The organism is Mycobacterium sp. SA01 (assembly GCF_041287105.1).
In the GTDB taxonomy this organism is placed as follows: domain Bacteria; phylum Actinomycetota; class Actinomycetes; order Mycobacteriales; family Mycobacteriaceae; genus Mycobacterium.
In genome coordinates this window covers 1-113,779 of the sequence record NZ_JBGGNO010000022.1, presented here as the reverse complement: position 1 = coordinate 113,779, position 113,779 = coordinate 1, and the positions used below count along the sequence as shown (strand labels likewise).

Genomic DNA, 113,779 nt, shown 5'->3' with positions numbered 1-113,779 from the left:
TGCTTGAACTCGTCGGCGCACTGCTGAACCTGCTGCTGGTCCTGGCCGGCCTTCTGCAGGCAGTCGATGTAGTCGGTGGCGCCGACCTCTTTGAACACGCCGACCCACACGGCGATGAACGCGAGACCGACGATGATCGCCAGAAAACCGAGGATGACGCCGGCGAGTGCGACGCCGCCGTTGTTGGCTTCACCGCGCTTGACCCGGCTGCGGCCGGCGAAGCCGATGATCACCGCCACGATGCCCAGAATGACGCCGCCGACCACGGAGAACGACGACAGCAGTGCGACGATCGCGATCACCAGGGCGGTGACGCCCAAGCCGTTGCGAGGCCCGGTGGGCGGTGGCGTGTAACCGGCATACGGCTGCGGCGGGGCAGGGGGATAGCCGCCGGGATACTGGCCGTACGAGGGAGCGGGATAGCCGGGGGGAGGAGGTGGTGGCGCCCCGTACGGGGGCGGGGTGGGCTGCTGAGGTGCCTGCTCTGGGGGCTCAGTCATGGATTGCACGTTACCTGCCGTCGCCGATCGATAGTCGCGGACAGGTGATGTCGATACCAAGTTGATGGCTGGCGACCACCACGGTGCGGTGTGCGCCGAGCAGGCTGCCGTCGAGCAGGGCGGTCAGGATGCGTTGACCGTCGGCGGCATCGAGGTGTTCGGTCGGTTCGTCGAGGAGCACGATCGGTGCCGGACACAGCAACACCCGGGCCAGCAGCAGCCGGCGTCGCTGCCCGGCCGACACCGCGGCCGCACCGCCGATCAGCACCGTGCCCAATCCGTCGGGCAGCGCGGCCAGCCAATCGTCGAGGCCCACCGCGGAGAGTGCGGCGGTGAGCTCGTCGTCGGTGCAATCGCCGCGCGCCACCAACAGGTTGTCCCGGACGGTGGTGTTGAACAGGTGTGCGTCTTCGGCGAAATAGCTTATGGTGCTCCGTAATTGAGATTCGTTGAGCTCGGTCGTCGCTTTCCCGTCGATGGTCACTGCGCCGTCGACCGGTGGCAGCAGGCCGGCCAGCGTCATCAGCAGTGCGGTCTTGCCCGCACCGCTTCGCCCGGTGATCGCCAGCCGGGCACCGGGTTGCAGCGTCACAGCGACGTGCTCACCGGTCGGCCCGCCGGGATAACCGGCACGCAGGTCGGCCGCCAGCACCGGTGTCGTGACGAGAGTGGTGACGACGACGTCGGATTGGACGGCCCCCGACGGCAGCAGCTCGCGCAGGCGCGCGGCGGCGATCCGGCCGCGAGTCAGAGCGACCGCTGCTGCCGGCAGGGCGACGGTGGCCTCGAACGCCGAGAGCGGCAACAACATCAGCACCGCGAGTGTGGTGGGGGCGGTGTGCGCGGCGATGCCGATGCCGGCGACGACGGCCCCGATCGCGCTGGCTCCGATCGCCAGGGTCGGCACGGCGGCCGCCGCGGCGGCGGGTGCTGCCGCGCGGTCGATCGCCGAGCCCCAATCCCGCTGGCGCTGTTCGGCTTCGGCGATCAGGGCCGGTAGCCGCCCGGCCACCCGCAGCTCGGCGGCATGATCGAGCGCGGTGAGGGCGGCGATGTCACGGTCCGATTGTTGAGCGCGGGCAACAGCTTCCTGTGCCCGCGCGGCGCGTGCGGCCAATACCGGTGCGAGCACACCCGCGACGAGCAGGCACAGCGCGAGGACCACGGCGGCGGCCGGCGAGATCATCGCGATGACGGCCGTGGCGGCGACGCCGAGCACGGCCGCGACGCCGATCGGGACCGCGGCGCGAACCGCGACATCGGCGAGCGTGTCCACGTCGGCGCCGACCCGGGTGAGCAGATCACCGCTGTGCAGCCGAGCCGTGATGTCGGCTGGGCCATGGGCCAGCCGGCGGTAGATCTCGGCTCGGGCACCGGCCGCCGCCCGCAGCGCGGTGTCGTGGGACGCCAACCGTTCGCAGTAACCGAAAACCCCCCGCGAGATGCCCAGTGCGCGCACCGCCACCACGGCGATCGACAGGTCCAGCACCAGCGGCATCTGCCACGCGCGGGTGATCAGCCAGGCCGACACCCCGGCCAATGCCAGTGCGCTGCCCAGCGCCAGCGTGCCGAGCGTGATGGCCAGCAGCAGCCGGAGTCGGTCAAACGCGGGCATGGTGATCGGCCTCCACCGCGATGACGTGGTCGGCGATCCGGACCACACTGTCTCGATGTGCGACCACCACGACGGTGGATCCGCCTGCTGCGCGATCGCGGATCGCCTGCAGCACAGTCTCTTCGGTGGCCTCGTCCAGATGCGAGGTCGGCTCGTCGAGCAGCAGCACGGGCGCGCGGGACCCGAGTACCCGGGCCAGGCCCAGCCGCTGGCGTTGCCCCAGCGACAACCCCACGCCGCCGCGGCCGAGCACGGTGTCCGGTCCGTGGGGCAGTGCGGCCAACACCTCGGTGAAACCGGCTGCGTCGCAGGCGGCTTGAGGGTCGGCGAGCGCGCCGAACAAATCCAGGTTCTCCGCGACCGTGCCCGGGATGATCACCGGGCGTTGAGCCAGCCAGGCCAGCTGCGGCCACCAGGCCGACCGGTCCATCTCGTCGACATCGAGACCGGCAACGGTGATCCGGCCGTGGGTGGGACTGACCAGTCCCGCTATCGCGAGCAGGGTGGTGGACTTGCCGGCGCCGTTGGCGCCGGTGAGCACGGTGACGCTGCCGGGCAGTATGCGCCCGGACAGGAGGTGCGGTGACATTCCGTCGCGGCCGGTGACACTCAGGGCGTCGATGACGATCTCCGCGCCGGCCGCGTCCACGGTGCCGGTGCCGTGCAACGGGGCGGGATTCTGCTCGATCAGTGCGAACGCTTTGTCGGAAGCCGCCTTTCCGTTCTGCGCGGCGTGGAATTCGACACCGACCCGGCGCAGCGGCCAGAACACGTCGGGCGCCAGCAACAACACGGTCAGCCCCGCGGCCAGACTCATTTCGCCGTACACCAGTCGCAGACCGATGCTGACCGCGACCAGCGCGACGCCCAGGGTGGCGATGAGTTCGAGTACCAGTGCCGACAGGAACGCGATGCGCAGGGTGGCCATGGCCGAACGACGATGGGCGGCACTGAGTGTGGTGATGCGTTGTGCCGGGCCGTCGGCACGGCCGAGGGCCCGCAAGGTGGGGATGCCGGCGATGAGATCCAGCAGCCGGGCCTGCAGTGTGGTCATCGCGGCCAGCGCCGCCGCTGATCGCTCCGCGGTGGCCAGCCCGATCAACACCATGAAGATCGGGATCAGTGGCAGGGCGACGAGGACGATCAGCGCGGACTGAAAATCGTTGAACGCGATCACCACAACGGTGGCCGGCGTGAGGATCGCTGCCAGAAACAGCGCTGGGAGATACGCGGTGAAATATGGCCGCAGACCGTCGAGTCCGGTGGTGATGATTGTTGCGGCGTCGTCGTGCTGGGCGTCGCGAGCAGCGGGTGGCAGCGCGGTCACGGTCCGCAGCACCCGGCCGCTGAGGTCGGCGATCACCGCACTGGCGCCCCGCTGACCGAGCCGGCCCTGCAGCAGCAGGATCAGCGCCCGAAACAGCCAGAGCCCGGCCAGGATCGCCAGTTCGGTGCGCCAGTGGCCGAGGCTGCGGGTGGCCGGGTCGGTGATGACGCCGGCCACCAGATGGCCGAGGATCACGGCGCCGGCGATCGCGCAGCCCGCGATCAGCGTTCCGCAGCCGACTGTCGCGACCAGATACCGGCGCACAGCCGAAGAGGCCCGCCACAGACGTGGATCCAGCGGGCCCGACCGGCGCTGGGAGCTCAGGGCACGCGCCTCAATGGCAGGCCGACGGACTTGGGAATGGACTCGGCAAAGACACGTTTACGGAACACCCAGTAGGTCCAACCCTGGTAGATCAGCACGATCGGAGTGAATATCGCAGCCGCCCACGTCATCACCTTCAGGGTGTACGGACTGGACGAGCCGTTGTAGATCGTCAGGTCGTAGGCCGGGCTGATGGTCGACGGCACCAGGTTGGGGTACAGCGACCCGAACAGCAACGTCACCACCGCGGCGACGACGATCGTCGTCGCCAGGAACGCCCAGCCCTCCCGGGCTGCCCACGCCGCCGCGACGGCGGCCAGTTGGGCGATCACGGCGATGGCCAGGACCGCCCAGGTCCACGGCTTCCCGTGTGCCAGTTGCGTCCACACGCCGAACGCGGCGACCAGTACCGTCGCGGGCACGCTGAGCGTGCGGGCCAGCCCGACGGCATCGCTGCGTACCGCGCCGCCGCTCTTGAGGGCCAGGAACACCGCGCCGTGGAACAGGAACAGTGCACAGGTGGCCAGCCCACCGAGCAAGGTGTACGGGTTCAGCACGTCGGACACGGCGAGGTCGGCGACGTTCTTGTCCGGCCCGACGGGCAGTCCGTTGACCAGGATTGCGAACGCCACACCCCACAGGATCGCCGGCAGCCACGACCCGGTCGCGATGCCGATGTCGCACCAGCGGCGCCACTTCGGATCGTCGATCTTGCCGCGCCATTCGATGGCCACGACGCGCGCGATCATCGACAGCAGGATCACCAGCAGCGGGAGATACAGCGTGGAGAACACGGTGGCATACCAGTGCGGAAAGGCCGCGAACATGGCGCCGCCCGCGGTGATCAGCCACACCTCGTTGCCGTCCCATACCGGGCCGATGGTGTTCAGCACCGCCCGACGATGAGACTCTGCGTCTCCCTTACCGATCCGGCCCAGCCAGGTCATCACCATGCCGACGCCGAAGTCGAAGCCCTCCAGGACGAAAAAGCCCAGGAACAGCACCGCCACGATCACGAACCAAATCTGTTGCAGCCCCATGGTTGGCTCCTCAGTAGGCGACGGGCTAATACGCGAAAGATAGGGGTGCGACTTCGTCGTCCCCGGGCGGGGTGGGCGGCGCCGGCTCGGCATCGTGCTCGAGCGGGCCCGCGGTCACATATCTGCGGACCAGGTAGAACCAGATCACCGCCAGCACCGCGTAAATCAGCGTGAACGAGATCAGCGATACCCACACCAGGCCCGGTCCGTGCAGTGACACGCCTTGTCGAACGGTCAGCCGGACCAGTTGATCGCCGTCGGGGTTCGGTGCGACCACCCACGGCTGGCGGCCCATCTCGGTGAACACCCAGCCGGCGATGGCAGCCAGGAACGGTGTCGGGATCGTCCACAGCGCGAAGCGGGAATACCACTTTCCTTCCCGTGCGCCCGGCACCCGGCCGCGCCGCGTCAGCCACAGTGTGGCCAGTGCGAACAGCAGCGGCACCGCCATCAAGCCGATCATCGCGCGGAACGCCCAGTAGGTGACGAACAGATTGGGCACATACCACCCGGGGCCGAACTTCTGTTCATATTGCTGCTGAAGGTCTTTGGTGCCCTGCAACGTCACTCCGCTGAACTTGCCCTCAGCCAGGAACGGCAGTGCGAAAGGCACCTCGATGACGCGGGTGATGCTGTCACAGTTGTTGTGCGTCCCGACGGTCAGAAGCGACAGGTTGGGATCGGTTTCGGTGTGGCACAACGATTCCGCGGCAGCCATCTTCATCGGCTGCTGATGGAACATCAGCTTGCCTTGCACGTCGCCGGTGAAGAACAAGCCGACGCAGGCGACCAGAGCGACCAGTGAGCCCAGGATCGCGCCCGGACGGTACATCGCGACGGCGTCGGGGCTGGCTTTGGACCGCACCATCCACCACGCGCAGACGGCAGCCACGAACGTCGCGGCGGTGAGGAACGACGCGGTGACCGCATGCCAGAAGGCCGCGACTCCGGTGTTGTTGGTGAACAACTCGACGATGCTCTGCAGTTCGGCGCGACCCGTCTGCGGGTTGAACCGGGTGCCCACCGGGTGCTGCATCCACGAATTCGCGGTGATGATGAAGAAGGCCGACAGGTTGACCGCGATGGCCACCAGCCAGATCGACGTCAGGTGCAGCCAGCGGGGGAGTCGGGTCCAGCCGAATATCCACAGCCCGATGAACGTCGACTCCAGGAAGAACGCAACCAGGCCCTCCAGCGCCAGCGGCGCGCCGAACACATCGCCGACGAAGCGGGAGTATTCGCTCCAGTTCATCCCGAATTGGAACTCCTGGACGATGCCGGTCGCGACACCGATGGCGAAGTTGATCAGGAAGATCTTGCCGAAGAATTTGGTCAGCCGATACCAGGCCGGGTTGTCGGTGAGGACCCAGATCGTCTGCATGACAGCGATCAGCGGCGCCAGCCCGATCGTGAGCGGCACGAATATGAAGTGGTAGACCGTCGTGATTCCGAATTGCCATCGGGACACGTCAAGAGCGCTCATCGCCGAACTCTCCAACCAACGCGAAAGGCGCGGATCGCCTATCTACGACAAAGTGTAGTAGCGATCCGCGCCGTTCGCGCTAGAGCCTTTTGGCCTTTGTGACGAGAATCCTAGGGCGTTGTGGCGGCGATTCGGTCGCCGAGGTTCTTCGACGCTTTGCGGATTCCGAAGGAGGCCACCACTTCGAAAACTCCGATGACGACCAGCCAGATACCCACCACGAGGGTCAGCGTGGCCAGCGACGGGAACGGCGACGCCAGCACGACGATGCCGGCGATGAGGCTGATCACGCCGACGAAGATCTCCCAGCCGCGGCCGGGGGTGTCCGGGTCGCTGATCGCGGACACCGCGGTGGCGACGCCACGGAAGATGAAGCCCACACCGATCCAGATCGCCAGCAGCAGAATGGAGTTCTGGATGCTGCGGAAGCAGAGCACCGCCAGGATCAGGGCAGCGGCACCGCTGATGAACAGCATGACCCGGCCGCCGGCCGACACGTGCAGGGTGAAGGCGTGGAACACCTGCGAGATGCCCGTCACCAGAAGGTAGGCGCCGAAGAAGATCGCGGCGACGAGGATGGAGATTCCCGGCCAGACGAGTACCAGGATTCCGAGAACGAGCGACAGAACGCCCGACAGCAGGACCGACTTCCACAGATGCGGCAGAAGCGGCGGGGCAGAGGTGGTTGTCATGGCCGGAAGTGTTGCACAGCGGGTTGACGATCGACGTCATTTGACCACTTCAACGGGTGAATTGACGTCAAAGAGTGTCCTCGTCGTCACCGCGTTCGCGCAGCGACAGCCAGTACAGCATGGTGATCAATCCGAATATCAGGAGCGCGGCGATCAGGTCGGACCACTGGAACGGGTAGACGGCTCCGTCGATGGACAGCACCATCACGGTTTCGGCGACGGCGAAGAACAGAAAGAAGACGCCGAGGAACCGGCGGGCCGGCGACCGGTGCAACCGGGTCCGGCGGACTTCCACCATCAGGCTCAGCAGCAGCACCGGCAGCACTTGCGCGAGGGTCGCGGCCGTGGGGCCGTCCATGATGGCGAAGTGGATTCGATTCAGGTCAGGCACGGCGGGCCACACTAGCTGCGCGTACCTGTGGATCCGCTGCCAGATGGTTACGGTGCTACTACTGTTCCGTTACCGGGAGTACAAAACCCGGATCAGGCCATTACTTTCGGGCAGGACAGCCCGCAGTCGAGAGAAAGAGGCAACCGTGCAGAAATGGTGTCGCATTGCCGGAGTGGTGGCCGTAGCGGGTGCCATGGCCCTGTCGGGCTGCAGCAGCAAGGATGATTCCGGCGCTGGCCCGTCGACCGCAACTACGGCGGCCAAGGCGCAGAAGGTCGACGAGATCGCCGCGACCGTTCCCGATGACATCAAGAAGTCGGGCAAACTGGTCGTCGGCGTCAACATCCCTTACGCGCCCAACGAATTCAAGGATTCCAGCGGCAAGATCGTCGGCTTCGACGTCGACCTGATGAACGCCATCGCCTCCACGATGGGCTTGACCGCCGACTTCCGCGAAGCGGATTTCGCCAAGATCATCCCGTCGATCCAGCAGGGCACCTTCAACGTCGGTATGTCGTCGTTCACCGACACCAAGGAGCGCCAGCAGTCGGTGGACTTCGTCGATTACTTCAACGCGGGCATCATGTGGGCGCAGCGGCCCGGGTCGCCGATCGATCCGAACAACGCGTGCGGCAAGAAGGTCGCCGTGCAGGCGACCACCACCGAGGAAACCGACGAGCTCCCCAAGAAGAGCAAGGCGTGCACCGACGCCGGGAAGCCGGCCATCGAGATCCTGAAGTTCGACGGGCAGGACGCCGCCACCAACGCGGTGGTTCTCGGCCAGGCCGACGCGATGTCGGCGGATTCGCCGGTGACCGCGTACGCCATCAAGCAGAGCAACGGCAAGCTCGAGGCTGCCGGCGAGATCTTCGACTCCGCGCCCTACGGCTGGCCGGTCGCCAAGGGTTCGCCGTTGGCTGCTTCCCTGCAGAAGGCGCTCGAACACCTCATCGAGACCGGTGATTACAAGACGATCGCCAGCAACTGGGGTGTTGAAGCCGGGATGATCACCAAGCCGGTCATCAACGGGGGGACCAGCTAACCGATATGGCTGTCGACGAGTCGGCTCCACCTGCCATCAACGCGGTACCGCTTCGTCATCCGTGGCGGTGGGTGGGGGCGGCCGTCATCATCGTTCTGGTTGGCCTGTTCATCTATGGCGCGGCCACCAACCCGGCCTACGGCTGGTCGACGTACGGCGAGTATCTGTTCAACGACCGGATCATGCTCGGTGTCTTCAACACACTGCAGCTGACGGTGTACGCGATGGTGCTCGGCGTCGTGCTGGGTGTGATCCTGTCGGTGATGCGACTGTCGCCGAACCCCGTATTCGGTTCGGTGGCATGGGTTTTCCTGTGGATCTTCCGCGGCACACCGGTGTACGTGCAGCTGGTGTTCTGGGGGCTGATCCCGACGATCTATCAGCACATCCAGTTGGGCGTGCCGTTCGGGCCGTCGTTCTTCCATCTCGACCTGCAGAACCTGTCCATCCCGTTCCTGCTGGCGGTCATCGGTCTCGGACTCAACGAGGCCGCGTACATGGCCGAGATCATCCGGGCAGGCATCACGTCGGTGCCCGAAGGGCAGTCGGAGGCATCGACCGCGCTGGGTATGTCATGGGGAATGACGATGCGCCGCACCGTGCTTCCGCAGGCGATGCGGGTCATCATCCCGCCGACCGGCAACGAGGTCATCAGCATGCTGAAGACCACATCACTGGTGACGGCCGTGCCGTATTCCTATGACCTGTACAGCATTGCCTCGCGGGAGATCGCGGCCCGGACCTTCGAACCGGTTCCGATGCTGCTGGTGGCGGCGACCTGGTACCTGGTGATCACCAGTGTGCTGATGGTGGGGCAGTACTACCTCGAGAAGTACTTCTCCCGCGGCATCTCCCGGCAGTTGACCTCCAAACAACTCGAGGCCTTGGCCAAGGCACAGACCGGTACGGAGGCGGGACACGTATGACCGGCGAACCCATGGTGCGCGCCGAGCGGGTGTGCAAGGACTTCGGGGCCCTGTCGGTGCTCAAGGGTGTGACGCTGTCGGTGGACCCCGGCAAGGTGCTCGTGCTTGTCGGGCCGTCGGGCTCCGGCAAGTCCACATTCCTGCGCTGCATCAATCACCTCGAAACTGTCAGTGCCGGAAGGCTTTACGTCGATGGCGATCTCATCGGGTATCGCGAGCGTGGCGACAAGCTCTATGAGATGCCCCCGCGCGAGGCCGCCAAACAGCGCCGCGACATCGGGATGGTGTTCCAGCACTTCAATCTTTTCCCGCACCGCACGGCGCTGGCCAACATCATCGAATCGCCGGTGCACGTCAAGCGGATGAAGAAGGCGGCCGCGCTCGATCGGGCTCGGGATCTGCTCAATCAGGTGGGCCTGTCCGACAAGGCCGACGCCTACCCGGCGCAGCTGTCGGGCGGCCAACAGCAGCGGGTGGCGATCGCACGGGCACTGGCGATGGACCCCAAGCTGATGCTGTTCGACGAGCCGACCTCGGCGCTGGACCCCGAACTCGTCGGCGAAGTGCTGGGCGTGATGAAAAAACTTGCCAGCGAGGGCATGACGATGATCGTGGTGACGCACGAGATGGGTTTCGCCCGCGAGGTCGCCGACGAACTGGTGTTCATGGACGGTGGGGTGATCGTCGAAAGCGGGCCGCCTCGGGAAGTCCTGAGTAACCCGCAGCACGACCGGACGAAGGCCTTCCTGTCCAAAGTCATGTAGCGCCCGGCGTGACGAGGATGACAGCGAATGGGGGCAGGTTTACCGGTCACATCCTGTTGAACGAGGCATGACGACAGCGACTGGTCAACGACGAAACCCCGTAGAAGTAACCGGATTCCAGGCCTCGGCAGATTTGGCAGGCAACCTGCAGCGAGTCCTGGTGGACCTCATCGAATTGCATCTGCAGGCCAAGCAGGCGCACTGGAACGTCGTCGGAACCAACTTCCGCGATCTGCACCTGCAGCTCGACGACGTCGTCGACTTCGCCCGCGAATCCAGTGACACGATCGCCGAGCGGATGCGTGCGCTGGACGCGGTGCCCGACGGCCGCTCCGACACCGTCGCGGCGACCACCAGCGTCCCGCAGATTCCCGGGTACGAGCACAACACCAGCGAGGTGGTCGAGCTGATCACCACGGCGATCTACGCCGTCGTCGCCACCCTGCGCGACGTGCACGACGCCGTCGACGCCGAGGACCCCACGACAGCCGACCAGCTGCATCAGATGATCGACGGGCTCGAGAAGCTGGCGTGGCTGCTCAAGTCGGAGAACCGCAAGGTCTAACCGGTTGGACTTTCGACCCGCCCAGTCTCTTCCTGGGCGGGTCGATCGCTGCCCGGACCGGTGGTGGCTCGGCGGTCGACCAGGTACCAGGTGTGCATGAGGCCCTTGCCCTTCACGTCGACGTCGCCGCGCTCCTCGAGGACGAACCTGTCCCGCAGCCGTTCGTAGACATCCTGGGGGACCTGAATGCGGCCCTCGGGGTCGGTGGTCTCCATGCGGGAGGCGACGTTGACCGCGTCGCCCCACACGTCGTAGAAGAACCGGCGGGCGCCGACCACACCGGCGACCACCGGGCCGGCGGCCATCCCCATCCGCAGCGGCACGAGTTGACCGTTGGGATCGCGCAGATCCCGCACGGCCTTGGCCATGTCGAGTGCGAGGTTCGCCAGCGCGTCGGCGTGATCGTCGCGAGGCTCGGGCACGCCGCTGACGACCATGTAGGAGTCGCCGGTGGTCTTGATCTTCTCCAGGCCGTGCTTGTCGACCAGGCGATCGAACGTGGTGTACAGCCGGTCGAGGAAGCGCACCAGTTCGGCGGGTGCGATCTGGCTGGCCCGCTCGGTGAAGCCGGCGATGTCGGCGAACAGGATCGAGGCGTCGTCGTATCGGTCGGCGATCGTGCCGCGGGCCGGGTCTTTCAGGCGCGCCGCGATGGTGGCCGGAAGGATGTTGGCCAGCAGTGCTTCGGAGCGCAGGTACTCGAATTCCATTGCCGCCTCGGCGCGCGAGACTTCCCGCATGGCGTACCAGACCGTCGCGAAGATCATCACGCAGGCGGACACCGTGGTGATCACGAAGCCGGCGTTGACCAGCCAGCGCGGCTGGATTCCTGTGTCGCCGGGGACCAGGAACTGCGATGCGATGGTCAGCCCGGCGCCGATCGCCACCACCATCGAGGCCAGCACGACATGCTCGACGCCGAGCACGAGGACGGCCAGCGACGCCGACACCAGATAGTAGAACTGGATGCCGGAGTCGGTCCCGACCTGCCAGCCGACGATTGTCAGGGACAAGAACGCGAAGAAGATGAAGGCCAGCGCGGCGATGCTCTCGCCGAAGCGGTGCAGTAGCGGGATGACCCCGAAGATGGCCGCGGTGCCCAGATTGACCAGCCCGATCGCCACCAGGTGTTCGGCGGTGATGAACTGCAGGATCCCGATGACGGCGGTGACGACGGCGGCCATCGTCGCCGCGATGTTGAGCACGCGCTGACGGCGGGTGATCGACTCGGCCCAATGCAGGTTGCGAGCCGGCGCGCGGCGCTGCATCTTCTCGCAGTCCGCGCGCTGGGCCGGTCCGTCCGACGGCACCGAACCAGCGCATTTCCGCAGGGTGCCCACACTGGCAGCCTATCGGTTGGCGGCAAGCACCGAGAGGAGTTCGTATCCGACGTGGGCGGCGGCGATCCCGGTCATCTCGGCGTGGTCGTAGGCCGGGGCCACCTCGACGATGTCGGCGCCGACCACGTCGAGGCCCACCAGCCCGCGCAGCGTGTTGAGCAGTTCGCGCGACGTCAACCCACCGGCTTCCGGCGTTCCGGTGCCGGGCGCATGCGCAGGATCGAGGACGTCGATGTCGACCGAGACGTACACCGGGCCGCCCTCGAGACGCTTGCGCATCCGCTCCACAATGCTTGTGACACCGTCGAATTCATAATCATCGGAGCGGATCACCTGGAAGCCGAGAACGGCGTCGTCCTCCAGGTCGGTCTTGCTGTACAACGGGCCGCGGATGCCCATGTGCAGCGATCTCTCCATGTCGATCAGCCCTTCCTCGCTGGCCCGCCGGAACGGTGTGCCATGGGTGTAGGGCGCGCCGAAATAGGTGTCCCAGGTATCGAGATGGGCGTCGAAATGCAGCACCGCCACCGGGCCGTGGTCGCGCGCCAGCGAGCGCAGGATGGGCAGGGCGATGGTGTGGTCACCGCCGATGGTCAGAACAGTCGACCCGTCCTTGCGCAGGTCGGTCATCGCGGTGTCGATTCCGGCGATCGCCTCCTCGATGTCGAAGGGGTTGACGGCGATGTCGCCGCAATCGGCCACCTGCTGAGTGGTGAACGGATTGACGCCCAACGCCGGGTTGAACGGCCGCAGCAGCTTGGAGGCCGCGCGGACATGCGATGGTCCGAATCGCGCTCCCGGCCGGTAGGACACCCCGCTGTCGAAGGGCACCCCGACGATGCGAACGTCGGCGCCGGGCACCTCGGAGATCCGCGGCAACCGCGCGAACGTCGACGGCTCGGTGTAGCGGGGATATTTCGTGGCGTCGACGGGTCCGACGATCCCGGAGTCCGGCACGTTGTCGATCTCGGATGCCATGCTTCCTCCTCTGCCGGTTCCCTGCGGCGAGGTTAGCCTGCAAGGATGACCCGGATCGCGTGCGCCCAGATCGACCCCACCGTCGGCGCGCTGGCCGACAATCTCGAGCTTTCGACGGGTGCTGTTGCTGACGCCGTCGCGCGCGGGGCCGACGTCGTGGTGCTGCCGGAACTGGCCACCTCCGGCTATATGTTCGCCGATGCCGACGAAGCCCGCTCGGCGGCGTTGCGCCCCACCGACCCGGCGTTCGACGGGTGGCGTTCCGCCGCCGGCGACGCGATCGTGATCGGCGGGTTCTGCGAACTCGGTGACGACGGGTTGCTGTACAACAGCGCGGTCGCGCTCGACCGCGACGGAGTGATTGCGACCTACCGCAAGACACATCTGTGGGACCGGGAGAAGCTGATCTTCACCCGCGGCACCGAGCTGCCTGCGGTGCTGAAGACGCGGCACGGCGCGATCGCGGTGATGGTCTGCTACGACCTGGAGTTCGGTGAAGTGACCCGCCAGGTGGCCGTTGACGGCGTGGAATTGATTGCGGCGCCGGTGAATTGGCCACTGTTCCCGCGTCCCGAGGGGGAGCGTCCGGGTGAGGTGATCACGGCGATGTCCACCGCGCGGCTCAATCGGGTGGTGGTCGCGGTGTGCGACCGCGCGGGAGTCGAACGTGGCCAGCCGTGGACGCAGGGCAGTGTGATCGTCGACCCCGACGGCTGGGTGGTCGCCGAAGCAGGATCGGGACCGGGGCTGGCCATTGCCGACGTCGACCTGACCGCCACGCACGACAAGACTCTGACGGAGTATGTCGACCTGCTCGCCGATCGGCGCCTGGACCTCTACTGAAAAGCCGCCCAAAAGTTTGCTTGAGCGGTATGCTCCCCCCATTGGACCCACAGCGGTCATCCAGTAAAGTAGCCTTTCGCCACTTCGGCGTACACAGATAGGAAACATCATGAGCTCTGGTCGCCTGACTCGTCAGATTGCACTCTTTGCTGGCGGGGCCGCAATCGTCGGGATGGGTGCGCTGACCGCGTGCAGCTCGAACGCGAAGGACGCCCCGTCGTCGACGACTACGACCACTCCGTCGTCCACCGTGGTGCCCTCGCCGACGGAAAAGGCTGTGTCGCCCGGTGGCGCGAACTCGTTCTCGCCGACGGTCAACCCTGCGCCGCCGGGAGCGGTCTGCAAGGAAATCGTCGGCAACAACTGCGTTCGGTGATCTCGGCCCGCCGTTAGTCGGCGGGCAGCAGCGTTCAGACGGTACGGCTATGCGTCCGCCTCAACAGGCGGTCGCCGGCCGTGCCGTTTGGCCTTCGGGCCCGCGACGTGATGGCCGCAGCACTCAGTGCCACGAGCGCCCCGCCGAGCACCATGCCCCCGATGACATCGGTGAAGATGTGAGCGCGCACGTAGAGCGCCAGCCAGGCGACGGCGAGGACACCGATCACGGCAACGCTTGAAATCACGGCCTTCGCAGCCTGATTGCGCCCGACGCCGACGCACACCGCGATCGTTCCGAACAGCGTGGCGGCTCCGGTGACATGACCGGAGGGAAACGAATGCATGTAATCGAGGTCTGACCAGTCAAGCATTGATCCGTCGCGCAGCTGGGCGAGATTCTGCGGCGTTCGTCCGACAGTGTGCTTGAGCGTTTGCTCGAGCACCGCACCCGCACCGACGGATCCGGTCACGGCAATGAGGCGGATGATCGAACGCGCGCTCACGGCCAGTAGCGTTCCGCTCACCAGTCCGGCGACTGCCACGTGGATGGGTTGACCGATGAAGTCGAAGATCCCGGCCGAATCGCCCCTCCCGCTATGCGATCGATGCGCGTCGAACCAGTTCCACACCGATGTGTCGAGCGCTGTCATCCACCACGAGTTGATCTCGGCAGCCATGAACGCCAGGACGCCGAACAGGCCCGAGGCAAGCAGGACCAGCGCGAGTCGCTGTCGTGTCGGTGTGATGTCGATGCCGCTCATTGTGCCCCAATGGCCCATTCTCGTCGTTGCGGGTGGGGCTTGCGGACAACGGGCCGAGCGTTCGGTGACACGCCGTTGTATTGAGTAGTGACGAAATCGTCGGCACACGAGGGCCGGCCAGGTCCGCGCATTCAGCCTTAGTGATGCAGACCACTCATGGCCTCGGTTATGCACGTCTGCGAACTGGAAATCACTGTTGGTGAGGCCCGCCACGGCGATGGGGGAATCAAAGGGGGTCGTGGCGGGCCTCCCTTTCGGGCTCAATTCCCGCGCCGAAAACAGAAATCTCACCCGACATTGCTGCCTGTTCAAGAATTGGTAGGCAACGGCGTGCACATCAAAGGCGGAGTCGGTTTCGAATAGTTACGCAAGCCGAATGCGTGCAGCCAAGCGGGGATTGAGCCGAACCCGGTCAAGGGAACCCGCCACGGCAAGGGGGGGATAAGGGCCGTGGCGGGTTCGCTAGGTCAACGGTGGGTGGACCGGATCAGTTCCCTGACCGCGACGCCGATGCGGGGTGGGGATCTGCAGGCGCTTCTGCACCTGCGCTCCGCAGGCCTCAGCGGGCTGGCTGCCAGCGGGATGGCTAGTTCTGGTGCCCTCGGTGAGATTCGAACTCACACTGCACGGGTTTTGAAATCGTGCGCTTGGCAAACCCGCAGGTCACGAAAAGTTGTTGACTCTTGTGGCCTTTTGTGGAAAGTGGGTCGAAAGGGTGTCTGAACTGCGGTGGAGGACTAGGGACAACCCGTGGTGGTTAGAGGTGTCGATTGGTGCCGTGCCTACTGCGTGCCTACTGGTAGAGAATCTAGGACCCATCGACATCGACGATCCGGTCGTCGCTCAGAAGCTTGAGAACTTCTAAGCGCAACTCATGCACCGCCACGCCATCCGCTTGGTCGGGGAGCCGCCAGAGAAATTGATTGATAACCATCAGCATGTCGTGGACCATTGCCCGAATCGGGAACGGTTGCTTGCCTGACCGGCCATCCGTTGCGTGCGCCAGTTGGCGATCTATCTGCGTCCGCAACAGTCCGTTGAGCGGCGGCGGCACCTCATCAGGGTCGAGTCGGAACCCGGCAACTACATCTGCCGCGATTACGTCTGTCTTGTACTTGCGCCGCTCACGGAAGAACTCGTCTAACACGCGGGTGTGAATTAGAAACGATTCCAAGAATGCGTCATGCTCTTGCTTCTGGGGATGTCCGGCAGCCATGTGGCGGTAGTCGGGGTACGCAGAGAGTCGGCGTGCCGTGAAAATGAACATCCTCACCTCGTACTCGAAGTGGGGTAAGAACTCATGGAAACTCGTTACCACTCCCGGATTGTATGAACATCAGGGCGGTGCGGCGGAAGCATGCACCAACTTGCCAGAAGTAGATCAAGCACAGGGGTCCAGAGTACGCCGCGCGTACTTTAAAACCACTGCAGCGCAACAGTTTTGAGTAGTTGACGGCATTGTCTGCGGGCTGTACCGTCCCCCGCCATGACACTTGCCACACTGGACCAGGTCGCCCCTCCCTCCGACGCCATCCGCTGCGACTCTTGGGATGACGACGGGCAACGCAGCTTCGCTATCACAGAGCCGGTCGAACTTGACGCGGACGGTTACCCGCTGAGCGTCCGCGTTGGCGGAGCGCAGGACTTCACCGGCAGTGTCGAACGGCGCGTGGTGTTAGTGGTGGGGGGTAGGGATTGCGAACTCAGCGCGGTTCAGGTTGAGGGCTTGGTGGCGGCGCTCAGGGCCGCTGTAAGCCGCCTAAATCCGTAACGCAGAAGGCGACATGTGTGCGTGCAGACCAAGCGTCCGTCTGCCACGGTTGATCCGGTCATTGTTCGAACGGACTATCGAAAGGCTGGAAGATGGGCACAGGCATTCAGATCAGGACCAGGGTCGACTATTCGCGTGCGTCGTCGTGTTGCGGCCAACCCGTTCTCCTTGAGGACCGGTTGCTGTCATCCTGGGGCCAGGTGGATTCGCTCGGCGTGGTTGAGCGGTGTTCGCGGTGTCGCCGGCAGCTCTGAAAGGCACGGCCCAGGCCTGGTGAGCTTTCCTAAGGTCTCACCAGGCCGGTCCGCTGGCCGCGCTTCACGCCGGTAACAACTCCGGCACGCAACCCGCCTTCATATTTTCGTCAAGCCGCAAGCCACAAACGGTCACTGATTCCTTAAGGGAGTCAGTAGTTTTACTTGCACTACCGGAACAGGACCGTCCCGGCAGGTTTGGCAGGTAACCCCGGCACTAGCTCATGGCCGTTTCACCCCTTAAGGATTCGACTCCCCGGGATTCCTTACCGACACCCGACCTAAGCCGGATGCACACCTAAGGGCGCGCTATATTGCGCGTTGGCGGTACCTGTTCAGGGTCAACAGTTCCCACGTAGACCAACCATCACCGGGCCGGTAGGACGTACGGAACGGCCCCATCTGACGATCTGTCACGGTTGCCGTTGGGTCGGTGAGACGCCGCAGAGACGCGGACAGGATCACGGCCCGCAGATCGCCTGCGGGTTCCCCGTTTGTGAATCCCTGCCCGCGCGTGTAGGACGCGGCCAGCGCCGAGACGATCGCTAGGACTGCCTCGGCCTGGTCGGCGTTGACCTCACCGCCCGTCAGCGCCGCCAGATCATCTGCTGTCGGCGCTGCCATTATTACGGACCAGCCGGAACCGTCAACAGGGTCACAGCCTTTGGCTGCAACAACGCCGTATCGAAACGGGACACGACGCGGATACCAACGCTGTCGTAATCGCCCCACGTTTCGGTCAGAATCTTGACCTCAGAGTCAACGTCGCGTGCCACGATCACCTTGGAAAAGTCAACGACGGCAACGGTATCCGCCGGAATATTGTTCGTGATGATCACCGGGAGACCGAACATGCTGTACTGATTCGCCGCGTAAGCCGCCGACGGATCGAACAAGTAACGGGCGTCAGATGCTCCTACCTTGAGCTTGCGGAACTTCGTAAACGTCGCGCTCCGCATAGCAAGGTGGGTCGGCTGCACATAGTTGCCCAGCGCCTTGTCGATACCGTCGATCAGGCTGTCAGGGTCGGTCAGGTCCAGGTCGCCGGTGGCGATTCCCGTTGCCTTAAGAATGCCCTTCACCGTGTCCGACGTGCCCGCGCCATTCCACAGCGCAGCGTCCAACGTGTTAGCGATATCGGTAATCAGCCGAGTGCGCAGCGTCGTCTCAAGTGCCACGACAGACTGCCGCAGCAGCTCGTTAGACACCTTGATCAGGCTCTTAAGGCCCTTAAGCGACGACGGCAACAGAGTGACCTCATCAAAAGTCACGTCACCATCGCTAATCTGCCCACCGGCAGCCACGAAAGCAGCGGTAGCGCTAGATGCCAGCCGGGGGACGCGGAGCGGGTTCGGCGTATCCACAATCTGTGGACCAGCCGCCAGAAACGTTGACGCCTGTTCAAGCGGCCCGACGAGAATGTCGGCAACCTCGGAAGAAAGTAGCGTAGTATTACCACTAGGAATTTCAATAACCATTATTCTTTTGTCCTTATTAAGTTGTTTATGAGATTGTGTTTGTCAGCCCCGGCCACCTGAGCGGGATAAATATTTTGCGCACCTGGCGCTTAGCGGCTACGTCGCATCATTTCCAACAGGCTTACGCCGCTCTCAGCGCCGCCCCGGTTACCCTGGCCCGCATCACCCGTAACGACACGCTTAGCCATGTAAGGCCGGTCAGCCAGCAGTGCATCAAGCGCCGCCTTAAGCGCCTCCGGGTCCTCTAGGTGCTTCGCGTCGTAAGGCAAGTCAGTCGGGTTTTCCAGCCGATTAGTGCCAGTGACTAGGGCCGTGTGCAGGCGTCGAGCCAGCTTGTCGGCCTGGTCCTCAGCTTCCTTTGCGCGCGTGCGGTAATCAGCACTCTCTTTGCGAAGTTCCTCCACATAAGAGCGCGGGAAATTATCACCATCGGTGGTCTTATCGGCATTGCTGTCTGGCTGCGCGTCTGGCGCATTTTCTGCCGTCTCAGCGGTCACCGCATTACCGTCCACGGTTTCGTCACCCTGTTGGGCATCTGGCCCCGTATTTACGTCACTCATGCCGCCGCCCCCATTTCTTTAGTCATTTCTCGGCCCTGGTTGCCGTAAAAAACACCCATAGCCGACTCGTTCTGTTCCTCATTGGCGCGTTCAATTGCGATTTGCTCAACTTGCTCGCTGGTGTAACCCAAACGGCGCAGCGCTTCGGACTTACTCAACATCCCGGCCTGCACGCCTTTAGTTACCGCGTCCATTTCCGCCGATACCGACGTGCTTCCCGCGTCGCGCCACTGCACTTTCACCTTCACCGAGTTAACGTCCACACGGTCACGGATAGCGACCATCAACCGAGCGACCTGTTCCCAACTACGCCCGAACACCGCCTGGCGCTGCTCGGCGCGAGCGGTCAACGCGCTCTCGGACGCGCGAATAGCTTCGGAACTCGACGGGTTCTCAGTGGTGATGCCGACCATGTGAGCCGGGAGCGCCGACACGGCCATGATCTGCTGTAGCCAGATACGAACCGCCGCCTCATACCCGGCCAGATCAGCGCCCGCGAGCTGCCCGAACTTCGACTTGTCGTCCTCACTAAGCATTGCCCGGTTGCCCTCGGGGATCGGGTTAACCGTCTCCATAACAGGGTTGCCGTCGCTATCCAATTCCGTTGTGCCGTCAGCTTTGAGCTTGGGAACCTCCACCAGTTCGACGCCGGTAGCCCAGCGCCGTGGCCGCGCGGTGCACTCCTGCGCGACGGCCAAACCGGCAAGTGTCGCGTTCAAGCTGTCGCATGGAGATTTAAGGTCGTCAATCTCGGAGCGGCCACACCCGACGATCCGGGCGGCATTGCAAAAGTTGACCACCGGAACGACGCCCAGCGGGTTATCCAAAGTATCGACAAGCTCGAACGCCGCTGTGGCCGCGCCTGCTGTATTCGCCCGCCAATGCTCTATCCGGTCAGGCAGGTAAACCATTGCGTGCGTCTCAGTCTTAGTGCGCCACCGCTTAACAGCACTCGCAATCTCTCGGGTCGCCGGGTCCTTAAGGGCCGCGACCTGCTGCGGAGACTCCACCGTCACCAACGGTGAACCATCCGGCTTAGCCCAACAGATCGCGTAAGCGTCACCGAAGGTCAAAGCTTCGCGGTGCAACACTGTGCTGAGTTGGTCCAAGTCGTTAGCCAGCCAGTCGTCCCACACGTCAACGCCACGAAAACCCGTAATCACTAAGCGTTCCGCAAGGGACGTGACCGCTAAGCCGGGGATATTCGACGCGATCCGCGTGAACGCCGGTAGCGCGATACGCGCCTCAGGGCTGAGGTAAGCAGGACGTTGGCGACCAGTTGCATAAAGGTCCAGTTCGGCATAGCGGTGCTGCGGACCGTCCAAGGTCTGCAATAGCTCCACAAGTAGGTCAGAACTCATATTTAGTTGTCTTTCTCCGCGCTTAAGCTGCGAACGACACCGTTCGCTTGCGTGGTTTCTGTTGTGCGGCAAGGTAAGTAGCCCGGCTATGGGCCATCATCAGCGATACCGCCAAGTCAATCTTCGGGGCGTGCCGAGACCGTGAAGTTTTCTCAAGTTTGATCCCTACATCTGATTCCTTAACCGTCGCCGCTAAGACGTGCCGCCTAAGGTCCTTATCTCCGGAATGCGTATAGAGCTTCTGCAATGCGCCCGTCTGCAAGTCTTTAGTTGCCGGGGTCTGCCGCTTAGGGGTCTGATCCCACACCACCATCGGCAAGCCCTCGCCCGCGAGGACCGCCGCCGAATGGGTGAAATATTTGGGGTCATAGGCAATCTCACGGACACTCCACTGCTGCGCCGCGTCCCTGATCGCCTGCTCAACGTCGAGAATCGGCACCTGCCAGCTATCGACACCCTGCGGCTTCTCCCATACTGCAACCGTGTCGAAATGCGGGCGGGCGGCCACTGTTCCGACCACGATTGCCGTTGAGTCGTTGTTACGGCTGGCGTCCACGCCTAAGACAACTTCGGCACCGTCACGGATGCATTGACCGGTCGCCAGCGCGTCCCACTGCTCGGGGCTAAGGAATGGGCGTTCGTTAGTAACCACCACCTGGCAAAGGCGCTTACGGCGGTACTCGCCCTCGCCCTCCTTAAGCATCGCCAACGCCTCACGACGCCCCAACAGGTCGTCCAGTTGGGGATTAGCCAGCTCTAGGCAGTGAGGACATTCCGGCGGGTGATGCTCGAAACCATCGGCGGAGAACTCAACAAACGCCAACGTGTCGTCAGTCGGATCAGCCCGGAAACGGTTCCGCAGTTCAATTAGCACCGACGTTTCCCGGTTCGGCGGCGTGCCGATGCCTAGCACCATCGCGCCTGGCATCTTGCCGACGCCCATCAACAACGTTGACCACGTATCGGCGTCAATCTCGCCCAGCTCATCGGCCAACGCCAGCGTGAAGGTGCCCAAACCCTCAATGCGCTTCGCCTCAGCCGGAAGCGCCGTCAGTGACGAACGCTTGCCGGGAATCTCAATACGGTCGCGGTAGACAGCCGCGCGCGACGCCAGCGCGTCGTTAAGCAACACCATGTCAGCGGCCGGCTTAAGCAACCGGCCCGCCATCCGCTCATCGACTGCGACAATCGGAATCTCATTGCCATCCGGACCGCAAAACAGCTCATACAGGCCCAGCGCCGCGAACAGGCCGGTTTTGCCCAACCCGCGCGGCCCCATGATCGCTCCGACCACTGGACGCGGGTCCGGGTCCAGAAACGGGCGCATCATGTCCACCTGCCACGGCCTCAATCGCATTGACTTGTTGGCTCCTCGCCCCTTCGGTACGACGAGATACTTAGCGACCCAAGCGGCGAACCGCTCAGCACCCAACTTTTGGGATCGGAACGGCAACGCGCTTAGGTCCGCAGCCGGTTTTGGGCCTGCGGCCATGAAATACTCCCGTCTGTGTCGGTGGACTGGTCGGCTATCGCGGCGTGGGGAGCGCTCGCGCTTAGCTTGGGAAACACAGCTCACACTGTGCGTAAAGAAACAAGAAAACCGATTACCGAACGGCAGCAAAACCTCCGGGACGACCTGCGCTCAATCCTAAAAGCGGCGCAAGATGACATTCGCCCAGTCGTAAAACAGTTACAGAGCGGATCGGTACCCGCCGGGGGACTACCTGACTCGGTAGCCAAACTCCGCGACCGCCTTGACGCGGTAGTACAGGACGGCATCACCATCCCCCACGAAAGCCACGTCGCGGCAGTGCAAACCCGTTATAGCGGTCTGGACGCAGATTGGGCTCGTTTGCAGAATGCGCACGAACGCGTCGTGAACTATGCGCCGGATGGTTTCTACAAGCTGGAAGAACTTACCCAACGGCGAACGGCGTCCTCGATGGAGTTGCTTCGCAAGCTAGAGGCGCTGCTCAAGCGTGTGGACAAACTCATCGAAGCGCTGTCGAAAATCGACAATGGTGACAAGACAACAATCAAAAAGTACTCCAAGCATGAGATGTGGCTCTAAGTAATTGTCCCTGCGCTGGCCGATCAAGAAGAGGGACGGGCCGCGACGGGGACCCTGCCCACCCTTAGCGTTTCCGCTGGTCAGAGCGGTGGCCGGCTCATGCGTTAGTGACGCTTAGCCTTTGGCTTAGTCACACCCTTGGCGCGGTTAACGTGCTGGTCAGGGCAGGTGTATCGGATTGTTCATCACCCTGAGGGTCGGTGACGGTCGTTGTCGTGGCCCGGTCGTACCGTTTACGGATGACTCACAAGCAATGGCAACGTCGCAACGGCACCTGCAATAAGTGTGGTGCGCCAGTGATTGAGACGGTTGACGACTACTACGTGGGCGGTCAGGTTGTTGGCCGGGATGAGCCGTACGCGTCGGATGTCATTAGCGCTCGGTGCAGTCCAGGTTGTCTCGGCCCGGACGATAGGGACTACTAGTCGCTGGTTGCGTCCATGTAGTTGGTCCAGCGTTGCTTGCGGGCTGCGATGGCGGTGAGTACCTGTTGGCGTTCGGCGTCGGTACACCTGTCACCTCGCGCTGAATTGCAGGTGCGACACCAGACGCGCAAGTTCAGTTCCTCATAAACGAGGTCAGGCCGCTCTGTTGGAACGATTACGTGGTCCACGGTTAGGTCGGTTGTCGCTGAGCACTTCTCACAGAATGGGCTAAGCCGCCTTAGCTTTGCGCTTAGCTTGCGCCATCGCCAGTCTGAGGCGGTGCGGCCTTTGCGTCCGCGTTGGTAGTGGTTGTTTAGTGGGCGTTGGCAGTCGGTGCAGCGTGAGCCGCTAGGGATCAGGCAACCGCACCCTAAGCACGGTCGCCGCACTACCGGGTGTCCTGTTCAATTAGGTCAATCATCGCGTTAGCGACCTCGACGGCTTCGGAGCGCCGGAACACCAGAACGTGTGTGAATCCGTTGTTGTACTCAGACTTGCGCTTGACTCTGATCTTCGTGCCGTGGTGTTCGACTGTGTACGGTTCGCCGGTTTCGGCGGGAACCACGACGGTGCTCATCGGTTACTGGCTTCGGTGCAGCAGTAGCAGCCGCGCTGACCGGACGCGTAGCACTTAATCGGCTCGCGACGCGGCAAGCGTTGCGGCTTCGGTTCGCGCTTTAGCTCAATGCTCCTAAGTAGCACTGTGATTGGCATGTTCCCCCCGGAATGTGGCGATGCCCGGACCCGACAGGATGGAAGCGGGTCCGGGCATACCGGTCTATGTAGCTGGTTAGTTGGCGCTGAGCGCATCCCAGTCGCGCACTGGACGGCCTGACAGCGCATCAGAGTGCGCGATCAGAAGCGCGCCCAGCTCTAGCGCGTCGTTGGGGTGCAGCGGGAATGTGAACGAGTCCAGCATGTTCTCGTATCCCTGATGCACGTTGAAGCGCAGGCCGATGCGCGGGTCACCGTCTCCGGGCTGCGTCGCCATTAGTTCAAAGCTCTTAGGCGTAATTTGAATATTGCCGTTACGCATATGCGTTCCTATCTCTGTTTAGTTGTTTAGCTGGCCCGCTGGCCATACAGCCCGTCCCAGTTCTCGACGGTGACGTGTGGCTTGTGAACCATGCGGTGCCGGTAGGTCACGTCCAGCCGCTCGCCCATAAGCGCCTCTTTCGGCTTGCGCCGCCCGTGGTACGGGGCAAACCGGAACGCGCTGTGTTCGTTGTACAGGCGGGAAGCGGTGACCTCGGACACCATTAGGGAGCGGATATCCCTGTCGTGCAATATGTTTGCGCGTTCCGCATCGACTGCGTATCGCAGGTTGCCCGGCGCGCAGTTGGCGGGGTCACCGTCCAAGTGCAGAACCGCAGTAGCCGACCACGCGGCAGGCGGTGGCCCCAACACCTCGAACGCGATCAGCTCGGCGGCGCGCCGCTCATAACAAGTGATGCGCTCGGCGGCAGGATCGTCGCGGTCGTCGTCCGGATCGGCCAGGTAGCGGCCCGTAAGCGACCCGTATGCCGGTAGCACCGGCCCGGCGTAATTCTTGCCGGGATGGATCAGGTGCCCGTACATGCCGCGGGGCGGCACACGATTCGTTCCCCGGTAAAACACGCCGTGATCGTTGAATTGCAGACCGTGCCCGCCTGTCACGTCCCAGCGCTTACGCTTCTTGGTTTGGGCGGATGGCGACCTTAGTAGCTTAGGTGAGTTTATCGACCCATCTACATTGAGAATTTCATATTTCAAGTGTTCTACTTTCAGTATATACGCGAGGCGTACCTTTTTAAGAGTTCACCAATTGCGCTGGGAGTGACCTGCGGCTTTACCCGCAGGTCCACCCATTCCCCAAGGGACCGCTACGCCATCCGGTATTGGATATCGGCCCGCTCAATCAACTGCGCGCCGATAGCCTTGGCCTGCTTCCGCGTGAAGCTGTGCGTGGCCACATGAACCTGCTCACCGTTGACGAACATTTCGAGCTTCACGAACTCGCGATGCTTCGAGACCCGGTAGAAGCTGTTCTCGCCGATCTCGATCACATTGGTATAAGCCATATTTCCATCCTCTTTGTTGTGGGCAGCACGTAACCCGGCCACCCGTTTGGGTTGCTTAGGTTAAGGGTTAAACAGCGAACTGCTTATCTAGCCACGCCTCAACGTCGGCGCGGCGATAACGCAGAGTCTTGCCGATACGGGCACCCTTAGGCCCCTTACCGGTCTGCCTCCAGTAGTAGGCAGTCGATTCGGTGATGCTTAGTTTCTGGCACAGCTCAGCCAGCGTCAACAGATCAGACATTCGTTTGGCTTCTGGTGATATCCGGGTGCCGCCCTTGTGGCGGCAATTCCGTCGAGTGTTCCGTTCCTTACGCGGTCACCAATCAAATTCACTCGCTGAAAGTAACTTTACAGACGGTTCGCCCGAATCAGAAGGAATAGACGTAAGCAAACCATCAACGTGCCGGTTGGGTTGCCTTGTCCATCGCAGCCGCGAGCTTCTCCCAATCACCATCAAGCATGTGCGAATACACATTGGCCGTGGTCGATACGTTCCGGTGTCCTAGCAGCTTCGACGCCACAACCACCGATCCGACCTCGGATATCGCCAACGAACCGGCGGTGTGCCTCAACGTATGGGGCGTCACGCCGGGTACACCCAACGCCTCTACGGCCTTGCTGAACCGCGCCATGAACCAGCCGATAGTCATAGCGCCACCGTCCGGGCCGGGAAACAGGTACTCGCCAGGTTCGCGCCCGGCGATCACCGGGGCCAGCGCGTCGGCCAACTCCGTAGTCAGGATGGGCACTCTGCGCACCTGGTGAGTCTTAGTCTCACCCTCTACCCGGCCTTGGCCCCGCACCTGCGTGATCTGCTTATCCACCACGATGCGCCTCCCGGCCACGTCCACGTCACCGACCCGCAGCGCCGCGCACTCACCGAACCTCAAACCCGCATACGCCAAGAGCCGCACCATCGCGGCCAACCCGTCCGGAGAAGTTAGGGCCGGTGCGGTATCGGCACGATGCCGGATCGCCGTCTCGGCTTTGGCGATGGCGTCGGCCAATATCCGTACTTGCTCATGCGTGAGCGCCAAGTCCTTAACTTGCGGCTTACTGGGCTTTTGAATGTCGTTAGCCGGATTGACCGCCAGGTACTTGCACCGGATCGCATAAGCGAACACCTGATGCACTACCTGGTGAATCTGGATCACACGGGCAGGGGAGAGGCCGGTCTGTACTACTTCACCGTCCTCGTCACGCTTCGGGTGCTTGCGCGCCGCCGGGTTCGTTGCCAGCCATGTGAACCAGCCCTGTAACCGCTCGTGGCTGATGTCCTTAAGCGGGTAGCTCTCCCACTTGGGCAAGATCACTACCTCTAATAAGCCCCGGTAGCCCTCAATCGTCTTAGGTGCCCGGTTTGCCGCTTCCTTAGTCTTAAGCCACGCATCAGCCACAGTGGCGAACGTGACCGCCGAGCGTTTCGGGTCCGCATAGGTGCCGGTGTCGATCTTCATCCGCTCGTCGTCTGCGCAGCGCTGGGCGTCAGCCTTGTTGTCGAACGCCTTAGTTGCCCGGTTGCCGTCAGCGTCGACCCACTCGGCGCGCCAGCGTTTGCCTTGACCGTGCCGGGTACTGCACACCATCGTTCCCGGTTTCTTGAAGTGCGTGCGATCCATGCACCAGACCGGGCCATCGGAGTTATCCGCGGGGTAGTAGACCTGCTCACCCCGCCGGGCTTTCCGGTGCCACAGATCATCTACATCTGAACGGATCGCGCGTTTCTTGGCTGCCGTCATAGGCGGCATCCTAATGCCGTGCCTACTGTCTGCCTACTGTGTGGCTGTGCCCACTGGGCGTGTCGCTCAAATATGGCTCTGAGCTGGTCTTTCTGGTGCCCTCGGTGAGATTCGAACTCACACTGCACGGGTTTTGAATCCGTTTCCTCTGCCAGTTGGGATACGAGGGCAGGCCGTGTTCACGGCGGTGTCCCACCATAGTGGATGACCGTGCCGGGGGCGCCAACCGGTCGGCCACAGAGCTCCGAGGTGGCTGATTACCGCTGACCACGCAACAATGGCCGCATGACGGACGCCGAAGACCGCACATCCCGCCGGGTGCTGATCGCCGAGGATGAAGCGTTGATCCGGATGGATCTGGCCGAAATGCTTCGGGACGAGGGCTATGAGGTGGTCGGCGAAGCCGGGGACGGCCAGGAGGCCGTCGAGCTGGCCGAACAGTTGCGTCCCGACCTGGTGATCATGGACGTCAAGATGCCGCGGCGGGACGGGATCGACGCGGCCGCCGAGATCGCCAGCAAGCGCATCGCGCCGATCGTCGTGCTGACCGCCTTCAGTCAGCGCGATCTGGTGGAAAAGGCGCGCGACGCCGGCGCCATGGCGTACTTGGTGAAGCCGTTCTCCATCAGCGATCTGATCCCGGCGATCGAGGTGGCGGTCAGCCGGTTCGGTGAGATCGCCGAACTGGAGCGTGAGGTCGCCAACCTGTCGGACCGCCTGGAGACCCGCAAACTGGTGGAGCGGGCCAAGGGGTTGCTGCAGGCGAACCAGGGCATGACCGAACCTGAGGCGTTCAAGTGGATTCAGCGTGCGGCCATGGACCGGCGCACCACGATGAAGCGGGTCGCCGAGGTGGTGCTGGAGACCCTCGACACGCCCGGTGCGGATCCGGCGTCGAATTGACGCGTTAACTCTGCGTTTCCTCTGACCGCGCCGTTTGGCGCGATCCGGAATATGCTCACGGCCAGGCGTTGGCCAACATGACGCGCTGCGGCCACCGGTTGGCTATGTTCTACCGCAGTGTCGAGGGTGGGCCGCAGAGCGGTTTGCGATGTCGGCGCCGTGAAACTACTGACCCGGAGGTGAAACGTGCGCGGACGCGCGACACGCAGTGCAATCGCCGCTAGTTCGGCGCTGCTGGCGGTCATCGGCATCGCCGGCTGCAATCAGCAGTCCCCGTCGAATGGTGGCGGAAACGCCTCGCAGGGCGACCTGAAGATCGTCGAGCAGGTCCAGATCGATCAGAACGGCGCGGAAGTCAAGCCCGACGCCGGCGCCACACCTGCCGATCCGGCCGGTGACGGCAAGGCGACCTGCCCGCCGGTGTCCATCGCGATGGCCGGTGCGCTCAACGGGCCCGACGCCGCGCTGGGCATCAACATCAAGGACGGCGTGCAGCTGGCCATCGACAAGCACAACGCCGCCAACCCCGGCTGCCAGGTGCAGTTGAAGCCGTTCGACACCGAAGGTGACCCGCAGAAGGCCACCGCAATCGCGCCGCAGATCGTCGACGATGCGTTCACGATCGGGCTTGTCGGACCGGCGTTCTCGGGCGAGACCAAGGCCACCGGCGGGGTGTTCGACCAGGCCGGCCTGGTCGCCGCCACTGCGTCGGCCACCAACGTCACGCTGTCCGAGCAGGGCTGGAAGACGTTCTTCCGTGGCCTGGCCAACGACGGTGTGCAGGGCCCCTCGGTGGCCAACTATCTGAAGAACACCCTCAACCAGAAGAAGGTCTGCGTCGTCGACGACAGCACCGACTACGGTGTGGGCCTGGCGCAGGCGGTTCGCGAGACCCTCGGCCCGGTCGCTCTCGACGCCTGCAAGATCTCGGTCAAGAAGGGCGACAAGGACTTCTCGGCCGCGGTCACCCAGGTCAAGGGCCAGTCGCCGGATTCGGTGTTCTACAGCGGTTACTACGCTGAGGCCGCTCCGTTCGTCCAGCAGCTGCGCGACGGCGGGTACACCGGCAAGTTCGTCAGTGCCGACGGCACCAAGGATCCGGAGTTCGTGAAGCAGGCGGGGCAGTCCTCCAAGGACGCCATCCTGTCCTGCCCCTGCGGCCCGGCCACCGGCTCCTTCGCCGACGAGTACACCAAGAAGTTCGGCCAGGCGCCCGGAACCTACAGCACCGAGGGCTACGACCTCGGCACGATCCTGCTGAAGGGCATCGACGCCGGCAAGATCACCCGGGCCGACCTGCTCGACTGGGTGAAGAACTACAACGGCCAGGGTGTGGCCCGTAAGTACCAGTGGACCGACAAGGGTGAACTCACCACCACCCTGATTTGGATCTACAAGGTTCAGTAGCCGATTCGCGAGACGCGTCCGGGACCGCAAGGCTCGGACGCGTTCTCGTTTCAGACACCAAGGAGGCCGCCGCTAACGATGGTCTACGAGAGCCTCGGCCAGATCACGTATCTCGCCAGTGACATCGGTTTCAATATCGACAATCTGCGAGACGGCTTCTGGCAGTTGACCATCGACGGCCTGTCGTGGGGCGCCATCTACGCTCTGGTGGCTGTTGGGTACACCCTGGTGTTCGGCGTGCTGCGACTGATCAACTTCGCGCATTCCGAGATCTTCATGCTGGGGATGTTCGGCGCCTACTTCTGCCTGGACATGATTCTCGGGTTCACCCCGAGCGGTAACGCCTACAGCAAGGGCGTCTTACTGACAGTGTTGTACCTCGGCATCGCCATGCTGTTCGCGATGTTGGTATCAGGTTCGGCCGCAATGGGTTTGGAGCTGGTCGCCTATCGGCCGCTGCGGCGCCGCAACGCCCGGCCGCTGACGTTCCTGATCACCGCCATCGGTATGTCGTTCGTGCTGCAGGAGTTCGTGCATTTTGTGCTACCCAAGATCATCAAGGACTACGGCGGCAGCAACGCCCAGCAGCCGATCATCCTGGTGCAGCCCAAGACCCAGTTCGAGATCTTCGGTGCGACAGTCTCCAACGTCACCCTGGTGATCATCGCGGCCGCGCTGATCTTCGCCGCGCTCACCGACATCGCGATCAACCGGACCAAGTTCGGCCGCGGCATCCGGGCGGTGGCCCAGGATCCGACCACGGCGACACTGATGGGGGTGTCCCGGGAACGGATCATCTTGACGACGTTTTTGATCGGCGGTCTGCTGGCCGGCGCCGCCGCGCTGCTCTACACCCTGAAAGTGCCGCAGGGAATCATCTACTCGGGCGGATTCCTGTTGGGCATCAAGGCGTTTTCCGCGGCCGTGCTCGGCGGAATCGGCAACCTGCGCGGGGCGCTACTCGGCGGACTGGTGCTGGGCATCATGGAGAACTACGGACAGGCCGTGTTCGGCACGCAATGGCGTGACGTCGTCGCTTTCGTGTTGTTGGTTCTGGTGCTGCTGATCAGGCCCACCGGGATACTCGGGGAAAGCCTCGGAAAGGCGCGAGCATGAGCGAGCAGACGCCAGGGAAGTGGTCGGGCCGGCTGCTGGCCCCCGGCGACGGTCTGCGCGGTTGGTGGTCGGGCCTGAGCCGGGTGCAGAAGTGGGGCTTCGGAATTGTGGGCTTCGCACTGCTGGCGTTGTCGCCGCTGCACCCGCCGCCGTTCTTCGATACGCCCGGAATCAGCTTCGGCGGCACCATGGCTCAGTTCGCCATGGTCGCGATCATCGCGATCGGCCTCAACGTCGTCGTCGGCCAGGCCGGTCTCCTGGATCTGGGCTACGTCGGCTTCTATGCCGTCGGCGCCTACACCGTCGCCCTTCTGACCAGTCCGGACAGCCCGTGGAATCAGCTCAGCGGCAGCGGGGCGTTCAGCGAGAACTGGGCGTGGCTGTCGTGTGTTCCGCTCGCGATGGCCTTCACCGCGCTGGCCGGCCTGATCCTGGGCATCCCGACGCTGCGGCTGCGCGGCGACTATCTGGCCATCGTCACATTGGGTTTCGGCGAGATCATCCGGTTGCTCGCCGACAACCTGTCCGGGATCACCAACGGTTCCCGCGGCCTCAACGGGGTCGCCTATCCGAGGGTCGGGCAGACCGACAAACTGCCCGACGGGGTGTTCTCGAGCGGTAACTCCACGGGCCATGCGAACTACGGCACCTGGTGGTTCTGGCTGGGATTGATCCTGATCGTCGCAATCCTGCTGCTGGTCGGCAACCTGGAACGCAGCCGGGTCGGCCGGGCCTGGGTGGCGATCCGCGAGGACGAGGACGCCGCGGAAGTGATGGGCGTCAACACGTTCCGGTTCAAACTGTGGGCATTCGTGATCGGCGCCGCGATCGGTGGACTGTCCGGGGCGCTGTACGCCGGACAGGTGCAGTACGTCGCGCCGCCCACGTTCAACATCATCAACTCGATGCTGTTCCTGTGCGCGGTGGTGCTGGGTGGGCAGGGCAACAAGCTCGGCGTCATCTTCGGGGCGTTCGTGATCGTCTACCTGCCGAACCGCCTGCTCGGCGTGCACTTCCTGGGCATCAACCTCGGCGACCTGAAGTACCTGTTCTTCGGCCTTGCGCTGGTGGTGCTGATGATCTTCCGCCCACAGGGGCTGTTCCCGGTTCGCCAACAGCTGCTCACCTACGGTAAACGCGCCCGCTATCTGTTGCGCAGCGCCGACGAGTCGAAGTCGGCCGCATGACGCACGCCGCCGGCGGTCCCACCCAAGACGATCCGGACACCCCGATCGACGAGAGCCTGGCCGTGTTCGCCCGTGAGACCGACGTCGCCGAGGGGCAAACCCTGCTGGAGACAAAGGATCTCACCGTGAAGTTCGGCGGCCTGACCGCGCTGGATTCGGTGAGCTTCGAGATCAAGCGGGGCGAGATCCTCGGCCTGATCGGACCGAACGGCGCGGGCAAGACCACCTGCTTCAACGCGATCACCGGTGTGTACCGGCCGAGTTCGGGATCGGTGACCTTCGACGGGCAGCCGCTGGGCCGGATCAAGCGGCACCAGATCACCCGACGGGGGATTGCCCGGACCTTCCAGAACATCCGGCTGTGGGGTGAGATGACCGCGTTGGAGAACGTGGTGGTGGGCACCGACGCCAGGCACAAGACATCGGTCCCCGGCGCGTTGGTGCGCACACCGCGGCACCGCCACGAAGAGCGTTCAGCCATCGAAAAGGCGGCTGCTCTGCTGCAATTCGTGGGCATCGCGCATCGCGGCGAGGAGAAGGCCAAGAACCTGCCGTACGGCGACCAGCGTCGGCTGGAGATCGCGCGGGCGCTGGCCACCGAGCCGAAGCTGCTGTGCCTCGACGAGCCGGCGGCCGGCTTCAACCCCAGCGAGAAAGCCGCGCTGATCGAACTGATCCAGGCCATCCGCGACGACGGCTACACCGTGTTGCTCATCGAGCACGACATGCGACTGGTCATGGGTGTCACCGACCGGATCGTGGTGCTGGAGTTCGGCCGCAAGATCGCCGACGGTCTGCCCGCCGAGATCCGCGACGACCCGGCCGTGATCGCCGCTTACCTGGGGGTACCCGATGACCAGCTCTGACAACGCCCCACTGCTCGAGGTCCGCGACGCGGTGGTGCACTACGGCAGGATCGAAGCGCTGCACGGGGTTTCACTCGAAGTCCGGCAGGGTGAGCTGGTGACACTGCTGGGCTCCAACGGCGCCGGCAAGACCACGATGATGCGGGCGATCTCCGGTCTGCGGGCGTTGTCGTCGGGATCGGTGTGGTTCGAGGGCCGCGACATCAGCCGGGTCAAAGCCCATCAGCGCGCCATCGACGGACTCATCCAGGCTCCGGAGGGGCGTGGCGTTTTTCCCGGCATGACCGTGACCGAGAACCTCGAAATGGGCTGCTACGGGCGAAAGTTCGACAGCAAGACCGAGCACCGTGAGCGCCTGGATTGGGTGTTCGAGACCTTCCCGAGGCTCGCCGAGCGCCGTACTCAGGTCGGCGGCACCCTGTCCGGTGGAGAACAGCAGATGCTGGCGATCGGGCGCGCGCTGATGGCCCGCCCACGGGTGCTGCTGCTCGATGAGCCGTCCATGGGCCTGGCGCCCATGATCATTTCCCAGATCTTCAAGATCATCTCCGAGATCAACGCGCAGGGCACCACCGTCCTGCTGGTGGAGCAGAACGCCCAGCAGGCGCTGACCCGGTCGGACCGCGCCTACATCCTGGAGACCGGAACCATCACACGCAGCGGCGTGGCCCGAGAGTTGTTGGCCGACGACAGCATTCGCGCGGCCTACCTCGGCGTGGCCTGATCAGTCGGAGAGCTTGGTCAGCACGCGCGGACCGTGCTCGGTGATCGCGATCGTGTGCTCGGAATGGGCGGTGTTGGATCCGTCGGCCGACCGCAGAGTCCAGCCGTCCGGATCGACCACCAGATGGTTGGTTCCGCGTCCCCACCACGGCTCCAGCGCCAGCGTCAGACCAGGTTTGAGCACCATGCCGCGGCCGGGCCTGCCACGGTTGGGCACGTGCGGGTCCTCGTGCATGGTGCGGCCCAGCCCGTGCCCGCCGAAGTCGGTGTTGACGGCGTACCCCGCCGCGGCGGCCACATCGCCGATGGCCGCCGAGATGTCGCCGAGCCGCCCGCCCGGGACCGCGGCCGCGATGCCGGCGGCCAGGGCGCGGCGCGTGGAGTCGACCAGTGCGGTGTCCGCGGCGTCCGGGGTGTCGCCGACCACCACCGTGACAGCGGAATCGGCCACCCACCCGTCGATCGAGACGGCGAAGTCCAGCTTCAGCAGATCGCCGTCGCGCAGGACGTAGTCCCACGGAAGACCATGCAGCACAGCATCATTGACCGAGAGGCAGATGACATTGCGGAACGGGCCGCGGCCGAACGACGGCGAGTAGTCCCAGTAACAGGACGTCGCGCCGCGTTCGTCGATCAGCGCCCGTGCGCGGTGTTCGAGCTGCATCAGGTTCACGCCCGGCTCGGCGTCCTGCGCCAGGGTAGCCAGGGTGCGCGCGACGAAATCGCCGGTGACGGACATCTTGTCGATTTCTCTGGCGGTCTTGAGTTCGATCATCTGAGTACGGCTCCCTGCTGTCGGTATTTTTATACCGTATACTCGGCCGCATGGTGCGTGTGCCGCTGACCCCGGAACAGATTCGAGCCGGACAGCGCCTCGGCGCGTTGATCAGGACGGCCCGGGCCGGCCGCGCACCCGAGCTCGTCGCCAACGAAGCGGGTATCTCGCCGGAGACGCTGCGCAAGATCGAGGTCGGCAGGCTGCCCAGCCCGAGTTTCGGCACCGTCGTAAGCCTGTGCGAGGCACTGGGTTTGCCGCTGCAGGACGCCGTCGACGTATGGCGGGACGGCGATGCCGGGCAGGCTAGTCGACGCGAAACCGCTTGACCCGAGACGTCGCTCCGGCCGTCAACGTCACGGCGCTGCGCGCCACCCCCAGATGCTTGGCGAGCAGCCGAGCCGCGGCCTCGGTGGCCTTGCCCTCGATGGCAGGCTCACGTACGAAGATCGTCAGCGAACCGTCGTCGGCAGTCTCGACCAGCGGCCCCTTGCGGCTGCCCGGCTTGACGGTGACAACGACGGTCCGGCTCACCTAGCGCGCGACGACCACCGACGAGCCGTGGCCGAACAGGCCCTGGTTGGCCGTCACGCCGACCTTGGCGCCCTCGACCTGACGTCCGGTGGCACGGCCCTTGAGTTGCCAGGTGAGTTCGCAGACCTGGGCAATCGCCTGGGCGGGGATGGCCTCGCCGAAGCTGGCCAGCCCGCCGGAGGCGTTCACCGGAATCCGGCCGCCGATCGTGGTGGCGCCGCTACGCAACAGCTGTTCGGCTTCGCCCTTGGCGCACAAGCCCAGATGCTCGTACCAGTCGAGTTCCAGCGCGGTGGACAGGTCATAGACCTCGGCCAGCGACAGGTCCTCGGGGCCGATACCGGCCTCGGCGTAGGCGGCATCGAGGATCTGATCCTTGAACACCCGGTCCGGTCCCGGCACCACGGCGGTGGAATCGGTTGCGATGTCCGGCAATTCGGGCAGGTGCTGGGGGTACTGCGGACTCTGCAGGCTCACCGCGCGCACCGACGGCACCCCTTGTACCGAGCCGAGATGCTTCTCGGCGAATGCCTTGCTGGCCACGATCACCGCCGCCGCACCATCGGAGGTCGCGCAGATGTCAAGCAGCCGAAGGGGATCGGAGACCACCGGGCTGGCCAGCACGTCCTCGACGCTGGCCTCCTTGCGGTAGCGGGCGTACGGGTTGTTCAACCCGTGCTGCGCATTCTTGACCTTCACCTGGGCGAAGTCCTCGAGCGTGGCGCCGTAGAGATCCATCCGGCGGCGCGCGAGCAGCGCGAAGTACACCGTGTTGGTGGCGCCGATCAGGTGGAAGCGCTGCCAGTCGGGATCGTTGCGGCGCTCACCGCCGACCGGGGCGAAAAAGCCCTTCGGAGTGGTGTCCGCGCCGATGACCAGCGCGACGTCGCAGAAGCCGGCCAGGATCTGCGCCCGCGCGCTCTGCAGGGCCTGCGAGCCGCTGGCGCAGGCCGCGTAGCTCGAGGTGACCGGGATGCCGTTCCAGCCGAGCTTCTGCGCGAACGTCGCACCCGCCACGAAGCCGGGATAGCCGTTGCGGATGGTGTCGGCGCCGGCCACCAGTTGGATCTGGCGCCAGTCCAGGCCGGCCTCGGCCAGCGCGGCGCGGGCGGCGACGACGCCGTACTCGGTGAAGTCGCGGCCCCACTTGCCCCAGGGGTGCATGCCGGCACCGAGGATGTAAACCGGTTCCGGCGGGCAGGAGCGAAGCGACTCGGGGGTGGTTGTGGCGGTCATTTCGCGATCTCCCATGCGTAGGTGACGCGCTCGGTGCCGTCGTCGTCGGTGTAGAGCGTCATGGTGGTCAGCTCCACCTCCATACCGACCTTCAAATCAGCGGCCAGCGTGCCTTCGACGACCTTGCCCAGCACGATCAGGCCCTCGTCGGCGAGCTCGACGGCGGCGACCGCGAACGGTTCGAACGGGTCCGGCGACGGGTAGGGCGGGGGAGGTGCGTAGCGATTCTCGGTGTAGCTCCACACCGTGCCGCGCCGCGAGAGCGGGACGGCGTCGAGGACATCGCTGTCACACGCCGGGTTGGGGCAGTTGTTGGCCCGCGGCGGGAACACGTAGGTCCCGCACTGCGGACACTTGCCGCCGATCAGATGCGGCACACCGGCGTCGTCGTGGTCCCACCAACCATCGATCGCCGGTAGTTGCGTGGGGGCGTCTGGAGAAGCTGGCACGGGGTCATCGTATGCGATGCGGGCCGGCGAACTGAAACGTGTTCCAGTTCCGTTTGCCTGGTCAAGTTGGGATCGGTAGCCGAACCGGCGGAGTGGACTCGTGGCATGGGACTTTTCAAGAAACTGAGTGATCCCGCCCTGCTGGGCGGCCCGTCGAACAAGTCGGTTGCCGACGACGACCCGATCTGGGAACCGATCAACGGCATCTCGTTGGGCAATTACGCCGAACTCGCCCTCACCGCGCAGAAACGCGGTGTCACCGACGAGGCCGGCATGATCGCGCTCGGTCGGGAACGCGGCTGGGATCCGGCGGATACCAAGGCCGCGCTCGACGGGTGGGTGCAGCGGATGGGCCAGTCGATGGCCGTGGGACAGCGATTCCGCAAGCTCCTCGGGTACTGAGTGTCGGGGGCGGTGCATAGAGTGATGGCGTGACGGCGAGCGCTACGGACCAGAAACCGACCCTGCTGCTGCTGGATGGCAATTCGCTCGCGTTTCGGGCGTTCTACGCGTTGCCCGCCGAGAACTTCAAAACCAAGAATGGGCTGACCACCAACGCGGTCTACGGCTTCACCGCCATGCTGATCAACCTGCTGCGCGACGAGACGCCCACGCATGTGGCCGCCGCCTTCGACGTCTCTCGGCAGACCTTCCGCAAGGAGAAGTACCCGGAGTACAAAGAAGGCCGTTCGGCAACGCCGGACGAGTTCCGCGGCCAGATCGAGATCACCAAGGAAGTGCTCAACGCACTCGGCATCACGGTCCTGGCCGAGCCCGGTTTCGAGGCCGACGACATCATCGCCACGCTGGCCACCCAGGCCGAGCAGGAGGACTACCGGGTGCTGGTGGTCACCGGCGACCGGGACGCGCTGCAACTGGTCAGCCCGGACGTCACGGTGCTCTACCCGCGCAAGGGTGTCAGCGATCTGACCCGGTTCACCCCCGAGGCGGTGGTGGAGAAGTACGGCCTGACCCCGACGCAGTATCCGGACTTCGCGGCGTTGCGCGGCGACCCGAGCGACAACTTGCCAGGCATCCCGGGGGTGGGGGAGAAGACCGCCGCCAAGTGGATCCTCGAATACGGCTCGCTGCAGGGGCTGGTCGACAACGTAGACGCCGTTCGCGGCAAAGTCGGAGATGCGTTGCGCGAGAACCTGTCCAGCGTCATCCTCAACCGGGATCTCACCGAACTGGTCAAGGAGGTCCCGCTGGCGCAGACCCCCGACACGCTGCGGGTGCAGCCGTGGGACCGCGACCAGATCCACCGCCTGTTCGACGACCTCGAGTTCCGCGTCCTGCGGGACCGGCTGTTCGACACGCTGGCCGCCGTCGAACCGGAGGTCGACGAGGGGTTCGACGTCCGCGGTGGGCAACTCGAACCCGGCACGGTGGCGGCGTGGCTGGACGAGCACGCGCGTACCGGCGCCCGGTCCGGTGTCGCGGTCGTCGGCACCCACCGGGTGTACGACGGTGATGCCACCGCCTTGGCGATCGCCACCGCCGACGGCGACGGCGCCTACATCGACACCGCCGGCCTGACGCCCGACGACGAGGCCGCGCTGGGTGCGTGGCTGGCCGACGAGAGCGCGCCGAAGGTGTTGCACGAAGCCAAGATTGCGATGCATGACCTGGCCGGCCGGGGCTGGCAGGTGGCCGGTGTCACCTCCGATACCGCGCTGGCGGCGTATCTGGTGCGGCCCGGGCAGCGCAGCTTCGCTCTCGACGACCTGTCGCTGCGCTACCTTCGTCGCGAGCTCCGTGCCGACAACCCTGAGCAGCAACAGCTTTCGCTCCTCGACGACAGCGAAGGCGTGGACGACCAGGCGGTGCAGACACTCATCCTGCGCGCCCGCGCGGTCGCCGACCTGGCCGACGCACTGGATGAGGAGCTGGAGCGCATCGACTCGTCGTCGCTGCTCGGCCAGATGGAGCTGCCGGTGCAGGCTGTGCTGGCCGGGTTGGAGAACGTCGGCATCGCCGTCGATTTGGACAAGCTGAACACTCTGGAGCGGGAGTTCGCCGAGCAGATTCGGCAAGCCGCCGACGCGGCGTACGAGGTGATCGGTAAACAGATCAACCTGGGTTCGCCCAAGCAGCTGCAGGTTGTGCTGTTCGACGAGCTCGGCATGCCGAAGACCAAGCGCACCAAGACCGGCTACACCACCGACGCCGACGCGCTGCAGTCCCTGTTCGACAAGACCGGACACCCGTTCCTCGAGCATCTGCTGGCCCACCGCGACGCCACCCGGCTCAAGGTCACCGTCGACGGGCTGCTCAAGTCGGTGGCCGCCGATGGGCGCATCCACACCACGTTCAACCAGACCATCGCCGCGACCGGGCGGTTGTCGTCGACCGAGCCGAACCTGCAGAACATCCCGATCCGCACCGACGCCGGGCGCCAGATCCGCGACGCGTTCATCGTCGGTGGCGGCTACAGCGAATTGATGACCGCCGACTACAGCCAGATCGAGATGCGGATCATGGCGCACCTGTCCAAGGACGAGGGCCTGATCGAGGCCTTCCGGACCGGCGAGGACCTGCACTCGTTCGTGGCGTCGCGCGCGTTCGATGTCCCGATCGACGAGGTCAACGCCGAACTGCGGCGCCGCGTCAAGGCGATGTCGTACGGCCTGGCCTACGGGCTCAGCGCCTACGGGTTGTCGGCCCAGCTGAAGATCTCGACCGAAGAAGCCAAGGTCCAGATGGAGCAGTACTTTAACCGGTTCGGCGGCATCCGGGACTACCTGCGCGACATCGTCGACCAAGCCCGAAAAGACGGGTACACCTCGACGGTGTTCGGCCGCCGGCGTTACCTGCCGGAGCTGGACAGCAGCAACCGGCAGGTGCGTGAGGCCGCCGAACGTGCCGCGCTCAACGCACCCATCCAGGGCAGCGCCGCCGACCTGATCAAGGTGGCGATGATCAACGTCGACTCGGCGATCAAGGAACGTGGCCTGGCATCGCGCATGCTGCTGCAGGTGCACGACGAGCTGCTGTTCGAGGTCGCGGACGGCGAACGCGACACCCTCGACGCGTTGGTGCGCGACAAGATGGGCAGCGCGTACCCGTTGGACGTTCCGTTGGAGGTGTCGGTGGGTTACGGCCGAAGCTGGGATGCCGCCGCGCACTGACGGTCCTCGACGGGGGCGGGATTCACGTGCAACTCGCGAGGCCCGGTCGGTAGCCGCCAGTGGAACGTGATCGCCGCCAGCCGCAACAGGGTGGCGACGATCGACCCGACGGCGACTCCCAACCACTGCGCGCCGACCGAGTCGATCGCGACGTAGACGACGGCACCCAGCATGGCCGGCGCCGCATACATGTCGTCGGGACCCATCACCATCGGGACCTCCCGCGCGACGATGTCGCGCATGATGGTGCCGGCGATCGCGGACACCATGCCCAGCAGTGCGGCCGCGAAATAACTGGCGCCGTGATCGACCGATATCGCCGCGCCGGTGGTCGCGAAAAATCCCATGCCGATGGCGTCGAGCACCAGCACGAGTTGGCTCAACTTGATCACCAGTTTGGCGAAGGCCGTGGTCAGTACCGCAGCCACGAAACACACCGTGACAGGAGCCCAGTGCTGCAGCGACGCCGGCGGGAACGCGCCCAGTAGGACGTCACGCATCACATTCCCGCCGATGCCGGTCAAGACGGCCAGGACGGCGATGCCGAACAGGTCGAACCCCTTGCGGACACCGACCACCGCGCCGGAGGCGGCGAGGACCGCGATCCCCGCGTATTCCAGGATGTGCTGGATCATGCCCGCGAAGGTAGGAGGCGAAGCTAGGAACCGGCTGAAAACGGCTGCGGACTGGCGGGTACGGCCGCAGCTGGGACGCCGCCGCGCACGAGTACCCACGTCGCCGGTTTAATTGAGGCGCCGAGCAAACTCGTTAGGCGAAATACCGTTGCAATGATGTCCGAGACTGTACCGTCGGTCCGACCGCATCACATGCGCGAAAACCGGGGGGATTTCGATGTCGAAGGTTGGGTGGGAGGCGCGCGTCGGTGCGTTTGCCTTCATGGTGGGGCTATCGTGGGTCGGGCTGCAGACGGCCGGTCTCGCAAGCGCTGATGACGGGGCCGGATCCAGTTCGCCGTCGGCGTCGACAGGCCATGCCAAGCCGGGCGGTGGCGTTGCTCGCCAGTTCGGTCACGCCGCGCCGGCACCGCGCGCCGCCGCCAAGCCGTCGGCGGTCGGCGCCCGCCAAATTCCTTTGCTCGGCTCTCCGCGGGTAGGCGCGAAGCGACCGGCACCGACGGCGCAGGCAGCGGTGCCGACACAGTCCGATCCAATCGTCAGCGCCCCGATCGCTGCCCGGCCTGCGGCGTCTGCGTCAGCGAACCCCGTCCAGAGTTTCGTCGACCACCTGCCGTTGCAGATTCGCCGCACCTTTTTCAACAACGCACCGACCGTGCAGCCGGTCCAGATCACCGGTCAGCATGACGGGGTTATCAGCGGAACCATCGGCGCGGTCGATCCCGAAGGGGACGTGATCAAGTACAAGGTCGTCGCTGCCGGTGCCGGCGCGCCTCTGCACGGCACCGTTCACGTTGCCTCCGACGGCACGTTCACCTACACCCCAGGATCGGACTTCACCGGCACTGACGAGTTCGCCGTGCGCGCAACGGATGTCGGACCGCATATCAACCTGCTGAACCTCTTCCGTTCACCGAGCACGACGGCGTCGGTGACGGTGAACCAGTACGTAATCGGGACGCCGGCGTTGAAGTTCGCGTTCACGTTCGATTCCGGATCGGAATCGTGGTGGACTCCCGCTTCGCGCGCAGCTCTTCAGGCGGCCGGGGATTTCCTGGCGTCGCGCATCGTGCCGTCGGCCTCCCTCCCGGTGACCGTCAGCTATCTGATCACAGTCCAGAGCACACCCGGCTCCAGCCTGCTCGGTACCGGCAGCAGCTCCCTTGCCATCGTCGGTGGGGGAAAGTTCGAAGACACTGTGGTGCAACACAAGATCCTCACCGGCATCGACCAGAACGGCACGCAGGCCGATGGCACCATCGTGTTCAACTCCGCGCACACCTGGTCCTTCGACAGCACCCCGAACTTCCTCGAAACCGATTTTGAAACAGTTGCATTGCACGAGCTCGTGCACACGCTGGGCTTCCTTTCAACGGTCGGAAGCGCATCGTCGTCGACCTACCGAACGAAATTGGACGGCTTCGCCACCACCAGCACCGGTATTCCTCTGTTCTTGAGCAACGGCTCCTGGGCCACCACACGCGGCGGCAGCGTCTACTTCGACGGTCCGAATGCGACTGCGGCCTACGGCCGATTGGTGCCGCTGGACGCCACCGGCGCGCATCTGAACGGTTCGACGTTCGCGGCTTCGTTGATGAGCCCGAGCATCGGCACTGGGGTTCGGCGCATCAAGCTGAGTGCAGTCGAGATCGGCATGCTCGAGGACATCGGCTACACCGTCATCGCCTAGTCGTAGCCCTATACCGGCGGTCGGTAGCCGTTCACCCAGTGCAGCGCCGGCCCGGCGGCGGCGCGGGCAGCGACCACGCCGTCGACCTCGAGCTGCTGCAGCGCGAACACCCGCGCATCGCCGAAACCGCGGTCGATCCGGTCCCGGACGAATGCCAGCTCGACAATCTGGACTGCGAATTTCTTGACGCCGCGGCCGGCCGGGCGCCCACCGAGCCGGGTGGCGGCGGCCACCGCCGCCTTGCGGGTGCGGATCGACCCCAGCCAGCCGGCCTCGGCCGGGGTCACCAGGCCTGCGGCGACCATGCCCGGCAGTTTCTCGGCCACCACGCGCTGTTCGGCGCGCCGACTACGTACGGCCAGCGTGACCGCCAGGAAGAACACCGGCATCATCCACACCACGTACAAGCCGAAGTACGCGCCCGGACCGGCCAGAGCAGACCCGTTCCACAGCCCGTGCATCACCACCGCGGCCAGGTACCCGAGCGCCACACACCCCGCCTTGGCAAACCAATTGCGTTGCTGCAGAGCGAAATGCACGCCGATCGCGGTGAAAGTCGTGAACAGCGGGTGGGCGAACGGCCCCATCACCAGACGCAATCCCGCGGTCAGCAGAGAGTCGCCCAGCGAGCCGCCGTCGGCGATGTAGAAGATGTTTTCCAGCCAGGCGAAGCCGATCGCCGTCATTCCCGCGTAGACCAAGCAGTCGGTCAGCGAGTTCAGCTCGGCGCGGCGCACACCCGTCATCATCAACAGCAGAAACGCGCCCTTGGCGGCCTCCTCGATCAGCGGAGCGCCGACCGCGATGGTGAAGGGGCTGGACTCCGAACCGCCGGTGTTCACCGCGGCGTCGAAGACCACCTCGAGGCCCACTGACACCACAACGGCCACCGAGGCGCCCCAGACGAAGGCGAACACCAGCAGCCGCGGCGGCTCCGGTTCCCACCGGTCCAGCCACAGATACGCCAGCACCACCAGCGTCGTCGCCGTGGTGGCCAGGATGAACCCGATCACGGTGCCGGCCGGATTCACCGCGGTCAGCAGGGTCAAGATCAACCCGGCGACGGTGCCGAGAATGATGATCACCGCCAGCGGGGCGCCGACCTTGCGGACCGGCCTGGGCAACGGCGGCGGGAAGGGGTAGGACACCTGAGCAGGGTATTCGACCAGAGGCGTCCACAGCGGGCTCACAGACCCGGGTTTGTCCAGCGTGTGCCTAGTCGAGTAGTCTCGGACAGTACCTGTGTGCACGTAGCGGGTACAGCACCACAGATACATCCCCGAAAGAACTGTCCCTACGATTAAGCCTGTCCGGAGCAACCCAACAATATGCCAAGTCCCACCGTCACCTCGCCGCAAGTAGCCGTCAACGACATCGGCTCGGCCGAGGACTTTCTCGCCGCGATCGACAAGACCATCAAATACTTCAACGATGGCGACATCGTCGAAGGGACCATCGTCAAGGTTGACCGCGACGAAGTCTTGCTCGACATCGGCTACAAGACCGAGGGTGTCATCCCCTCCCGCGAACTTTCCATCAAGCACGACGTCGACCCCAATGAGGTTGTGTCCGTCGGCGATGAGGTGGAAGCCCTCGTCCTCACCAAGGAGGACAAGGAAGGCCGCCTGATCCTGTCCAAGAAGCGCGCTCAGTACGAGCGCGCCTGGGGCACCATCGAGGCACTCAAAGAGAAGGACGAGGCCGTCAAGGGCACCGTCATCGAGGTCGTCAAGGGCGGCCTGATCCTCGACATCGGCCTGCGTGGCTTCCTGCCCGCATCGCTGGTCGAGATGCGACGCGTCCGCGATCTGCAGCCGTACATCGGCAAGGAGATCGAGGCCAAGATCATCGAGCTGGACAAGAACCGCAACAACGTGGTGCTCTCGCGCCGCGCGTGGCTGGAGCAGACCCAGTCCGAGGTGCGCAGCGAGTTCCTCAACCAGCTGCAGAAGGGCGCCATCCGCAAGGGTGTGGTGTCCTCGATCGTCAACTTCGGCGCGTTCGTCGATCTCGGCGGCGTCGACGGCCTGGTGCACGTCTCCGAGCTGTCCTGGAAGCACATCGATCACCCGTCCGAGGTGGTTCAGGTGGGCGACGAGGTCACCGTCGAGGTGCTCGACGTGGACATGGACCGCGAGCGGGTTTCGTTGTCGCTCAAGGCGACTCAGGAAGACCCGTGGCGCCACTTCGCCCGCACCCACGCCATCGGCCAGATCGTGCCCGGCAAGGTCACCAAGCTGGTGCCGTTCGGTGCGTTCGTCCGCGTCGAAGAGGGCATCGAGGGACTGGTGCACATCTCCGAGCTGGCTGAGCGCCACGTCGAGGTGCCGGATCAGGTCGTGCAGGTCGGCGACGACGCCATGGTCAAGGTCATCGACATCGACCTGGAGCGCCGCCGCATCTCGCTCAGCCTCAAGCAGGCCAACGAGGACTACACCGAGGAGTTCGACCCCTCGAAGTACGGCATGGCCGACAGCTACGACGATGCGGGCAACTACATCTTCCCGGAGGGCTTCGACGCCGACACCAACGAATGGTTGGAAGGCTTCGACAAGCAGCGCACCGAGTGGGAGGCCCGTTACGCCGAGGCCGAGCGCCGGCACAAGATGCACACCGCGCAGATGGAGAAGTTCGCCAAGGCTGAGGCCGAGGCGGCCGAGCGTCCGGCCGGCAACGGCTCGTCGTCGTCGTCCTCGTCGAGCTCGGGTGAGTCGGCCGGTGGTTCGCTGGCCAGCGATGCCCAGCTCGCGGCTCTGCGCGAGAAGCTGGCGGGCAACGCCTAAGTAATCCACGATTGACGCCCCGGCTCACCCGAGCCGGGGCGTTCGTCGTCTCGGCTGCCTGAAAGACTGGTGCAGTGCTGCGTATTGGACTCACCGGCGGTATCGGCGCCGGCAAGTCGACGGTGTCCGCCACGTTCTCCGAATGTGGCGGCATCGTCGTCGATGGGGATGTCATCTCCCGCGAGGTCGTCGAGCCGGGGACCGAAGGCCTGGCCAAGCTGGTCGACGCGTTCGGGTCACAGATCCTGCTGCCCGACGGCGCGCTGAACCGCCCGGCACTGGCCGGGATCGCGTTCAGCGACGAGGACAAGCGGCAAACCCTGAACGGCATCGTCCACCCGCTGGTGGCGACTCGGCGCTCGGAGTTGATCGCTGCCGCCGGTGAGGACGCCGTGATCGTCGAGGACATCCCGCTGCTGGTCGAATCACAGATGGCCCCGATGTTCCCGCTGGTCATCATCGTGCATGCCGATCCCGAGGTGCGGGTCAAGAGGCTGATCGACTACCGCGGCTTCTCCGAGGCTGATGCGAGAGCCAGGATCGCCGCGCAGGCCACCGAGGAGCAACGCCGGCTGGTCGCCGACGTCTGGCTGGACAACGCCGGCAGCTCCGGCCAACTCGTCGAGCAGGCGCGTGAGCTGTGGTACCAGCGCATCCTGCCGTTCGCGCACAATCTCACCACCCGCACCCCGGCGCCGAGTTCGACCGCTGTGGTGGCGGCCGATCCCCGTTGGCCCGACCAGGCCCGCCGGGTCCTGGCCCGGCTCAACACCACCTGCGGGCACCGCGCGGTGCGGATCGACCACATCGGCTCGACGGCGGTGCCAGGTATGGACGCCAAGGACATCATCGACGTCCAGGTGACGGTTGCGTCGCTGGACGTCGCCGACGAACTCGCCGAAGACCTACTGAGGGCCGGGTATCCCCGCGTCGGCGCGATCACCTCCGACGTACCGAAGGCGGGTACCGATCCAGCCTTGTGGCACAAGCGTTTCCACGCCTCCGGTGACCCGGGCCGGCCCACCAACGTGCACATCCGGGTGGACGGGTGGCCCAATCAGCGGTTCGCGCTGCTGTTCGTGGACTGGCTCAAGGCCAACCCCGGTGTGCGGGCCGACTACCTGGCGGTCAAGCACTTCGCGGCTCAGCACGCCGATATCGGGGCCTACGCCGAGGCGAAGGAGCCGTGGTTCCTCGATGCCTACCGCCGGGCGTGGGAATGGGCCGACACGACCGGCTGGACGCCGGCCGTCTGACTAGCGGAACGCTCGGCGCCGCTCCAGGATCAGCAACGGGATCTCGCGGGACGTGTTGCGCTGATAGCCCGCATATCCCTTGTAGGCCTTGATAACTCGCGGCCACAACTCGGCCCGCTCTTCGGGGCTGGCGGTGCGGGCCAGCATCGGAACCGTTGCGCCGTCAACGGTCACGCCGACATCGGGATTGGCGATCGCGTTCTTGTACCAGTCGGGGTGATCCTGGTGCCCGCCCTTGGACGCCACGACGACGATGCGGTCCTTGTCGTGAACCGGAGACGTCAACAGGTTGCTGTACGGCTTCCCGGATTTGCGGCCGACGGTGTGCAATTCGACGGTCAACATCCCCATCACGGTGCGTGGGTAGCGCCCGCCGGTGAGCGCGAGCACGATCCGGTGACCGTTTTCCAACAGCCAGGCGCCGGCCTCGGCGACACGATCAGGTTTCTGCACGTGCCCAGAGTATCGGCGGTTGCGGAGGTCTACGTCGTCGGTTCCGGCGCCGGGGCAGGTGCGGGCGGAGGCGCGGCGTTCGGGGCGGGCGTATCCAGGGGCGCGCCGCACTGGAGGGTGCCGTAGAGCGGGTCGTCCTTGGGGCGGAACAGCCGGGGGGCGATGAACTGGTCCGCCTGTGCCACGATCTGGTCGTCCACCAGGATCTCGCAGTGCAGATTCGATCCGTACGGCCACTGGATGGACAGCTGCATGCCGGCCTTTTTGGGATCGTGCAGAACCGTGTTGACCTCGAAGGTCATCCCCGGCAGCAGCGTGGGTTGGTCGCTGTTGACGTTGTTGTCGTCGATCTTGTACGCCACAACGGCGCCGCGTGATGTGCCGTCCGCCCGGGCCCGGTAGGTGATGTTGTGCAGCAACTGCGGGTTGGCGTCATCGGAGGCCACGGGCGTCGGCGGGGGTGTCGGCGGGGGCGTGGGATCCGGGTCGGCCAGCGCGGTCGCCGCCGTTAACTGAGAACCCACGACCAGTGTGGCCGCGGCGACGATGCTCAGCCATCCGCGCGTGGTGGAGCTCATAGCTAGGCAGACTACCCGTCCGGCGGGAGACTGCCGATTCGTTGCCCCGCCCGGAGGGGGCTCAGCGCCAGGTCAGTGTCATTCCCTCGGCGGAAAGCCAGGCATTGAGGTCATGGTCGTGACGGGCGAGGCCGGCGACGGCGCCGACGACGCATTGCAGGGCGGTTTCCGCGGTCTCGGTGGGCACCAGGCCCTGGCGGTGAGCGGCGAACAGTTCGTCGGTGTCGATGAGGTCGGTGCGGTCACCGGCATAGACCACCAGGTCGAGGTAGTGGTCCTCGGCATGCCAGGCGGTGTCGCCGACGGTGATCACGCCGACGTCGAGGTAATAGTCCTGCGGCCGCTCGTAGCCGGGGTTGAAGTGGAAGACATTGGCCCGCAGCCCCAGCGACGGCAGCAGCCACGACTCCAGGTAGTGGAACTGGGCGCGGCCCGGGGTGGGGCGGGCCATGTACAGACCCCACGGGGTGAGCACGTAGTCGTCCACCGCCCGGACGATGCCCTTCGGGTCGGTGTTGGTGTACGCGACCAGGTCGAACGTCTCCTGCTTGGGCGGATGGACCGTCACCGCGCAAGCGTATCGAGGAATGAATGTGTCGGTGGGGACGCTTAACCTGGTGACCATGGCTTTCGCTACCGAACATCCCGTGCTGGCGCACTCGGAGTACCGACCTGCCGCTGACGCCGTCGACGGCATCGTGCGTGCCGGCGGCCGGTTCGAGGTGGTCAGCGAGTACGAGCCCGCGGGCGATCAGCCGGCGGCCATCGAGGAACTGGAACGCCGGGTCCGGGCGGGGGAGCGCGACATCGTCCTGCTGGGCGCCACCGGCACCGGTAAATCGGCGACCACCGCCTGGCTCATCGAACGACTGCAGCGGCCCACCCTGGTGATGGCGCCGAACAAGACGCTGGCCGCCCAGCTGGCCAACGAACTGCGGGAGATGTTGCCGCACAACGCCGTCGAGTACTTCGTGTCGTATTACGACTACTACCAGCCGGAGGCGTACATCGCGCAGACCGACACCTACATCGAGAAGGACAGCTCGATCAACGACGACGTCGAGCGGCTGCGGCACTCGGCGACCTCGAGCCTGCTGTCCCGGCGCGACGTGGTGGTGGTGGCCTCGGTGTCCTGCATCTACGGCCTCGGCACCCCGCAGTCCTATCTGGACAGGTCGGTGGAACTGAAGGTCGGTGACGAGGTCCCCCGCGACGGGTTGCTGCGGCTGCTGGTCGACGTCCAGTACGACCGCAACGACATCGCGTTCACCCGCGGCTCCTTCCGGGTCCGCGGTGACACCGTCGAGATCATCCCGGCTTACGAGGAACTCGCGATCCGCATCGAGTTCTTCGGCGACGAGGTCGAAGCGCTGTACTACCTGCACCCGCTGACCGGTGACGTGGTGCGCCAGGTCGACTCGGTGCGTATCTTCCCGGCCACCCACTATGTGGCGGGCCCGGAGCGGATGGCCACGGCGATCTCCAGCATCGAGGCCGAACTCGAGGACCGACTGGCCGAACTGGAGGGCCAGGGCAAGCTGCTGGAGGCCCAGCGGCTGCGCATGCGCACCAACTACGACCTGGAGATGATGAAGCAGGTCGGGTTCTGCTCCGGCATCGAGAACTACTCCCGCCACATCGACGGCCGCGGCGCGGGAACGGCGCCGGCGACGCTGATCGACTACTTCCCGGAGGACTTCCTGCTGGTCATCGACGAATCGCACGTCACCGTGCCGCAGATCGGCGGCATGTACGAAGGCGATATGTCGCGTAAACGCAATCTGGTGGACTTCGGGTTCCGGCTGCCCTCGGCCGTCGACAACCGCCCGCTGACGTGGGAGGAGTTCGCCGAACGCATCGGCCAGACGGTCTATCTGTCGGCGACACCGGGCAACTACGAGATGGCGCAGGCCGGTGGTGAGTTCGTCGAGCAGGTGATCCGCCCGACCGGTCTGGTCGATCCGCAGGTGCACGTCAAGCCCACCAAGGGCCAGATCGACGACCTGATCGGCGAGATCCGGCTGCGCACCGAACGCGACGAGCGGGTGCTGGTCACCACGCTGACCAAGAAGATGGCAGAGGATCTCACCGACTATTTGCTGGAGATGGGCATCCGGGTGCGGTACCTGCACTCCGAGGTGGACACGTTGCGCCGGGTCGAACTGCTGCGCCAGTTGCGGCTCGGCGAATACGACGTGCTGGTCGGCATCAACCTGCTGCGTGAGGGGCTCGACCTGCCCGAGGTGTCGCTGGTGGCGATCCTCGACGCCGACAAGGAGGGCTTCCTGCGGTCCCCGCGCAGCCTCATCCAGACCATCGGTCGCGCGGCGCGCAACGTGTCCGGTGAGGTGCACATGTACGCCGACAAGATCACCGACTCGATGAAGCAGGCGATCGAGGAGACCGAGCGGCGCCGGGCCAAGCAGATCGCCTACAACGAGGCGCACGGGATCGATCCGCAGCCGCTGCGCAAGAAGATCGCCGACATCCTCGACCAGGTGTACCGGGAGGCCGACGACACCGAAGCGATCGAGGTCGGCGGCTCGGGGCGCAACGCCTCCCGGGGCCGGCGGGCGCAGGGCGAGCCGGGTCGTGCGGTCAGTGCGGGCATCGTCGAGGGACGCGACACCGCGAACATGCCGCGGGCCGAACTCGCGGACTTGATAAAGGATTTGACCGCGCAGATGATGACGGCGGCTCGCGACCTGCAGTTCGAGCTGGCCGCCCGGATCCGCGACGAGATCGCGGATCTGAAGAAGGAATTGCGCGGCATGGATGCGGCCGGGCTGAAATAGCCGGGCGTGCTTGAGCTCAACCTCGGTTGAGCCTTTACGGTGATGCCATGACCGAGACAACCGCATCGGCCGCGGGCAGCTGGCGCGAGCTGCTGGGCCGCGACTATCTCGGCGCTGTCATCGTGCTGGCCGGTGGCGTGGCGATCTACGCCATCAACGAGTTCATCACCATCAGCCTGCTCCCGAGCGCCGTCGCCGACATCGGTGGTGAGCGGCTCTACGCCTGGGTGACGACGGTGTATCTGGTTGCGTCGGTGACCGCCGCGACGACGGTGGGCCCGGTTCTGACCCGATTCGGCCCGCGCACCGCGTATCTGGGCGCGTTATTGTCCTTCGCCGCGGGCAGTGCGCTGTGCACGCTGGCGCCGTCGATGCCGCTGCTCCTCGGCGGTCGGGTCGTACAGGGCCTGGCCGGGGGTGTGCTGGCCGGCCTCGGCTATGCGGTGATCAGCGCGGCGCTTCCCGACCGGCTGTGGACCCGCGCATCGGCGGTGGTCTCGGCGATGTGGGGAGTGGGCACCCTGGTGGGGCCGGCCACCGGTGGCTTGTTCGCCCAATTCGGTTTGTGGCGAGGCGGATTCGGCTTACTTGCGGTTTTCGCGGTGGCGATGAGTGTGCTGGTGCCGCTGGCGTTGCCGGCACGGGCCGACACCGACCAGCAGCCGCCTCGGACGCGAATCCCGATGTGGTCGTTGTTGCTTCTCGGGGTGGCAGCGCTGACAGTGAGCGCGGCGGTGATTCCGCACAGCGCGGGCGTCATCGCGGGACTGCTGATCGCGGGCGCTGTGCTGGTGGGGGTGTTCATTGTCGTCGACCGCCGGGCTTCGGCGGCGGTGTTGCCGCGCAAAGCATTTGAGCCGGGGCCGTTGAAGTGGATCTACCTGACCCTGGGTCTGTTGATGGCGGCCACGATGGTGGACATGTATGTGCCGCTGTTCGGTCAGCGGCTGGGCGGTCTGGCGCCGGTCGTGGCGGGCTTCCTGGGTGCGGCTCTGTCGGTGGGCTGGACGGTGGGGGAGATCGCCAGCGCGTCGATCACCAATGTGCGGATCACGGTGCGCGTGGTGGCGATCGCCCCACTGGTGATGGCCGCGGGTCTGGCGTTGGCGGCAGCGACCCAAACCGACGGTGCGCCAACAACAGTCGTAGCGCTATGGGCTGTGGCGCTGGTGATCACGGGCTCAGGTATCGGGATGGCGTGGCCGCATCTCTCGGCGTGGGCGATGGGTTCGGTGGTCGACGACGCTCCTCAGCAGGCGGTGGCCGCGGCCGCGATCAGCACCGTGCAACTGATGTGCGGAGCGTTCGGTGCCGGGTTGGCCGGTGTCGTGGTGAATCTGCGTGTTGCGCCCGATGCGAGCGCGAGCCGGCTGATGTTCGGTGCGTTCGCCGTTTTGGCGGCGGTGGGCTGCGTGGCCTCCTACCGTTCCGGGCGTGAACGGGCGGACTGAGGTCTACTCGTCCTTCTCGTCGAGCCGGTGCACCGCGGTGACGCCGGCTATCGCGGCGACTGTGGTTGGGGCACGCAGGATTTGGCTGCCCGACAACGTCAACATGACACCGCCGTCGCTGTCGGTACTCAGCTCGGTGAGGCTCCACTGGTGCTTCTCGCAGGTGGCGAGGATGCGGGTGAGCACGCCGCGGTCGACGTCGTAGGTGACCCGCAGCCGCACCGAGCCGGCCAGCCGCGCGGTCAGACGCCTGCTGAGCGGGTTGAAGCCCAGGACGATGACGAAGTGCAGGATCGTGACGAGTATCGCGAGCTTCACCAGCCCCGCGGCGGCGGCCATGCCGATGGCCGCGCACTCCCAGATCGCGGCCGCCGTGGTCAGCCCGTGCACGGCGCCCTGCCGGGTGATGATCAACCCGGCGCCGAGGAAGCCGATACCGGAGACGATCTGGGCGGCCACCCGCGACGGGTCGACCTCGACCAGGCCTGTGCTCAGCACGTCGGAGAAGCCGTACTTGCTGACGATCAGGATCAGCGCTGACGCGGTGCCGACGATCGCCTGGGTACGCAGGCCGGCGCTCTTGCCGTGAATTTCGCGCTCCAGGCCGATCAACGCGGTCAGCCCGAACGCGATCAGGAGTTCGACGATCTGCCGGGTGCCCTGTCCGGGACCGCCGAGCAACGGCGGATCGGCCAACCAGATCTGCATGTCGACACCGTATTCGCCCTGTGGCGGCGCGGGCAGCAATCACGCTGAGCCAAAAGATGGGCGAGTCGCGACAGCGCTGGAAAAGTTTCGCCTGACACGCGGGTGTGGCTGAGTGGCTAGGCACCGGCCTGCAAAGCCGTTTACACGGGTTCGAATCCCGTCACTCGCTCTGATCGTGGTCTCGGTACCGTTGCCTGCCGTGGCGAAGTCGAAGAACAAGTGCTGTCGAAGCACGCCACGCTGCAAGCGCTGCCCGCTCGTGCTGCACAAGGTCCGACAGGCCGAACGGAGAGGCGTCAGCGGCAAGGACCTCGACAAGGTGTTCCGGCGCGCCCGCAAGTCCTGATCTGGTTGGCCGCGTCGACCTGCAGTTCGGCGAGTGTTTGCGCGATCAAATTGTCGCCGGAGTAACCGCGACAACACCGCTTAGCAACAGTTCGGTAACCCCCTGAATGGCTGGTCCCGGTTAGGTACTTACACGTCTGTAGTTTCCTTGTCAGGCCTCTCACAGAAACGGGGAAATGATGTCTCGGACCACCTCTCGCGTGGCGGCGGTCACTGCCATGGCGACGGCGGGGTTTTTCTGGACGGCTCCGCTGTTCAGCCCCCGTGCGGTTGCCGACTTCGGCAGCCCCGGTGTTCCGTGCATGGGCATCCTTCACCAAGGTCTGACGACGCCGCCCGACCTGTCCCAGGGCATCCCCGGCACGTCGAACACGCTGTTCACGAACAATCCGCCGACTGCGGGCGGTCCCATCCCGCCCGCGACCGTGCCCGGCACCATTCGCGTCCCCCCGGCCAGCGCTCCCGGCTCGCCCGGGATGCCCGGCACCGGCGGCGTGACCGTCCCGCCGGCGTCCGTCCCCGGCGCGCCCGGGACCAGCACGACACGCGGAATCCCGACGCCGCCCGCCGCCGTTCCCGGCGCTCCCGGCGTTCCCGGTGGTGGGGGCGTCCCCGGTACGCCGCTCGGCGTTCCTGGCACTCCTCCCGGTGGTGGCGGTGGCGGTATCCCGGGTGTGCCCGGTGGTGTTCCCGGTACTCCTCCCGGTGGCGGGGGTGGCGGTATCCCGGGTGTGCCCGGTGGCGTTCCCGGTACTCCTCCCGGTGCTGGCGGTGGCGGCATTCCCACCCCGCCCGGAGGTGTGCCCAGCGCTCCGGTCAGTGATGCTGCGGGCGTTCCCAACGGCGGTGCCGGCGCGGCCGGCGCACCGGTGAGTGATGCGGCTGCCGGTCTGCCCGGTGGTGGTGGACCCGGTGGCGGGGCGGGCGGCCCGGGCGGCGGTGCCGGCGGTGGCTCGGGTGCCGGTGGCCCCGGCGCGCCCGGCGCTCTGCCTGCCGGTGCCGGCGATGCCGGCGCTCCGATCTCCGATGCCAACGGGCTCGCTCCGGCCGGTGTTCCGGCCGCCCCGCTCGCCGACGCTTCCGGTCTGGCGCCTGCGCCGCCGGCCGCAGCTCCTCCCGCCGCCGTCCCCGGTGGCGGGGCAGTCCCGCCCGGGCCGCCCGCCGGCGTGCCGGGCATCCCCGGCGGCGGCGGAGGCGACGTCCCGGGTACTCCGCCTGCCGGCGTGCCGGGTGTTCCCGGTGGTGGCGGTGGCGACGTCCCGGGTACCCCGCCCGCCGGTGTGCCGGGCGTCCCCGGTGGCGGTGGCGGTGGAACCCCGCCGGTTCCGCCGGCCGCGGTCCCGGGCGATGTTGTGCCCGAATCCGTTGTCACTCCGCCGGTTCCACCGGCCGAGGTCCCCGGTGGGTCGATCCCGGGCTCCGGTGGAACCCCGCCGGCACCGCCGGCGGCGGTCCCCGGCGGTGACGTCAACGGCTCGGTGTCAACGCCTCCGGCCGAGGTTCCCGGCGTCCCCGGCGGCTCGAACCAGGTCACCGTCAACACGCCAGGCGTTCCGCCGGCTGCGGTGCCCGGCAACGTGATCAACGATGCGTCCGGCACGCTGCCGCCGCCAGGAGCTTCGGTGCCGGGCGTCCCGCTCGGTGGCGGCATGCTCAACGTTCCCGGAACTCCGCCGGTCACCCTGCCTGGTGTGCCCAGCGCGGCGTCGACCCCGGGCATCGTCACCCCGCCCGCCGCGGTCCCGGGTGGCCCCGGCGTCCCGGTCAACGTGAATGTGCCGGGAACACCCGTGGCGGTGCCCGGCACCCCGGGAACCCCCGGCATGGAAATCCCGCCGACGCCGCCGCAGGTGATCCCCGGCACGCCGGGAACTCCTGGCGACGAATCGCTTCCGACCCCGCCGGCCGCCGTTCCCGGTGCCCCCGGTGAGGGCACCGGTGGTGGTCTGCCGACCCCGCCGGCCGCGGTCCCCGGTACTCCCGGAGGAAACGTTGTCGAGACCGGTTCGACCCCGCCGGCCGCCGTTCCGGGTGCGCCCGGCGAGGGCACCGGTGGTGGTCTGCCGACCCCGCCCGCGGCGGTTCCCGGTGGACCCGGTGAGGGCACCGGTGGTGGTCTGCCAACCCCGCCCGCTGCGGTTCCCGGTGGACCCGGCGAAGGCACCGGTGGTGGATTGCCGACGCCTCCGGCTGCCGTCCCAGGTGGTCCCGGTGGTGGCACCGGTGGCGGTGTGCCGACCCCACCGGCTGCCGTGCCCGGCGCGCCGGTCGGCGAAGGCGGCGGCATCCCCGGCCCCGCCGGCGTCCCGGCCGCGCCGATCACCGACAACGCAGGTGCCGCTGTGCCGGCGGCACCGATCACGGACGACGCCGGTGCAGCCGGTGCGCCGGCTGCCGCGGTCTCCGACAACTCCGGGCTCGCTGCCGCTGGAGCTGGAGCTGGAGCCGGTGGCGGTGGTGGCGCGGGCGCTGCCGGAGCTGGTGGCGCGGTAGGCGCGCCGGTCGCCGACGCTTCGGGTGTCGTCGCACCGTCGGCCGGTGTGCCCGCGGCGGACATCGCTGCTGCCGCAGCCGGTGTGCCGGCCCCGCCCGGGGCGCTGCCCGCGGCCGCGGACGCCGGCGGTGGCGCCGGCATCCCGACTCCGCCGGCCGCTGTTCCCGGTGGTCCGGGTGGTGGCGGCGGTGGTGGAGTTCCGACGCCTCCGGGTGCCGTTCCGGGTGGTCCGGGAGGTGGTGGCGGTGCAGGGCTGCCCACTCCGCCTGCCGCGGTGCCGGGCACTCCGTTCACCAACAACATCGTGACGCCGGGCACGCCGCCCGCAGCGGTGCCGGGCGGTCCCGGTGGCGGCGGAGGAGCCGGACTCCCGACTCCGCCCGCAGCGGTGCCGGGAACGCCGGGCGGCAATCGGGTGCCGACCCCACCGACCCCGCCGACAGTGCTGCCGGGTGGTCCGGGCAGCTACATCGGACCCACACCGGGCGGCCTCGGAACCCTGATCCCGTCGGCGCCGATCTCCGACGCCGCGGGCACCCTGCCCACTCCGCCGGCGCAGCTGCTGCCGACGATGGCGCAAGGTGTCGCGACGCTGCTCTCGCCGCCGCAGATCACGATCCCCGGCATCCCGGGCTTCGGGATTCCGTTGCCGTCGACCATCTCGACGCCGCGCGACCTGCTGTGCGTGGGCACCGGCTGGTCGGCGAAGGCGGGAACCGAGTCCGGTGCTCCGGCCGGGGCTCTGCTGGGCACCGAACTGCCGCCGGCGAACCGCTGGTTCGGTAACTGACGTCGGAAGCGAGCTCGGGGGTCAACCCTCGAGCAAGTGAGCGAAGATGTCCGGGTAGTAGAGGTGAGCCAGGAAGTGCCCGCCGGGTCGCTCGTGCAGGGTCGCGCCGGGAATGCGGCGGGCCAGCTCGGGCGGCCAGGCGTGGTCGACCAGTTCATCCTGCTGACCGCCCCAGACGTCGGTCGGGACGGTGATCTGCTCGGGGGCGAAACCCCACGGTCGCAGCCAGGCCCGGTAGTCCTCGGCGACGCCGTCGGGTCGGCGCAGTGCCTCGGCCGACATCCGGGCGAACTCGGCGTAGCCTTCGTCGCGCAACACGGCGGCGTCCGCGGCCCCCAGCTGACCGGCGGCGAGGCGCCCATATAGCGCGGGCGCCCGCCGCGCCGTCAGCGCCATCGCGGCGAAGCACGGTCTGACCAGCAGTGGCGCGCGGTGCGACAGCCGGGTGTAGATCCGGTCGAACGCCGGCAGGCGCGCGAACACTCCCGGCTCGGTCAGCGGCAGCACCCCGGCGACGATCGCCACCCGCCGCACCCGCTGGGGCAGCGCCCAGGCCAGCGCGGCCGCGTACTGGCCCCCCATCGACCAGCCCATCGCGGCGAAGTGTCCGACGCCGAGCTGGTCCATCAGGTCGGCCACGTCGTCGGCCCAGTCCAGGATGGTGCGGCCGGGCTGCGGGTCGGATCCACCGATTCCGGGCCGGTCCGGAGAGATCAACCGGACGCCGGCCGTACGCGCGGCCGCGTGCGCGGCGGCCACATCCAGTCGGCAGGCCAGCCCGCCGTGGGCGTTGACGACGACCTCGCCGTCGGGTGCGCCGTACTGCGCGTAACACACCGCGCGCCCGTCACGCAGTCGCATGGTGAGGCTGTCGGCGGGTGCGGACATCGGCGCTCGCTTTCTCGTCAGGCGGATACCGGCCCCGCGGGCCCAAAGTCATTGCCCGGCAATACTTGTGCTGTTCTTCTCGGTGTTCGGCGGCGCATCAACGAACTGACTTGGTGACCTGTGCGAAATTGAACTGCCAGCGTTCGACGATGCGGAAGCCGAATCGGTAGGGCACCTGGTAGGCCAGCGCCCGCCCGAGTCGCGGACCCGCGTGCAGTGCGGGGCCCTGCTCGTGCCGCGGCAAGGACTTGTCGTGCTCGGACACTGTCCAGATCGCCGGGCAGTAGGGCATCTTGTCCGCCCACGCCCAGACGGCAATGTGGGCGTCCCACAACATGTTTCGTTGGATGCCTGTTGGGCCGCGGCCGTAGTCGCGCAGCTTGGCGAACGCCGCGGGTCGCGCGGCGATCAGCGGGCGGATCGGGCCGGGTTTCCACGCCGTCGAGTTGTCCATCACCAGGCAGTCGCCCGGTGCCGCATGCCGGGTGATGACGTCGGCGACCTGGCTGTAGTCCATGCCCTCCTTGGCATACGGCCCGCGCTGGGCCAGGTAGTTCGGCGTCGCCGCGATCGCGAACACCACGAGTAGGGCGGTGATCCACGCACGGGACGAGCGCCCGAGCGCCACGATGCACAGGCCGAGGATGAGCGCCATGGCGGGAGTGGTGAACGACAGGTAGCGCGGGTAGTAGAGCGGCTCGTGCAGCAGCGAATAGCCGAGCACGACCAAGGTGGGCACAACGATCCACGCGAGAGCGACCACGGCCAGTCGCCGCGGGCGCCACCCGGACCGACGCCACGAGATCAGGCCGGCGAGAACCAGCAGTCCGCACAGCACCGCGACCGCTCGTGAACCGTCAAAGTACTGGTCTACCAAGATCATTCCGACGGTTCCGGCACTCAGCGGCGAAATCCACCCGACCTGGAACAGCTGGCTCTGGCTGAAGAACAGGAAAGGGCATGTCGCGGCGCCGACTGCCGCCGCTGGCAGCACCCAGTGCCACCGCGCCTTCCTGGATTCAGCCATGGTCGCGACCATCACGGCGTGCACCGGCAGCAGCAAAATCGAGAAGACATTCAGCAGCGTCGCGGCGATCCCGAGAACCGCGTATCCGAACCACCACCTCGGCCGGTCGCGGCGCAGCGCCACCACACACAGCACCGTGAGCCAGACGGCGGCGACCATGGTCAGTGCATAGGAGCGGGCTTCCATGCCTGCCCACGTCACGCGGGGGAGCATCGCGAAAACGACGCCTGCCGTGACCGCCACTGTGCGGGTCGACAGAAGGCGGCCCAGCACCACGACGCCAGCGGCCGCCAGGCCCACGGCGACCGAACTGGACAACCGCGACCAGAACTCCGTCGCGGGGAACACCGCGAACCAGCCGTGCATGAGCACGTAGTACAGGCCGTGAACGGCGTCGATGTTGCCGAGCATCCGCCACAAGTCGGGCATCGGCCTGGTGGACGCCGAGATCGTCGCGGCTTCGTCGAACCACAGCGATGGCCGCGCCGCCCCGGCGGCGCTGAGCGCAGCGGCGAACACCGCCACCCACACGGCGTCCAGCGGCCGAGCGGGCGCGGTGCGCCGCTGCTCGTCGCCGAGGACCCGTTCGGGCCGAAGGGTGATACTCACGTGGGTCGTCCTGTACCGCGGTCGATGGTGCGCCAAACGTTAACCCGCAGCCCACCCATCCTGTTCGGCGAACTAAGGGTTGTGCCTGGCAAAATTCGTGAGGTTCGAATTGCGCCTATTGGTCATCATTGGTGTGGCAGCGCCGACAATCGCGAATCGGATGCGATGTGGATTTGCAATTTCGGGTGCTGTCGTACCGCTCACGCAACTGTCGAGGGCGCTATTTTCCCCGGTAGAGTGGCATCGCGCGGCGCGCCGGAATTGCCGCGTGACGTGAATCGCACCCTTGTGAGGTGCCAAAGCGATAGTGTTCCGGGTGGCGTTGAAATTGGAGACTGGAGGGTACGAATGGGCGGTTACAAGACCGTGGTCGTCGGCACGGACGGCTCGGATTCATCGCTGCGTGCAGTCGACCGGGCGGGTTACCTCGCCTCCGAACCTGGCTCCAAAGTCATCGTGGCGACCGCCTATTTCCCGGCCAATGAGGACACCCGCGCGGCAGACCTGCTGAAGGACGAGGGCTACAAGATGGCGGGCAACGCCCCCATCTACGCGATCCTGCGCGAGGCACGCGACCGCGCGAAGGCCGCAGGTGCGGCCGAAGTCGAAGAGCGCGCAGTTGTCGGGGCTCCGGTTGACGCACTGGTGGAATTGGCTGAAGAGGTCAGCGCCGATCTCCTCATTGTCGGCAACGTCGGCTTGAGCACGATCGCCGGCCGTCTGCTGGGTTCGGTGCCTGCCAATGTGGCACGCCGGTCCAAGTGCGACGTGCTGATCGTTCACACCACTGGTTAGCCAACCCGGTCGGGGGTAGGCGCAGACTGGTCTGATGACCTACTGCCGAACCCGCCTGTGGGTCGATGGCGAACTGAAGACGGAAGACTTTCCGCTCCAGGAAACCTCAGACCACCTTGCCGAGCGCAACGCGCTGGTGTGGGTGGACATGTGCAATCCGGATCACGAGGTGCTGTGCGAGCTTGCCCAGGAACTGGGCTTCGATCAGCACGCGATCGAGGACACCGTCGCGCACGCCGAACGCACGAAGGCGACTCGGTATGCGACGCATACGTTCCTGACGGTGTACGCCACCGCGCTGGCCCCGCCGCTGGCCAATGATCTGGAGTCGCGTCTGCTGCTGACGAGGGTGTCCATCTTCGTGCTGCCGGCCGGGATTGTCACCGTGCGCCACGAATTAGACCCGCAGAAACCGGTTTTCGACATCGACGAGGTGGTCCGGCGGTGGGATGAGAACGCCGATCTGCTGAAGATGGGTCCACCGGCGTTGCTGCACGGCTTGCTCGACGTGATCGTCGACGGACAGTTCGACACCATCCAGCAACTCGATGACGCCATCGAGGCGCTCGAGGACGGCTTGTTCGACGACCGGGCGGTGACCCGCACGATCCAACGTTCCACCTACCGGCTCCGTAAGGAACTCGTGGAGTTGCGCCGGGTCGTGCTGCCCATGCGCGAGGTCATCAACACGATCATGCGCCGTCGTGCCGAGCATGCCGACACCGTCGCACTCGACAGCTGGTATTCCGATCTCTACGACCACGTGATTCGCGCGGCAGAGTGGACGGAGTCGTTGCGCGACATGATCACGACGGTGTTCGAGACGAATCTGTCGCTGCAGGACGCGCGACTCAACACGATCATGAAGAAGCTCACCGGCTGGGCGGCGATCATCGCGGTGCCCACCGCGGTCACCGGGTGGTACGGCCAGAACGTCCCCTACCCGGGCTTTCAAAGTGTGGTCGGCTTGGTGTCCAGCGCGGTGATCATCGTCTTGGTGTCGGGGCTCCTCTACGTCACCTTCAAACGACGCGGCTGGCTTTGAGACGTCAGACGCGCAGTGCGGTGAACGGCGCGAAAGGCAAGTTGCGCACGATGAACCAGGCCGACACCAAGCCGAGCGCGATGAACGGGGCCCATCGATGGTGTTGCCATCCGACTAGCTGGCGGCCGGTGACCCGACCGTAGGTCCAGGTTCCGTAGGCGACAGCGAGAAAGCCGAGCCCCACCGACGCCAGTGCGTTGAACCGGATCGCCGCCAGCAGGTCGCCGTGCAGCAGCGAATAGATCATGCGTAGGCTGCCACAGCCCGGACAGTCAACGCCCAGAAGGGCTTTCGTCGGGCACACAGGTAGAACGCCGCCCGGGGTGGTGGGGTCGCCGATCCACACGGCGGCACAACCACCCGCCGCGAGTGCACCCACGAGCAGCGGCGGACCGAGGCGGGCGAGGCGACCGTCGGCCGCCTGCCCAACCTCTGTCGATGTCACGACGTGGTGGTGTCGACGTCCATGGTCATCACGCCGGTGGCAAAGAGGATGGCGTAGATCGCGGCGATGATGACCGCAATAGCCACGCTCCACAGGATCCACTTCATCGCGCTCTTTGACGATGCCTCTGCTCCCGCGTAATTGCCGCCGACCCAGAAGCCGTTCACCTGGGCAGCTTTCACAATCGCGACGATGCCGGTGATCGGGAAGCAGAAGATCGTCGCCAGGATGGCGAGCGCCAGATGGCTCTTCGGCTGTTGAGCCGGTGGCGGGGCGTATCCGGGTGGTTGCTGGGTCATCGACGTCTCCGTGGTTTCTGGCTTGTTGGCAGGCGAAGCGGTGCATACGCTACCGGACGAAGTCGCTGCTTAGGGGGCATCGTCGCAGATGTCGCCGCGCGATGTTTCTGCTCGCGACGGTATTTTGCCCACGGGTCGCCTCGGGGACGCCCGTTTCATGTTCGGGTCGGTGCCGGTGGTCCAGGTTCGGCCCTGGGTGCCGGGCGGGCGGAGGAGGCAATCATGACGGTCCGATTGCTGAGTTTCGTTGGCGCAGTGGGCAGGTCGGCAAGCCCTTCGAGGCCCTAGGGCCCGACCTGCCCTTAGGGTCCGGCCTCACGCATGTCGCCCAGTACGCGGACAACGACTTTCGCGGCCAACCACAGTGCCACCCGGTCGTCCTCGGGCACCCTCGTCATCCAGTCGGCGATGCGCTGCTTGCGGATCTCGGCGCGGGCATCCCAGTTCTGCTTGCCCTTCTCGCTGAGCATGACGCGCGAGGCACGGCCGTCCTCCGGATCGCTCGACCGCTCGAGAAGCCCTTGCCGCTCCAAGCGTTGGACCAACTGAGTCATCCCTGACTGACTGGCTCCCTCGGCCGCGGCCAGTGCCGTCACCCGCATCGGACCCTCGTGGGACAGCCGATTGAGCACCAACGCCGCGCTGGCACTGAGATCGTCGCGGTCGATCAGATACCGCCACAGGGTGTCCGTCGCCAGCGCAATCATCTCGGAAACGGACTCGACGCCGTCGCCGGCCGCTGATTCCATAGCTCAGTTATATCACTTGAATGATGTGCTGGGAATAAATTGGCGCGGCTGGGCGTTCTCGCGCGCTCGACCAAATGACCAAGTAGATGGCTTCACAGCAACCCCAAAGGTAGAATGTGCGGGTAGGACTTGCGTTCCCCAACTGCATTCTGCATAGGATGCAAATGTGGGGCAACGTCGTAACGGTCGGGCGGTCTTGGCCAAGACCTGGCTACCTCTGGTGGTTGTCATCGCGCTCGCCGTCGGCGCGTTGTGCATGTGGAAGGTGCGCGAGTCGTCGGCGCCGGGACCGGTCCTGGCGGTCAGCCCACCGCAAGCCCCCGAGGAGTTCACGCCCAAGCGGCTGACCTACGAGTTGTCCGGTGATCTCGGCAGTAGCGGGATGCTGGACTACATCGACATCGACGGGCATCCGCACGAAGTCGATCTCACCGAACTGCCGTGGACGCACACCGAGACCACCACACTCACAGTGGTGTCGGGCAGCATCTCGGCTCACGTGCACGGTTCGCACATTGCCTGCCGGATGCTGGTGAATGACGTTGTGCGCGATCAGCAGTCGGCCGACCGTGAAGACGCGGACGTCACCTGCAGAGTGAAGTCCGCGTGAGTGCCCATCAGGCGAAGCGCCCGTTCTTCCCCAGGATGGTGCGGCTGTTCGCAATTCCCATCATCGTCTTCTGGGCACTGCTCGCCATCACGACCAACACGTTCGTGCCGAAGGTCGAAGACGTCGCCACCGAACTCGCGGGGCCCGAGATCCCGACCTACGCGCCATCTCAAGTGGCTCTGCTACACATCGGCGACAAATTTCACGAGTCCAACTCCACCAGCCTGACCATGGTCGTACTGGAAGCCGACCATCCTCTCGACGACCAGGATCACCAGTACTACGACGGCCTAGTCCAGCGACTGAAACACGACACCCGGCACGTGCAGTATGTGATGGATCTGTGGGGCAAGCCGATCACCGCGGCCGGCGCGCAGAGCATCGACGGCAAGGCCACCTATGTGTTGCTGCGGCTGGCCGGCAACGTCGGCCAGATACAAGCCAACGAATCGGTGCAAGCTGTCCGCGACATTGTCGACAACGACAGTCCGCCAACGGGTTTGAAGGTCTATGTCAGCGGTTCGGCGCCGATGGCGTCGGACACCCTGTCCATCGCGAACTCGAGCCTGAACAACATCACCATTGTCACGATCATTCTGATCTTCGTGATGCTGCTGCTGGTGTACCGCTCGCTGACCAACGTGGCCGTCCCGATGTACAGCGTGCTGTTCGAGATCCTCATCGCCAAGGGCGTCGTTTCCACCCTCGGTCATTGGGGCATCATCCCGATGTCATCATTCGCGGTGAACATCGTTGTCTCCCTGACCCTTGGTGCAGGAACCGATTACGGCATCTTCCTGCTGGGGCGCTACCACGAGGCCAGGCAGCTGGGGGAAAGCCGGGAAGAGGCCTACTACACCGCCTATCGTGGCGTCGCCCCGATCATCATCGGATCGGGGCTGACGATCGCGGGTTCGTGTTTCTGTCTGACGTTCGCGCGTCTTGACTACTTCCACACCATGGGTCCGGCCGTCGCCATCAGCATGCTGTTCACGATCGCCGCGGCGCTGACACTCGCGCCGGCTCTGCTTACGCTGGGATCCTTGTTCGGACTCTTTGATCCCAGGCAGTCCAGGCGGGGACGGTTGTACCGGCGAATCGGTGCCAGCGTGGTGCGCTGGCCGGTGCCGATACTGGTGGCCAGCACCGCGGTGGTGGCGCTCGGGGCGATTTTCGTGCCGAGCTACCGGGTGAGCTACGACGACCGCGCGTACCAGCCGGCGAGCGGCGCAGCCAACCAGGGCTTCACGGCATCGGATCGGCACTTCCCGCCCAGCAAGCTGTTCACCGAGATGATGATGATCGAGTCCGATCACGACATGCGCAATTCGGCGGACTTCATCTCGCTGGATCGGGTGGCCAAGGAGTTGATTCGGCTACCCGGCGTCGCCATGGTGCAGAGCATCACCAGACCGCTGGGCCGGCCACTGGACCATGCGAATATCCCGTACCTCTTCACGGTGCAGGGTGGTGCCGCCGGTCAACAACTGCCGTTCAACGAACAAGCCAACAACAACACCGATCAACAGGCGCAGATCCAGGCGGACACCGTGGCGACGCTGGGTAAGACCATCGACCTGACCCAGAAGTTGGCCGATGATCTGCACACCACGGTGCTCACGTTCGAGAACCTGCAGCAGGTCACCGATGAGATCAACCAGGACATCTCGAATCTCGACGATTTCATCAGACCGCTGAAGAGCTATTTCTATTGGGAGCCACACTGTTACGACATCCCGATCTGCTACTCGTTCCGGTCGTTGTTCGACGGGCTCGACGGTATCGACGCCTTGGACGCGCAGATCCACAACGCCGTCACCGACTTTCAGGCTGTCGATGCCCTCATGCCTCAGATGGTCGCCCAGCTGAAGGTCACGCGCGATGAGACGCGGGCGTTGCAGGCGGTCATTGTCAACAGTTACGGTCCGGCGCATCTGCAATCAGCCCAGACTGATCAGACCTTCGAGGATCAGATCAATGTCGGCAACGACTTCGACAAGTCGCGCAGCGACGACTACTTCTACATGCCTCGAGAAGCGTTCGACAACGAAGACGTGAAAACTGGTATGCAACTGATGATGTCGCCGGACGGCAAGGCCGCACGGTTTGTCATCACCCACGAGGGCAACGCGATGGCGCCCGAGGGTATCGACCACGTCAACGCGTTCCCGGACGCGGTGAAGGCGGCGCTGAAGGAGACGTCGCTGGCCGGAGCGAAGATCTACATCGGCGGCGCGGCGTCGAACAACAAGGACATCAAGGAGTACGCCGCGTCGGATCTGAAGATCGTGGCCATCGCAGCGTTCGTACTGATCTTCCTGATCATGCTGGTGCTCACCCGCAGTCTGATCGCCGCGATGGTGATACCCGGCACCGTGGCATTCTCGTTCGCCGGGGCGTTCGGTCTGTCAACGCTGGTGTGGCAGCACCTCATCGGCCTGCATCTGCACTGGCTGGTGCTGCCGATCACCTTCGTCATCCTGGTCGCGGTCGGATCTGACTACAACCTGTTGCTGATCGCCAGGGTCAAGGAGGAAATCGGGATCGGATATCAGACCACCGGTTTGCACACCGCGCTGATCCGGGCGCTTGGCAGTACCGGCGGCGTGGTGACATCAGCCGGTCTGGTGTTCGCGTTCACCATGCTGGCGATGCTCGCCAGCGACCTGAAAACCATTGCGCAGGTGGGCACTACGGTGTGCATAGGCTTGCTGCTGGACACGTTGATCGTGCGGTCGTTCATCGTGCCGGCGTTGATCCGCGTTCTCGGTCCGTGGTTCTGGTGGCCGACGCTGGTTCGCGCGCGCCCGGGGCCGGCGCGATTTCTGGCGGTGACCCGATGAGTCTCAGTACACACACCGCGGGACTCGGGCTGTGGGGCCTGTTGATGTTCGTCGCCCTGGGATTCGAATTGATCTTTGCCAGTTGCGCGTTCGTCTACACCCGACGCCTGCTGCGGCTGAAGACCTTGCCGCTCGGCGACGAGCTCAACGGCTATCAGAAAGCGCTGCGCAGTGTGCGCAAGAACGAACCCATGTCGCGCGACGAGTGGAATCTGGCCGAGCGGATCATCGACGTCCGCCGCTCGCCGTTGGCGTACACGGTGCCACTGTCGTTCATGACGATGGGCCTGTTCTATGTATTCGGCAGCCTGGAGTACCTGCACGGCCACACCCCGTCGGAGCGGACGTTCCTCGGCGTGATCCCCATGTTCACCGCCACCAACCTGATCATCCAGATGCGCAAGAGCGCGCGGCTCAAGAAGCGACTGTCGCGTGCCACGATCGTGGAGTCGAACGCTGAAGCAGAGTCCTCGCCCGCCGGGGCGCGTTAGAAACTGAACGCCAGGAAGTTGTACTGCCGGGAGTCGACCTCGAACACGGCCAGGGAGGTGGCTCCGAGTTTCGTAGTAGTGGTGTGCAGCGACCGGGGGTTGTCCGCGGCGACAAAGAGCACTCCCAGGTCGAAGCGATCTCGATAGGCCGCCCGGGTGGCCGCATTGAATGCCGAATAGACGCCGCGGCCTCGGACGGACTCGTCTAGGCAGACCGGTCCGCGCAGCGCGAAGCGCTGCTGCGCAATTGGTGTGCCATTGAATGTCAGTGACTCGGCGAGATCAAGCACCGCCTGGAGGATCGGCGACGACCCTACCTGTGAGCGGCTGGGCGGATCGGTTACGCCGATGAATCCGACGACGCTGTCGTCATCGGTGACCGCGACGTGTATTCCGGCGGAATCCACCGCCCAGGTGAACCAATCCTTCGATTGGAGATTGGAGATGAAGCCCTTGGCGCGCTCGGACGGATCGAGGTTGCCGACGTAGTACTTGGCTTCCAGCGCCATCATTGCGGGAATGTCGTGCCGGGTCGCCACCCTTATCGCCACAGCTGGCGTCATTCAGATGTTCTTAGTCGCCGTTGTAGACCGCGTTCCCGGAATCGACAATCTGCACGCGCGTTCGCCGGCAGCTGCGCACCGCGGGACGGGACCCATCACCATCCGCGCTCACGCCACTCGGCCAGGTGCGGGCGCTCGGCGCCCAGCGTGGTGTCGTCACCGTGTCCGGGGTAGACCACCGTGTCGTCGCCGTACCGCCCGAACACCTTGCTGTCCACGTCACCGAGTAATTGCTCGAACGCGCCGGGCTCCCACGTCTTGCCGACGCCCCCCGGGAACAGGCAGTCGCCGGTGAACAGGTGGGTGGCGGTCCGTTCGCCGGCCGGGCGCAGCGCCAACGCGACCGAGCCGGGGGTGTGCCCGCGCAGGTGGATGACGTCGAAGATCAGGTCGCCGACGGTGATCGTGTCACCGTCGGCCAGGTAGCGCTGCGGCCTCACCGGCAGCGGCTCGGCGTCGAGCGGGTGGGCGGCGGTCGGAACGCCGGTGGCCTCGGCCAGCGCTTCGAGCGCCTGCCAGTGATCGAAGTGCTGGTGGCTGGTCACGATGAGGGCCAGCTTCGGTGCCTGCTCGCGTACCAGGTCGACCAGCAGCTCCGCATCGTTGGCGGCGTCGATCAATAAACTCTCCCCGGAGTGGGAACAGGTCACCACGTAGGTGTTGTTGTCCATCGGGCCCACGGACATTTTCACGATGGTGGCGCCGGGCACCGTCCTGCGAGCTGCGGTCTGCGGTTCGACGTGTCCGGTGTAGGTGTCGGCGACGACTGTCATGGTCGCCACGTTACTTGTCGGTGGGTCGACATAGCATGGGGAGCGGCGTCCTCTCGCCAACAAACCCGCAGGAAGGGGGGCCGGTGGCTGACCGGCTGATCGTCAAAGGCGCGCGTGAGCACAACCTGCGCGGCATCGACCTGGACCTGCCCCGCGACAGTCTGATCGTCTTCACGGGGCTGTCCGGATCGGGCAAGTCCTCGTTGGCGTTTGACACCATTTTCGCCGAGGGCCAGCGCCGCTACGTCGAGTCGCTGTCGGCCTACGCGCGCCAGTTCCTCGGTCAGATGGACAAGCCGGACGTCGACTTCATCGAGGGGCTCTCCCCGGCGGTGTCGATCGACCAGAAGTCCACCAACCGCAACCCGCGGTCCACGGTCGGCACCATCACCGAGGTTTATGACTACCTGCGCCTGCTCTACGCCCGCGCCGGCACCCCGCACTGCCCAGTATGCGGGGAGCGCATCGCACGGCAGACCCCGCAGCAGATCGTCGACCAGGTTCTCGCCATGGACGAAGGTCTGCGGTTCCAGGTGCTGGCGCCGGTGGTGCGCACCCGCAAGGGTGAATTCGTCGACCTCTTCGACAAGCTCAACAGCCAGGGCTACAGCCGGGTCCGGGTTGACGGCGTCGTGCATTCACTGACCGAACCGCCGAAGCTGAAGAAGCAGGAAAAGCACGACATCGAGGTGGTCATCGACCGCCTGACGGTCAAGACCAGCGCCAAGCAGCGCCTCACCGATTCGGTCGAGACGGCGTTGAATCTGGCCGACGGCATCGTCGTGCTGGAGTTCGTCGACCGCGAAGACGACCACCCACACCGCGAGCAGCGGTTCTCCGAGAAGCTGGCCTGCCCCAACGGACATCCGCTGGCCGTGGACGACCTGGAGCCGCGGTCGTTCTCGTTCAACTCGCCCTACGGCGCCTGCCCGGAATGCAGCGGCCTGGGCATCCGCAAGGAAGTCGACCCCGAGCTGGTGGTTCCCGACCCGGACCTCACTCTCGCCGAGGGTGCGGTGGCGCCGTGGGCGATGGGTCACACCGCCGAGTACTTCACCCGGATGATGGCGGGTCTGGGTGAGTCGATGGGGTTCGACGTCAACACCCCCTGGCGCAAGCTTCCGGCCAAGGCGCGCAAGGCAATTCTGGAAGGCTGCGACGAGCAGGTCCACGTCCGCTACAAGAACCGGTACGGACGGACCCGGTCCTATTACGCCGAGTTCGAAGGTGTGATGGCGTTTCTGCACCGGCGGATGGAGCAGACCGAATCCGAGCAGATGAAAGAGCGCTACGACGGATTCATGCGCGACGTGCCGTGCCCGGAGTGCCAGGGCACCCGGCTCAAGCCGGAGATTCTCGCGGTCACGCTGGCGGCGGGGGAGTACGGCGCGAAGTCGATCGCCGAAGTGTCCGAGCTGTCCATCTCCGATTGCTCGGAGTTCCTCAACGCCCTCACCCTGGGCGCCCGCGAGTCGGCCATCGCAGGCCAGGTGCTCAAGGAGGTGCAGTCGCGGCTGGGCTTCCTGCTCGACGTCGGGCTCGATTATCTGTCGTTGTCCCGCGCGGCCGGCACACTGTCCGGCGGTGAGGCGCAGCGCATCCGGCTGGCCACCCAGATCGGGTCGGGCCTGGTCGGTGTGCTCTACGTGCTCGACGAACCGTCGATCGGGCTGCATCAGCGCGACAACCGTCGTCTCATCGAAACCCTCACGCGGCTACGGGATCTGGGCAACACCCTGATCGTCGTCGAACACGACGAAGACACCATCGCGCACTCCGACTGGGTGGTCGACATCGGGCCTGCGGCCGGCGAGCACGGCGGCCAGGTGGTGCACAGCGGTCCGTATGCCGACCTGCTGCGTAACCCTGACTCGATCACGGGCGCCTACCTGTCGGGCAAGCTGAGCATCGACGTGCCGGCCATCCGGCGCCCGGTGGATCGCCGCAAACAGGTCACCGTCATCGGTGCGCGGGAGCACAACCTGCACGACATCGACGTCGCGTTCCCGCTCGGGGTGCTCACGTCGGTGACGGGAGTGTCCGGCTCCGGAAAGTCGACCCTGGTCAACGACATCCTGGCCACGGTGCTGGCCAACAAGCTCAACGGGGCCCGCCAGGTCCCGGGCCGACACACCCGGATCAACGGTCTGGAACACCTCGACAAGCTGGTCCGGGTCGACCAGTCGCCGATCGGGCGCACCCCGCGCTCCAATCCGGCCACCTACACCGGCGTGTTCGACAAGATCCGCACTCTGTTCGCGGCCACCACCGAGGCGAAAGTTCGCGGCTATCAGCCGGGCCGGTTCTCGTTCAACGTCAAAGGTGGCCGCTGCGAAGCTTGTTCGGGCGACGGCACCATCAAGATCGAGATGAACTTCCTGCCCGATGTCTACGTCCCGTGCGAGGTGTGCCACGGCGCCCGCTACAACCGCGAGACGCTCGAGGTGCACTACAAGGGCAAGACCATCTCCGAGGTGCTCGACATGTCCATCGAGGACGCCGCGGAGTTCTTCGAACCGATCAGCAGCATCCACCGCTACCTGCGCACACTGGTCGACGTGGGGCTGGGCTATGTCCGGTTGGGTCAGCCGGCGCCGACCTTGTCCGGCGGCGAGGCGCAGCGCGTCAAGCTCGCCGCCGAACTGCAGAAACGCTCGACCGGCCGCACCGTCTACATCTTGGACGAGCCGACCACCGGCCTGCACTTCGAGGACATCCGCAAGCTGCTCAAAGTCATCAACGGCCTTGTCGACAAAGGTAATTCGGTGATCGTCATCGAACACAACCTGGATGTCATCAAGACCTCGGACTGGATCATCGACATGGGTCCCGAGGGCGGTTCCGGTGGCGGCACCGTCGTCGCGCAGGGCACTCCGGAAGAAGTGGCGGCGGTGCCGAACAGCTACACCGGAAAGTTCCTCGCCGACGTGTTGCCTGCGGCGCCGGCACCCAAGCGGACAACCCGGCGGCGCAAGGTCAGCTAGCCCTGGACTGTCGGGCGGATCGTGATGTCACCGATTTCGACATCACGCGGCTGGTCGATCGCGAACGCGATCGCCCGGGCAACCGCCTCGGGCGGCAGGCCGAAACTCTCCATCGCCGCACGGGCCTGTCGCCGCGCCTCGGGATCCTCGATCGAGGAGTCCAGTTCGGTGTTGACATATCCCGGAGAGATCGAGGTGGTGCGGATGACGCCGTCGGTGGATTCCTGACGCAACGCCTCCAGCAGGGTGCGCACGGCGTTCTTGGTTGCCGCGTACACACCCATACCCGGCAGGATCTTCAGCCCGGCGGTCGACACGACCGTGACGAAATCGCCGTGGCCCTGCCGCCGGAACACCGGCAGCGCGGCCGCGATGCCGTTCAGGACCCCACGTAGGTTCACGTCGATCATCGCCGACCAGCCGTCGACATCGAGATCGGCTGTCGGCCCGATCCTGCTGATGCCGGCGTTGCCGACGAACACGTCGAGCCGACCGAACTCCTGTACCGCCGCTGCCACCAATCGGTCGGCATCGACCTGTTGGGTCACATCGGTCGGTACGGTCAGCGCCGTCCCGCCGGATTCGCGGATCTCGTCGGCCAGGCCGCGCAGCCGGTCCTCGCGGCGCGCGCCGAGCACAACGGACGCTCCCTGCTGCGCCAGTAGCCGCGCCGTCGCCGCACCGATCCCGCTGCTGGCGCCGGTGATCGCGACGATCTTGCCGGTCAGGATTGGTCCGGCCTGTGCATCGACGCGCGGATCTCTTTCAGCCGCTCGGCCGCCGCCCGCTGACGGGCGTCGTACTGCTCCTCGACGGTGCGGCCCTCCGGTGTCTCGGCGTCCAATTCCGCTGAGCCGAGCGCAGTTCCATACCGCGTCTCGATCTTCTCCTGCACCGATTCGAAGGTGGGCACCCCGGACGCGTTGTAGCCGGTGTCCAGCGGTGGTTCGGCAACGGATTCGTCGGGCATGACGATCACCGTACTCCCGGCGGCCTCCCGGCGGCAGCGATCGTGACCGGCCCCGGTGGCGGCACCGGCGGGCCCGGCAGGGCGACCGTCGGGATACCGGGCGTCCCGATCTGCCCGGCCAGCCAGGGCAGCGCGTCGGCGAAGGCGCGGGCGGCGAATGGCCAATCGTGCTTGCCGGGCTGAGCCACCACCGAGCAGTTGATGCCGTTGGCGGCGCCCAATCCGCACAGGGTCTTCGCCGCGCCGGTCTGGTCGTTGGGATTGGGGTTCGTGTCGCGGCCGCCGAGGCCGCTCGCGCCGATCTCGACGGTGCTGGGGGTCGTTCGCTGCGCGGACGGTGCGCCCGAGATCGCAAACCACCCCGAGACACCCTGATAGGAGCCATGTCTGGTGATGACGGTGGCGGGGTCGAAGTTCGCGTAGGCGGCGGCGTCGCCCCCGAACAGCCGGGAGATCGTCTGGGTCCTGGTGCCGGAGTTGGGGGTCAGATCGCCTGCGATGTCCTCGAAGGTGCTGAACATGTCCGGATGCATGGTGGTGAGGTCGACCGCGCAGGTCCCGCCCATCGACCAGCCGACCAGGCCCCAGTTCGCGCGGTCGGCGCTGACACCGAAGTTGGAAAGCATGAACGGGACAACGTCTTTGGTCAGGTGGTCGGCAGCATTGCCGCGTGGACCGTTGACGCATTCGGTGTCGTTGTTGAATGCCCCGCCGGAGTCGACGAACACGAACACCGGGGCGTTACCGTGATGTGCGGCCGCGAAGTCGTCGATCGTCTTGATCGCATTGCCTGCGCGTAGCCAGTCAGCGGGGGTGTTGAACTCACCGCCGATCATCATCACCGTCGGCAGCTTCGGCGGTGGGTTGGTGGCGTAGTACGCCGGTGGCAGATAGACGAGCTCGTCGCGATGCGCGAAATGCGAGGCGTCCGAAGGGATCGTCACCTTCACGACACTTCCCTTGGCCGGGATGGCGTGTTGTTGCACCATCGCGGTCACCGTGGCGCGGTCGGTCTGATCGGGCAACGGGCCCGCGCTGACCTGATTCCAGGCAGTCTCCACGGTAGGGAGATAGCCGACCCACATGTTGAGCATCAATGCCGTCGCAAGCCCGCACAGCGGTATCGCCAGCACCGACATGCCCCGACGCCACCAGCGGGTGCCGCGCCAGCCGACGACCGCGACCACCGCGGCCAAGCCCGTGGCGGCGATCCACACCCACAGCTGCTGCGGGGCAGGGTCGCCTGCCAGGCCGTCATCGGCGATGCTCCATTGGGCGAACCACGCGACGGCGATACCGACGATCGCGGCCAGCGGCAGCCACAGCAGCCGCCAGCGCCGGGTGCGCCAGCCCACAGCGAACACCAGGACCAGGCCGGCCACGATCTGCACCGTGAGAGGCAACCATCCGTGCATCAACGAAATGTGTTGGTGATCAGCCGCGGTCACGTTCTCATGGTGACGACACTTCCTGGCTGGTGGCTGTGAAGTTCCTTCGGCGGGCTACCTGGGTTTGGCCAGCGGGAACGGGAGGGTCTCGCGGATGCTGCGGCCGGTGATCAGCATGACCACGCGGTCGACACCGACGCCGAGGCCGCCGGTCGGTGGCATCGCGTATTCCATTGCCTGCAGGAAGTCCTCGTCGAGTTCCATCGCCTCGGCGTCGCCGCCGGCGGCCAGCAGGGACTGCTCCTGCAGCCGGCGTCGCTGCTCGACCGGATCGGTCAGCTCGCTGTAGGCGGTGCCCAGTTCGACGCCCCACGCCACCAGGTCCCACCGCTCGGCGACCCCTGGCTTGCTGCGATGCGGGCGGGTCAGCGGCGACACCGAGGTCGGGAAGTCGGTGTAGAACGTCGGTGCCTGGGTGCGTTCCTCCACCAGCCGCTCGTAGAGTTCGAGCACCACCGCCCCGCAGTCCCAGTGGGTCAGATACGGAATCCGCGCCGCATGGCACAACCGGCGCAGAACCTCCAGATCGGTGTGGGCGTCGATTTGTTCGCCGAGGGCTTCGGAGACGGCGTCGTGCACGGTCTTGACCGTCCACGTGCCGGAGATGTCGATCGGCTCGAGCACGTCGGGGGAGTCCTGGCTGGGCCGCATCACCACCGCGGAGCCATTGGCGGCGATCGCGGCGTTCTGGATCAGTTCGCGGCAGCCGTCAATCCACACCCGGTAGTCGGCGTGCGCCTGATAGGCCTCGAGCAGGGTGAACTCCGGGTTGTGGCTGAAGTCGACGCCCTCGTTGCGGAACGCCCGGCCCAACTCGAAGACCCGCTCGACGCCACCGACGCACAACCGCTTGAGATACAGCTCAGGGGCGATGCGCAGATAAAGGTCGAGGTCGTAGGCGTTGATGTGGGTTTTGAACGGCCGGGCGTTGGCTCCGCCGTGGATCTGCTGCAGGATCGGTGTCTCGACTTCGAGAAAACCCTTGTTGAACAAGGTATCCCGGATCGAGTGCAGGACATTGCTGCGCGCCCGGATGAGGTCGCGGGCTTCGGCGTTGATCGCGAGGTCGACGTAGCGTGCCCGGACCCGGGCCTCGGGATCCTGCAGGCCCTTCCACTTGTCGGGCAAGGGGCGCAGGCACTTTCCGAGCATGCGCCACTGCTGAACCAGCACCGATCGGGTGCCGTTCTTGCTGTACCCCATGTGCCCCGTCACCTCGACGAGATCACCGAGGTCGACGGCGGCGAAGTCGTCGGCGGCGCCGTCGAGCGTCGCCTTGTCCAACAGCAGCTGCACGTCGCCGGACCAGTCGCGCAGCTGGGCGAACACCACGCCGCCGTAGTCGCGGGCACGCAGGATCCGGCCCGCGACACTGAGGGTGACGTCGTCGGCGGCGGCAAGTGCCTGGGCGATGGTGTGGGTGGGCGGACTGCCCACCGGGTATGCGTCGATTCCGTTGCGCTGCAGTGCTTTCAGTTTCGCCATCCGGACACGAACCTGGTCCGGGAGACGGTCGCGCTGCCGGGTCTCGGGGTCGTCGGCGGGTTCGTCGACCGCATCGGGCGCCGTGCCGTCGGCGTGCAGCCGTCCCGATGCGGCCAGGTCCTCGGGGACTGCCGAATAGTGGCCGGTGTGCTGCTTGGTGCGCCGGGAGAACGGCAGCACCAGGAAGCCTTCGGCGATGACCGACGCGACGCCGACCCGCGGCACCAGCCGCGCGTCCTCGTAGCAGGCGTAGCGGGGTACCCACTGCGGTTGGTACTTCATGTTGGAGCGGTACAGCGTCTCCAGCTGCCACCACCTCGAGAAGAACACCAGCACGGCGCGCCACAGCCGAGCCACCGGGCCGGCGCCGAGCTGGGCGCCATGCTCGAACGCGGCGCGGAACATCGCGAAGTTCAGCGAAACGCGGCTGACGCCAAGCTCTTCGGCGTTCTGCAGCAGTTCGGTGACCATGAGCTCGATGGTTCCGTTGGGGGACTGCGGCGAGCGGCGCATCAGATCCAGCGACAGCCCGTTGTTACCCCACGGCACCAGCGAGAGCATGGCGACCACGTCTTTTTCACCGTGTACGGCCTCGACCAACAGGCAGTCGCCGTCGGCGCGGTCACCGAGCCGGCCGAGCGCCATCGAGAAGCCGCGTTCGGTCTCGGTGTCGCGCCAGCCGTCGGCCCGGCTGATCACGGCGGCCATCTCCTCCGGAGAGAAGTCGCGATGCCGCCGGAACCGCACCGTCAGGCCTGCGCGGCGGGCACGGGTGACGGCCTGGCGCACCGCGCGCATGTCGGACCCGGACAGATGGAACTGGTCGGGGTAGAGGATCGCCTCGTCACCGAGTTGGAGGGCGTTGAGCCCGGCTTCGCGGAACGCTTGGGCGCCGGTGGAACTCGCGCCCATCACCCCGGGTGCCCAGCCGTACTCCTGGCACAACGACAGCCATGCGGCGATGGCCTGCGGCCAGGCGCGCGGGTCGCCGATCGGGTCCCCGCTGGCCAGGCAGACCCCGACCTCGACGCGGTAGGTGATCGCGGCGCGACCGTTGGCGGCGAACACCACGGACTTGTCCCGACGGGTGGCGAAATAGCCGAGGGAGTCGTTCTTGCCGTACACCTGCAGCAGTCCGCGGATGGCGGACTCGTCCTCTCCGGTCAGCGCGTTCTCGGCGCGCTGGGATTGGAACAGCACGATCGCGGCCACCATCAGCGCCATGGCGCCGAACAGGCCGAGCAGTGCGTTGACGAAGGTGTGCGGATGGCCGGTGAAGGATTCGGAGCCGGCACCGGCGAACGCGCTGACGCGGTTGAGTGCGTACAGGAATCGGTCCTCGCGGGCCAGGGTGCCGGGGAAGAATTCGAGAACGGCCCAGCCGATCGCGGTGCCGACGGCCAAGCCGGCCACCAGCGCCGCGGCGGCCTTGACGAGAGCCCCACGGCGGACGCGCGCCCAGAATTCCTTGTAGGCCAGCACCAGTGCGATCGCCGCGGCGACGTGGAACACCAGGCCGATGACCTCGCCGGCGTCCACGGCCGCGGTCTCGTCGCCGGTCAGCAGATCGGTGATGTTCCACACCGACGCGGCCAGCATGTAGAAGACGAGAATCCACCAGGCGATGCGTTTGCGCGCCGCGAGCGCGGCGGCCAGCAGAACCAGGACGAAAGCCCACGCGAAGCTGGTGTCGGGAAAGTTGAACAGATAGCTGTTGATGAACTCCCGCGGTATCGCGATAACATGCCGCAAGATCGTCGAGACGCTCGACAGCAGCGACAGCGTCGCGATCACGCCGATAATCCAGCCGGCCGCCGCGGGCACCCAGCGGAACCGTGAAGTTGGCCGACTCGTGGTGACGGTCATAGTGCCGCCGAGGATATTACTTCGACATTCGGATTGTCTGTGGTGTGCTACCAGACAGGGCCGGTGTATTTTTCGCCCGGACCGTGGCCAGGTTCATCCGGGGCAACGCTGGCTTCCCGGAATGCCAGCTGCAGACTCTTGAGTCCATCGCGCACCGGGCCGGCGTGCGGGCCGAGATACTCCGCGGAGGCGGTCACCAAGCCGGCCAGCGCGGTGATCAGCCGGCGGGCCTCGTCGAGGTCGCGGTGTTCGCTGGTGTCGGGATCAGGGGAGGAGAGCCCGATTTTCTCCGCCGCCGCGCTCATCAGCATCACGGCGGCACGGGTGATCACTTCCACGGCCGGGATGTCGCCCAGCTCGCGGATGCTAGTTGGATCCGTCATGCCTGCTAGACTGGCATGCACGACCGTCCCGGCGTACGCCAGGGACAGCAAGTGGAGTCCCACTCCCACCGTCGGCCACGGATGTTTCCGCAGGTACAACGGTTCCGGTCGCAGGTACCGCAACGGTATCTGTTCTGCGGTTTCGCAGGCGGCGTCAGCCGTGATCGGTCGGCACTGGGCCCTGTTACATGCAGGGCCTTCTCGCTGATGGCGTGGTTTTCTCCCCGGCTGTTTCCTTGTGACATCGCGGTGGTCCGAAAAGGAAACCGAACCAGGGAGGCCCCATCAGCACTGAGACCCGTGTCAACGAGCGCATCCGCGTACCTGAAGTCCGACTGATCGGACCCGGCGGGGAGCAGGTAGGCATCGTGCGCATCGAAGACGCTCTTCGCGTCGCCGCGGATGCCGATCTTGACCTCGTCGAAGTAGCCCCCGACGCCAAGCCGCCGGTTTGCAAGATCATGGACTACGGCAAGTTCAAGTACGAGACAGCCCAGAAGGCGCGCGAGTCCCGCAAGAACCAGCAGCAGACCGTCGTCAAGGAGCAGAAGCTCCGGCCCAAGATCGACCCGCACGACTACGAGACCAAAAAGGGTCACGTGATCCGCTTCCTCGAAGCCGGGTCCAAGGTCAAGGTCACGATCATGTTCCGCGGCCGCGAGCAGTCGCGACCGGAACTGGGGTTCCGACTCCTGCAGCGGCTGGGTGCCGATGTCGCCGATTACGGCTTCATCGAGACCTCCGCCAAGCAGGACGGCCGCAACATGACGATGGTGCTGGCACCCCACCGCGGCGCGAAGACTCGCGCCAAGGCGGCGCACGACGCCGACGCCCCCGCGGGGCGCCCGGCCGAGGCGCAACCCACCGACCAAGACACCACCAATTAGGCCCCGAGACTACGTAGAACTGAGGACCAATGCCCAAGGCCAAGACTCATAGCGGAGCATCGAAGCGCTTCCGCAAGACCGGCACCGGGAAGATCGTGCGGCAGAAGGCGAACCGTCGCCACCTGCTCGAGCACAAGGCCACCAAGCGCACCCGTCGCCTGGACGGTCGCACCGTGGTGGCGGCCAACGACGCCAAGCGCGTCAACGCGATGCTGAACGGCTAAGCGCCGTAACCCTCAACTTTCTGACCGAACGAGAATAGGAACACCCCAATGGCACGCGTGAAGCGCGCACTCAATGCCCAGAAGAAGCGGCGCACAGTACTCAAGGCGTCGAAGGGCTACCGCGGCCAGCGCTCGCGGCTCTACCGCAAAGCCAAAGAGCAGCAGCTGCATTCGCTGACCTACGCCTACCGGGACCGTCGTGCCCGCAAGGGTGAGTTCCGCAAGCTGTGGATCTCCCGCATCAACGCGGCTGCCCGCGCCAATGACATCACCTACAACCGGTTGATCCAGGGCCTGAAGGCCGCCGGTGTCGAGGTCGACCGCAAGAACCTCGCCGAGATCGCCGTCAGCGATCCCGCCGCGTTCACCGCGCTGGTCGAGGTCGCCAAGGCTGCGCTGCCGGAGGACGTCAACGCTCCCTCCGGTGAAGCCGCCTGACATTTCGGAGTCAGAGGCACTCACTGAACGATCCGCCCGGGTGGCGGCTGCAGTAAAACTGCAGCGCCACACCGGGCGTCGTCGTGCTGGGCGCTTTTTGGCCGAGGGGCCCAACCTGGTCGAGGCTGCGGGCCGGCGTGGACTGGTGATCGAGGTGTTCGCCACCGATGCCGCCGTGCAGCGCCATGCCCGGTTGCTCACCGGGTTGACTGTCCACCGGGTGACCGAGCGTGCGGCCAAAGCGCTCTCGGAGACGGTGACGCCCTCGGGGCTGGTCGCGGTGTGTACGGCGCCCGACGGCGATATCGATGCGGTGCTGGCTGACCAGCCGCCGTTGGTGGTGGTGGCGGTCGAACTGTCGGAGCCGGGTAACGCCGGAACCCTGATCCGGTTGGCCGACGCGATGGGAGCCGCGGCGGTGGTGTTCGCCGGGCACAGTGTGGATCCCTACAACGGCAAGGTTTTACGGTCCTCGGCGGGAAGCATCTTCGCGGTGCCGGTGGTGGTCGCCGATGATCCGGAGAATGTTTTCGCCCGGTTGCGCGGCGCGGGCCTGCAGGTGCTGGCGACGACGCTGGACGGCGAGATGAGCCTGGACGACGCCGATCCGGTCCTGGCCGCGCCGACCGCCTGGGTGTTCGGGCCAGAAGCGCAGGGCCTGTCGGCTGAGGTTGCCGCGCTGGCCGACCGGCGGGTGACGATCCCGATGACCGGCGGCGCTGAAAGCCTGAATGTTGCTGCCGCTGCGGCTATTTGCCTGTATCAGAGCGCGCGTGTCCAGCGCGCCGGCGACAGCTCATGCACAATGGCGGAATGAGTTCGGCTCGGCACATCGGACTACCAGTCACCCGGATCGAGGGTCGGGACAAGGTGACCGGGCGTGCCCGCTACACGGCCGACACCGTCGTGGACGGGGTGGCCTATGCCACGGTGGTGCAGTCCGGGATCGCCCGTGGCGCCGTGACCGTCGAATCGCTGCGGGAGAGCGCAGCACGCGCGGCCGCGGCACCGGGCGTGCTGCACGTGGTGACTCCGTTGAACTGTCCCGTGCTGCATCGGCTGCCGGATGACGTCACGTTCGACCTGCCGATGGAGCGCCGGCCGCCGCTGTCGGATCTGACGGTCCAGCACGTCGGCCAGCACATGGCCGTGGTGGTGGCCGATTCGCCGGAAAACGCCACCCATGCGGCATCGTTGTTCAACCTGCGTTACGAGGTGCAACCGGCTGCGTTGGCCATCGACGAGGTGCTCGGCGCCACCCCGGCACCGGATGAGAAGGACGGCCAGATCCGTTACGGCAGTTACCTTCCGGATCACTTCGTGAAGCTGGATGAGGAGAAACTGCAGGACCATCGCGGACCCGGTGACGAACCGACCGGCGCGGCACGCGTCGATGTCAGTTACACGACACCGCTCAATGCGCACTATCCGATCGAACTCTCGGCGACCATCGCGGCGTGGGACGGCGATCAGCTCACCGTGCATGACACGACTCGGTGGATCACGGGTGAACGTGCGGCGCTGGCCGCCTACCTGGGCATCCCGGAACCTCACGTCCGGGTGATCGCACCCCTGGTCGGCGGCGCGTTCGGGTCGAAAAGCTTTCTGTGGATGCATGTGGTGTTGTGCGCGGTCGCCGCGCGGGAGATCGGGCGTCCGGTCAAACTCGTCCTCACCCGCGACCAGATGTTCTCCTCGACCGGGCATCGGCCTCGGACCCGCCAGCAGATCCGGCTGGTCGCAAGCGATGACGGCGCGCTTCGCAGCGTCGAGCATCACACGGTCACCGAGACGTCCACGGTGGCGCACTTCTGCGAGCCGGCCGGGCTGTCCAGCCGCATCCTCTACCAGACACCGCGACTGGTGGTCTCCCACCGGACCGCTCGAATCAACGCTCCCACACCATGTTTCATGCGCGGACCGGGGGAGGCGCCCGGACTTTTCGCGTTGGAATCCGCGATGGACGAACTCGCCGTCGACCTCGGTATGGACCCGTTGGAACTCCGCATCCGCAACCACGCCGATGCCGACCAGGCCAGCGGCAAACCATGGTCGGGTAAGCATCTCCTGGACTGTTACGACCTCGGGGCGCGGCGGTTCGGCTGGGATAAGCGTCCTCTGCACCCGCGATCCTTGTCCGACAACGGGATTCAACTCGGCTGGGGCATGGCCACCGCGACGTATCCGGGTCGTCGGATGCCGGCCTCGTGCAGCGTGACCACTGCCGCTGACGGTTCGGTGCGGTTCGCCTCGGCCACCCACGAGATCGGCACCGGGGTGCGCACCGTGATGTGTCAGGTCGCCGCCGACGCCACGGGTCTGTCGTTGTCGTCCGTCACATTCGATTCCGGCGACTCGGTGTTTCCGGATGCCCCGTACAGCGGGGCGTCGCAGACCACGGCCACGGTCGGGTCGGTCGTCCATGCCGCGGCCACCCGATGGGGAGACCGGTTGCGCGCATTGCTGGCTGCCGATGAGAGCTCACCGTTCCACCGGGCAGGCGACATCCGGTTGGTCGACGGCGATGTGGTCTCCGCGGGCCACCGGATGGCGGTCGCCGAGGTGATCGCGAACGGTGGACAGCATTACCTGGATGAGCTGAGTTTCACCGCCTCGGTCGACGGCGGTCAGCAGCGCGACACCGTCTCGCAGTCGTTCGGCGCGCACTTCTGCGAAGTCGAGGTCGACGAGGTGATCGGACGGGCGACGGTGACCCGCTGGGTTGCGGTGATGGACTGCGGCCGCGTCCTCAACCCCGTACTGGCCCGCAATCAGGTGATGGGCGGCATCACGTTCGGCGTCGGGATGGCGCTGCTGGAGCAGGTGCCGTACGACACCCGGACCTCGCAACTCATCGGTGAGTACTACGTCCCGACGCACGCCGACCGGCCTGACTTCGACATCACGTTCATCGACGAGCCCGACCTCGGCCTGGACCCGATCGGCGTCCGCGGCATCGGTGAGATCGGCGCCTGCGGCGTCGCCGCGGCGGTGGCCAACGCGATTTTTCACGCCACCGGCCGCAGGATCCGCGACCTGCCGATCACAGTGGAACAGTTGATGATTCACGACGTCGCGAGTCAGGGGAGCTGATGGTATCCGAACACGGGATCGCCCTTCGCATCAACGGGACGCTGCACGAGATCACCGTCGACGTCCGGACCACACTGCTGGACCTGCTGCGTGAGCGGCTTGGGATGACCGGCACCAAGAAGGGGTGCGACCACGGCTTGTGCGGCGCCTGTACGGTGGCCGTCGACGGCGAGCGGATCGTCAGCTGCCTGGCGCTGGCCGTGTCGGTGGACGGGTCGGCGGTGACGACAATCGAAGGGATCGGGAGCGACGATGCACTCGATCCGGTGCAAGAGGCCTTCCTCGACCACGACGGGTTCCAGTGCGGCTATTGCACTCCGGGCCAGATCTCGTCGGCGCATGCCATGCTGCGTGAGCACGCCCGCGGCGATCTGTCCGCGGCGTCGTTCGACGGTGACCGCGACGCCGCGCTCGCGGGTCGCCCGGGGCTGACCGAGCACGAGATCCGGGACCGGATGGCGGGCAACATCTGCCGATGCGGCGCCTACTCGAACATCGTCGATGCCGTCGCTGCAGCCGCGAAGGTGACGTCGCAGTGAAAACCTTCGACTTCCGGCGTGCGGTGTCGGTCGACGACGCGATCCGTTCCGTCGTCGAGACCGGCGGCGCGTACCTCGCCGGTGGCACGAACCTGGTCGACCTGATGAAAAACGGTGTGCTGCAGCCATCGGCGCTCGTCGACGTTCGGCGCGTCGGGTTGACCTCGGTGGTGAGTACCGACGCCGGCGGTGTGCGCATCGGTTCCGGGGTCACCAACACCGCGTTGGCCAACCATCCGTTGATTCGGCGCCAGTACCCGGTGTTGTCGCACGCGATTCTCAGCGGTGCCACCACGCAGTTGCGCAACATGGCGACCGTGGGTGGCAACCTGCTGCAACGGACCCGCTGCCCGTACTTCATGCAAACCGAATTCGACCGCTGCAACAAACGGGTGGCCGGATCGGGATGCTCGGCACTCGAGGGGTTCAACCGCGAACATGCGCTGTTCGGGGGCAGCGAGCGGTGCGTGGCGACCAATCCCTCCGACATGGCCGTGGCGCTGGCGATCCTCGACGCCGTCGTCCATGTGCGGGGCCCAGACGGCGCCCGCAGTATCCCGATCGAGGACTTCTTCACGCTGCCCGAAGATACCCCGGATCGCGAAAATTGTTTGCGGACAGCAGAACTCATCACCGCTGTCGAGCTGCCGCCGTCCGCGTTCGCGGCGCACTCCTGGTACCTCAAGCTGCGTGATCGACACAGCTACGCCTTTGCGCTGGTGTCGGCGGCGGTAGGAGTCGAGCTGGTCGACGGGGTGATCGCATCCGCAGCGATCGCGTTGGGCGGCGTCGCCCCGCGGCCGTGGCGGGTGCCCGCGGCCGAAGCGGCGTTGGTCGGCCTGCGGCCCGAGGATGCGGCGCTGCGAAGGGCCGGCGAGCAGGCGATGGCAGGCGCCCGGCCGCTGAGCCAGAATGCGTTCAAGGTCGCGCTCGGGCGCAGCGCGGTGCATCGGGCCCTGGTCCGGGCACTCGGTACGGGCGGGGGGCCGGCCCACTAGGGTTGGTGCCCGCCTCCGAGCGACAATCCAGTCCGTGTCAGTGTGCTGTGCCACGGTGGCGGCATGGCCGACTCACTACTGCTGCGAGGGACAAATCTCCGCTACGTGCTAACCCGATATCTGCAGCTCAACGGTCCCACGACTGTTGCAGACTTGGTCGTGGCGCTCGACGACTGGGGCTTTGCCGTCGCCGGCAGGCCGTCCAAGGCGATCTCGGACGCGCTGCGATGGGAGCGGGTCCACGACCGAGTCCGTCCCCTCGGCCGCGGACGATATGCGGCCAAGTGGGGGATCCCGCGCGGAACGGAGCACCGCATACATCAGCGGGTCGCGGCGCTGCGGGCGCAAGCCCGCCACCTGTCGCTCGGAGGCGGGCACCAACCCTGATGCTCATGCCAGACGGCCCCGTGGGAGCTCAGGCCCCGAGCAGCCCCTTGGCCACGTGGGTGATCTGCACCTCGTTGCTGCCGGCATAGATCATCAGCGACTTCGCGTCGCGGGCAAGCTGTTCCACCCGGTATTCGGTCATGTACCCGTTACCGCCGAACAGCTGGATCGCTTCCATCGCCACATCGGTGGCAGCCTGCGAGCAGTAGTACTTCATCGCCGACGCCTCGGACAGCGAGATCGGCGTGCCGGTCTGCCCGCATTCGATCACCCGGAACAGCATGTTGCGCACGTTCATTCGCGCCACCTCCATGTTGGCCAGCTTGAGCTGGATCAACTGGAATTGCCCGATCTCCTTGCCCCACAACGTGCGTGTCTTGGCGTAATCGGTGCACAACCGCAGGCATTCCTCGATCACCCCGAGCGCCATCGACACCACACCGATCCGCTCCGCGGCGAAACTCGATCGGGCACTGTCACGGCCGTCGCCGGACTTGTTCTCCTCGGTCTCGCCCAGCAGCCGGTCGCGACCGAGCCGCACGTTGTTGAAGAACAGCTCACCGGTGCGCGAGCTGTGAATCCCCATCTTGCGGAACGGCTTCGCCTGAACAAAGCCTTCCATTCCACGGTCCAACACGAAGGTCAGCACCTTGCGATCCCGCTTGTCGGCGCCGTCGCCCTCGTCCAGCTTGGCGTACACCACGACGACGTCGGCGTCGGGTCCGTTGGTGATGAACGTCTTCTGCCCGTTGAGGATGTAGTCATCTCCGTCGCGCACCACGTACGACTTCATGCCGCCGAACGCATCCGAACCCGAATCCGGCTCGGTGATCGCCCATGCACCGATCTTGTCGTAGGTCACCAGCTCCGGCAGCCAGCGCTCCTGCTGGGCCAGCGTGCCGCGGCTCTGGATCGTCGGGACCGTGAGTCCCAGGCTGACACCCATCCCGGTGACCAGGCCCATGCTGACCCGGCACAGCTCACTGATCAGGACGAAACCCATTCCGGCCGAGCCACCGTCGCCGAACATGCCACCACCGCCGCCGGACTTCGACTCGGAGCCGGCCCGCAGCCGGTCCAGGCGCTTGTCCAGCGACTCGCGCGCCATCTCGGCAATACCGAAGGTGGCGAACAGTTTGCGGATGATGGGGTACGGCTCCATATCGCCGCTCTCCAGCTCGTCGAGGTGCGGGCGCACCTCTTTGTCGACGAACTCACGGACGGCGTCGCGCACAGCGATATCGACGTCGGACCATTCGATCATGGGTTCTCCGGTTCAGGCGGCGGCGGAACGTCCTCGGGCGGGCCGCAAACCGGCGAGTGAGAACGTCGTGTGAACCAGCGACCCCGCACGCGCGACGAGGCTCTTGGTCCGAGGGACATAGTGCATGGACAGCCCACGGCGATCTTTAGGGGGTGCCATGAAGCCGGGCGCTTCGACCAGCGGCGCGTCCGCGGGAAGGTGTCCCGAGGCGCGCCGGTAGGCCGACAGCGCGCGGGGGTGCAGCCGGATCTCGTCGGGCACCGCCCAGAACGCGACCTCGACCGCCTTGCCGAGTAACCGCAGCACCACCTCGTCGCCGGGCGTCCAGCGCATTCCGGCCTTCTCGCGGACCACCGGGTCGAACAATCCGGCGGCGATCCACCGCTGGCCGGCCACCATCGGCTTGAACAACTGATCCCACACTGGAGTCGGCATCAAGACGAACTTCGGCTTCGGGATGCGGATATCGAAGATGTCGAGCGTCGCCCGGTTGATCTCCAATTCGTCGCGGCACACCCGGTCCCAGTACTCGCAGAAGTCCTCCCAGGTTTCCGGGACCGGCTTCATGCTCATGCCGTACATCGCGTACCACTGCACGTGTTCGTCGAACAGCTGGCGCTTTTCGGCCTCGGTCAGGCCGCCGCAGAAGTATTCGGCCACCTTCAGGATCAACATGAAGAAGGTGGCGTGCGCCCAGTAGAACGTTTCGGGGTCCAGCGCGTGATAGCGCCGGCCCGCGGCGTCGACGCCCTTGATACCGCGGTGGAACCCCTTGATCTGCTCGCCGGTCAGACGGGCTCGGTCCCCGTCGTACACCACGCCCATGATCGGATACACCGACCGGGCGACCCGCTGAAGCGGCTCGCGGTGCAGGATCGAGTGTTCTTCCACTCCGGCGCCCAGCTGCGGGTACATGTTCTGCAGCGAGCCGATCCACACCCCGAGCATCCCGGTGCGCAGATCGCCGAAGTATTTCCACGTCAGGGAGTCCGGCCCGAGCGGCTCGGCGCTATTTTCGGTCGACGTTGACCTCATTGCCTAACGATAGGACTGACAACGAGTGTTGTCTACGACGGCGATGAAGCTGTGACCAGTCGTTTGGCATAGCGAGACGTCGACCGCGTCACACCTGGTTGGCCGCCCGAAAAGCGTTGCCTAGGCTTGATCTTGTGGACGTCGAGCCGTTCGACGATCAACCCGATTCCCTCGTTGACGTCAACCAACTGGTGCGGCCCGGGCGTGGGCCCGCGGCATGGTGGCACAACACCAATCACAACCCCGGTGTCATCGCCCTCGTTCGTCGTGCCCGGCGGATGCTGCCCGGCGATCCCGACTTCGGCGACCCGCTGTCCGCGGCGGGCGATGGCGGGGCTCGTGCCGCCGCGCGGGCCGCCGACCGGCTGTTGCGTGACCGTGAGGCAGCCACCCGCGAGGTGAGCTTGGCCACACTGCAGATCTGGCAGGCGCTCACCGAACGCGTGTCCGGGCGCCCCGCCAACCCTGAGGTCACGCTGGTCTTCACCGACCTGGTGGGCTTCTCCAGTTGGTCGCTGCAGGCCGGTGACGACGCCACCTTGCGGCTGCTGCGCCGCGTCGCTCAGGTCGTCGAACCGCCGCTGCTCGACGCCGGCGGCCACATCGTCAAGCGGATGGGCGACGGCATCATGGCCGTCTTCGCCGACCCCGCGACCGCCGTGCGCGCCACCATGGCGGCCCGCGAGGCGGTCCGAACAGTCGAGGTAGACGGCTATACGCCGCGTATGCGCGCCGGGATCCACACCGGCAGGCCGCAGCGCATCGGCTCGGACTGGCTCGGCGTCGACGTCAACATCGCCGCCCGGGTGATGGACCGCGCGACCCGGGGCGGATTGGTCGTATCGGGGGAGACGCTGGAAAGCATCAGCCCCGACGAACTCGACGCGCTGGGCGTCACGGTCAAGCGGATCAGGCGTCAGGTGTTCGCCCCGCGCGCCACCGGAGTGCCGACCGATCTGGCGATGTACCGGCTCAAAACCCGCAGGGATCTGCCAGTCGAGGACGATGGAGACGATCTCGAAGCCCAGGCATAGTGGATGGAGATGGTCGTTTCACTGTTGAGGAGGCTGGTCCGCCTCCGAGTCACCCTTGGTTACACCGCCGCGCTCGTGGCGGTGGCGGCCGTGCTGCTGGCGCTCGGGCCGCACTTCCGTGAACAGGTCATCTGGCATGCGAGCACCAACCTGCACAATCTCGCGCACGGCCGTCTCGGCACGCTGATCGGCAGCGCGTTCGTCACCGAGACCGGACCCATCTATGTCTGGCTGCCCGGCTTGTTCGCGATCCTCGGCCTGGCCGAGCTGTTGTGGCACAGCCGCCGGATGGTGGTGGCGTTCGTCGTCGGCCATGTCGGTGCGACGCTGCTGGTCGCAGCGGGCCTGGCAGGCGCGCTGGCCGCCGGGTTGGCATCGTGGTCGATCGTCAACGCCACCGACGTCGGCATGAGCTACGGGGCTGTCGGTGTCCTCGGCGCGTTGACCGCGGCGATCCCGCGCCAGTGGCGCGCGGCCTGGACCGGATGGTGGCTGGCGGTCGCGGTCGGTTCGGCCGTCGGAACTTTCGGTGACTTCACCAACGTCGGCCACGGCGTGGCACTGGTTCTCGGCATGGTGGTCGGCACCCGATTCGGCCATCCCGCGCAGTGGACCACCGCGCGCTATGCGCTGCTCGCTGTGGCGGCGGCGTTCGGCTACCTGATCATGGCCAACACCGGGTTGTCGATCCTCACGACATCGACGCTGGGCGTGCTGGGCGCAGTGACCGCGGCGCACGTTTCGCGTCGGCGCGCGGTGCGCAGGGCGTTGATCGTCGCGCCCTCGCCGCAGCCCGCCTAGTTAGCGGAATTCCTCGGCGCAGGCCTCGATCCAGTCCGACCGCCACGACTCCGGTGGATCCTCGAGCAGCTCCCCGGGCATCAACCAGTCGTATATCTCGGCGTAGGTGCGGGTGCGCTGACCCTCGATGCGGCGGTTGAGCATCGACGGCTCCAGCTCGTCGAATCCGTTGAGTCCCATGGAGGCGACGATCTGGGCGGCGCTGGCCACCGTCGCGCGTTGGAAGTTGACCACCCGCTCGGTCTTGTCGGGAACATAGAGCGCCCGGGCCCTGGCCTTATCCTGGGTGGTGACACCGGTCGGGCATCTGTTGGTGTTGCACTTCATCGCCTGAATGCACCCGATCGCGAACATCATCGCTCGGGCGGACATCGTGAAATCCGCACCCTGGCAGATGCGGCTGACGATGTCGACCCCGCTGGCGACCTTGCCCGAGGCCCCGACCCTGATGTGGCGGCGCAACCCGGTGCCGACCAGGCAGTTGTGCACCAGCATCAGTCCCTCCGTCAGTGGCATGCCGACGTGATCCTCGAATTCCTGTGGCGCCGCACCGGTTCCGCCCTCAGAGCCGTCGACGATGATGAAGTCCGGCGTGATCCCGGTGTGCAGAATGGCCTTGCAGATCGACAGGAATTCGGTGCGCGCGCCGATGCACAGTTTGAACCCGACCGGCTTACCGCCGGACAGGCTGCGCAGCGTCGCGATGAAGTGCAGCATCTCCAGCGGGGTGCTGAATGCGGTGTGCGCGGGCGGGGACACCACCGTCTGCCCGATCGGCACGCCACGGGTGGCGGCGATCTCCGCACTCACCTTGGCGCCGGGCAGCACCCCGCCGAGGCCGGGCTTGGCGCCCTGGGACAGCTTGATCGAGATCGCTTTCACCGTCGGCAAGGCTGCCTTCTCCTCGAACAGTCCGGCGTCGAAGTGGCCGCCGGCGTCGCGGCAACCGAAATAGCCGGAGCCGATCTCCCAGATCAGATCGCCGCCGTGCTTGAGGTGATAGGGGCTGATGCCGCCCTCGCCGGTGTCGTGGGCGAATCCGCCGCGGGCGGCGCCGCCGTTGAGGGCCTCGATCGCATTTCCCGACAGCGCACCGAAGCTCATCGCCGAGACGTTCAGCAGCGCGATGTCGTAGGGGACCCCACAGTCCGGACCGCCCAGCCGCACCCGGGGTGGCAGTTCGGACGCGAAATGGGCCCGCAGGGAGTGGCGGAGGAATTCGTAACCCAGTGCGTTGACGTCCCGTTCGGTGCCGAACGGCTCATCGCTCTTGGTGCCCTTCGCCCGTTCGTAGACCATGTCACGGGTCTCTCGATCGAACGGACTGGCCTCGGTGTTCGACTCGATGAAGTACTGCCTGATCTCGGGGCGCAGCGCCTCGGCGAGCCAGCGGGCGTGCGCGAGCACCGGGTAAGACCGCAGGAGGGTGTGCCGGGTCTGCAGCAGGTCCCAGGTGCCCAATGCCGCGATCGCCCCCATCGGCGCGGCGATCAGCCACCACCAGGGGCTGAATGCCAGTGCGAGCCCCGCGGCGGCCAGCGCCACCACCCACAGGGACGTGACGGCGAGGGCTCTGAGCATCGGGCTCCCTTGAGGGTGAAATGCCTGCGGGGCGTCATTCTGGCATCACCTATGATCGGCACTTGCGTCACATCCGTGGCGGAAATAAGCCCAGCTGCGAAAAAGGAGTGTCTTGCCGCGTGGGTTCCCAACCCGTCGACTTGTCGCAGGAATCGCTGACCGAGGCCGTCAGCGCGGCCCGGCACGCCTTCGAAGAGGCGGCTGACCTGGACGCGCTGGCCCGCGCCAAGACCGATCACCTGGGCGACCGCGCTCCGCTCGCACTGGCCCGCCAGGCGCTGGCGACGCTGCCGAAGGCCGACCGCGCCGAGGCGGGCAAGCTGGTGAACGTCGCCCGCGGCGATGCCCAGCGGAGCTACGACGAACGCCTGGCAGTGCTGCGCGCCGAACGCGACGCGGCGGTCCTGGTTGCCGAGGCCATTGACGTCACGCTGCCCTCGGCACGGCAGCCCGTCGGGGCGCGGCACCCGATCACGATCCTGGCCGAGCACGTCGCCGACACCTTTGTCGCGATGGGCTGGGAGCTGGCCGAAGGCCCCGAGGTCGAGACCGAGCAATTCAACTTCGACGCGCTGAACTTTCCGCCCGACCATCCGGCCCGCAGCGAGTCCGACACGTTCCACATCGCTCCGGAGGGGTCGCGCCAGTTGCTGCGCACCCACACCTCGCCGGTCCAGGTGCGCACGCTGCTCGACCGTGAGCTGCCGGTCTACATCGTGTCGATCGGGCGGACGTTCCGCACCGACGAACTGGACTCCACCCACACGCCGGTCTTCCATCAGGTCGAGGGGCTCGCCGTCGATCGCGGGCTGACGATGGCCCACCTGCGGGGCACGCTGGACGCGTTCGCCCGTTCCGAATTCGGCGAGGGCGCCCGCACCCGGATGCGGCCGCACTTCTTCCCGTTCACCGAGCCCTCGGCCGAGGTGGACATCTGGTTCCCGAACAAGAAGGGCGGCCCCGGCTGGGTCGAGTGGGGTGGTTGCGGCATGGTCAATCCGAACGTGTTGCGCGCCGCGGGTATTGATCCGGAGGTCTACTCGGGCTTCGCATTCGGGATGGGCCTCGAACGCACGCTGCAGTTCCGCAACGGCATTCCCGACATGCGCGACATGGTCGAAGGCGACGTGCGGTTCTCGTTGCCGTTCGGGGTCGGTATCTGATGCGTCTTCCCTACAGCTGGCTGCGTGAAGTCGTGCAGCGCGGCGCACCCGACTGGGATGTCGAACCGCACGACCTCGAACACGCCCTCATCCGCGTCGGCCACGAGGTCGAGGACATCATCGCCCTCGGCCCGGTGAGCGGTCCGCTGACCGTCGGGCGGGTCACCGCGATCGAAGAGCTCACCGAGTTCAAGAAGCCCATCCGGGCCTGCAAGGTCGATGTGGGCGAAGCCGAGGACCGCGATATCGTCTGCGGTGCAACGAACTTCGCCGTCGGGGATCTCGTCGTCGTCGCGCTCCCGGGTACCACGCTTCCGGGTGACTTCCATATCGCCAGCCGCAAGACCTACGGCCGCCTCTCCGACGGCATGATCTGCTCGACGGCCGAATTGGGTTTGGGTTCCGATCATTCCGGCATTCTCGTGCTGCCGCCGGACACCGCCGAACCCGGCGCGGACGGTATCGCCGTACTCGGACTCGACGACGTGATCTTCGACCTGGCGGTGACGCCCGACCGCGGATACGGCATGTCGGTGCGCGGCATCGCCCGCGAAATCGCCTGTGCCTACGACCTGGACTACAACGACCCGGCCGATATCCCGCCGCTGCCCGCTGAGGGTGTGGCGCTGCCGGTCACCGTCGAACCGGAGACCGGTGTCAGCCGTTTCGCGTTGCGGCCGGTCACCGGAATCAATCCGAATGCATTGTCGCCGTGGTGGTTACGCCGGCGGCTGATGCTCTGCGGTATCCGGCCCATCTCACCGGCCGTCGACGTCACCAACTACGTGATGCTCGAGCTCGGCCACCCGATGCACGCCCACGACCGCAGCCGCATCAACGGCGAATTCGTGGTCCGGTTCGCCAAGCCGGGGGAGACCGTCGTCACGCTCGACGACATCGAGCGCAAACTCGACCCGGCCGACGTGCTGATCGTCGACGACGTCGCGACGGCCGCCATCGGCGGCGTGATGGGCGCGGGCACCACCGAGATCGACGACGACTCCACCGACATCCTGCTGGAAGCGGCGGTCTGGGATCCGGCCGCGGTGTCACGGACCATCCGCCGTCTGCACCTGGTCAGCGAGGCGGGGCGGCGCTACGAACGTTCCGTCGACCCCGCCATCTCCGTTGCCGCGGTTGATCGCTGCGCGCGACTGCTCGCCTCGATCGCCGGTGGCACCATCGAACCCACGCTCACCGACTGGCGCGGAGACCCGCCACGCGACAACTGGTCCCCGCCACCGGTGCGGATCCGCTTCGATCTGCCCGATCAGCTCGCCGGGGTGGAATACGACGGTGGCACCACGGTCAGGCGGTTGACCCAGATCGGCGCCGAGGTGACCGAGGACGAGGCCGACCCGGCCATCCTCGTCGTCACGCCGCCCAGCTGGCGCCCGGATCTGGCGCAGCCCGCCGACCTGGTCGAAGAGGTGCTGCGGCTGGAAGGCCTGGACAAGATCCCGTCGGTGTTGCCCACCGCACCCGCCGGCCGCGGCCTGACCGCGGCGCAGAAGCGGCGACGGGCGGTCGGCAAGGCGCTGGGCCTGTCCGGCTTTGTCGAGGTGCTGCCCACTCCGTTCCTGCCCGCCGGCGTCTTCGACGCCTGGGGCCTGCCGGACCGCGACCCGCGCCGGGTCACCACCACGGTGCTCAATCCGCTGGAGGCCGACCGCCCCAGCCTTGCCACCACGCTGCTGCCGGCTCTGCTGGAAGCGCTGTCCCGCAACGTGTCCCGAGGCTTCGGCGACGTCGCGCTGTTCTCCATCGCGCAGGTGGTGTACCCCACCGACCAGACCACGGGTGTCGAGTTGATCCCGACGCACCGCAGGCCGAGCGACGAGGAGATCGCGGCATTGGACGCCTCGCTGCCCAGTCAGCCGGTGCACGTCGGTGCGGTGCTGACGGGGCTGCGCGAGCCCCGCGGACCCTGGGGTCCCGGGCGTGCGGTGGAGGCTGCCGACGCCTTCGAGGCGGTGCGGACCATCGCCCGCGCCTGCGGTGTCGACGTGACGCTGCGCGCAGCGCAGTACCTGCCGTGGCATCCCGGCCGCTGCGCTGAGGTTCTCGTCGACGGGCAGGTGGTCGGCCATGCCGGGCAGCTGCATCCGTCGGTCATCGAGCGCTCCGGGTTGCCGAAGGGCACCTGCGCATTCGAACTGGACCTGGATGCCGTGCCGATCGTCCAGACGCTGCCCGCCCCGCGGGTGTCGCCGTTCCCGGCGGTGTTCCAGGACGTCAGCCTCGTCGTCGCCGGTGATGTCCCCGCTGCGGCGGTGATCGACGCCGTCCGGGACGGCGCCGGTGAGCTGCTGGAGGATGTTGCGCTGTTCGACGTCTACACCGGGCCGCAGATCGGCGCGGACCGAAAGTCGCTGACGCTGGCGCTGCGCTTCCGGGCACCGGACCGGACGCTGACCGAGGACGAGGCCAGCGCGGCCCGCGATGCGGCGGTGGCCGCGGCTACCGAGCGGGTCGGCGCCGAGCTGCGGGGCTGATCCCTCGCCGCGCCCAAACCGACGTGTGGCCGACGTTGTGCGAGGAGATCGCAGCATTTCGTCGATCTCGACAAAGGGGTTCAGAATGAATTTGCATACGGTTGCATAACCATGCAAAATCACGGGATGACTTCGGTGGCGATTGCCGGCGCCAGCGGCTATGCCGGCGGTGAGATCCTGCGCTTGTTGCTCGGACACCCGGCGTATGCCGACGGCCGTCTGACCATCGGCGCGCTGACCGCCGCCGCCAGTGCGGGCACTCAGCTTTCCGAACATCACCCGCACCTGCTGCCGCTGGCCGGCCGGGTACTCGAGCCCACCGAGACCGAGATCCTGGCGGGCCACGACGTGGTGTTCCTGGCCCTTCCGCACGGCCACTCGGCGGCGCTGGCCGAGCAGCTCGGTGATGACACCGTGATCATCGACTGCGGCGCCGACTTCCGGCTCACCGACGCCGGCGACTGGCAGCGGTTCTACGGTACGGAGCATGCGGGCAGCTGGCCCTACGGGCTGCCCGAACGGCCCGGCGGGCGGGACCGGCTGCGGGACGCCACCCGAATCGCTGTACCCGGCTGCTATCCGACCGCAGCGCTGCTCGCATTGCTGCCCGCGGTCGCCGCCGACCTGGTCGAGCCGGCGGTCACGGTGGTGGCGGTCAGCGGCACCTCCGGCGCGGGCCGCGCCGCCAAGGTCGACCTGCTGGGCTCGGAGGTCATCGGGTCGGCGCGCGCGTACAACATCGCCGGAGCGCACCGGCACACCCCGGAAATCGCGCAGGGCCTGCGGGCGGTCACCGATCGCGACGTCACGGTCTCGTTCACTCCGGTGTTGATCCCGACGTCCCGCGGCATCCTGGCCACCTGCACCGCCCGCACCCAGGCGTCGGTGTCCGAGATCCGCACGGCGTACGAAAAGGCCTATGACGCCGAACCGTTCATCCATCTGCTGCCCGAAGGGCAATTGCCCCGCACCGGTGCCGTGATCGGCAGCAATGCCGCCCAGCTGGCGGTCGCCGTCGACGCCGACGCCGGCGTGCTGGTCGCGGTGTGCGCCATCGACAACTTGGTGAAGGGCACCGCCGGTGCGGCGGTGCAGTCGATGAACCTGGCGCTCGGCTGGGGCGAGACCGAAGGACTGTCGATCGTGGGAGTGGCGCCATGACAATCGGAGGGCAGGAGCTGAGCGACCTGGGAACGGGCACCGCGGATCAGGCCAAACTAGTTCGTACCCAGGGGGTTACCGCGCCTGCGGGGTTCCGCGCGACCGGAATCGCGGCCGGTATCAAGAAATCCGGCGCGCTCGACCTGGCGCTGGTGTTGAACGAAGGTCCCGACTACGCGGCCGCCGGGGTGTTCACCCGCAATCAGGTCAAGGCGGCCCCGGTGTTGTGGAGCCAGCAGGTCCTGACCACCGGCCGACTGCGCGCGGTGTTGTTGAACTCCGGTGGCGCCAACGCCTGTACCGGTGCGGGAGGCTTTCAGGACACCCACGCCACCGCCGAGGCGGTCGCCGCGGCGCTGTCGCAGTGGGGCACCGAGACCGGCCCGGTCGAGGTCGCAGTCTGTTCGACGGGCCTGATCGGCGATCGGCTGCCTCTTGCCAAGGTGCTGGCCGGCGTCACGGCGATCGTCCACGAACTCGGCGGTGGGCTGACCGGCGGTGATGAAGCTGCGCGGGCCATCATGACCACCGATACCGTGCCGAAACAGGTTGCCCTGCATCACGCCCCGGAAACGGGGGAGAACTGGACCGTCGGCGGGATGGCAAAGGGTGCGGGCATGCTGGCCCCGTCGCTGGCGACGATGCTGGTGGTGCTGACCACTGACGCGGTGGCCGACTCCGCCGCGCTGGACACCGCATTGCGCCGGGCCACCGCCAAGACCTTCGACCGCCTCGACGTCGACGGCAGCTGCTCGACCAATGACACGGTGCTGCTGCTGGCCTCCGGCGCCAGTGAGATCGCGCCCAGCCAGGACGATCTGGATGCGGCCGTGCTGCGGGTGTGCGACGACCTCTGCGCGCAGCTGCAGGCCGATGCCGAAGGCGTCACCAAGCGCGTCGCGATCACCGTCACCGGGGCGCCCAGTGACGACGACGCGGTGACCGCAGGCCGGATCATCGCGCGCGACAGCCTGGTCAAGACGGCGCTGTTCGGCTCCGACCCGAACTGGGGACGGGTGCTCGCAGCCGTCGGAATGGTGCCGTTCGAGATCGACGCCCAGCGGATCGCCGTGTCGTTCAACGGTTTCCCGGTGTGCATCGACGGGGCCGGCGCCCAGGGGGCCCGCGATGTGGACCTGTCGGGCCCGGACATCGAGGTGACGGTCGATCTCAAGCTCGGCGGCGGGCGCTCGACCATCCGCACCACCGACCTGTCCCACGCGTACGTCGAGGAGAACTCGGCCTACAGCTCATGACCGCGACCGTGAACACCAAGGCGGCGGTCCTCGCCGAGGCGCTGCCGTGGCTCAAGCAACTGAACGACAAGATCGTCGTCATCAAATACGGCGGCAACGCCATGACCGACGCCCGGCTCAAGGCCGCATTCGCCGATGACATGGTGTTCCTGCGCAACGCCGGTATTCACCCGGTGGTGGTGCACGGCGGCGGTCCGCAGATCAGCGCCATGCTCAAAAGGCTGGGCATCGAAGGAGAATTCAAAGGCGGGTTCCGGGTCACCACCCCCGAGGTGCTCGACATCGCCCGGATGGTGCTGTTCGGTCAGGTCGGGCGCGAGCTGGTGAACCTCATCAACGCCCACGGCCCGTACGCGGTCGGCATCACCGGCGAGGACGCACATTTGCTCACCGCGGTACGACGCGGCGTCACCGTCGATGGTGTTCTCACCGACATCGGCCTGGTGGGCGACGTCGATCGCGTCAATTCCGCTGCCGTCCTGGATCTCATTGCGGCCGGGCGCATCCCGGTGATCTCGACCATCGCGCCCGACGCCGACGGTGTGGTGCACAACATCAACGCCGACACCGCCGCAGCTGCGGTGGCCAAAGCCCTTGGCGCCGAGAAGTTGCTGATGCTCACCGACGTCGAAGGCCTCTACACCCGCTGGCCCGACCGGGATTCGCTGGTCAGCCAGATCGACACCGTCACCCTTGCCGAGATGCTGCCGAACTTGGAGACCGGGATGATCCCGAAGATCGAGGCCTGCCTGCGGGCCGTCGAGGGTGGGGTGCCCAGCGCACACGTGATCGACGGACGGGTCGAACACTGCGTGCTGGTCGAACTTTTCACCGATGAAGGCGCCGGAACGAAGGTGATCCCCTGATGTCACTCCTCGACCGTTGGTCCGACGTCATGATGGACAACTACGGCACCCCGCCGTTGGCATTGGCCAGCGGCGACGGCGCCGTCGTCACCGACGAGAACGGCAAGAGCTACCTCGATCTGCTCGGCGGTATCGCGGTCAACATCCTCGGCCACCGCCACCCGGCGATCATCGACGCGGTCACCACCCAGCTCAACACGCTGGGGCACACCTCGAACCTGTATGCGACCGAGCCGGGTATCGCGCTGGCCGAAGCGTTGGTCGACCAGCTCGGCGCGCCGGCGCGGGCGTTCTTCTGCAACTCCGGCACCGAGGCCAACGAGGTCGCCTTCAAGATCACCCGGCTGACCGGCCGCACGAAACTCGTTGCCGCCCAGAACGCCTTCCACGGCCGCACCATGGGCTCGCTCGCGTTGACCGGCCAGGCCGCCAAGCAGGCGCCGTTCGAACCGCTGCCCGGCTTCGTCACGCACGTGCCCTACGGCGATGTCGATGCGCTCGCAGCAGCTGTCGGCGATGACACCGCGGCGGTCTTCCTGGAGCCCATCATGGGCGAAGGCGGCGTGGTGGTGCCGCCCGAGGGCTATCTGGTCGCCGCACGCGAGATCACCAGCCGCCACGGCGCACTGCTGGTGCTCGACGAGGTGCAGACCGGTGTCGGGCGCACCGGTGCGTTCTTCGCTCACCAGCACGACGGCATCACACCCGACATCGTCACGCTGGCAAAGGGACTCGGCGGCGGACTGCCGATCGGGGCCTGCCTGGCCATCGGCCCGACCGCCGACCTGTTGACCCCCGGCCTACACGGCAGCACCTTCGGTGGCAACCCGGTGTGCACCGCGGCCGCCCTGGCGGTGCTCACGGTGCTTGCCCACGACGACCTGGTCACCCGCGCCGACGTCCTCGGCAAGACGCTGAGCCACGGCATCGAGGCGCTGGGCCACCCGTTGGTCGACCATGTCCGGGGACGGGGTCTGTTGCGCGGTGTGGTGCTGACCGCGCCGCAGGGCAAGATCGTCGAAACCGCCGCCCGTGACGCCGGTTTCCTGGTCAACGCCGCCGCACCCGACGTGGTGCGACTGGCCCCGCCGCTGATCATCACCGAAGCGCAGATCGACAGTTTCCTGCACGCACTACCCGCGATCCTGGACGAGGCGGCCCGATGAGCACCCTGAGACATTTCCTGCGTGACGACGACCTGAACCAGCAGGAGCAGGGCGAGATCCTGGAACTGGCGGCCGTTCTCAAGAAGGAGCCGATGAGCCGGCGCCCGCTGGAGGGCCCGCGCGGCGTGGCGGTGATCTTCGACAAGAACTCCACTCGCACCCGGTTCTCGTTCGAGGTGGGCATCGCCCAACTCGGCGGGCACGCCGTCGTGGTCGACGGCCGTGCCACCCAGTTGGGTCGAGAAGAGACCCTCGAGGACACCGGTCGGGTGCTGTCCCGCTACGTCGACGCGATCGTCTGGCGAACCTTCGCGCAGCAGCGGCTGAACGCAATGGCCTCCGCGGCAACGGTTCCCGTGGTCAACGCGCTGTCGGACGAGTTCCACCCGTGCCAGGTGCTGGCGGATCTGCAGACCCTGGCCGAGCGCAAGGGCTCGCTGAACGGCCTACGGATGACCTACTTCGGTGACGGCGCCAACAACATGGCGCACTCGCTGATGCTCGGCGGCGTGACCGCGGGCATCCACGTGACGATCGCCGCGCCGGCCGGATTCGAGCCGCACCCGATGTTCGTGGCCGCCGCCGAACACCGTGGCAGGCAGACCAGCGCCACCGTCACACTCACCACCGATGCGGTCGCCGGCGCGAAAGGCGCCGACGTCCTGGTCACCGACACCTGGACGTCGATGGGACAGGAGAACGACGGCCTCGACCGGGTGGTGCCGTTCCGGCCCTTCCAGCTCAACGCCGGCCTTCTCGACCACGCCGACTCCGATGCCGTTGTGCTGCACTGCCTGCCGGCCCACCGGGGACACGAGATCACCGACGAGGTGATCGACGGCCCGCACAGTGCGGTGTGGGACGAAGCCGAGAACCGGCTGCACGCTCAGAAGGCGCTGCTGGTGTGGTTGCTGGAGAACAGGTGACCAGCGAGGTCAGCACCACACGGGCCGGGCGGCAGGCCCGGATCGTGGCGCTGCTGTCCTCCCAGTCGGTCCACAGCCAGAGTGAGCTCGCCGCGCTCTTGGCCGACGAGGGCATCGACGTCACCCAGGCGACGTTGTCGCGTGACCTCGAGGAACTGGGCGCGGTCAAGCTGCGCGGTGCCGACGGCGGCAGCGGCGTCTACGTCGTGCCCGAGGACGGCAGCCCGGTGCGGGGGATATCCGGCGGCACCGAGCGGGTGTCCCGCCTGCTCGGCGATCTGCTGGTGTCCACCGACGCCAGTGGCAACCTGGCCGTGTTGCGCACCCCGCCCGGTGCGGCGCACTACCTGGCCAGTGCGATCGACCGGGCGGCGTTGCCCGACGTCGTCGGCACCGTCGCCGGCGATGACACCATCCTGGTGGTGGCCCGCGAGCCGATGACCGGCGCGCAACTGGCCACCATGTTCGAGACCATTCACTAGAACCCAAAGGCAAAGGAGCACTTCATGTCCGAACGCGTCATCTTGGCGTATTCCGGCGGCCTGGACACCTCGGTGGCCATCAGCTGGATCGGCAAGGAGACCGGCAAGGAGGTGGTGGCCGTCGCCATCGACCTCGGCCAGGGCGGCGAGGACATGGAGGTCGTCCGCCAGCGTGCCCTCGATTGCGGTGCCGTCGAAGCGGTCGTGGTCGATGCCCGCGACGAGTTCGCCGAGCAGTACTGCCTGCCGGCTATCAAGTCCAACGCCCTGTACATGGATCGCTACCCGCTGGTGTCGGCGCTGAGCCGGCCGCTGATCGTCAAGCATCTGGTGACCGCGGCCCGTGAACACCGTGGTGGCATCGTCGCGCACGGCTGCACCGGCAAGGGCAACGACCAGGTTCGCTTCGAGGTCGGATTCGCTTCGCTGGCACCGGATCTCGAGGTGCTGGCCCCGGTTCGCGACTACGCCTGGACCCGGGAGAAGGCGATCGCGTTCGCCGAGGAGAACGCCATCCCGATCAACGTCACCAAGCGCTCACCGTTCTCCATCGACCAGAACGTGTGGGGGCGCGCGGTGGAAACCGGCTTCCTGGAACACCTCTGGAACGCGCCGACCAAGGATGTCTACGACTACACCGAAGACCCGACGCTGAACTGGAGCACACCTGACGAGGTGATCGTCGGCTTCGAGAAGGGGGTGCCTGTCTCCATCGATGGACGCGGCGTGTCCGTTTTGCAGGCCATCGAGGAGCTCAACCGCCGCGCCGGTGCCCAGGGGGTGGGTCGCCTCGACGTCGTCGAAGACCGGCTGGTCGGCATCAAGAGCCGGGAGATCTACGAAGCCCCGGGCGCGATGGTGCTGATCACCGCCCACACCGAACTCGAGCACGTCACGCTGGAGCGTGAACTCGGGCGGTTCAAGCGCACCACCGATCGCAAGTGGAGCGAGCTGGTCTACGACGGTCTGTGGTTCTCGCCGCTCAAGCGGTCCCTGGAGGCTTTCGTCGCCGACACCCAACAGCATGTGACCGGCGAGATCCGGATGGTGTTGCACGGCGGGCACATCGCGGTCAACGGCCGGCGCAGCCCGACGTCGCTGTACGACTTCAACCTCGCCACCTACGACGAGGGCGACACCTTCGACCAGTCGTCGGCCAAGGGATTCGTCCATGTGCACGGGTTGTCGTCGAAGATCGCCGCCCGCCGGGACTTGGCAGGCAATCAGACGTGAGCACCAACGAGGGCTCGCTGTGGGGCGGCCGCTTCGCCGACGGCCCGGCGCCCGCCCTGGCGGCGCTGAGCAAGTCCACCCATTTCGACTGGGTGTTGGCGCCCTACGACGTGGCCGCCTCCAAGGCGCACGCCAAGGTGCTGCACACCGCGGGCCTGCTGACCGACGAGCAGCGCGACGGATTGCTCGCCGGCCTGGACAGCCTGGGACAGGACGTCGCCGACGGCAGCTTCACCCCGTTGGTCACCGACGAGGACGTGCACGGGGCGCTGGAGCGCGGCCTCATCGACCGGGTCGGTCCGGATCTCGGTGGCCGGCTGCGGGCAGGACGGTCACGAAATGACCAGGTGGCCACCTTGTTCCGGATGTGGCTGCGGGACGCGATGCGACGCGTCGCCGACGGTGCCCTCGAAGTGGTCTCCGCTTTGTCGATGCAGGCCGCCGCTCACCCGACGGCGATCATGCCGGGCAAGACCCACCTGCAGGCCGCGCAGCCGGTGCTGCTGGCCCACCACCTCCTGGCACACGCCCACCCGCTGCTGCGTGACGTCGACCGCATCGCCGACTTCGACGATCGCACCGCGGTATCGCCCTATGGTTCGGGCGCTCTCGCCGGCTCGTCGCTGGGGTTGGATCCCGACGCCATCGCCGAGGAGCTGGGATTCGCTGCCGCAGCCGACAATTCGATCGACGCCACTGCTTCTCGCGACTTCGCCGCCGAGGCTGCCTTCGTGCTGGCGATGATCGGAGTCGACCTGTCCCGGCTGGCCGAGGACATCATCCTCTGGAGCACAACCGAATTCGGCTATGCGACGCTGCACGACGCCTGGTCGACGGGCAGCTCCATCATGCCGCAGAAGAAGAACCCGGACATCGCCGAACTCGCCCGCGGCAAGTCGGGCCGGTTGATCGGTAACCTCACCGGCCTGCTGGCCACCCTGAAGGCTCAGCCGCTGGCCTACAACCGGGACCTGCAGGAAGACAAGGAGCCGGTGTTCGACTCGGTGGCTCAACTCGAGCTCGTACTGCCCGCGATGGCCGGACTGGTCGCGACCCTGCGATTCGACACCGACCGGATGGCCGCACTCGCGCCGGCCGGCTACACCCTTGCCACCGATGTCGCCGAGTGGCTGGTGCGCCGCGGGGTGCCGTTCCGGGTGGCCCACGAAGCGGCAGGTGCCGCGGTGCGGACCGCCGAGGGCCGCGGGGTCGGCCTCGATGAGCTCACCGATGCGGAACTGGCCGAGATCAGCGGCGAGCTGACCCCGGACGTGCGCAGTGTGCTGACCGTCGACGGGTCGGTGTCCTCCCGCGACGCCCGCGGCGGCACCGCGCCGACCCAGGTGGCCGCCCAGCTGGGCGTGGTGCGGGACAGCGTCGAGAAGCTGCGGTTGCGTCTGCGGCGGTAGCGCACGCCGACCACCCATTACCATCGCCAGATATGGGGGGAGCGCCGGACCCGGCCGCCGCACCGCGGCGAGGTGTTCGTGGCTGGTTGGCCGGACTCAGCCTGAGCCAGATCGGCCGGCTGCTGACCGTCGTCATCCTGGCCGCCACCGCGTTGTTCGGCGGGCTCGACACCGTTGACTCCGCCGTCACCGAGTTCAAGCCTGGTGACGAGTTCAGCGACAACGCATTCACCGTTACGCTCGAGCGCGCAACCCTGGTCGACGAACTGCGGGCGGGTACAACCCTCATCGCGCCGAAGACGCCCGGCCGGACGTATCTGGGCATCGTCATGAAGATCCGCAACGACGGCACGGTCCCGGCGTATCTCGACGACGAGATCGACCTGCGCGACCAGCCGCAAAAGCGGTTCTACGGCGTCGTTCGCCTGAGCGACGGAAGCCCGGTTCCAAGCCTCGGCCCGGGTCTGACCGACGAAGTCGGCGTGCTCTGGACGTTGCCCCAGAACGTGCTACGCCCAGGTGATTCCGTGACCGTGCGGATCTGGAAGAAGAAATTCACCGAGCTCATGGTGACCTATGGGAAGACGTGGGTGGACAGCGAGACCGAGTACGGCCAGGCGACAATTCCGGTGCGGGGCAAGCCATGAGCCGTCGCAGTGTGGGCGCGGCCGCGGCAACCGTGGTGGCGATGGCGGTGGCGACCCTGGTGTGGCTACACCTGCCGGCCAACACGACCATCTATGCGCCGTTCGACGTTCATGCGGGCGTCGGCAGCCGGGCCGTCGGTCAGAATCTGTCGGCGACCGTCACACACGCCTCGATGACCCCGACCGTCACGGCGCAGCAGTCCCGGAAATCCTATGCGGCGGCAGGTGTCTGGGTGGTGACGCTGACGACGCTCGAGGCTTCCCGGGAGCCGGTATTGCCGCACGCCGACCTGCTGGTCGGCCCCAACACCTACGCGCCGACCACTCAGCTGTTGTCTGGTGCGGACCTGGTGCAACCCGGAATCACTCAACAGCGCACCTGGGCGTTCGACGTGCCGCCCGATCTCTTGAAGACGGTCCCGTCCGTGGTGCTGCGGGTCTGGGGCGGCGACGGACGACTCGATTCACGGTTGGTGGTCGACATCCCGCTCGCCGGCGTCGACCGACCGCGTTCGATTGTCGTGCCACCGTCGAAACTGGGGGCGCAATGAAGCTGCCTGTGCCACGAAAACTGTGGCAGCGCAACGCTCTGGCGACGGTCGTCGTGGTGGCGGCGTTGGCGGTCCTGGTTGTCGTCGATGTGTGGCCCGACTGGTCACGGTACCGAGACACAGTGATCCCACCGCACGTGATCGCCGCCGGGCAGAGCGGGACGGTCGACGGCCAAACCTGGTCGATATCGGATGTTCGTCACCTGGACCGGACCCCCGGACCGGGTGCTCGACCCCTACCCAAAGGCACTGTCCTGCAGGTGGTGTCGATCGCGCGAACCAACGCCCGCGCCGGCGATCTGTGCACCGGTGTCATCACCGACGGCACCCGGCGCTGGCAGGCCGAAGGCATCGGCGGTTATACCGCGGCTCTGCCGGACAATGCCTCCGATCGTTGCACCAGGCCCGGTCCCGTGCAGTTCAGTTTCCTGCTTCCCCAGGACGTGGTGCCCACCGCCGTCGACGTGACGAACCTGGACGGCCGGATCAGGCTGCGGCTGCAGCTGTAGGCGCTGCCTCGGGTTCGGGATCACGCGCGATGTGCTCGACGCAGTACGCGAACGTGCTTGCGACCAGACAGATCCGCAGCGGCTCCACGATGAGATGCGACACCAGGCTCAGCGTGTTGCCGAAGCCCTGCCAGAAAGGCTGGGGATGCGGGCCGATGAACCAGGCGGCGCCGCGTAGAAGGTAGCCGTCACCGAGTTGCGCCCGGTAGAAACTTCCCGTCATATCGAGCCACGCCAGTCCGAGATAGCCGAGCACATACAGCGTCAAGGCGAGAACACCGCCGTGCAGGACGATGCGCGCCGAGTCGGTGATGGGCCGGAACTTGCCGACTTGGTCCACCCCATAATCGACGACTTTCTCGCGGACGGCTTTCGGTACGATCCGCACTCGTTTTTGCAGGCGTTTCCCGGTGGGCGCTGAGCGGTCGATCCAGGTGGTCGCCCGCTGACCGCCGATGCGCTGCAGCACGCTGCGCCAATCGGCTGTCGAGGTGACGCCGTAGACGATGCCCGCCACGGCGAGCCAAATCAGCGGCACAGCGGCGCCCCCGAATACCGTGCGCAGCGCCCACATCACGACATCCCACACCTTCTCCAACGGGGAGAAGTACGAGAACACCTCGGCGCGAGTGGCGCTCAGCCACACCATCACTCGCCGGTGAGCGACCCAGTCCCCGGGCTTGGTCAGCAGGGTCAGACCCTGGTTGACCGAGAAACTGAGTACGAGGAACACCCACAGTGCGTCGAAGTACAGCCGCACCGCCACCAACCAGGACGGCAACCGATCCTTGACCTTGCTCAGCACCGTGCGCAGGACCAGGGCCGCGCCGATGAGCAGCCAGGTGCCCGCGCCCACCGGAAGTTCGGCGGCATGCAGATCGGTGGGCGGCCCGCCCGCGACAGCGGACATCATCGCCTCGCCGACGCGGTACTGCAGCGCGCGCTGCTCGAACGCCAGCCAGTCCTCGCGAAACATCTGCCACGCCAAGTAGATCGCGAAGAACGGTACGACGATGGTGGAGAACAGGTCGATCCGCCGGGCCGGTCGGCGCCCGAGCGCCGCGAGCACCGGGAAAGCCGGGCGCAGCACCAGGAACATCGCCACGTAGGAGCCCAGCCGCGCCATCCCGGCGAGCGGCATGATCAGCGACGCCCACCACTGATTGTCGTGGCCGGCCCAGGCGGCCCATTCGATGGCGCCGCGGCGACCCAGCACGCCGAGCAGGTACAGGGCTGCCAGTTGCGGCCAGTACTGCGCGAAGACGCGCAGCGGCCGCAGCAGGTAGCGCATGGCTGACATCTTACGAACAGTGGCGCTGAATCACTCGAGTTGTTCCGAAAGATCCAGCCAGCGCGCCTCGGCCGCGGCGACTTCGTTTTCTAGTGCGCGCAATTCCGTTGTCAAACGGCCGATTTCGACGTGGTCGGACTGATCGTGCGCGGCCAGCTCGGCATGCATCGCGGTGATGCGGCCGTCGAGTTTGGCCAACGACCGCTCGATCGACGTGATCTCTTTCTGCACACTGCGTAATTCGGCGCCCGACAGCGCTTCGGACGACGGTGCGGAGCCGGATCGGGTGGGGGAGCCAGGCGTCGCGGCGGCGGGTTGCGCCTTCGCCATCCGCAGGTACTCGTCCACGCCGCCCGGAAGGTGGCGTAGCCGCCCGCCGAGGATCGCGTACTGCTGATCGGTGACGCGCTCGAGCAGGTAGCGGTCGTGGGATACGACGATCAGGGTGCCAGGCCAGGAGTCCAGCAGATCCTCGGTGGCCGCCAACATATCGGTGTCGACATCGTTGGTGGGCTCGTCGAGGATCAGCACGTTCGGCTCCGACAAGATCGTGAGCAACAGCTGGAGTCGACGTCGTTGGCCGCCGGACAGTTCCCCGACTCGCGCGGACAGGTGTTCGCGGCGGAAGCCGAGCCGTTCCAGCAGCTGAGCCGGTGTGACGTCCTTGCCGTCGACAGAGAAGTCGGTCTGCAGCTGGGCGAGAACCTCGCGGACCATATCGCCCTCGAACTCGGCGAGAATGCCTGCCTGCTGGTCGAGCATCGCGAGTTTGACGGTCTTGCCGCGCTTGACCCTGCCGCTGTCGGGTGTGACCGTGCCCGCGATCAGGCCCAGCAGCGTCGACTTGCCTGCACCGTTCGCGCCGAGGATCCCGGTGCGCTCGCCGGGCGCGATCCGCCACTCGATGTCGCGCAGCACCTGTCGGCCGTCGTAGGTCACGCCGACGTCGAGGAGGTCGACGACCTCTTTACCCAGCCGGGCGGTCGCCAGTTTGGCGAGTTCGATCGGGTTGCGCAGTGGCGGCACGTCTTCGATCAGCTGGTTGGCGGCCTCGATGCGGAACTTCGGTTTGGACGTCCGCGCGGGCGCACCGCGCCGCAACCAGGCCAGCTCCTTCTTCATCAGGTTCTGGCGCTTGGCTTCCACTGTCGCGGCCTGCCGGTCCCGTTCGACCCGCTGCAGAATGTAGGCGGCGTAGCCGCCGTCGAACGGTTCGACGATGCCATCGTGAACCTCCCAGGTGGTGAGGGCCACCTCGTCGAGGAACCACCGATCGTGGGTCACGACGAGCAGCCCGCCGCCGGTGCGGGCCCACCGCGTCTTGAGGTGCCCGGCCAGCCAGGTGATGCCCTCGACATCGAGGTGGTTGGTGGGCTCGTCGAGTGCGATCACATCCCAGTCGCCCATCAACAGCCGGGCCAGCTGAACGCGGCGGCGCTGACCGCCGGACAGCGTCGACACCAGCGCATCCCACGCGATATCCGCGACCAGCCCACCAACGACGTCACGGACCTTGGGGTCACCGGCCCACTCGTGATCAGCCAGGTCGCCCACCAGGACGTGCCCGACCGTGCTGGCGTCGTCGAGGGTGTCGGATTGGTCGAGTGCGCCGACGTGGACGCCGGTGCGACGGGTGACCCGCCCCGAATTCGGTGTCAGTTGCCCGGTCAGCATGCTCAGCAGGCTCGATTTGCCGTCGCCGTTGCGGCCCACGATGCCGATGCGGTCGCCTTCGTTGACTCCGACGGTCACGGAGTCGAAGACCACCTGGGTCGGGAATTGCAGGTGCAGTGCTTCAGCTCCGAGCAGGTGTGCCACTGGCATGAGGCTACTGGGGAGCACTGAAAGCGACGGGACGCGGATCGGCGTTATGCCATGATGTGCTGGCTGTCGGGGCCTCATGCAGCAGCGACGTGGGACAGGGGAACACCCGTGGATCTGAATTTGTCGGCGGTCACCAGGCCTGTGGAGCGCCTGATGGCGACGGCGCAGAACGGTTTCGAGGTACTGCGGCTGGGGGGTCTGGAAACCGGGGCGGTGCCGTCACCGTTCCAGATCGTCGAGAGCAAGCCGATGTACAAGCTTCGGCGCTACTTTCCGCCGGACAGCAGGCCCGGCCAGCGGCCCGCGGGCCCGCCGGTGCTCATGGTCCACCCGATGATGATGTCGGCGAACATGTGGGACGTCACCCGGGAGGACGGCGCTGTCGGCATCCTGCACGAGGCGGGCCTCGACCCGTGGGTGATCGACTTCGGCTCACCCGACGAGGTCGAGGGCGGCATGGAACGCAACCTCACCGACCACATCGTCGCGCTCAGCGAGGCCATCGACACCGTCAAGGAGTCCACCGGTCAGAGCGTTCATCTGGCGGGCTATTCGCAGGGCGGCATGTTCTGCTACCAGACCGCCGCCTACCGGCGGACCAAGGACATCGCCAGCATCGTCGCGTTCGGCTCCCCGGTCGACACCCTGGCTGCGCTGCCGATGGGGATCCCGCCCAACATCGGTGCGGTGGCCGCGGACTTCATGGCCGATCACGTGTTCAACCGCATCGACGTTCCGGGATGGTTGGCCCGCACCGGTTTTCAGATGCTCGACCCGCTCAAGACGGCGAAGGCCCGCATCGACTTCCTGCGCCAGCTGCATGACCGCGACGCGCTGCTGCCGCGCGAGCAGCAGCGGCGCTTCCTGGATTCCGAAGGCTGGATCGCCTGGTCGGGCCCTGCGGTTTCCGAGCTGCTCAAGCAGTTCATCTCGCACAACCGGATGATGTCGGGCGGGTTCAACATCAACGGTCAGCTGGTGACGTTGTCCGATATCACCTGCCCGGTGCTGGCGTTCGTCGGTGAGGTCGACGACATCGGTCAGCCCGCCTCGGTGCGGGGCATCAAGCGCGCAGCCCCCGGCGCCGACGTCTATGAGGTGATGATCCGGGCCGGGCACTTCGGTCTGGTGGTCGGATCCAAGGCGGCGACGGCCACGTGGCCGACGGTGGCGGACTGGGTGCGCTGGCTGTCCGGGCAGGATTCGCGGCCCGCCGCGATCGCGCCCATGCAGGACAGCGACGCCGAGCCGGACGAGTCCGGGGTGGCGCTGTCCGCGCGGCTGATGCACGGCGTTGCCGAGGCGTCGGAAGTCGCCTGGTCGTTGGCGCGCGGTGCGGCCGGGGCGGTGGTCAACACCAGGAAGTCGATGCGCACGCTCGCGGTCGAGACCGCCCGCACGCTGCCACGCCTGACCCGGCTGGGCCAGATCAACGACCACACCAGAATCTCGCTCGGCCGCATCATCGACGAGCAGGCCGACGGCGCGCCCAACGGTGAGTTCCTGTTGTACGACGGGCGGGTGCACACCTACGAGGCGGTGAACCGACGGATCAACAACGTTGTCCGCGGCCTGATCTCAGTCGGCGTGCGTCAGGGCGTACGGGTCGGTGTCCTGATGGACACCCGGCCGTCGGCGCTGGTGGCGATCGCCGCGTTGTCCCGCCTCGGTGCGGTCGCGGTGCTGATGCCGCCGGACGCCGACCTCGACGAAGCGGTCCGCATCGGCGGCGTCAGCGAGGTCATCACCGACCCGGGCAACCTCGACGCGGCCCGCAAGCTCCCGGTCCAGGTGCTGGTTCTCGGCGGCGGTGAGACCCGCGATCTGAATCTGCCCGACGACAGCAACGTCGTCGACATGGAGAAGATCGATCCGGACGCCGTGGCGCTGCCGGGGTGGTACCGGCCCAACCCGGGGTTTGCGCGGGACCTGGCGTTCGTCGCGTTCAACACCGTCGGCGGGGCGCTGGTGCCCAAGCAGATCACCAACTACCGCTGGGCGTTGTCCGCGTTCGGCACCGCCTCGGCCGCCGCGCTGGGCCGCGGTGACACCGTGTACTGCCTGACTCCGCTGCACCACCAGTCCGGGTTGTTGGTCAGCCTCGGCGGCGCCGTGGTCGGCGGCACCCGCATCGCGCTGTCGCGCGGTCTGCACCCGGACCGCTTCCTCACCGAGATCCGGCAGTACGGCGTCACCGTCGTCTCCTACACCTGGACGATGCTGCGCAGCGTTGTCGACGACCCGGATTTCCGGTTGCGCGGCAATCATCCGGTGCGGCTGTTCATCGGCTCGGGTATGCCGCCGGGACTCTGGCAGCGGACCGTCGAGGCCTTCAGCCCCGCCAACGTGGTCGAGTTCTTCGCCACCACCGACGGTCAGGCCGTGCTGGCGAATGTGGCCGGAGCCAAGATCGGCAGCAAGGGCCGCCCGTTGCCCGGCGGCGGCCAGGTCGAGTTGGCTGCCTACGACGCCGACGACGACCTGATCCTGGAGGACGACCGCGGATTCGTCGCGGTCGCGGAGCCCAACGAGGTCGGTGTGCTGCTGGCCCGGCCGTGGGGACCGATCGACCCGACCGCCTCTGTCAAGCGCGGCGTGTTCGCCCCGGGGGACACCTGGATTTCCACCGAGTATGTGTTCCGGCGCGATGCCGACGGCGACTTCTGGCTGCTGGGCAACCGCCCGCTGCTGATCCGAACCGAACGCGGCGTCGTGTTTCCGGAATCGGTCACCGACGCCGTCGGCCGGATCAACGCCGTCGACCTGGCCGCCACCTACAGCGTCGAGGGGGCCGACGGCGTCATCGCTGTCACCGCGATCACGCTGCGCGACGGCATGGCCGTGACCACCGCGGACCTGACCGATGCGTTCGCGTCGATGCCCGTCGGCCTGGCGCCCGACGTGGTTCATGTGGTGCCGGAGATGCCGCTCAGCGCCACGTGCCGTCCGACGGTGTCGGCGTTGCGCGCCGACGGGATACCGAAGGCTTCTCGTAACGCCTGGCATGTGGAGCCCGATACGGGGAAGTACAAGCGTTTGACGGCTGCGGCACGCGCTCAGCTTTGCGGTACCGCTGACTCGAGCGGCACCGAGAACTGAGCCTCTGCCCAGGTCGCGCGGCGCTGTTAGGCTCGCCGATAATCGCAGATCGCCACGCGTCGGAGGAATGCATGACAACCCAGACCGTTTCACGTCACTGGCGTCGCGCCGTCCGCGGCACGGCGATCGGTGCCCTGGCCGCTGGGCTGCTGGTCGGCGTCGGCACGCAGCAGGCGCTGGCTGACCCGAGCACCGCACCGGCCACCCCGACGGCCCCGGCGACAGCTGATGCCAACGGTGTCCCGCAGTTCCAGAGTGCCGACCAGTTGCTGATGTTCATCGACCAGAACTACGACCAGGGCGCCAGCGGCGGCCAGTTGTCCAATCTGATCAAATCGGTGATGAAGCTGCGGGCACAGGGCATCAAGCCGTCGAGGACGAACATCGCTGAGATCCAGAACGCGCTTCAGTACCGCCCCAATCAGAAACCGCTGATCCAGGCGCTCCAGAACACGTTGGGTTACCAGCAGAAGATCTTCGCCCAGATGCAGCTCCTGCAGCAGGCGCAGCAGCGACAGCAGAACAATGCCGTGATGGGTGCCGGCCAGATGCCCAGCGATGGCGCACCGACCATCGGCGGCAATCAGGCCCCGGCGGCGGCGCCTCCGGCTGTGAGCCCGTAGCCCACATGCTCGACCAGAAACTGCTGAACATCCTGGTGTGCCCGGCCGACCGCGGGCCGCTGCTGCTGGTGGACGAACTTCTGTACAACCCTCGGCTGCACAAGGCCTACCGCATCGATGACGACATCCCGGTGTTGCTGGTCGACGAGGCCGTCGACGTCAGCCCCGAGGAGCATCAGCGTCTGATGGCGCGCTCGGAGTCCTAACCCGTCAGGGGCAATCGGGCGTACCGTTGCCCCATGGGGGACGCCGTCGTCGTCGAGCAGTTGGATGGCGAACTCGCCAACTGGGATCCCTCCTTCACGCGACACCTCCTTGGCCGGATGTGGCCGTTGTTGCGGTTGTACTTTCGCGCCGAGGTCCGTGGACTCGGGTTGATGCCCCGGTCGGGCGGCGCGCTGGTGGTGTGCAACCACTCCGGGGGCATGTTGACACCCGATGTGCCGATCTTCGGGCCGGCGTTCTATGCCGAGTTCGGTTATGAGCGGCCCCTGTACACGCTGGCGCACTACGGAATCTTCATCGCGCCGTGGGGTCCGCTGCTGCCACGTCTGGGTGTTGTGCACGCCAGCCCGAAGGCGGCCAGGGCCGCACTGGACGCCGGGGCCGTCGTGCTGGTCTTCCCTGGCGGTGACTACGACGCCTACCGGCCCACAACACGGCAGAACGCGATCGACTTCGACGGCCGCACCGGCTATGCGCGCACCGCGATAGAAACGGGTGTGCCGATCGTGCCGATGGTCTCGATCGGCGCCCAGGAGACCCAGTTCTTCCTCGGTCGTGGGACACGCTTTGCGAAGCTATTGGGGCTCAACAAGATTCGGATGGACATTCTGCCGGTGACAGTCGGGCTCCCGTTTGGGCTGACTGTCACCTTCCCGCCGAACCTGCCGTTGCCCTCCAAAATCGTGATGGAAGTCCTCGAACCGGTGGATCCCGCGGCGTTCGGGAGGCATCCGGATGTCGACGAGGTCGACACCCATGTGCGCCGGGTGATGCAGCGGGCGCTGAACCGGCTGTCACGCGAACGGCGGTTACCCATCCTGGGTTGAGGGTCAGTACAGCGAAGGCAATTCGCCGGTGAGGTAGCGCTGCAATGTGGGGGCGATGGTGTCGCTGATCTGTTCCGGTGTCAGTGACGTGAACGGCTCGAGCCCGATGATGTAGCGCGCCATCACCACACCGACCAGCTGCGAGGCCACGAACTGGACGCGTAATCGTCCCGTGCCCGGTGGGTTGTCGACTCGGCGCCCGACTTCGGCTGTGACGATCTCCTGGAGGAACGAGCGGACGAGAGACACATCGGCGCCCGCCAGCAGTGACCGCATCGTCGCGATCAGCCCGTTGCCCATCTCCGAATCCCACAGCGGCAGAAGGATCGACGGCAGGACGCGGCCGAGGTCGTCGACCGGGGTGTCGCGCAGCGGTACCAGCACCGCCATGGGGTCGATCGGGATGTTGACCGCCGCCGCGAACAGTTGTTCCTTGGTGCCGAAGTAGTGGTGCACCAGGGCTGAGTCGACACCGGCGGCCGCGGCGATCGACCGGATCGAGGTCTTGTCGATACCGTTGCGGGCGAATAGCTCTCGCGCGTTGGCCAGGATCCGTTCGCGGGTATCGGACGTGCCCGGTGGGCGTCCGGGCCGCTTGCTCCGTCGGGGTTCGGCGGTCACGGGGTGCGCCGCCGCAGGGTGGCCGCGGCCAAAGCCATGGCCGCCGTCGCGAAAGCCAGGACCACGATGATGTCCCGGACCGCGGTTGCGGTCAGGTCGGTGTGGGTGTTGACCTGTTGTAAGGCCTCCAACGCGTAGCTGGCGGGCATCGCGTTGCTGATCCATTCCAGCCAGGTCGGCATCTGATTGCGCGGCACGATGATCCCGGCGAGCAGCAGCTGGGGCACGATGACCACCGGCATGAACTGCACGGCTTGAAATTCGGTGCGCGCGAATGCGCTTGCCAGCAGACCGAGGCCGACACCGAGCACCGCGTTGATGACGGCGATGACGAACACCCAGACCGGGCTACCCAAGGTGTCGAACCCCAACAGCCAGAACGCGACGACGCACGCCAGGATCGCCTGCGCGGCGGCCGCGACCGAGAATGCCGTGCCGTAGGCGGCCAGCAGGTCCAGCCGACGCAGCGGGGTGGTCAGGATTCGTTCCAACGTTCCCGAGGATCGTTCGCGCTGCATGGTGATCGAGGTGATCAGGAACATCACGAACAACGGGAACAGTCCGAGCAGAATCAGGCACGCGGTCTGGAACGGCGAGACCGCGCCAGGGAACTTCGGCACGTCGTCGAACATGAAGTACATCAACGCGATCACCGCGCTGGGCACCACGAGAATCATTGCGACACTTCGATGATCGGCCCGCAGCTGGCGCAGGATGCGGCCTGTGGTGGCCAGATAGGGGCCCAGATAAGCGCGGAGCCTCAGCTTGCTGACGCTGCGGTGCTGTGCCTGATGATGGACAGGAACGCTTCCTCCAGTGACGTGCATCCGGTGTCCTCTCGCAGACGGGCGGGGGTGGTCTGGGCCAACAGTCGGCCTTCGCGCATGAGGAGCAGGCCCGCGCAGTGGTCGGCCTCGTCCATCACGTGACTGGACACCAGCAAGGTGGTGCCCCGGCGGGCCAGCGCATCGAACTGGGCCCACAGGTCCACGCGCAGCACCGGATCAAGGCCGACCGTCGGCTCGTCGAGTACCAGCAGGTCGGGCTGACAGACCAGCGCGCAGGCCAGCGACACCCTGGCGCGCTGTCCGCCGGACAGGTTCGCGCAGTATGCCGCGGCGTGGTCGCGCAGTCCGACGTCGTCGACCGCGCGATCGGCCACCGCGGGGGCGGCGCCGTACAGCGCGGCGAAGTAGCGGACGTTGTCGATGACCCGGAGGTCGTTGTAGATCGTCGGATCCTGGGTTACGTAGCCGACCCGGTGCCGTAGTGCGGGGGAGCCGGCCGGGAGTCCGAGCACGGTCACGGCTCCCGACGTGACGATCTGGGTGCCGACGATGCTGCGCATCAGGGTGGTCTTGCCGCAGCCCGACGGGCCGAGCAGTCCGGTGATCGAACCGCGGGGGATCGTCACCGAGATGTCGTGCAGGGCGACTCGTTTACCGCGCACCACGCGAAGGTGTTCGACCCGAATGGCGGGTTCGGCCCGGTCGACTATTAATTCATCACCCGATGAACTCATCACACGATGAATAATGCTCCCCGGCGCAGGGGCGGTCAAGGTCTGGGGCAGAATTTCGTCCGATGGGTGGCGATCAGCTGGACACGGATCCGGTCTCGGCGGCGCGACTGCTGCTCGGCGGGATGATCAGCTGCCGGGGTGTCAGCGCGCTGATCGTTGAGGTCGAGGCGTACGGCGGCCCGCCGGACGGTCCGTGGCCGGACGCCTCGGCCCACTCATACCGGGGTCCGAGTATCCGCAACAACGTGATGTTCGGCCCGCCAGGCCACCTCTATACGTATCGAAGCCACGGCATCCACGTCTGCGCCAACGTGTCGTGCGGCCCCGACGGCACGGCGGCGGCGGTGCTGGTGCGGGCCGCGGCGATCGAGTCGGGTCTGGACGTGGCGCAGATCCGTCGCGGCCCGTCGGTGCGGCCGGCTGCGCTGGCCCGCGGTCCGGGCAACCTCTGTTCAGCGCTGGGCATCCTGATGGCGGACAACGGGGTCGACGTCTTCGATCCGGCGTCGCCGGTGATCGTCCGGCTCGGTGACGGGGATGGTCCGGAGAGTGCCGGCCCGCGGGTCGGGGTCTCGCAGGCCGCCGATCGGCCGTGGCGATTGTGGCTCACCGGACGTCCGGAGGTATCGGCCTACCGTCGCAGTCCGCGCGCGCCAATCCCGGGCGCGAGCGACTGACCGCATCCCATGCGGGAAGATCAACGCATGAGCACGACGATTCTCGACGAGTTGGGCTGGCGGGAGCTGATTGCGCAGTCGACCGACATCGACGCGCTCGCCGCGGCAGCCGCGCAGCCCCCGATGACGGTGTATTGCGGATTCGATCCGACCGCGCCGAGCCTGCATGCGGGAAATCTGGTGCCGTTGCTCACACTTCGCCGATTCCAGCGGGCCGGACACCGGCCGATCGTGCTGGCCGGCGGCGCCACCGGGATGATCGGTGATCCTCGTGACACCGGCGAGCGGACCATGAACACCACCGACACCGTCGCGCAGTGGGCCGAGCGTATCCGCGGCCAGCTGGAGCGTTTCGTCGACTTCGACGAGTCACCCAGTGGGGCGGTCGTGGAGAACAACCTGAATTGGACCGCGCAGCTGAGCGCCATCGATTTCCTGCGCGACGTCGGCAAGCACTTCTCGGTGAACGTGATGCTCGACCGCGACACGATCCGTCGCCGGCTCGACGGCGACGGCATCTCGTACACCGAATTCAGCTACATGCTGCTGCAGGCCAACGACTACGTGGAACTGCATCGGCGCTACGGCTGCTCACTGCAGATCGGTGGGTCCGATCAGTGGGGCAACATCATCGCCGGGGTGCGGCTGGCCCGTCAGACGCTGGGCGCGAGCGTCCACGCGCTGACGGTGCCGCTGGTCACCGCGGCGGACGGAACCAAGTTCGGTAAGTCCACCGGCGGCGGCAGCCTGTGGCTGGATCCCGAGATGACCAGCCCTTATGCCTGGTATCAGTACTTCGTCAATACCGCCGACGCCGACGTGATCCGGTACCTGCGCTGGTTCACCTTCCTGTCTGCCGACGACCTCGCCGAGCTCGCGCAGGCCACCGCGGAACGCCCACATGAGCGCGCCGCGCAGCGGCGGCTGGCCCAAGAACTGACCACGTTGGTGCACGGTCAAGCTGCGACTGACGCCGTCGAGCACGCGTCCCAGGCGTTGTTCGGCCGCGGCGAGCTATCCCGGCTTGATGAACCGACCCTGTCCGCCGCGTTGCGGGAGACGACGGTGGCCGAGCTCGGCCCAGGCGGTGCGGACGGCATCGTGGATCTGTTGGTGGCCACCGGCCTGTCGGCGAGTAAGGGTGCTGCCAAGCGCACGATCGCCGAGGGGGGAGTATCGGTCAACAACGAGAAGATCGACAGCGAGGACTGGGTGGCACAACCGTCCCACTTCCTGCACGGGCGCTGGTTGGTGCTGCGCCGGGGGAAGCGGAATATCGCTGGGGTACAGCGGGTTTGAGCCATCGGTGCGAGCGCGAAACGCCGATCTAGCAGGCGATTTGACTCGCCGTTAGCTCGTCTGTAACTTATTCCAAGTCAGAGCGGCCCGGCCAAGCCGGAGAGCGCGAAGACCTCCCGGGAATCAAACCTGGCAACAGGGTTGTTCCTCTTGTCCGCACTATATCTACGCGGCCTTCGGGTCGCGGGATTACTGCGCGGTCGAGTGGGTGACCGGGGTGTGTTGTTTGAGAACTCAATAGTGTGTTTGGTGGTTTTTGTTTGTTGTTGTTTTTTGGCTGCATTCTGATACCCCCGTGTTGGGGTGTGGCCTGTTTGTGATGCCAGTTTGTTTGGTGTCTTTTGTTTGGTTTCAGGCTTG

General features: G+C 66.3%; 111 protein-coding genes and 2 tRNA genes (1 of these 113 cut by a window edge). 58 read left to right on the top strand and 55 right to left on the bottom strand.

The genetic code is table 11. The features are described from left to right. The 7 genes from AB4879_RS26670 to AB4879_RS26640 all read right to left on the bottom strand — a co-directional run. A protein-coding gene (locus tag AB4879_RS26670) for a DUF4190 domain-containing protein (RefSeq protein ID WP_102809074.1) crosses the window boundary here: on the bottom strand, nt 1-500 show its 5' portion. It extends 46 nt beyond the left edge of the window; only the first 500 of its 546 coding nucleotides appear in the window; its start codon is at nt 498-500; its stop codon lies off the left edge, out of view. 10 nt (nt 501-510) lie between these two features. Further along, a complete protein-coding gene (cydC, locus tag AB4879_RS26665; RefSeq protein ID WP_370509985.1) occupies nt 511-2,115 on the bottom strand; it encodes a thiol reductant ABC exporter subunit CydC in 1,605 nt (534 codons plus the stop codon). After that, nucleotides 2,102-3,706: a thiol reductant ABC exporter subunit CydD gene (gene cydD / locus AB4879_RS26660; protein ID WP_370509984.1), complete on the bottom strand. Its 1,605-nt coding sequence runs from the start codon at nt 3,704-3,706 to the stop codon at nt 2,102-2,104. The genes cydC and cydD overlap by 14 nt, the downstream gene beginning before the upstream one ends. A 56-nt stretch (nt 3,707-3,762) precedes the next feature. Beyond that, nucleotides 3,763-4,806 (bottom strand): cytochrome d ubiquinol oxidase subunit II, encoded by a 1,044-nt coding sequence (gene cydB / locus AB4879_RS26655; RefSeq protein WP_102809038.1) that lies wholly within the window; start codon nt 4,804-4,806, stop codon nt 3,763-3,765. Nucleotides 4,807-4,831: 25 nt separating this feature from the next. Then, a complete protein-coding gene (locus AB4879_RS26650; protein WP_370509983.1) occupies nt 4,832-6,289 on the bottom strand; it encodes a cytochrome ubiquinol oxidase subunit I in 1,458 nt (485 codons plus the stop codon). 110 nt (nt 6,290-6,399) lie between these two features. Then, entirely contained in the window at nt 6,400-6,981 is a 582-nt protein-coding gene (locus tag AB4879_RS26645) for an HdeD family acid-resistance protein (RefSeq protein WP_102809040.1), read from the bottom strand. Nucleotides 6,982-7,048: 67 nt separating this feature from the next. Then, complete coding sequence (locus tag AB4879_RS26640; RefSeq protein ID WP_233209449.1) at nt 7,049-7,372, bottom strand: hypothetical protein; 324 nt, start codon at nt 7,370-7,372, stop codon at nt 7,049-7,051. Between the two features lie 193 nt (nt 7,373-7,565). Here AB4879_RS26640 and AB4879_RS26635 point away from each other — a divergent pair, with 193 nt between their 5' ends. From AB4879_RS26635 to AB4879_RS26620, 4 genes are all read left to right on the top strand, one after another. Beyond that, nucleotides 7,566-8,414 carry an ABC transporter substrate-binding protein gene (locus tag AB4879_RS26635; RefSeq protein ID WP_370510232.1) on the top strand — a complete coding sequence of 283 codons (849 nt, stop codon included), beginning with the start codon at nt 7,566-7,568 and terminating at the stop codon, nt 8,412-8,414. Between the two features lie 5 nt (nt 8,415-8,419). Further along, nucleotides 8,420-9,340 carry an amino acid ABC transporter permease gene (locus AB4879_RS26630; RefSeq protein WP_102809043.1) on the top strand — a complete coding sequence of 307 codons (921 nt, stop codon included), beginning with the start codon at nt 8,420-8,422 and terminating at the stop codon, nt 9,338-9,340. Beyond that, on the top strand, nt 9,337-10,104 hold the full coding sequence (locus tag AB4879_RS26625; protein ID WP_370509982.1) for an amino acid ABC transporter ATP-binding protein: 768 nt from the start codon (nt 9,337-9,339) through the stop codon (nt 10,102-10,104). The genes AB4879_RS26630 and AB4879_RS26625 overlap by 4 nt, the downstream gene beginning before the upstream one ends. Before the next feature lie 67 nt (nt 10,105-10,171). Further along, the gene (locus AB4879_RS26620; RefSeq protein WP_370509981.1) at nt 10,172-10,669 is read left to right on the top strand and encodes a Dps family protein; all 498 of its coding nucleotides are present in this window, start codon (nt 10,172-10,174) and stop codon (nt 10,667-10,669) included. Here the strand turns inward: AB4879_RS26620 and AB4879_RS26615 are convergent. Next, on the bottom strand, nt 10,666-11,937 hold the full coding sequence (locus AB4879_RS26615) for an adenylate/guanylate cyclase domain-containing protein (protein WP_370510231.1): 1,272 nt from the start codon (nt 11,935-11,937) through the stop codon (nt 10,666-10,668). The two genes, AB4879_RS26620 and AB4879_RS26615, sit on opposite strands and share 4 nt — an antisense overlap. Nucleotides 11,938-12,018: 81 nt before the next feature. Next, nucleotides 12,019-12,987, bottom strand: coding sequence for an agmatinase (gene speB / locus AB4879_RS26610; RefSeq protein WP_370509980.1), 969 nt, complete (start codon nt 12,985-12,987; stop codon nt 12,019-12,021). Nucleotides 12,988-13,032: 45 nt separating this feature from the next. Here speB and AB4879_RS26605 point away from each other — a divergent pair, with 45 nt between their 5' ends. Next, nucleotides 13,033-13,830: a nitrilase-related carbon-nitrogen hydrolase gene (locus AB4879_RS26605; protein WP_370509979.1), complete on the top strand. Its 798-nt coding sequence runs from the start codon at nt 13,033-13,035 to the stop codon at nt 13,828-13,830. Between the two features lie 132 nt (nt 13,831-13,962). Here the strand turns inward: AB4879_RS26605 and AB4879_RS26600 are convergent, their stop codons facing one another. The 8 genes from AB4879_RS26600 to AB4879_RS26565 form a co-directional block, all read right to left on the bottom strand. Then, entirely contained in the window at nt 13,963-14,190 is a 228-nt protein-coding gene (locus AB4879_RS26600) for a hypothetical protein (RefSeq protein WP_233209450.1), read from the bottom strand. Nucleotides 14,191-14,240: 50 nt separating this feature from the next. Further along, nucleotides 14,241-14,885, bottom strand: coding sequence for a phosphatase PAP2 family protein (locus AB4879_RS26595; RefSeq protein ID WP_370509978.1), 645 nt, complete (start codon nt 14,883-14,885; stop codon nt 14,241-14,243). Between the two features lie 892 nt (nt 14,886-15,777). After that, a complete protein-coding gene (locus tag AB4879_RS26590) occupies nt 15,778-16,236 on the bottom strand; it encodes a hypothetical protein (protein WP_370509977.1) in 459 nt (152 codons plus the stop codon). A gap of 1,067 nt (nt 16,237-17,303) precedes the next feature. After that, nucleotides 17,304-17,618, bottom strand: a complete 315-nt coding sequence (locus AB4879_RS26585) for a hypothetical protein (protein ID WP_370509976.1) — start codon at nt 17,616-17,618, stop codon at nt 17,304-17,306. A 2-nt stretch (nt 17,619-17,620) separates the two neighbouring features. Next, nucleotides 17,621-18,472, bottom strand: coding sequence for a phage major capsid protein (locus AB4879_RS26580; protein WP_370509975.1), 852 nt, complete (start codon nt 18,470-18,472; stop codon nt 17,621-17,623). A gap of 89 nt (nt 18,473-18,561) precedes the next feature. After that, nucleotides 18,562-19,032, bottom strand: coding sequence for a hypothetical protein (locus tag AB4879_RS26575; protein WP_370509974.1), 471 nt, complete (start codon nt 19,030-19,032; stop codon nt 18,562-18,564). Further along, nucleotides 19,029-20,393: a phage portal protein gene (locus AB4879_RS26570; protein WP_370509973.1), complete on the bottom strand. Its 1,365-nt coding sequence runs from the start codon at nt 20,391-20,393 to the stop codon at nt 19,029-19,031. Before AB4879_RS26570 ends, AB4879_RS26575 begins: the two co-directional genes overlap by 4 nt. A gap of 22 nt (nt 20,394-20,415) precedes the next feature. After that, complete coding sequence (locus AB4879_RS26565; protein ID WP_370509972.1) at nt 20,416-21,720, bottom strand: terminase TerL endonuclease subunit; 1,305 nt, start codon at nt 21,718-21,720, stop codon at nt 20,416-20,418. Between the two features lie 180 nt (nt 21,721-21,900). On the opposite strand from AB4879_RS26565, the gene AB4879_RS26560 reads away from it, so the two are divergent. Beyond that, nucleotides 21,901-22,464, top strand: coding sequence for a hypothetical protein (locus AB4879_RS26560; RefSeq protein ID WP_370509971.1), 564 nt, complete (start codon nt 21,901-21,903; stop codon nt 22,462-22,464). 421 nt (nt 22,465-22,885) lie between these two features. Here AB4879_RS26560 and AB4879_RS26555 read toward each other — a convergent pair whose 3' ends face one another. From AB4879_RS26555 to AB4879_RS26520, 8 genes are all read right to left on the bottom strand, one after another. Next, nucleotides 22,886-23,278: an HNH endonuclease gene (locus AB4879_RS26555; protein WP_370509970.1), complete on the bottom strand. Its 393-nt coding sequence runs from the start codon at nt 23,276-23,278 to the stop codon at nt 22,886-22,888. Beyond that, nucleotides 23,278-23,466: a hypothetical protein gene (locus AB4879_RS26550; RefSeq protein WP_370509969.1), complete on the bottom strand. Its 189-nt coding sequence runs from the start codon at nt 23,464-23,466 to the stop codon at nt 23,278-23,280. Before AB4879_RS26550 ends, AB4879_RS26555 begins: the two co-directional genes overlap by 1 nt. A 213-nt stretch (nt 23,467-23,679) precedes the next feature. Then, a complete protein-coding gene (locus AB4879_RS26545; protein WP_370509968.1) occupies nt 23,680-23,880 on the bottom strand; it encodes a hypothetical protein in 201 nt (66 codons plus the stop codon). A 71-nt stretch (nt 23,881-23,951) separates the two neighbouring features. Beyond that, nucleotides 23,952-24,641: a hypothetical protein gene (locus tag AB4879_RS26540; RefSeq protein WP_370509967.1), complete on the bottom strand. Its 690-nt coding sequence runs from the start codon at nt 24,639-24,641 to the stop codon at nt 23,952-23,954. A 110-nt stretch (nt 24,642-24,751) separates the two neighbouring features. Continuing rightward, nucleotides 24,752-24,949, bottom strand: a complete 198-nt coding sequence (locus AB4879_RS26535; RefSeq protein ID WP_370509966.1) for a hypothetical protein — start codon at nt 24,947-24,949, stop codon at nt 24,752-24,754. Between the two features lie 67 nt (nt 24,950-25,016). Further along, nucleotides 25,017-25,190 (bottom strand): helix-turn-helix transcriptional regulator, encoded by a 174-nt coding sequence (locus tag AB4879_RS26530; RefSeq protein ID WP_370509965.1) that lies wholly within the window; start codon nt 25,188-25,190, stop codon nt 25,017-25,019. 154 nt (nt 25,191-25,344) lie between these two features. Further along, a complete protein-coding gene (locus AB4879_RS26525; RefSeq protein WP_370509964.1) occupies nt 25,345-26,688 on the bottom strand; it encodes a tyrosine-type recombinase/integrase in 1,344 nt (447 codons plus the stop codon). A 93-nt stretch (nt 26,689-26,781) separates the two neighbouring features. After that, nucleotides 26,782-26,858: transfer RNA gene (locus AB4879_RS26520), tRNA-Leu, on the bottom strand. Nucleotides 26,859-26,973: 115 nt separating this feature from the next. Here AB4879_RS26520 and AB4879_RS26515 point away from each other — a divergent pair. From AB4879_RS26515 to AB4879_RS26490, 6 genes are all read left to right on the top strand, one after another. Beyond that, nucleotides 26,974-27,591, top strand: a complete 618-nt coding sequence (locus AB4879_RS26515; protein WP_102809051.1) for an ANTAR domain-containing response regulator — start codon at nt 26,974-26,976, stop codon at nt 27,589-27,591. A gap of 186 nt (nt 27,592-27,777) precedes the next feature. Next, entirely contained in the window at nt 27,778-28,998 is a 1,221-nt protein-coding gene (locus AB4879_RS26510; protein ID WP_102809052.1) for a branched-chain amino acid ABC transporter substrate-binding protein, read from the top strand. Nucleotides 28,999-29,076: 78 nt separating this feature from the next. Beyond that, entirely contained in the window at nt 29,077-30,114 is a 1,038-nt protein-coding gene (locus AB4879_RS26505; RefSeq protein ID WP_370509963.1) for a branched-chain amino acid ABC transporter permease, read from the top strand. Beyond that, nucleotides 30,111-31,301, top strand: a complete 1,191-nt coding sequence (locus AB4879_RS26500; RefSeq protein ID WP_102809054.1) for a branched-chain amino acid ABC transporter permease — start codon at nt 30,111-30,113, stop codon at nt 31,299-31,301. Before AB4879_RS26505 ends, AB4879_RS26500 begins: the two co-directional genes overlap by 4 nt. Then, entirely contained in the window at nt 31,298-32,167 is an 870-nt protein-coding gene (locus tag AB4879_RS26495) for an ABC transporter ATP-binding protein (protein WP_370509962.1), read from the top strand. The genes AB4879_RS26500 and AB4879_RS26495 overlap by 4 nt, the downstream gene beginning before the upstream one ends. Then, complete coding sequence (locus tag AB4879_RS26490; protein WP_370509961.1) at nt 32,154-32,891, top strand: ABC transporter ATP-binding protein; 738 nt, start codon at nt 32,154-32,156, stop codon at nt 32,889-32,891. The genes AB4879_RS26495 and AB4879_RS26490 overlap by 14 nt, the downstream gene beginning before the upstream one ends. On the opposite strand, the gene map is transcribed toward AB4879_RS26490, so the two are convergent. Next, nucleotides 32,892-33,665 (bottom strand): type I methionyl aminopeptidase, encoded by a 774-nt coding sequence (gene map, locus AB4879_RS26485; RefSeq protein WP_370509960.1) that lies wholly within the window; start codon nt 33,663-33,665, stop codon nt 32,892-32,894. Nucleotides 33,666-33,715: 50 nt separating this feature from the next. Here map and AB4879_RS26480 point away from each other — a divergent pair, with 50 nt between their 5' ends. Next, complete coding sequence (locus AB4879_RS26480) at nt 33,716-33,994, top strand: helix-turn-helix domain-containing protein (protein WP_370509959.1); 279 nt, start codon at nt 33,716-33,718, stop codon at nt 33,992-33,994. On the opposite strand, the gene AB4879_RS26475 is transcribed toward AB4879_RS26480, so the two are convergent. From AB4879_RS26475 to AB4879_RS26465, 3 genes are read right to left on the bottom strand one after another with little or no spacing between them, the layout of a single operon-like run. After that, nucleotides 33,972-34,199 (bottom strand): DUF167 domain-containing protein, encoded by a 228-nt coding sequence (locus AB4879_RS26475; protein WP_102809058.1) that lies wholly within the window; start codon nt 34,197-34,199, stop codon nt 33,972-33,974. The two genes, AB4879_RS26480 and AB4879_RS26475, sit on opposite strands and share 23 nt — an antisense overlap. Beyond that, nucleotides 34,200-35,435 (bottom strand): lipid-transfer protein, encoded by a 1,236-nt coding sequence (locus tag AB4879_RS26470; protein WP_370509958.1) that lies wholly within the window; start codon nt 35,433-35,435, stop codon nt 34,200-34,202. Beyond that, nucleotides 35,432-35,884 carry a Zn-ribbon domain-containing OB-fold protein gene (locus AB4879_RS26465; RefSeq protein WP_102809060.1) on the bottom strand — a complete coding sequence of 151 codons (453 nt, stop codon included), beginning with the start codon at nt 35,882-35,884 and terminating at the stop codon, nt 35,432-35,434. Before AB4879_RS26465 ends, AB4879_RS26470 begins: the two co-directional genes overlap by 4 nt. A gap of 105 nt (nt 35,885-35,989) precedes the next feature. Here AB4879_RS26465 and AB4879_RS26460 point away from each other — a divergent pair, with 105 nt between their 5' ends. After that, nucleotides 35,990-36,286, top strand: coding sequence for a hypothetical protein (locus AB4879_RS26460; RefSeq protein WP_102809061.1), 297 nt, complete (start codon nt 35,990-35,992; stop codon nt 36,284-36,286). A 29-nt stretch (nt 36,287-36,315) separates the two neighbouring features. After that, nucleotides 36,316-39,015, top strand: a complete 2,700-nt coding sequence (gene polA / locus AB4879_RS26455; protein WP_370509957.1) for a DNA polymerase I — start codon at nt 36,316-36,318, stop codon at nt 39,013-39,015. On the opposite strand, the gene AB4879_RS26450 is transcribed toward polA, so the two are convergent. After that, nucleotides 38,982-39,650, bottom strand: a complete 669-nt coding sequence (locus AB4879_RS26450; protein ID WP_102809063.1) for a trimeric intracellular cation channel family protein — start codon at nt 39,648-39,650, stop codon at nt 38,982-38,984. The genes polA and AB4879_RS26450 overlap by 34 nt on opposite strands. A gap of 217 nt (nt 39,651-39,867) precedes the next feature. Between AB4879_RS26450 and AB4879_RS26445 the strand changes: the two genes are divergently transcribed. After that, nucleotides 39,868-41,340 (top strand): Ig-like domain-containing protein, encoded by a 1,473-nt coding sequence (locus tag AB4879_RS26445; RefSeq protein ID WP_370509956.1) that lies wholly within the window; start codon nt 39,868-39,870, stop codon nt 41,338-41,340. A gap of 8 nt (nt 41,341-41,348) precedes the next feature. Here the strand turns inward: AB4879_RS26445 and AB4879_RS26440 are convergent, their stop codons facing one another. Next, the gene (locus tag AB4879_RS26440) at nt 41,349-42,488 is read right to left on the bottom strand and encodes a PrsW family intramembrane metalloprotease (protein WP_370509955.1); all 1,140 of its coding nucleotides are present in this window, start codon (nt 42,486-42,488) and stop codon (nt 41,349-41,351) included. Nucleotides 42,489-42,668: 180 nt separating this feature from the next. On the opposite strand from AB4879_RS26440, the gene rpsA reads away from it, so the two are divergent. Further along, nucleotides 42,669-44,123: a 30S ribosomal protein S1 gene (gene rpsA, locus AB4879_RS26435; RefSeq protein WP_036344752.1), complete on the top strand. Its 1,455-nt coding sequence runs from the start codon at nt 42,669-42,671 to the stop codon at nt 44,121-44,123. 74 nt (nt 44,124-44,197) lie between these two features. Continuing rightward, nucleotides 44,198-45,379 (top strand): dephospho-CoA kinase, encoded by a 1,182-nt coding sequence (gene coaE, locus AB4879_RS26430; protein ID WP_370509954.1) that lies wholly within the window; start codon nt 44,198-44,200, stop codon nt 45,377-45,379. On the opposite strand, the gene AB4879_RS26425 is transcribed toward coaE, so the two are convergent. From AB4879_RS26425 to AB4879_RS26415, 3 genes are all read right to left on the bottom strand, one after another. Next, complete coding sequence (locus tag AB4879_RS26425) at nt 45,380-45,832, bottom strand: nitroreductase/quinone reductase family protein (protein WP_102809065.1); 453 nt, start codon at nt 45,830-45,832, stop codon at nt 45,380-45,382. It lies immediately after the preceding gene. Between the two features lie 29 nt (nt 45,833-45,861). Next, nucleotides 45,862-46,410 (bottom strand): hypothetical protein, encoded by a 549-nt coding sequence (locus AB4879_RS26420; RefSeq protein ID WP_102809066.1) that lies wholly within the window; start codon nt 46,408-46,410, stop codon nt 45,862-45,864. Between the two features lie 61 nt (nt 46,411-46,471). Continuing rightward, nucleotides 46,472-46,942: a DUF402 domain-containing protein gene (locus tag AB4879_RS26415; RefSeq protein WP_370510230.1), complete on the bottom strand. Its 471-nt coding sequence runs from the start codon at nt 46,940-46,942 to the stop codon at nt 46,472-46,474. A gap of 91 nt (nt 46,943-47,033) precedes the next feature. Between AB4879_RS26415 and uvrB the strand changes: the two genes are divergently transcribed. Both uvrB and AB4879_RS26405 read left to right on the top strand, forming a co-directional pair. Further along, the gene (gene uvrB / locus AB4879_RS26410) at nt 47,034-49,205 is read left to right on the top strand and encodes an excinuclease ABC subunit UvrB (protein ID WP_199190024.1); all 2,172 of its coding nucleotides are present in this window, start codon (nt 47,034-47,036) and stop codon (nt 49,203-49,205) included. A gap of 47 nt (nt 49,206-49,252) precedes the next feature. Then, a complete protein-coding gene (locus AB4879_RS26405; protein WP_370509953.1) occupies nt 49,253-50,656 on the top strand; it encodes an MFS transporter in 1,404 nt (467 codons plus the stop codon). A gap of 3 nt (nt 50,657-50,659) precedes the next feature. On the opposite strand, the gene AB4879_RS26400 is transcribed toward AB4879_RS26405, so the two are convergent. After that, complete coding sequence (locus AB4879_RS26400) at nt 50,660-51,364, bottom strand: MgtC/SapB family protein (protein WP_370509952.1); 705 nt, start codon at nt 51,362-51,364, stop codon at nt 50,660-50,662. A gap of 98 nt (nt 51,365-51,462) precedes the next feature. Between AB4879_RS26400 and AB4879_RS26395 the strand changes: the two genes are divergently transcribed. The 3 genes from AB4879_RS26395 to AB4879_RS26385 all read left to right on the top strand — a co-directional run bounded on the left by AB4879_RS26395 (nt 51,463) and on the right by AB4879_RS26385 (nt 54,993). Further along, nucleotides 51,463-51,533 (top strand) — tRNA-Cys (locus AB4879_RS26395). Nucleotides 51,534-51,563: 30 nt separating this feature from the next. Beyond that, nucleotides 51,564-51,710, top strand: coding sequence for a hypothetical protein (locus AB4879_RS26390; RefSeq protein ID WP_199190031.1), 147 nt, complete (start codon nt 51,564-51,566; stop codon nt 51,708-51,710). A gap of 178 nt (nt 51,711-51,888) precedes the next feature. Continuing rightward, on the top strand, nt 51,889-54,993 hold the full coding sequence (locus AB4879_RS26385) for a hypothetical protein (RefSeq protein WP_370509951.1): 3,105 nt from the start codon (nt 51,889-51,891) through the stop codon (nt 54,991-54,993). A gap of 21 nt (nt 54,994-55,014) precedes the next feature. Here AB4879_RS26385 and AB4879_RS26380 read toward each other — a convergent pair whose 3' ends face one another. Together AB4879_RS26380 and AB4879_RS26375 are read right to left on the bottom strand one after the other, a co-directional pair. Then, complete coding sequence (locus AB4879_RS26380; protein WP_370509950.1) at nt 55,015-55,881, bottom strand: alpha/beta fold hydrolase; 867 nt, start codon at nt 55,879-55,881, stop codon at nt 55,015-55,017. 97 nt (nt 55,882-55,978) lie between these two features. Then, a complete protein-coding gene (locus tag AB4879_RS26375; protein ID WP_370509949.1) occupies nt 55,979-57,517 on the bottom strand; it encodes a hypothetical protein in 1,539 nt (512 codons plus the stop codon). Between the two features lie 348 nt (nt 57,518-57,865). Here AB4879_RS26375 and AB4879_RS26370 point away from each other — a divergent pair, with 348 nt between their 5' ends. Both AB4879_RS26370 and AB4879_RS26365 read left to right on the top strand, forming a co-directional pair. Next, the gene (locus AB4879_RS26370; RefSeq protein WP_102809427.1) at nt 57,866-58,312 is read left to right on the top strand and encodes a universal stress protein; all 447 of its coding nucleotides are present in this window, start codon (nt 57,866-57,868) and stop codon (nt 58,310-58,312) included. Nucleotides 58,313-58,346: 34 nt separating this feature from the next. Continuing rightward, complete coding sequence (locus tag AB4879_RS26365) at nt 58,347-59,357, top strand: magnesium transporter CorA family protein (protein WP_102809428.1); 1,011 nt, start codon at nt 58,347-58,349, stop codon at nt 59,355-59,357. 4 nt (nt 59,358-59,361) lie between these two features. Here AB4879_RS26365 and AB4879_RS26360 read toward each other — a convergent pair whose 3' ends face one another. The 3 genes from AB4879_RS26360 to AB4879_RS26350 form a co-directional block, all read right to left on the bottom strand. Continuing rightward, a complete protein-coding gene (locus AB4879_RS26360; RefSeq protein WP_370509948.1) occupies nt 59,362-59,802 on the bottom strand; it encodes a DUF2752 domain-containing protein in 441 nt (146 codons plus the stop codon). After that, nucleotides 59,799-60,101, bottom strand: a complete 303-nt coding sequence (locus AB4879_RS26355) for a CD225/dispanin family protein (protein ID WP_370509947.1) — start codon at nt 60,099-60,101, stop codon at nt 59,799-59,801. Before AB4879_RS26355 ends, AB4879_RS26360 begins: the two co-directional genes overlap by 4 nt. 302 nt (nt 60,102-60,403) lie before the next feature. Then, nucleotides 60,404-60,850 (bottom strand): MarR family winged helix-turn-helix transcriptional regulator, encoded by a 447-nt coding sequence (locus AB4879_RS26350; protein WP_370509946.1) that lies wholly within the window; start codon nt 60,848-60,850, stop codon nt 60,404-60,406. A 166-nt stretch (nt 60,851-61,016) separates the two neighbouring features. On the opposite strand from AB4879_RS26350, the gene AB4879_RS26345 reads away from it, so the two are divergent. From AB4879_RS26345 to AB4879_RS26335, 3 genes are read left to right on the top strand one after another with little or no spacing between them, the layout of a single operon-like run. Next, nucleotides 61,017-61,460, top strand: a complete 444-nt coding sequence (locus AB4879_RS26345) for an MmpS family transport accessory protein (protein ID WP_370509945.1) — start codon at nt 61,017-61,019, stop codon at nt 61,458-61,460. A gap of 35 nt (nt 61,461-61,495) precedes the next feature. Continuing rightward, nucleotides 61,496-64,303, top strand: coding sequence for an RND family transporter (locus AB4879_RS26340; protein ID WP_370510229.1), 2,808 nt, complete (start codon nt 61,496-61,498; stop codon nt 64,301-64,303). After that, nucleotides 64,300-64,794: a hypothetical protein gene (locus AB4879_RS26335; RefSeq protein WP_199190025.1), complete on the top strand. Its 495-nt coding sequence runs from the start codon at nt 64,300-64,302 to the stop codon at nt 64,792-64,794. The genes AB4879_RS26340 and AB4879_RS26335 overlap by 4 nt, the downstream gene beginning before the upstream one ends. On the opposite strand, the gene AB4879_RS26330 is transcribed toward AB4879_RS26335, so the two are convergent. Beyond that, a complete protein-coding gene (locus tag AB4879_RS26330; RefSeq protein ID WP_370509944.1) occupies nt 64,791-65,357 on the bottom strand; it encodes a hypothetical protein in 567 nt (188 codons plus the stop codon). The genes AB4879_RS26335 and AB4879_RS26330 overlap by 4 nt on opposite strands. Nucleotides 65,358-65,452: 95 nt before the next feature. After that, a complete protein-coding gene (locus AB4879_RS26325; protein WP_370509943.1) occupies nt 65,453-66,130 on the bottom strand; it encodes an MBL fold metallo-hydrolase in 678 nt (225 codons plus the stop codon). An 83-nt stretch (nt 66,131-66,213) separates the two neighbouring features. Here AB4879_RS26325 and uvrA point away from each other — a divergent pair, with 83 nt between their 5' ends. After that, nucleotides 66,214-69,114: an excinuclease ABC subunit UvrA gene (gene uvrA / locus AB4879_RS26320; RefSeq protein ID WP_370509942.1), complete on the top strand. Its 2,901-nt coding sequence runs from the start codon at nt 66,214-66,216 to the stop codon at nt 69,112-69,114. On the opposite strand, the gene AB4879_RS26315 is transcribed toward uvrA, so the two are convergent. The 5 genes from AB4879_RS26315 to AB4879_RS26295 all read right to left on the bottom strand — a co-directional run bounded on the left by AB4879_RS26315 (nt 69,111) and on the right by AB4879_RS26295 (nt 75,266). After that, the gene (locus AB4879_RS26315; protein WP_370510228.1) at nt 69,111-69,845 is read right to left on the bottom strand and encodes an SDR family oxidoreductase; all 735 of its coding nucleotides are present in this window, start codon (nt 69,843-69,845) and stop codon (nt 69,111-69,113) included. The two genes, uvrA and AB4879_RS26315, sit on opposite strands and share 4 nt — an antisense overlap. Continuing rightward, nucleotides 69,839-70,084 (bottom strand): hypothetical protein, encoded by a 246-nt coding sequence (locus AB4879_RS26310; RefSeq protein WP_370509941.1) that lies wholly within the window; start codon nt 70,082-70,084, stop codon nt 69,839-69,841. Before AB4879_RS26310 ends, AB4879_RS26315 begins: the two co-directional genes overlap by 7 nt. 5 nt (nt 70,085-70,089) lie before the next feature. Then, a complete protein-coding gene (locus AB4879_RS26305) occupies nt 70,090-71,499 on the bottom strand; it encodes an alpha/beta hydrolase-fold protein (protein ID WP_370510227.1) in 1,410 nt (469 codons plus the stop codon). Between the two features lie 87 nt (nt 71,500-71,586). Further along, nucleotides 71,587-74,883 (bottom strand): bifunctional lysylphosphatidylglycerol synthetase/lysine--tRNA ligase LysX, encoded by a 3,297-nt coding sequence (gene lysX, locus AB4879_RS26300; protein WP_370509940.1) that lies wholly within the window; start codon nt 74,881-74,883, stop codon nt 71,587-71,589. Between the two features lie 47 nt (nt 74,884-74,930). Further along, nucleotides 74,931-75,266 carry a DUF1844 domain-containing protein gene (locus AB4879_RS26295; RefSeq protein ID WP_102809437.1) on the bottom strand — a complete coding sequence of 112 codons (336 nt, stop codon included), beginning with the start codon at nt 75,264-75,266 and terminating at the stop codon, nt 74,931-74,933. A gap of 284 nt (nt 75,267-75,550) precedes the next feature. On the opposite strand from AB4879_RS26295, the gene infC reads away from it, so the two are divergent. From infC to AB4879_RS26255, 8 genes are all read left to right on the top strand, one after another. After that, complete coding sequence (gene infC, locus AB4879_RS26290; RefSeq protein WP_102809438.1) at nt 75,551-76,153, top strand: translation initiation factor IF-3; 603 nt, start codon at nt 75,551-75,553, stop codon at nt 76,151-76,153. A 29-nt stretch (nt 76,154-76,182) separates the two neighbouring features. Continuing rightward, a complete protein-coding gene (rpmI, locus tag AB4879_RS26285) occupies nt 76,183-76,377 on the top strand; it encodes a 50S ribosomal protein L35 (RefSeq protein ID WP_036344784.1) in 195 nt (64 codons plus the stop codon). 48 nt (nt 76,378-76,425) lie between these two features. Further along, nucleotides 76,426-76,815, top strand: coding sequence for a 50S ribosomal protein L20 (gene rplT / locus AB4879_RS26280; protein WP_011780528.1), 390 nt, complete (start codon nt 76,426-76,428; stop codon nt 76,813-76,815). Nucleotide 76,816: 1 nt separating this feature from the next. Next, nucleotides 76,817-77,632 (top strand): TrmH family RNA methyltransferase, encoded by an 816-nt coding sequence (locus AB4879_RS26275; protein ID WP_370510226.1) that lies wholly within the window; start codon nt 76,817-76,819, stop codon nt 77,630-77,632. Continuing rightward, on the top strand, nt 77,629-79,908 hold the full coding sequence (locus tag AB4879_RS26270) for a xanthine dehydrogenase family protein molybdopterin-binding subunit (protein ID WP_370509939.1): 2,280 nt from the start codon (nt 77,629-77,631) through the stop codon (nt 79,906-79,908). Before AB4879_RS26275 ends, AB4879_RS26270 begins: the two co-directional genes overlap by 4 nt. Next, complete coding sequence (locus AB4879_RS26265; protein WP_370509938.1) at nt 79,908-80,447, top strand: (2Fe-2S)-binding protein; 540 nt, start codon at nt 79,908-79,910, stop codon at nt 80,445-80,447. Before AB4879_RS26270 ends, AB4879_RS26265 begins: the two co-directional genes overlap by 1 nt. After that, nucleotides 80,444-81,445 carry a xanthine dehydrogenase family protein subunit M gene (locus tag AB4879_RS26260; RefSeq protein WP_370509937.1) on the top strand — a complete coding sequence of 334 codons (1,002 nt, stop codon included), beginning with the start codon at nt 80,444-80,446 and terminating at the stop codon, nt 81,443-81,445. The genes AB4879_RS26265 and AB4879_RS26260 overlap by 4 nt, the downstream gene beginning before the upstream one ends. Before the next feature lie 63 nt (nt 81,446-81,508). Next, complete coding sequence (locus tag AB4879_RS26255; protein ID WP_370509936.1) at nt 81,509-81,832, top strand: hypothetical protein; 324 nt, start codon at nt 81,509-81,511, stop codon at nt 81,830-81,832. A gap of 28 nt (nt 81,833-81,860) precedes the next feature. Here AB4879_RS26255 and AB4879_RS26250 read toward each other — a convergent pair whose 3' ends face one another. Together AB4879_RS26250 and AB4879_RS26245 are read right to left on the bottom strand one after the other, a co-directional pair. Further along, entirely contained in the window at nt 81,861-83,096 is a 1,236-nt protein-coding gene (locus AB4879_RS26250; protein ID WP_370509935.1) for an acyl-CoA dehydrogenase family protein, read from the bottom strand. A gap of 12 nt (nt 83,097-83,108) precedes the next feature. Beyond that, nucleotides 83,109-84,131 carry an oxygenase MpaB family protein gene (locus tag AB4879_RS26245; RefSeq protein ID WP_370509934.1) on the bottom strand — a complete coding sequence of 341 codons (1,023 nt, stop codon included), beginning with the start codon at nt 84,129-84,131 and terminating at the stop codon, nt 83,109-83,111. 188 nt (nt 84,132-84,319) lie between these two features. Between AB4879_RS26245 and AB4879_RS26240 the strand changes: the two genes are divergently transcribed. Continuing rightward, complete coding sequence (locus tag AB4879_RS26240; RefSeq protein WP_370510225.1) at nt 84,320-85,165, top strand: adenylate/guanylate cyclase domain-containing protein; 846 nt, start codon at nt 84,320-84,322, stop codon at nt 85,163-85,165. A 9-nt stretch (nt 85,166-85,174) separates the two neighbouring features. Beyond that, complete coding sequence (locus AB4879_RS26235; protein WP_370509933.1) at nt 85,175-85,966, top strand: rhomboid-like protein; 792 nt, start codon at nt 85,175-85,177, stop codon at nt 85,964-85,966. Here the strand turns inward: AB4879_RS26235 and AB4879_RS26230 are convergent, their stop codons facing one another. After that, a complete protein-coding gene (locus AB4879_RS26230; protein WP_370509932.1) occupies nt 85,967-87,547 on the bottom strand; it encodes an FMN-binding glutamate synthase family protein in 1,581 nt (526 codons plus the stop codon). A gap of 119 nt (nt 87,548-87,666) precedes the next feature. Here AB4879_RS26230 and pheS point away from each other — a divergent pair, with 119 nt between their 5' ends. The 13 genes from pheS (at nt 87,667) to AB4879_RS26165 (ending at nt 101,411) form a co-directional block, all read left to right on the top strand. Beyond that, nucleotides 87,667-88,710, top strand: a complete 1,044-nt coding sequence (gene pheS / locus AB4879_RS26225) for a phenylalanine--tRNA ligase subunit alpha (protein WP_199190027.1) — start codon at nt 87,667-87,669, stop codon at nt 88,708-88,710. Further along, nucleotides 88,710-91,205: a phenylalanine--tRNA ligase subunit beta gene (pheT, locus tag AB4879_RS26220; protein WP_370509931.1), complete on the top strand. Its 2,496-nt coding sequence runs from the start codon at nt 88,710-88,712 to the stop codon at nt 91,203-91,205. The genes pheS and pheT overlap by 1 nt, the downstream gene beginning before the upstream one ends. Before the next feature lie 126 nt (nt 91,206-91,331). Continuing rightward, on the top strand, nt 91,332-92,366 hold the full coding sequence (gene argC, locus AB4879_RS26215; RefSeq protein WP_370509930.1) for an N-acetyl-gamma-glutamyl-phosphate reductase: 1,035 nt from the start codon (nt 91,332-91,334) through the stop codon (nt 92,364-92,366). Continuing rightward, the gene (gene argJ, locus AB4879_RS26210) at nt 92,363-93,622 is read left to right on the top strand and encodes a bifunctional glutamate N-acetyltransferase/amino-acid acetyltransferase ArgJ (RefSeq protein WP_370509929.1); all 1,260 of its coding nucleotides are present in this window, start codon (nt 92,363-92,365) and stop codon (nt 93,620-93,622) included. Before argC ends, argJ begins: the two co-directional genes overlap by 4 nt. Next, nucleotides 93,619-94,488, top strand: a complete 870-nt coding sequence (gene argB, locus AB4879_RS26205) for an acetylglutamate kinase (RefSeq protein ID WP_370509928.1) — start codon at nt 93,619-93,621, stop codon at nt 94,486-94,488. Before argJ ends, argB begins: the two co-directional genes overlap by 4 nt. Then, entirely contained in the window at nt 94,488-95,654 is a 1,167-nt protein-coding gene (locus AB4879_RS26200) for an acetylornithine transaminase (protein WP_370509927.1), read from the top strand. The genes argB and AB4879_RS26200 overlap by 1 nt, the downstream gene beginning before the upstream one ends. Beyond that, nucleotides 95,651-96,580 carry an ornithine carbamoyltransferase gene (gene argF / locus AB4879_RS26195; RefSeq protein ID WP_370509926.1) on the top strand — a complete coding sequence of 310 codons (930 nt, stop codon included), beginning with the start codon at nt 95,651-95,653 and terminating at the stop codon, nt 96,578-96,580. Before AB4879_RS26200 ends, argF begins: the two co-directional genes overlap by 4 nt. Next, complete coding sequence (locus AB4879_RS26190; protein WP_081845212.1) at nt 96,559-97,062, top strand: arginine repressor; 504 nt, start codon at nt 96,559-96,561, stop codon at nt 97,060-97,062. Before argF ends, AB4879_RS26190 begins: the two co-directional genes overlap by 22 nt. A 24-nt stretch (nt 97,063-97,086) precedes the next feature. Next, nucleotides 97,087-98,295, top strand: a complete 1,209-nt coding sequence (locus AB4879_RS26185; RefSeq protein WP_036344796.1) for an argininosuccinate synthase — start codon at nt 97,087-97,089, stop codon at nt 98,293-98,295. Continuing rightward, the gene (argH, locus tag AB4879_RS26180) at nt 98,292-99,704 is read left to right on the top strand and encodes an argininosuccinate lyase (protein ID WP_370509925.1); all 1,413 of its coding nucleotides are present in this window, start codon (nt 98,292-98,294) and stop codon (nt 99,702-99,704) included. Before AB4879_RS26185 ends, argH begins: the two co-directional genes overlap by 4 nt. 32 nt (nt 99,705-99,736) lie before the next feature. Next, a complete protein-coding gene (locus AB4879_RS26175) occupies nt 99,737-100,351 on the top strand; it encodes a hypothetical protein (protein WP_370509924.1) in 615 nt (204 codons plus the stop codon). Then, complete coding sequence (locus tag AB4879_RS26170) at nt 100,348-100,902, top strand: hypothetical protein (protein WP_370509923.1); 555 nt, start codon at nt 100,348-100,350, stop codon at nt 100,900-100,902. The genes AB4879_RS26175 and AB4879_RS26170 overlap by 4 nt, the downstream gene beginning before the upstream one ends. Nucleotides 100,903-100,910: 8 nt before the next feature. After that, nucleotides 100,911-101,411 (top strand): hypothetical protein, encoded by a 501-nt coding sequence (locus tag AB4879_RS26165; protein WP_370509922.1) that lies wholly within the window; start codon nt 100,911-100,913, stop codon nt 101,409-101,411. Here the strand turns inward: AB4879_RS26165 and AB4879_RS26160 are convergent. Continuing rightward, nucleotides 101,389-102,702, bottom strand: coding sequence for a hypothetical protein (locus AB4879_RS26160; RefSeq protein WP_370509921.1), 1,314 nt, complete (start codon nt 102,700-102,702; stop codon nt 101,389-101,391). The two genes, AB4879_RS26165 and AB4879_RS26160, sit on opposite strands and share 23 nt — an antisense overlap. A 30-nt stretch (nt 102,703-102,732) precedes the next feature. Then, nucleotides 102,733-104,520: an ABC-F family ATP-binding cassette domain-containing protein gene (locus AB4879_RS26155; protein ID WP_370509920.1), complete on the bottom strand. Its 1,788-nt coding sequence runs from the start codon at nt 104,518-104,520 to the stop codon at nt 102,733-102,735. A 60-nt stretch (nt 104,521-104,580) separates the two neighbouring features. On the opposite strand from AB4879_RS26155, the gene AB4879_RS26150 reads away from it, so the two are divergent. The 4 genes from AB4879_RS26150 (at nt 104,581) to AB4879_RS26135 (ending at nt 109,300) form a co-directional block, all read left to right on the top strand. Continuing rightward, on the top strand, nt 104,581-107,625 hold the full coding sequence (locus tag AB4879_RS26150) for an acyl-CoA synthetase (protein WP_370510224.1): 3,045 nt from the start codon (nt 104,581-104,583) through the stop codon (nt 107,623-107,625). 71 nt (nt 107,626-107,696) lie between these two features. Beyond that, nucleotides 107,697-108,248 (top strand): hypothetical protein, encoded by a 552-nt coding sequence (locus tag AB4879_RS26145; protein WP_102809454.1) that lies wholly within the window; start codon nt 107,697-107,699, stop codon nt 108,246-108,248. Between the two features lie 5 nt (nt 108,249-108,253). Further along, nucleotides 108,254-108,454 (top strand): Trm112 family protein, encoded by a 201-nt coding sequence (locus tag AB4879_RS26140; protein ID WP_102809455.1) that lies wholly within the window; start codon nt 108,254-108,256, stop codon nt 108,452-108,454. 33 nt (nt 108,455-108,487) lie between these two features. Next, nucleotides 108,488-109,300 (top strand): 1-acyl-sn-glycerol-3-phosphate acyltransferase, encoded by an 813-nt coding sequence (locus AB4879_RS26135; RefSeq protein ID WP_370509919.1) that lies wholly within the window; start codon nt 108,488-108,490, stop codon nt 109,298-109,300. Nucleotides 109,301-109,303: 3 nt separating this feature from the next. Here AB4879_RS26135 and AB4879_RS26130 read toward each other — a convergent pair whose 3' ends face one another. From AB4879_RS26130 to AB4879_RS26120, 3 genes are read right to left on the bottom strand one after another with little or no spacing between them, the layout of a single operon-like run. Continuing rightward, nucleotides 109,304-109,921 carry a TetR family transcriptional regulator gene (locus AB4879_RS26130; RefSeq protein WP_370509918.1) on the bottom strand — a complete coding sequence of 206 codons (618 nt, stop codon included), beginning with the start codon at nt 109,919-109,921 and terminating at the stop codon, nt 109,304-109,306. Further along, the gene (locus AB4879_RS26125) at nt 109,918-110,748 is read right to left on the bottom strand and encodes an ABC transporter permease (RefSeq protein WP_370509917.1); all 831 of its coding nucleotides are present in this window, start codon (nt 110,746-110,748) and stop codon (nt 109,918-109,920) included. Before AB4879_RS26125 ends, AB4879_RS26130 begins: the two co-directional genes overlap by 4 nt. Continuing rightward, nucleotides 110,682-111,446 (bottom strand): ABC transporter ATP-binding protein, encoded by a 765-nt coding sequence (locus tag AB4879_RS26120; RefSeq protein ID WP_370509916.1) that lies wholly within the window; start codon nt 111,444-111,446, stop codon nt 110,682-110,684. Before AB4879_RS26120 ends, AB4879_RS26125 begins: the two co-directional genes overlap by 67 nt. 59 nt (nt 111,447-111,505) lie before the next feature. Between AB4879_RS26120 and AB4879_RS26115 the strand changes: the two genes are divergently transcribed. Both AB4879_RS26115 and tyrS read left to right on the top strand, forming a co-directional pair. After that, the gene (locus tag AB4879_RS26115) at nt 111,506-112,120 is read left to right on the top strand and encodes a DNA-3-methyladenine glycosylase (protein WP_370509915.1); all 615 of its coding nucleotides are present in this window, start codon (nt 111,506-111,508) and stop codon (nt 112,118-112,120) included. 27 nt (nt 112,121-112,147) lie between these two features. Continuing rightward, nucleotides 112,148-113,419, top strand: coding sequence for a tyrosine--tRNA ligase (gene tyrS, locus AB4879_RS26110; RefSeq protein ID WP_370509914.1), 1,272 nt, complete (start codon nt 112,148-112,150; stop codon nt 113,417-113,419). Nucleotides 113,420-113,779: the final 360 nt, after the last annotated feature.

Coding starts and splice junctions, on each gene's coding strand:
- AB4879_RS26365 (WP_102809428.1), top strand. CDS start 58,347: ATGACCTACTGCCGAACCCGCCTGTGGGTCGATGGCGAACTGAAGACG.
- AB4879_RS26500 (WP_102809054.1), top strand. CDS start 30,111: ATGAGCGAGCAGACGCCAGGGAAGTGGTCGGGCCGGCTGCTGGCCCCC.
- AB4879_RS26200 (WP_370509927.1), top strand. CDS start 94,488: ATGTCACTCCTCGACCGTTGGTCCGACGTCATGATGGACAACTACGGC.
- AB4879_RS26450 (WP_102809063.1), bottom strand. CDS start 39,650: ATGATCCAGCACATCCTGGAATACGCGGGGATCGCGGTCCTCGCCGCC.
- lysX (WP_370509940.1), bottom strand. CDS start 74,883: ATGACCGTCACCACGAGTCGGCCAACTTCACGGTTCCGCTGGGTGCCC.
- AB4879_RS26160 (WP_370509921.1), bottom strand. CDS start 102,702: ATGCGCTACCTGCTGCGGCCGCTGCGCGTCTTCGCGCAGTACTGGCCG.
- AB4879_RS26535 (WP_370509966.1), bottom strand. CDS start 24,949: ATGGCTTATACCAATGTGATCGAGATCGGCGAGAACAGCTTCTACCGG.
- AB4879_RS26495 (WP_370509962.1), top strand. CDS start 31,298: ATGACGCACGCCGCCGGCGGTCCCACCCAAGACGATCCGGACACCCCG.
- AB4879_RS26355 (WP_370509947.1), bottom strand. CDS start 60,101: ATGACCCAGCAACCACCCGGATACGCCCCGCCACCGGCTCAACAGCCG.
- AB4879_RS26615 (WP_370510231.1), bottom strand. CDS start 11,937: ATGCAGCGCCGCGCGCCGGCTCGCAACCTGCATTGGGCCGAGTCGATC.
- AB4879_RS26635 (WP_370510232.1), top strand. CDS start 7,566: ATGGCCCTGTCGGGCTGCAGCAGCAAGGATGATTCCGGCGCTGGCCCG.
- AB4879_RS26385 (WP_370509951.1), top strand. CDS start 51,889: ATGTCTCGGACCACCTCTCGCGTGGCGGCGGTCACTGCCATGGCGACG.
- AB4879_RS26310 (WP_370509941.1), bottom strand. CDS start 70,084: ATGCCCGACGAATCCGTTGCCGAACCACCGCTGGACACCGGCTACAAC.
- tyrS (WP_370509914.1), top strand. CDS start 112,148: ATGAGCACGACGATTCTCGACGAGTTGGGCTGGCGGGAGCTGATTGCG.
- AB4879_RS26295 (WP_102809437.1), bottom strand. CDS start 75,266: ATGACGGATCCAACTAGCATCCGCGAGCTGGGCGACATCCCGGCCGTG.
- AB4879_RS26565 (WP_370509972.1), bottom strand. CDS start 21,720: ATGCGCCCGTTTCTGGACCCGGACCCGCGTCCAGTGGTCGGAGCGATC.
- AB4879_RS26270 (WP_370509939.1), top strand. CDS start 77,629: ATGAGTTCGGCTCGGCACATCGGACTACCAGTCACCCGGATCGAGGGT.
- rpmI (WP_036344784.1), top strand. CDS start 76,183: ATGCCCAAGGCCAAGACTCATAGCGGAGCATCGAAGCGCTTCCGCAAG.
- AB4879_RS26570 (WP_370509973.1), bottom strand. CDS start 20,393: ATGAGTTCTGACCTACTTGTGGAGCTATTGCAGACCTTGGACGGTCCG.
- AB4879_RS26480 (WP_370509959.1), top strand. CDS start 33,716: ATGGTGCGTGTGCCGCTGACCCCGGAACAGATTCGAGCCGGACAGCGC.
- AB4879_RS26175 (WP_370509924.1), top strand. CDS start 99,737: ATGGGGGGAGCGCCGGACCCGGCCGCCGCACCGCGGCGAGGTGTTCGT.
- argF (WP_370509926.1), top strand. CDS start 95,651: ATGAGCACCCTGAGACATTTCCTGCGTGACGACGACCTGAACCAGCAG.
- AB4879_RS26135 (WP_370509919.1), top strand. CDS start 108,488: ATGGGGGACGCCGTCGTCGTCGAGCAGTTGGATGGCGAACTCGCCAAC.
- AB4879_RS26405 (WP_370509953.1), top strand. CDS start 49,253: ATGACCGAGACAACCGCATCGGCCGCGGGCAGCTGGCGCGAGCTGCTG.
- AB4879_RS26545 (WP_370509968.1), bottom strand. CDS start 23,880: ATGGCGACGCAGCCCGGAGACGGTGACCCGCGCATCGGCCTGCGCTTC.
- argJ (WP_370509929.1), top strand. CDS start 92,363: ATGACAATCGGAGGGCAGGAGCTGAGCGACCTGGGAACGGGCACCGCG.
- AB4879_RS26325 (WP_370509943.1), bottom strand. CDS start 66,130: ATGACAGTCGTCGCCGACACCTACACCGGACACGTCGAACCGCAGACC.
- AB4879_RS26585 (WP_370509976.1), bottom strand. CDS start 17,618: ATGGCAGCGCCGACAGCAGATGATCTGGCGGCGCTGACGGGCGGTGAG.
- AB4879_RS26650 (WP_370509983.1), bottom strand. CDS start 6,289: ATGAGCGCTCTTGACGTGTCCCGATGGCAATTCGGAATCACGACGGTC.
- AB4879_RS26625 (WP_370509982.1), top strand. CDS start 9,337: ATGACCGGCGAACCCATGGTGCGCGCCGAGCGGGTGTGCAAGGACTTC.
- AB4879_RS26255 (WP_370509936.1), top strand. CDS start 81,509: ATGGCCGACTCACTACTGCTGCGAGGGACAAATCTCCGCTACGTGCTA.
- rpsA (WP_036344752.1), top strand. CDS start 42,669: ATGCCAAGTCCCACCGTCACCTCGCCGCAAGTAGCCGTCAACGACATC.
- AB4879_RS26550 (WP_370509969.1), bottom strand. CDS start 23,466: ATGAGCACCGTCGTGGTTCCCGCCGAAACCGGCGAACCGTACACAGTC.
- AB4879_RS26590 (WP_370509977.1), bottom strand. CDS start 16,236: ATGTTCATTTTCACGGCACGCCGACTCTCTGCGTACCCCGACTACCGC.
- AB4879_RS26470 (WP_370509958.1), bottom strand. CDS start 35,435: ATGACCGCCACAACCACCCCCGAGTCGCTTCGCTCCTGCCCGCCGGAA.
- AB4879_RS26125 (WP_370509917.1), bottom strand. CDS start 110,748: ATGCACGTCACTGGAGGAAGCGTTCCTGTCCATCATCAGGCACAGCAC.
- AB4879_RS26645 (WP_102809040.1), bottom strand. CDS start 6,981: ATGACAACCACCTCTGCCCCGCCGCTTCTGCCGCATCTGTGGAAGTCG.
- AB4879_RS26145 (WP_102809454.1), top strand. CDS start 107,697: ATGACAACCCAGACCGTTTCACGTCACTGGCGTCGCGCCGTCCGCGGC.
- AB4879_RS26250 (WP_370509935.1), bottom strand. CDS start 83,096: ATGATCGAATGGTCCGACGTCGATATCGCTGTGCGCGACGCCGTCCGT.
- argC (WP_370509930.1), top strand. CDS start 91,332: ATGACTTCGGTGGCGATTGCCGGCGCCAGCGGCTATGCCGGCGGTGAG.
- AB4879_RS26265 (WP_370509938.1), top strand. CDS start 79,908: ATGGTATCCGAACACGGGATCGCCCTTCGCATCAACGGGACGCTGCAC.
- AB4879_RS26515 (WP_102809051.1), top strand. CDS start 26,974: ATGACGGACGCCGAAGACCGCACATCCCGCCGGGTGCTGATCGCCGAG.
- AB4879_RS26185 (WP_036344796.1), top strand. CDS start 97,087: ATGTCCGAACGCGTCATCTTGGCGTATTCCGGCGGCCTGGACACCTCG.
- AB4879_RS26350 (WP_370509946.1), bottom strand. CDS start 60,850: ATGGAATCAGCGGCCGGCGACGGCGTCGAGTCCGTTTCCGAGATGATT.
- speB (WP_370509980.1), bottom strand. CDS start 12,987: ATGGCATCCGAGATCGACAACGTGCCGGACTCCGGGATCGTCGGACCC.
- AB4879_RS26595 (WP_370509978.1), bottom strand. CDS start 14,885: ATGGCTGCCGAGATCAACTCGTGGTGGATGACAGCGCTCGACACATCG.
- AB4879_RS26630 (WP_102809043.1), top strand. CDS start 8,420: ATGGCTGTCGACGAGTCGGCTCCACCTGCCATCAACGCGGTACCGCTT.
- AB4879_RS26400 (WP_370509952.1), bottom strand. CDS start 51,364: ATGCAGATCTGGTTGGCCGATCCGCCGTTGCTCGGCGGTCCCGGACAG.
- AB4879_RS26460 (WP_102809061.1), top strand. CDS start 35,990: ATGGGACTTTTCAAGAAACTGAGTGATCCCGCCCTGCTGGGCGGCCCG.
- AB4879_RS26525 (WP_370509964.1), bottom strand. CDS start 26,688: ATGACGGCAGCCAAGAAACGCGCGATCCGTTCAGATGTAGATGATCTG.
- AB4879_RS26605 (WP_370509979.1), top strand. CDS start 13,033: ATGACCCGGATCGCGTGCGCCCAGATCGACCCCACCGTCGGCGCGCTG.
- AB4879_RS26245 (WP_370509934.1), bottom strand. CDS start 84,131: ATGAGGTCAACGTCGACCGAAAATAGCGCCGAGCCGCTCGGGCCGGAC.
- AB4879_RS26580 (WP_370509975.1), bottom strand. CDS start 18,472: ATGGTTATTGAAATTCCTAGTGGTAATACTACGCTACTTTCTTCCGAG.
- AB4879_RS26575 (WP_370509974.1), bottom strand. CDS start 19,032: ATGAGTGACGTAAATACGGGGCCAGATGCCCAACAGGGTGACGAAACC.
- AB4879_RS26340 (WP_370510229.1), top strand. CDS start 61,496: ATGGTGCGGCTGTTCGCAATTCCCATCATCGTCTTCTGGGCACTGCTC.
- argB (WP_370509928.1), top strand. CDS start 93,619: ATGACCGCGACCGTGAACACCAAGGCGGCGGTCCTCGCCGAGGCGCTG.
- AB4879_RS26115 (WP_370509915.1), top strand. CDS start 111,506: ATGGGTGGCGATCAGCTGGACACGGATCCGGTCTCGGCGGCGCGACTG.
- rplT (WP_011780528.1), top strand. CDS start 76,426: ATGGCACGCGTGAAGCGCGCACTCAATGCCCAGAAGAAGCGGCGCACA.
- AB4879_RS26420 (WP_102809066.1), bottom strand. CDS start 46,410: ATGAGCTCCACCACGCGCGGATGGCTGAGCATCGTCGCCGCGGCCACA.
- cydB (WP_102809038.1), bottom strand. CDS start 4,806: ATGGGGCTGCAACAGATTTGGTTCGTGATCGTGGCGGTGCTGTTCCTG.
- AB4879_RS26335 (WP_199190025.1), top strand. CDS start 64,300: ATGAGTCTCAGTACACACACCGCGGGACTCGGGCTGTGGGGCCTGTTG.
- AB4879_RS26620 (WP_370509981.1), top strand. CDS start 10,172: ATGACGACAGCGACTGGTCAACGACGAAACCCCGTAGAAGTAACCGGA.
- AB4879_RS26150 (WP_370510224.1), top strand. CDS start 104,581: ATGTGCTGGCTGTCGGGGCCTCATGCAGCAGCGACGTGGGACAGGGGA.
- AB4879_RS26170 (WP_370509923.1), top strand. CDS start 100,348: ATGAGCCGTCGCAGTGTGGGCGCGGCCGCGGCAACCGTGGTGGCGATG.
- AB4879_RS26140 (WP_102809455.1), top strand. CDS start 108,254: ATGCTCGACCAGAAACTGCTGAACATCCTGGTGTGCCCGGCCGACCGC.
- AB4879_RS26445 (WP_370509956.1), top strand. CDS start 39,868: ATGTCGAAGGTTGGGTGGGAGGCGCGCGTCGGTGCGTTTGCCTTCATG.
- AB4879_RS26235 (WP_370509933.1), top strand. CDS start 85,175: ATGGTCGTTTCACTGTTGAGGAGGCTGGTCCGCCTCCGAGTCACCCTT.
- pheT (WP_370509931.1), top strand. CDS start 88,710: ATGCGTCTTCCCTACAGCTGGCTGCGTGAAGTCGTGCAGCGCGGCGCA.
- AB4879_RS26330 (WP_370509944.1), bottom strand. CDS start 65,357: ATGACGCCAGCTGTGGCGATAAGGGTGGCGACCCGGCACGACATTCCC.
- AB4879_RS26305 (WP_370510227.1), bottom strand. CDS start 71,499: ATGCACGGATGGTTGCCTCTCACGGTGCAGATCGTGGCCGGCCTGGTC.
- AB4879_RS26505 (WP_370509963.1), top strand. CDS start 29,077: ATGGTCTACGAGAGCCTCGGCCAGATCACGTATCTCGCCAGTGACATC.
- map (WP_370509960.1), bottom strand. CDS start 33,665: ATGATCGAACTCAAGACCGCCAGAGAAATCGACAAGATGTCCGTCACC.
- AB4879_RS26230 (WP_370509932.1), bottom strand. CDS start 87,547: ATGCTCAGAGCCCTCGCCGTCACGTCCCTGTGGGTGGTGGCGCTGGCC.
- cydC (WP_370509985.1), bottom strand. CDS start 2,115: ATGCCCGCGTTTGACCGACTCCGGCTGCTGCTGGCCATCACGCTCGGC.
- AB4879_RS26380 (WP_370509950.1), bottom strand. CDS start 55,881: ATGTCCGCACCCGCCGACAGCCTCACCATGCGACTGCGTGACGGGCGC.
- uvrB (WP_199190024.1), top strand. CDS start 47,034: ATGGCTTTCGCTACCGAACATCCCGTGCTGGCGCACTCGGAGTACCGA.
- AB4879_RS26530 (WP_370509965.1), bottom strand. CDS start 25,190: ATGTCTGATCTGTTGACGCTGGCTGAGCTGTGCCAGAAACTAAGCATC.
- AB4879_RS26370 (WP_102809427.1), top strand. CDS start 57,866: ATGGGCGGTTACAAGACCGTGGTCGTCGGCACGGACGGCTCGGATTCA.
- AB4879_RS26490 (WP_370509961.1), top strand. CDS start 32,154: ATGACCAGCTCTGACAACGCCCCACTGCTCGAGGTCCGCGACGCGGTG.